This is a genomic window from Bradyrhizobium sp. STM 3561 (genome assembly GCF_045571455.1).
GTDB lineage: Bacteria > Pseudomonadota > Alphaproteobacteria > Rhizobiales > Xanthobacteraceae > Bradyrhizobium > Bradyrhizobium vignae.
On sequence record NZ_CP120695.1, the window covers coordinates 6372791 to 6488133 of the forward strand.

The 115343-nt window shown below is 62.9% G+C and carries 91 protein-coding genes, 1 tRNA gene and 4 pseudogenes (2 of these 96 running past the window's edge); 46 read left to right on the plus strand and 50 right to left on the minus strand.

What is annotated here, in order from left to right:
• Window positions 1-636: the 3' portion of an alpha/beta hydrolase gene (locus P6U28_RS30300; RefSeq protein ID WP_129144445.1), read on the plus strand. Its footprint begins 330 nt before the window's first position; the window shows 636 of its 966 coding nt (coding positions 331-966); the start codon falls outside the window, past its left edge; the stop codon is at window positions 634-636.
• Here the strand turns inward: P6U28_RS30300 and P6U28_RS30305 are convergent.
• Window positions 617-865 carry a hypothetical protein gene (locus tag P6U28_RS30305; protein ID WP_129144444.1) on the minus strand — a complete coding sequence of 83 codons (249 nt, stop codon included), beginning with the start codon at window positions 863-865 and terminating at the stop codon, window positions 617-619. The two genes, P6U28_RS30300 and P6U28_RS30305, sit on opposite strands and share 20 nt — an antisense overlap.
• Before the next feature lie 214 nt (window positions 866-1079).
• Here P6U28_RS30305 and P6U28_RS30310 point away from each other — a divergent pair.
• Window positions 1080-1951: pseudogene (locus P6U28_RS30310) on the plus strand (hypothetical protein).
• Between the two features lie 8 nt (window positions 1952-1959).
• On the opposite strand, the gene P6U28_RS30315 reads toward P6U28_RS30310, so the two are convergent.
• From P6U28_RS30315 to P6U28_RS30325, 3 genes are all read right to left on the minus strand, one after another.
• A complete protein-coding gene (locus P6U28_RS30315) occupies window positions 1960-2520 on the minus strand; it encodes a carboxymuconolactone decarboxylase family protein (protein ID WP_162500076.1) in 561 nt (186 codons plus the stop codon).
• Between the two features lie 127 nt (window positions 2521-2647).
• Window positions 2648-3793 (minus strand): PLP-dependent cysteine synthase family protein, encoded by a 1146-nt coding sequence (locus tag P6U28_RS30320; RefSeq protein ID WP_407120397.1) that lies wholly within the window; start codon window positions 3791-3793, stop codon window positions 2648-2650.
• A gap of 44 nt (window positions 3794-3837) precedes the next feature.
• A complete protein-coding gene (locus P6U28_RS30325) occupies window positions 3838-4302 on the minus strand; it encodes an Lrp/AsnC family transcriptional regulator (protein WP_129144442.1) in 465 nt (154 codons plus the stop codon).
• Between the two features lie 159 nt (window positions 4303-4461).
• Here P6U28_RS30325 and P6U28_RS30330 point away from each other — a divergent pair, with 159 nt between their 5' ends.
• On the plus strand, window positions 4462-5478 hold the full coding sequence (locus tag P6U28_RS30330; protein ID WP_122400516.1) for a 1-aminocyclopropane-1-carboxylate deaminase: 1017 nt from the start codon (window positions 4462-4464) through the stop codon (window positions 5476-5478).
• A 221-nt stretch (window positions 5479-5699) separates the two neighbouring features.
• On the opposite strand, the gene recQ is transcribed toward P6U28_RS30330, so the two are convergent.
• The 4 genes from recQ to P6U28_RS30350 form a co-directional block, all read right to left on the minus strand.
• Window positions 5700-7565 carry a DNA helicase RecQ gene (recQ, locus tag P6U28_RS30335; protein ID WP_129144441.1) on the minus strand — a complete coding sequence of 622 codons (1866 nt, stop codon included), beginning with the start codon at window positions 7563-7565 and terminating at the stop codon, window positions 5700-5702.
• A gap of 253 nt (window positions 7566-7818) precedes the next feature.
• Window positions 7819-8559: a polysaccharide deacetylase family protein gene (locus tag P6U28_RS30340; protein WP_407120398.1), complete on the minus strand. Its 741-nt coding sequence runs from the start codon at window positions 8557-8559 to the stop codon at window positions 7819-7821.
• A 105-nt stretch (window positions 8560-8664) separates the two neighbouring features.
• A complete protein-coding gene (locus tag P6U28_RS30345; RefSeq protein ID WP_407120399.1) occupies window positions 8665-9663 on the minus strand; it encodes a homoserine O-succinyltransferase in 999 nt (332 codons plus the stop codon).
• A 12-nt stretch (window positions 9664-9675) separates the two neighbouring features.
• Window positions 9676-10977, minus strand: a complete 1302-nt coding sequence (locus P6U28_RS30350; RefSeq protein ID WP_122400512.1) for an O-acetylhomoserine aminocarboxypropyltransferase/cysteine synthase family protein — start codon at window positions 10975-10977, stop codon at window positions 9676-9678.
• 281 nt (window positions 10978-11258) lie between these two features.
• Here P6U28_RS30350 and P6U28_RS30355 point away from each other — a divergent pair, with 281 nt between their 5' ends.
• A complete protein-coding gene (locus tag P6U28_RS30355) occupies window positions 11259-11417 on the plus strand; it encodes a hypothetical protein (RefSeq protein WP_407120400.1) in 159 nt (52 codons plus the stop codon).
• A 2-nt stretch (window positions 11418-11419) separates the two neighbouring features.
• On the opposite strand, the gene P6U28_RS30360 is transcribed toward P6U28_RS30355, so the two are convergent.
• The gene (locus tag P6U28_RS30360) at window positions 11420-12991 is read right to left on the minus strand and encodes an amidase family protein (RefSeq protein ID WP_129144438.1); all 1572 of its coding nucleotides are present in this window, start codon (window positions 12989-12991) and stop codon (window positions 11420-11422) included.
• Window positions 12992-13119: 128 nt separating this feature from the next.
• Complete coding sequence (locus P6U28_RS30365; RefSeq protein ID WP_209296059.1) at window positions 13120-14301, minus strand: MFS transporter; 1182 nt, start codon at window positions 14299-14301, stop codon at window positions 13120-13122.
• Between the two features lie 98 nt (window positions 14302-14399).
• Between P6U28_RS30365 and P6U28_RS30370 the strand changes: the two genes are divergently transcribed.
• Entirely contained in the window at window positions 14400-15353 is a 954-nt protein-coding gene (locus tag P6U28_RS30370) for a LysR family transcriptional regulator (RefSeq protein ID WP_129144436.1), read from the plus strand.
• Window positions 15354-16172: 819 nt separating this feature from the next.
• On the opposite strand, the pseudogene P6U28_RS30375 reads toward P6U28_RS30370, so the two are convergent.
• Window positions 16173-16932 (minus strand): annotated as a pseudogene (locus P6U28_RS30375) (IS5 family transposase).
• Between the two features lie 148 nt (window positions 16933-17080).
• Here P6U28_RS30375 and P6U28_RS30380 point away from each other — a divergent pair.
• From P6U28_RS30380 to P6U28_RS30415, 8 genes are all read left to right on the plus strand, one after another.
• On the plus strand, window positions 17081-20002 hold the full coding sequence (locus tag P6U28_RS30380) for a monovalent cation/H+ antiporter subunit A (protein ID WP_407120401.1): 2922 nt from the start codon (window positions 17081-17083) through the stop codon (window positions 20000-20002).
• The gene (locus P6U28_RS30385) at window positions 20002-20343 is read left to right on the plus strand and encodes a Na+/H+ antiporter subunit C (RefSeq protein ID WP_122400507.1); all 342 of its coding nucleotides are present in this window, start codon (window positions 20002-20004) and stop codon (window positions 20341-20343) included. The genes P6U28_RS30380 and P6U28_RS30385 overlap by 1 nt, the downstream gene beginning before the upstream one ends.
• The gene (locus P6U28_RS30390) at window positions 20340-21956 is read left to right on the plus strand and encodes a monovalent cation/H+ antiporter subunit D (RefSeq protein WP_129144434.1); all 1617 of its coding nucleotides are present in this window, start codon (window positions 20340-20342) and stop codon (window positions 21954-21956) included. Before P6U28_RS30385 ends, P6U28_RS30390 begins: the two co-directional genes overlap by 4 nt.
• Window positions 21953-22441: a Na+/H+ antiporter subunit E gene (locus P6U28_RS30395; RefSeq protein ID WP_129144433.1), complete on the plus strand. Its 489-nt coding sequence runs from the start codon at window positions 21953-21955 to the stop codon at window positions 22439-22441. Before P6U28_RS30390 ends, P6U28_RS30395 begins: the two co-directional genes overlap by 4 nt.
• A complete protein-coding gene (locus P6U28_RS30400; protein WP_122400504.1) occupies window positions 22438-22719 on the plus strand; it encodes a K+/H+ antiporter subunit F in 282 nt (93 codons plus the stop codon). The genes P6U28_RS30395 and P6U28_RS30400 overlap by 4 nt, the downstream gene beginning before the upstream one ends.
• Window positions 22716-23111, plus strand: coding sequence for a monovalent cation/H(+) antiporter subunit G (mnhG, locus tag P6U28_RS30405; protein ID WP_122400503.1), 396 nt, complete (start codon window positions 22716-22718; stop codon window positions 23109-23111). The genes P6U28_RS30400 and mnhG overlap by 4 nt, the downstream gene beginning before the upstream one ends.
• A gap of 281 nt (window positions 23112-23392) precedes the next feature.
• Window positions 23393-23521 (plus strand): hypothetical protein, encoded by a 129-nt coding sequence (locus tag P6U28_RS30410; protein WP_283810494.1) that lies wholly within the window; start codon window positions 23393-23395, stop codon window positions 23519-23521.
• A gap of 168 nt (window positions 23522-23689) precedes the next feature.
• Window positions 23690-24661, plus strand: coding sequence for a universal stress protein (locus tag P6U28_RS30415; RefSeq protein ID WP_407120402.1), 972 nt, complete (start codon window positions 23690-23692; stop codon window positions 24659-24661).
• A 590-nt stretch (window positions 24662-25251) separates the two neighbouring features.
• Here P6U28_RS30415 and P6U28_RS30420 read toward each other — a convergent pair.
• Window positions 25252-26259, minus strand: coding sequence for a PAS domain S-box protein (locus tag P6U28_RS30420; protein ID WP_129144431.1), 1008 nt, complete (start codon window positions 26257-26259; stop codon window positions 25252-25254).
• Window positions 26260-26368: 109 nt separating this feature from the next.
• On the opposite strand from P6U28_RS30420, the gene P6U28_RS30425 reads away from it, so the two are divergent.
• Complete coding sequence (locus P6U28_RS30425) at window positions 26369-26665, plus strand: hypothetical protein (RefSeq protein WP_129144430.1); 297 nt, start codon at window positions 26369-26371, stop codon at window positions 26663-26665.
• 517 nt (window positions 26666-27182) lie between these two features.
• Here the strand turns inward: P6U28_RS30425 and P6U28_RS30430 are convergent.
• The 9 genes from P6U28_RS30430 to P6U28_RS30470 all read right to left on the minus strand — a co-directional run bounded on the left by P6U28_RS30430 (window position 27183) and on the right by P6U28_RS30470 (window position 42991).
• Window positions 27183-28526 carry a hypothetical protein gene (locus P6U28_RS30430; protein WP_407120403.1) on the minus strand — a complete coding sequence of 448 codons (1344 nt, stop codon included), beginning with the start codon at window positions 28524-28526 and terminating at the stop codon, window positions 27183-27185.
• 14 nt (window positions 28527-28540) lie between these two features.
• On the minus strand, window positions 28541-31720 hold the full coding sequence (locus P6U28_RS30435) for an ATP-binding protein (protein WP_407120404.1): 3180 nt from the start codon (window positions 31718-31720) through the stop codon (window positions 28541-28543).
• Window positions 31721-32119: 399 nt separating this feature from the next.
• The gene (locus P6U28_RS30440; RefSeq protein ID WP_407120405.1) at window positions 32120-32707 is read right to left on the minus strand and encodes an adenylate/guanylate cyclase domain-containing protein; all 588 of its coding nucleotides are present in this window, start codon (window positions 32705-32707) and stop codon (window positions 32120-32122) included.
• Window positions 32670-33014: a hypothetical protein gene (locus tag P6U28_RS30445; RefSeq protein ID WP_407120121.1), complete on the minus strand. Its 345-nt coding sequence runs from the start codon at window positions 33012-33014 to the stop codon at window positions 32670-32672. The genes P6U28_RS30440 and P6U28_RS30445 overlap by 38 nt, the downstream gene beginning before the upstream one ends.
• On the minus strand, window positions 33014-34105 hold the full coding sequence (locus P6U28_RS30450) for an IS5 family transposase (protein ID WP_122402508.1): 1092 nt from the start codon (window positions 34103-34105) through the stop codon (window positions 33014-33016). The genes P6U28_RS30445 and P6U28_RS30450 overlap by 1 nt, the downstream gene beginning before the upstream one ends.
• Before the next feature lie 65 nt (window positions 34106-34170).
• On the minus strand, window positions 34171-34782 hold the full coding sequence (locus P6U28_RS30455; RefSeq protein ID WP_407120406.1) for an alpha/beta fold hydrolase: 612 nt from the start codon (window positions 34780-34782) through the stop codon (window positions 34171-34173).
• Between the two features lie 553 nt (window positions 34783-35335).
• Window positions 35336-35689 (minus strand): integrase core domain-containing protein, encoded by a 354-nt coding sequence (locus P6U28_RS30460; RefSeq protein ID WP_407120407.1) that lies wholly within the window; start codon window positions 35687-35689, stop codon window positions 35336-35338.
• 352 nt (window positions 35690-36041) lie between these two features.
• Window positions 36042-41912, minus strand: a complete 5871-nt coding sequence (locus P6U28_RS30465) for an AAA family ATPase (RefSeq protein WP_407120408.1) — start codon at window positions 41910-41912, stop codon at window positions 36042-36044.
• Window positions 41913-42586: 674 nt separating this feature from the next.
• Window positions 42587-42991, minus strand: a complete 405-nt coding sequence (locus P6U28_RS30470) for a nuclear transport factor 2 family protein (RefSeq protein WP_407120409.1) — start codon at window positions 42989-42991, stop codon at window positions 42587-42589.
• Between the two features lie 315 nt (window positions 42992-43306).
• On the opposite strand from P6U28_RS30470, the gene P6U28_RS30475 reads away from it, so the two are divergent.
• Window positions 43307-45091, plus strand: coding sequence for an adenylate/guanylate cyclase domain-containing protein (locus P6U28_RS30475; protein ID WP_407120410.1), 1785 nt, complete (start codon window positions 43307-43309; stop codon window positions 45089-45091).
• 360 nt (window positions 45092-45451) lie between these two features.
• Here the strand turns inward: P6U28_RS30475 and P6U28_RS30480 are convergent, their stop codons facing one another.
• Window positions 45452-45673, minus strand: a complete 222-nt coding sequence (locus P6U28_RS30480) for a hypothetical protein (protein WP_129146227.1) — start codon at window positions 45671-45673, stop codon at window positions 45452-45454.
• A 572-nt stretch (window positions 45674-46245) separates the two neighbouring features.
• On the opposite strand from P6U28_RS30480, the gene P6U28_RS30485 reads away from it, so the two are divergent.
• The gene (locus P6U28_RS30485; RefSeq protein ID WP_312016235.1) at window positions 46246-46716 is read left to right on the plus strand and encodes a phasin family protein; all 471 of its coding nucleotides are present in this window, start codon (window positions 46246-46248) and stop codon (window positions 46714-46716) included.
• 1459 nt (window positions 46717-48175) lie between these two features.
• Here P6U28_RS30485 and P6U28_RS30490 read toward each other — a convergent pair.
• Window positions 48176-48373: pseudogene (locus P6U28_RS30490) on the minus strand (transposase); the annotation flags it as partial.
• Between the two features lie 326 nt (window positions 48374-48699).
• Between P6U28_RS30490 and P6U28_RS30495 the strand changes: the two are divergent.
• Window positions 48700-50382, plus strand: coding sequence for a methyl-accepting chemotaxis protein (locus P6U28_RS30495; protein ID WP_129146225.1), 1683 nt, complete (start codon window positions 48700-48702; stop codon window positions 50380-50382).
• 78 nt (window positions 50383-50460) lie between these two features.
• Window positions 50461-50730 (plus strand): hypothetical protein, encoded by a 270-nt coding sequence (locus P6U28_RS30500; protein ID WP_129146224.1) that lies wholly within the window; start codon window positions 50461-50463, stop codon window positions 50728-50730.
• Window positions 50731-50960: 230 nt separating this feature from the next.
• Here the strand turns inward: P6U28_RS30500 and P6U28_RS30505 are convergent, their stop codons facing one another.
• Window positions 50961-51152: a hypothetical protein gene (locus P6U28_RS30505; RefSeq protein WP_129146223.1), complete on the minus strand. Its 192-nt coding sequence runs from the start codon at window positions 51150-51152 to the stop codon at window positions 50961-50963.
• Window positions 51153-51280: 128 nt separating this feature from the next.
• Between P6U28_RS30505 and P6U28_RS30510 the strand changes: the two genes are divergently transcribed.
• Window positions 51281-53947 carry an EAL domain-containing protein gene (locus P6U28_RS30510; protein WP_407120411.1) on the plus strand — a complete coding sequence of 889 codons (2667 nt, stop codon included), beginning with the start codon at window positions 51281-51283 and terminating at the stop codon, window positions 53945-53947.
• 594 nt (window positions 53948-54541) lie between these two features.
• Here P6U28_RS30510 and P6U28_RS30515 read toward each other — a convergent pair.
• A complete protein-coding gene (locus tag P6U28_RS30515) occupies window positions 54542-54913 on the minus strand; it encodes a DUF4145 domain-containing protein (protein WP_129146221.1) in 372 nt (123 codons plus the stop codon).
• A 705-nt stretch (window positions 54914-55618) separates the two neighbouring features.
• Here P6U28_RS30515 and P6U28_RS30520 point away from each other — a divergent pair.
• A pseudogene (locus tag P6U28_RS30520) lies at window positions 55619-56822 on the plus strand (integrase core domain-containing protein).
• Between the two features lie 308 nt (window positions 56823-57130).
• On the opposite strand, the gene P6U28_RS30525 reads toward P6U28_RS30520, so the two are convergent.
• Window positions 57131-57220, minus strand: a tRNA-Ser gene (locus P6U28_RS30525).
• Between the two features lie 195 nt (window positions 57221-57415).
• Between P6U28_RS30525 and P6U28_RS30530 the strand changes: the two genes are divergently transcribed.
• Window positions 57416-57757, plus strand: a complete 342-nt coding sequence (locus P6U28_RS30530) for a hypothetical protein (RefSeq protein WP_129145648.1) — start codon at window positions 57416-57418, stop codon at window positions 57755-57757.
• 94 nt (window positions 57758-57851) lie between these two features.
• On the opposite strand, the gene P6U28_RS30535 is transcribed toward P6U28_RS30530, so the two are convergent.
• The 4 genes from P6U28_RS30535 to P6U28_RS30550 are packed head-to-tail and all read right to left on the minus strand — an operon-like array spanning window position 57852 to window position 61868.
• The gene (locus P6U28_RS30535; protein WP_162500075.1) at window positions 57852-59315 is read right to left on the minus strand and encodes a trehalose-6-phosphate synthase; all 1464 of its coding nucleotides are present in this window, start codon (window positions 59313-59315) and stop codon (window positions 57852-57854) included.
• 17 nt (window positions 59316-59332) lie between these two features.
• The gene (locus tag P6U28_RS30540; RefSeq protein ID WP_209296728.1) at window positions 59333-59527 is read right to left on the minus strand and encodes a hypothetical protein; all 195 of its coding nucleotides are present in this window, start codon (window positions 59525-59527) and stop codon (window positions 59333-59335) included.
• A gap of 30 nt (window positions 59528-59557) precedes the next feature.
• Entirely contained in the window at window positions 59558-60376 is an 819-nt protein-coding gene (otsB, locus tag P6U28_RS30545; RefSeq protein ID WP_122400498.1) for a trehalose-phosphatase, read from the minus strand.
• 4 nt (window positions 60377-60380) lie between these two features.
• The gene (locus P6U28_RS30550) at window positions 60381-61868 is read right to left on the minus strand and encodes an MFS transporter (RefSeq protein ID WP_162500535.1); all 1488 of its coding nucleotides are present in this window, start codon (window positions 61866-61868) and stop codon (window positions 60381-60383) included.
• Between the two features lie 181 nt (window positions 61869-62049).
• Between P6U28_RS30550 and P6U28_RS30555 the strand changes: the two genes are divergently transcribed.
• Complete coding sequence (locus P6U28_RS30555) at window positions 62050-62439, plus strand: DUF3175 domain-containing protein (protein ID WP_129145649.1); 390 nt, start codon at window positions 62050-62052, stop codon at window positions 62437-62439.
• Between the two features lie 42 nt (window positions 62440-62481).
• On the opposite strand, the gene P6U28_RS30560 is transcribed toward P6U28_RS30555, so the two are convergent.
• Both P6U28_RS30560 and P6U28_RS30565 read right to left on the minus strand, forming a co-directional pair.
• Window positions 62482-64515, minus strand: coding sequence for a methyl-accepting chemotaxis protein (locus tag P6U28_RS30560; protein ID WP_407120412.1), 2034 nt, complete (start codon window positions 64513-64515; stop codon window positions 62482-62484).
• 219 nt (window positions 64516-64734) lie between these two features.
• Window positions 64735-66774, minus strand: a complete 2040-nt coding sequence (locus P6U28_RS30565; protein WP_129145650.1) for a methyl-accepting chemotaxis protein — start codon at window positions 66772-66774, stop codon at window positions 64735-64737.
• 253 nt (window positions 66775-67027) lie between these two features.
• Here P6U28_RS30565 and P6U28_RS30570 point away from each other — a divergent pair, with 253 nt between their 5' ends.
• Window positions 67028-68194: an FIST N-terminal domain-containing protein gene (locus P6U28_RS30570; protein ID WP_407120413.1), complete on the plus strand. Its 1167-nt coding sequence runs from the start codon at window positions 67028-67030 to the stop codon at window positions 68192-68194.
• On the plus strand, window positions 68191-69555 hold the full coding sequence (locus P6U28_RS30575; protein ID WP_129145652.1) for a hybrid sensor histidine kinase/response regulator: 1365 nt from the start codon (window positions 68191-68193) through the stop codon (window positions 69553-69555). The genes P6U28_RS30570 and P6U28_RS30575 overlap by 4 nt, the downstream gene beginning before the upstream one ends.
• A 141-nt stretch (window positions 69556-69696) precedes the next feature.
• Here P6U28_RS30575 and P6U28_RS30580 read toward each other — a convergent pair whose 3' ends face one another.
• The 5 genes from P6U28_RS30580 to P6U28_RS30600 form a co-directional block, all read right to left on the minus strand.
• On the minus strand, window positions 69697-70392 hold the full coding sequence (locus tag P6U28_RS30580) for a response regulator transcription factor (protein WP_164937185.1): 696 nt from the start codon (window positions 70390-70392) through the stop codon (window positions 69697-69699).
• A gap of 121 nt (window positions 70393-70513) precedes the next feature.
• Window positions 70514-71206: a response regulator transcription factor gene (locus tag P6U28_RS30585; protein WP_122400491.1), complete on the minus strand. Its 693-nt coding sequence runs from the start codon at window positions 71204-71206 to the stop codon at window positions 70514-70516.
• Window positions 71207-71359: 153 nt separating this feature from the next.
• Complete coding sequence (locus P6U28_RS30590) at window positions 71360-72535, minus strand: c-type cytochrome (RefSeq protein ID WP_407120414.1); 1176 nt, start codon at window positions 72533-72535, stop codon at window positions 71360-71362.
• A gap of 149 nt (window positions 72536-72684) precedes the next feature.
• On the minus strand, window positions 72685-74400 hold the full coding sequence (locus tag P6U28_RS30595) for a PQQ-dependent methanol/ethanol family dehydrogenase (RefSeq protein WP_129145655.1): 1716 nt from the start codon (window positions 74398-74400) through the stop codon (window positions 72685-72687).
• Window positions 74401-74674: 274 nt separating this feature from the next.
• On the minus strand, window positions 74675-75124 hold the full coding sequence (locus P6U28_RS30600; RefSeq protein WP_129145656.1) for a carbon monoxide dehydrogenase subunit G: 450 nt from the start codon (window positions 75122-75124) through the stop codon (window positions 74675-74677).
• A 566-nt stretch (window positions 75125-75690) separates the two neighbouring features.
• Here P6U28_RS30600 and P6U28_RS30605 point away from each other — a divergent pair.
• The 4 genes from P6U28_RS30605 (at window position 75691) to P6U28_RS30620 (ending at window position 80892) form a co-directional block, all read left to right on the plus strand.
• Window positions 75691-76176, plus strand: coding sequence for a (2Fe-2S)-binding protein (locus tag P6U28_RS30605; protein ID WP_122400488.1), 486 nt, complete (start codon window positions 75691-75693; stop codon window positions 76174-76176).
• An 82-nt stretch (window positions 76177-76258) separates the two neighbouring features.
• Window positions 76259-78601 (plus strand): xanthine dehydrogenase family protein molybdopterin-binding subunit, encoded by a 2343-nt coding sequence (locus P6U28_RS30610; RefSeq protein ID WP_129145657.1) that lies wholly within the window; start codon window positions 76259-76261, stop codon window positions 78599-78601.
• Between the two features lie 141 nt (window positions 78602-78742).
• Window positions 78743-79543: a xanthine dehydrogenase family protein subunit M gene (locus tag P6U28_RS30615; RefSeq protein ID WP_129145658.1), complete on the plus strand. Its 801-nt coding sequence runs from the start codon at window positions 78743-78745 to the stop codon at window positions 79541-79543.
• A 206-nt stretch (window positions 79544-79749) separates the two neighbouring features.
• Entirely contained in the window at window positions 79750-80892 is a 1143-nt protein-coding gene (locus P6U28_RS30620) for a CaiB/BaiF CoA-transferase family protein (RefSeq protein ID WP_129145659.1), read from the plus strand.
• 217 nt (window positions 80893-81109) lie between these two features.
• Here the strand turns inward: P6U28_RS30620 and P6U28_RS30625 are convergent, their stop codons facing one another.
• From P6U28_RS30625 to hppD, 3 genes are all read right to left on the minus strand, one after another.
• The gene (locus tag P6U28_RS30625; protein WP_407120415.1) at window positions 81110-81505 is read right to left on the minus strand and encodes a transposase; all 396 of its coding nucleotides are present in this window, start codon (window positions 81503-81505) and stop codon (window positions 81110-81112) included.
• 28 nt (window positions 81506-81533) lie between these two features.
• A complete protein-coding gene (locus P6U28_RS30630) occupies window positions 81534-82079 on the minus strand; it encodes a transposase (RefSeq protein ID WP_407120416.1) in 546 nt (181 codons plus the stop codon).
• 317 nt (window positions 82080-82396) lie between these two features.
• Entirely contained in the window at window positions 82397-83515 is a 1119-nt protein-coding gene (gene hppD / locus P6U28_RS30635) for a 4-hydroxyphenylpyruvate dioxygenase (protein WP_129145660.1), read from the minus strand.
• Between the two features lie 124 nt (window positions 83516-83639).
• Here hppD and P6U28_RS30640 point away from each other — a divergent pair, with 124 nt between their 5' ends.
• Together P6U28_RS30640 and P6U28_RS30645 are read left to right on the plus strand one after the other, a co-directional pair.
• The gene (locus P6U28_RS30640) at window positions 83640-84119 is read left to right on the plus strand and encodes an Lrp/AsnC family transcriptional regulator (RefSeq protein WP_100180721.1); all 480 of its coding nucleotides are present in this window, start codon (window positions 83640-83642) and stop codon (window positions 84117-84119) included.
• A 74-nt stretch (window positions 84120-84193) separates the two neighbouring features.
• Entirely contained in the window at window positions 84194-84505 is a 312-nt protein-coding gene (locus P6U28_RS30645) for a DUF1272 domain-containing protein (protein ID WP_209296348.1), read from the plus strand.
• Window positions 84506-84657: 152 nt separating this feature from the next.
• Here P6U28_RS30645 and fahA read toward each other — a convergent pair whose 3' ends face one another.
• The 5 genes from fahA to P6U28_RS30670 form a co-directional block, all read right to left on the minus strand.
• The gene (fahA, locus tag P6U28_RS30650; protein WP_129145662.1) at window positions 84658-85929 is read right to left on the minus strand and encodes a fumarylacetoacetase; all 1272 of its coding nucleotides are present in this window, start codon (window positions 85927-85929) and stop codon (window positions 84658-84660) included.
• A gap of 210 nt (window positions 85930-86139) precedes the next feature.
• Complete coding sequence (hmgA, locus tag P6U28_RS30655; protein ID WP_164937187.1) at window positions 86140-87486, minus strand: homogentisate 1,2-dioxygenase; 1347 nt, start codon at window positions 87484-87486, stop codon at window positions 86140-86142.
• Window positions 87487-87488: 2 nt separating this feature from the next.
• The gene (locus tag P6U28_RS30660; RefSeq protein ID WP_129145664.1) at window positions 87489-88445 is read right to left on the minus strand and encodes an MBL fold metallo-hydrolase; all 957 of its coding nucleotides are present in this window, start codon (window positions 88443-88445) and stop codon (window positions 87489-87491) included.
• 18 nt (window positions 88446-88463) lie between these two features.
• Window positions 88464-88688 (minus strand): DUF2783 domain-containing protein, encoded by a 225-nt coding sequence (locus P6U28_RS30665; protein ID WP_129145665.1) that lies wholly within the window; start codon window positions 88686-88688, stop codon window positions 88464-88466.
• Window positions 88689-88696: 8 nt separating this feature from the next.
• Complete coding sequence (locus P6U28_RS30670) at window positions 88697-90325, minus strand: FAD-dependent oxidoreductase (RefSeq protein ID WP_129145666.1); 1629 nt, start codon at window positions 90323-90325, stop codon at window positions 88697-88699.
• A gap of 110 nt (window positions 90326-90435) precedes the next feature.
• Here P6U28_RS30670 and P6U28_RS30675 point away from each other — a divergent pair, with 110 nt between their 5' ends.
• From P6U28_RS30675 to P6U28_RS30685, 3 genes are all read left to right on the plus strand, one after another.
• Window positions 90436-90978 carry a MarR family winged helix-turn-helix transcriptional regulator gene (locus tag P6U28_RS30675; protein WP_122400475.1) on the plus strand — a complete coding sequence of 181 codons (543 nt, stop codon included), beginning with the start codon at window positions 90436-90438 and terminating at the stop codon, window positions 90976-90978.
• A gap of 90 nt (window positions 90979-91068) precedes the next feature.
• Window positions 91069-91779, plus strand: a complete 711-nt coding sequence (locus P6U28_RS30680; RefSeq protein ID WP_245509667.1) for a class I SAM-dependent methyltransferase — start codon at window positions 91069-91071, stop codon at window positions 91777-91779.
• Window positions 91780-91992: 213 nt separating this feature from the next.
• On the plus strand, window positions 91993-93300 hold the full coding sequence (locus P6U28_RS30685) for an adenylate/guanylate cyclase domain-containing protein (RefSeq protein WP_129145668.1): 1308 nt from the start codon (window positions 91993-91995) through the stop codon (window positions 93298-93300).
• Between the two features lie 183 nt (window positions 93301-93483).
• Here P6U28_RS30685 and P6U28_RS30690 read toward each other — a convergent pair whose 3' ends face one another.
• On the minus strand, window positions 93484-94290 hold the full coding sequence (locus P6U28_RS30690) for an N-acyl homoserine lactonase family protein (RefSeq protein WP_122400473.1): 807 nt from the start codon (window positions 94288-94290) through the stop codon (window positions 93484-93486).
• A 360-nt stretch (window positions 94291-94650) separates the two neighbouring features.
• Here P6U28_RS30690 and P6U28_RS30695 point away from each other — a divergent pair, with 360 nt between their 5' ends.
• The 4 genes from P6U28_RS30695 to P6U28_RS30710 all read left to right on the plus strand — a co-directional run bounded on the left by P6U28_RS30695 (window position 94651) and on the right by P6U28_RS30710 (window position 101240).
• Window positions 94651-96192 carry a caspase family protein gene (locus P6U28_RS30695; RefSeq protein ID WP_209296351.1) on the plus strand — a complete coding sequence of 514 codons (1542 nt, stop codon included), beginning with the start codon at window positions 94651-94653 and terminating at the stop codon, window positions 96190-96192.
• A 139-nt stretch (window positions 96193-96331) separates the two neighbouring features.
• Window positions 96332-97003 (plus strand): OmpA family protein, encoded by a 672-nt coding sequence (locus P6U28_RS30700; protein WP_164937188.1) that lies wholly within the window; start codon window positions 96332-96334, stop codon window positions 97001-97003.
• A gap of 158 nt (window positions 97004-97161) precedes the next feature.
• Window positions 97162-98091 (plus strand): efflux RND transporter periplasmic adaptor subunit, encoded by a 930-nt coding sequence (locus tag P6U28_RS30705; RefSeq protein WP_129145670.1) that lies wholly within the window; start codon window positions 97162-97164, stop codon window positions 98089-98091.
• A complete protein-coding gene (locus P6U28_RS30710) occupies window positions 98091-101240 on the plus strand; it encodes an efflux RND transporter permease subunit (RefSeq protein ID WP_129145671.1) in 3150 nt (1049 codons plus the stop codon). Before P6U28_RS30705 ends, P6U28_RS30710 begins: the two co-directional genes overlap by 1 nt.
• Before the next feature lie 23 nt (window positions 101241-101263).
• Here the strand turns inward: P6U28_RS30710 and P6U28_RS30715 are convergent, their stop codons facing one another.
• Entirely contained in the window at window positions 101264-101938 is a 675-nt protein-coding gene (locus tag P6U28_RS30715; protein ID WP_407120417.1) for a Crp/Fnr family transcriptional regulator, read from the minus strand.
• Window positions 101939-102174: 236 nt separating this feature from the next.
• Between P6U28_RS30715 and P6U28_RS30720 the strand changes: the two genes are divergently transcribed.
• Both P6U28_RS30720 and P6U28_RS30725 read left to right on the plus strand, forming a co-directional pair.
• Window positions 102175-104238 (plus strand): AsmA family protein, encoded by a 2064-nt coding sequence (locus P6U28_RS30720; RefSeq protein ID WP_129145672.1) that lies wholly within the window; start codon window positions 102175-102177, stop codon window positions 104236-104238.
• A gap of 220 nt (window positions 104239-104458) precedes the next feature.
• Complete coding sequence (locus P6U28_RS30725) at window positions 104459-106906, plus strand: adenylate/guanylate cyclase domain-containing protein (RefSeq protein WP_129145673.1); 2448 nt, start codon at window positions 104459-104461, stop codon at window positions 106904-106906.
• Window positions 106907-107220: 314 nt separating this feature from the next.
• Here P6U28_RS30725 and P6U28_RS30730 read toward each other — a convergent pair whose 3' ends face one another.
• Both P6U28_RS30730 and P6U28_RS30735 read right to left on the minus strand, forming a co-directional pair.
• On the minus strand, window positions 107221-108513 hold the full coding sequence (locus tag P6U28_RS30730; protein ID WP_129145678.1) for a Spy/CpxP family protein refolding chaperone: 1293 nt from the start codon (window positions 108511-108513) through the stop codon (window positions 107221-107223).
• A 178-nt stretch (window positions 108514-108691) separates the two neighbouring features.
• Entirely contained in the window at window positions 108692-109744 is a 1053-nt protein-coding gene (locus P6U28_RS30735; protein WP_407120418.1) for a LysM peptidoglycan-binding domain-containing protein, read from the minus strand.
• 181 nt (window positions 109745-109925) lie between these two features.
• On the opposite strand from P6U28_RS30735, the gene P6U28_RS30740 reads away from it, so the two are divergent.
• Window positions 109926-110255 (plus strand): hypothetical protein, encoded by a 330-nt coding sequence (locus tag P6U28_RS30740; RefSeq protein ID WP_407120419.1) that lies wholly within the window; start codon window positions 109926-109928, stop codon window positions 110253-110255.
• Between the two features lie 205 nt (window positions 110256-110460).
• Complete coding sequence (locus P6U28_RS30745) at window positions 110461-110820, plus strand: hypothetical protein (protein WP_122400466.1); 360 nt, start codon at window positions 110461-110463, stop codon at window positions 110818-110820.
• Window positions 110821-110850: 30 nt separating this feature from the next.
• Here the strand turns inward: P6U28_RS30745 and P6U28_RS30750 are convergent, their stop codons facing one another.
• Window positions 110851-110973, minus strand: a complete 123-nt coding sequence (locus P6U28_RS30750) for a hypothetical protein (protein ID WP_256375944.1) — start codon at window positions 110971-110973, stop codon at window positions 110851-110853.
• 157 nt (window positions 110974-111130) lie between these two features.
• Between P6U28_RS30750 and P6U28_RS30755 the strand changes: the two genes are divergently transcribed.
• From P6U28_RS30755 to P6U28_RS30775, 5 genes are all read left to right on the plus strand, one after another.
• The gene (locus tag P6U28_RS30755) at window positions 111131-111550 is read left to right on the plus strand and encodes a hypothetical protein (protein ID WP_162500029.1); all 420 of its coding nucleotides are present in this window, start codon (window positions 111131-111133) and stop codon (window positions 111548-111550) included.
• 128 nt (window positions 111551-111678) lie between these two features.
• Entirely contained in the window at window positions 111679-112821 is a 1143-nt protein-coding gene (locus tag P6U28_RS30760; protein ID WP_164937192.1) for a lactonase family protein, read from the plus strand.
• Window positions 112822-112916: 95 nt separating this feature from the next.
• Window positions 112917-113063 (plus strand): hypothetical protein, encoded by a 147-nt coding sequence (locus P6U28_RS30765; RefSeq protein ID WP_164937184.1) that lies wholly within the window; start codon window positions 112917-112919, stop codon window positions 113061-113063.
• 197 nt (window positions 113064-113260) lie between these two features.
• Window positions 113261-114154, plus strand: coding sequence for an efflux RND transporter periplasmic adaptor subunit (locus P6U28_RS30770; RefSeq protein ID WP_164937189.1), 894 nt, complete (start codon window positions 113261-113263; stop codon window positions 114152-114154).
• A gap of 122 nt (window positions 114155-114276) precedes the next feature.
• Window positions 114277-115343, plus strand: the 5' portion of a protein-coding gene (locus tag P6U28_RS30775) for an ISAs1 family transposase (protein ID WP_407120420.1). 55 nt of this gene lie beyond the right edge of the window; the window shows 1067 of its 1122 coding nt (coding positions 1-1067); its start codon is at window positions 114277-114279; its stop codon lies beyond the right edge, outside the window.

A 115343-nucleotide genomic window follows, 5' to 3' on the forward strand; every position in this document is an offset into this window, starting at 1 on the left:
GTCTCGGTCGACTATCGGCTCGCACCCGAGCACAAATTTCCCGCTGCCGTGGACGATGCGATCGCCGCGACCGAATGGGTCGCGCGCGAGGCGCGCTCCCTGGGCATCGACGCCGAACGGCTGGTTGTCGGCGGCGATTCCGCCGGCGCCACATTGGCGGCGATCGTGTGCCAGCAGGCTTTGCAAAACGCCGGCCTCTCCATCGTGGCGCAATGCCTGATCTGCCCGGTGCTGGATTTCGAGGAGACCTCGCCCTCGCGCGAGGCCTTTGCGGAGGGCCACCTGATCGATCGTGCCACGATCGAAGCCGATCTTTCCGACTATCTGCCTGACGGCATCGACACCGCCCATCCGCGTGTCTCTCCGTTGCGCGCGACACGGCTCTCGGGCCTGCCGCCCGCGATCATCCACACTGCCGAGTACGACCCGATGCGCGACGAGGGCAATGCCTATGCCCGCAAGCTGCTCGCCGCGGGCGTCGCCGTCGAGCATGTCTGCCACGACGGCATGGTCCACAATTTCCACGCCATGGGCGCGATCTTGCCACAGGCTCAGCTCGTGCTGTCGCAGATCGGCGAGCAGGTGCGCAGGGCGGTGAAGAGGGAAGAAAGCAGCGTCATGCCCTCGAGCCAATGACCGCGCGCGCTGCCGCGACATACTCCGGCCAGTGCGCGTCCGCATAGCGTTCGGCCTGCCGCGCGCAGATAATATCGGGGGCATGCGCGGCCGCAATCGTGCGCGCAAAGCGTTCTTCGGCTACGGTCACGTCGCCGGGTTCTGCCGATGGTGCAGCGGCGGCAGCAGCGGTGGGAGCAACGGCGAGCCCCGCCATTCCGGCGAGCAGGATGCGGCGTGACGTGTTCATGGCTGTCGTCCTCCATTGTTCGGCCTGCACTGTGGCTGGCGAGTGTGTCGGTGCGATCACGGCAGGGTAACCGCACACGTCCATGCCGTCCATCGCTTGCGAAGAGCGCTTGACCGCACGAGCGATCACGTTCCATCTAGCACCGGTTTCGCCGTCAAATCGCCATGCGCCGGATCGTCACGTGCCCCTTCGCAGCCAATCTCGTCGTTCGGTTTTGCGCGTTACCGCGACGGGACTGCTTTGTCTGGCGATCTCGGCCGGCGGAGCCTTCGCGGCCGACGATGAGGACGACGAGCCCGCAAAGCCACGTGTCCCGAACATCTACCTCGATTTGCGCACAATCTATGCGAGGACCCCGGCGGGCGCGCTCGGGCTCGGCTTCGGCAACACCTCGGTATCGGCCGCGCTCGAAGCCCTGGCGGTGCGTGGAGGCGCAACGCTGCCAAACGGCTCGCCGGCGGCAAAATCCATCGCCGTCGACCTGCCGCTGACCGTCGACGTCAGCGACCGCGTCTCGCTTTATGGCGGCGTGTCGGGCTCGACCATTGACGTCGGCGGCGGCTGGTCGGCGTTCGACATCACGAGCTGGAACATCGGCGTGCAGGCCGATCTCTACCAGCAGAACGGCGGGAAGATCCGACCATCAGGCTGCAGTCGACCCTGACGCAGTCGGTGCCGAACGAGCAGGGCATGACGAATTCCTTGAACAACATCCTGGAATTCGACTACGCGCTCGACGAGGACGAGACACGGGGCTGGCTGGCCGGCATGCAATACACCAAGACCAGCATCGCCAGCCCGTTCGCCAGCATCGGAACGAACACGATCCTCTATGCCGGCGGTTATTATCAATGGCCAAGCAACTGGAAGTTCACCGGGCGCGTCGGCATGCAGTCTTTCGGCGGCGCGCAGCTCGGGGGGCGGACGCTGGCGGCGTCCTTCACCCAGCCGACCCTGCGCCTCGACCTCGATCGCATGGACGACAACGATAACCGCCTGTTCGGCATCACCGCACAGATCGCGTGGACGCCGAAACCGGCCTACCAGCTGACGCTGCGAACGCCCCTTTACGCCGTGCGCAATTAGCCAGCTCGCTAGTCCGGCACCGGCACGTCAAAGGTGTTGAGCGTGACCGAGACCATACAGTAGACGCCGACGAGATAGGACAGCTCGGCGGCGCCGTGCTCGCCGAATTCCTTCACCGCCGCGCGCCAGGTCAGCTCCGGCAGTACGCCGCCGCCGACCAGTGCCGATGCCATATCGTAGGCGACCGCCTCCTGCTTGGTGAGGTCCACCGGTCGCTGCCCGGCGACGATGGTCGCGAGCTTCTCGTCGGAGAGGCCACGCTGCTCGGCAACGAGCACGTGGGCATAGAGCTCGTAACCGGACCGGAAATGCGAGCCGGTGACGAGGATCGCGACCTCGCGGACGGCAGCGGGCAGCAACGGGTTCGACGCGATCGCTTTGACCAGCTCCCATACCGGCTTGCCGAAGCGCGGCTCGCGGATCCAGGGATTCCAGGGCCCGAGCAGCGCGCCGTCGTCGCGCATGTTCACAAAACCCTTGAAATGATCCTTGATGCCGGCTCGCATGTCGTCATAGAGCGGCTTCTGTTCGGCACTCAGGTCTTTCGGATCGAGAATGGGAAGTCGCACGGCAGGATCTCCTCGTTGAGAGGACGCAACCGTCACCTGCAGCCGCGCGCAAGGCAAGTGAAGTTGCCGTGACGGGCCGTGCCATTTCGTAAATCGCACGAAGATGTCAGCTACGGACCTTTGGGCCCTATGCGCTCTCCGGATTGACGACGTCGTCGACATCGAGTCTCAAGGGCTCACCTGTCGCGAGTAACGACGACAATGTCGCCTCGAACGGTGCCGGATCGAGACCGCGCGCTTTCAGCCATCCCGACTCGTAATAGGTCTGTCGGTAGCGCTCGCCGGAATCGCAGATCAGCGTCACCAGCGACCCCGTGACGTTCGCCTGGCGCATCTCCGAGGCGAGCCGGCACAGCGCCAGGAAATTGGTGCCGGTGGAGCCGCCGACCGGGCGGCGCAGCCGGCGCGCCAACACGTTCATCGCGGCGATCGTCGCCGCATCCGGGATCTTCATCATGCGATCGACCACGCCCGGCACGAAGGAAGGTTCGCAGCGCGGCCGGCCGACGCCCTCGATCAGCGACGGCCGATCGCAGACATGGGATCGGTCCTGGGAGCGGAAGCAGTTGAAGAAGGCGGAGTGCTCGACATCGGCAACGCACAGCCGCGTCGGATACTGGCGATAGCGCAGATAGCGTCCGATAGTGGCCGAGGTGCCGCCGGTGCCGGCGCCCATCACGATCCAGTCCGGCAGCGGGCGCGGCTCGCCCTGCAATTGCGTGAAGATCGATTCGGCGATGTTGTTGTTGCCGCGCCAGTCGGTGGCGCGTTCGGCGAAGGTGAACTGGTCCATGTAATGGCCGTTCAGACGGGCTGCGAGCGCCGCAGCCTCCGCATAGAGCGCGCGGCCGTCGTCGATCAGGTGGCAGTTGCCGCCATAATGCTCGATCGCGGCGATCTTCTCCGCCGACGTCGTGCGCGGCATAACGGCATAGAAGGGTACGCCGATCATCTGCGCGAAATAGGCTTCCGACACCGCGGTCGATCCCGACGAGGCCTCGACGACGGACGTACCTTCCCGGATATGGCCGTTGCACAGCGCGTAGAGGAATAGCGAGCGCGCCAGCCGATGCTTCAGGCTGCCGGTCGGATGCGTGGATTCATCCTTCAGGTAGATATCGATGCCGGACAGTGCCGGCACGATCAGCCGAATCAGATGCGTGTCGGCGGTGCGGCACTGGTCGGCCGCGATCGCGGCCACGGCCTCGTCGACCCAGCCGCGCCGATAGGCCGGCCCGGCCGGATTGTGCTGGCGGAACGGGAATGTCTGCATTGCGCGAATCTCTCATGATGCCGATCGTGCATCAAGTGTGAGGCTCAAAACTCCAGCGGCGCGTTGTCGACGACCTCCTTCATCACGAAGAAGGTGCGGGTCTGGCGCACGCCGGGCAGCGCGATGAGCTGCTCGCCGTGGATGCGGTTGAAATCCTCCATGTCACCGACCCGGATCTTGAGGAAATAGTCGAAGTCGCCTGCGACGAGGTGGCAGTCGAGCACGAATTTCAACTTCGCAATCGCCTGCTCGAAGGTGGCAAAGCTCTCCGGCGTCGAGCGGTCGAGCACGACGCCGACCATCACCAGCGTGCCCTTTGCCACCTTTTTCGGCGCGACCATGGCGCGCACCGCGGCGATGAAGCCGTCCTCGAACAGGCGCTGGGTGCGGCGGTGGCATGTGGCGGGGCTGATCGCGACTGATGCGGCCAGCTCGGCGTTGCTCAGCCGCCCGTTATTTTGCAGCAATCTCAATATCTTGAGGTCGATACGGTCGAGCCGCCCGGACATGGAAGAATCTTTCACTTGGAGATGCATCGGCGGAAGAAGTCTTAGCTGAAGTCGCATCTTCCGCAAGATCACGTGCAATATGGGCGCAAAATTCGAGAGCACCTTTTTGCGCCGCAATGCTAGCCACGTCGCAGACACCAACGCCAACGGGGATGATCCATGAACCTGGAAAAATTCGCGCGCTATCCGCTGACCTTCGGTCCGACGCCCATCGAGAAGCTGGAGCGGCTGTCAAAACATCTCGGCGGCCACGTCGAGGTCTATGCCAAGCGCGAGGACTGCAATTCCGGCCTCGCCTATGGCGGCAACAAGCTGCGCAAGCTCGAATACATCGTCCCCGACGCGATCGCCTCCAACGCCGACACGCTGGTGTCGATCGGCGGCGTGCAGTCCAACCACACCCGCATGATCGCCGCCGTCGCCGCCAAGCTCGGCATGAAGTGCCGCCTGGTGCAGGAAGCCTGGGTGCCGCACGAGGACGCAGTGTACGACCGCGTCGGCAACATCATGCTCTCGCGCATCATGGGCGCCGACGTGCGCCTGGTCGATGACGGCTTCGACATCGGCATCCGCAAGAGCTGGGAGCAGGCGATCGAGGAGGTGAAGGCCGCTGGCGGCAAGCCTTACGCCATTCCGGCCGGCGCCTCCGTGCACAAGTTCGGCGGGCTCGGCTATGTCGGCTTCGCCGAGGAGGTGCGCAAGCAGGAGAAAGAGCTCGGCTTCAAGTTCGACTATATCGTGGTCTGCACCGTCACCGGCTCGACCCATGCGGGCATGCTGGTCGGCTTCGCCGCCGACGGCCGCGCCCGCAAGGTAATCGGCATCGATGCGTCCTTCACGCCCGCGCAGACCAAGGCGCAGGTGCTCGAGATCGCGCAGAACACCGCCAAGCTGGTCGAGCTCGGCAAGGAGCTCGTCGCCGACGATGTCGTGCTGATCGAGGACTACGCCTATCCGGCCTACGGCGTGCCGTCGGAAGAGACCAAGGAGGCGATCCGTCTCACCGCGCGTCTCGAAGGCATGATCACCGACCCCGTCTACGAGGGCAAGTCGATGCAAGGCCTGATCGATCTTGCGAAGAAGGGCTATTTCGAGAAGGGCGCGAAGATTCTCTACGCCCATCTCGGCGGCGCGCCGGCGCTGAACGGATATGCGTATGCGTTCCGTAACGGGTGAGTGAAGCTGGCTCTCGCGCCTCATTAACTGCTGTCGTCCCCGGCAAGCGTCAGCGCAGACCCGGGACCCCCGCGCGAGCGCCTGCGCTCGTCGCGACCACATGACCGCGTTTGGCGAAGACTCGTGCTTGGCAGCTTGCCCCAGCCACATCGGCCTGTGGTTACGGATCCCGGATCTGCGCGCTTTGGCGCGCTTGTCCGGGATGACAATTGAGTTGGCGGCTACCTCGTCCTGACGATCTGCAGCAGCTCGTCGCCGTAATGCTCGAGCTTCTTGTCGCCGATGCCCGGCACGTTGCGCAGCTCGTCCAGCGTGGTCGGCCAGGCCCGGACGATGCCGTCGATGGTGGCATCGTGGAGTACCACGTAGGCCGGCACGCCGCGCTGGCGCGCAACCTCAGAACGCCAGGCGCGCAGGCGCGCGCGCAGCTCGGGATCGACATCGCCTTGCGGCGCGCTGGCCGCGGGCGCGAGATCGCCGCGACGGGACTTGGCGCGGCTCGACCGGATGCGGGTGCCCGGCGCCTCCTCGCGCAGCCACACGTCCGTTTCGCCGCGCAGCACGCCGCGCGAAGACTCCGTCAGCTTGAGCGCGCCGTAAGCTTCGCTGTCGCTTCGCAGATGTCCCATCGCCACCAATTGCCGCAGCACCGTGCGCCATTGCTTTTCGTTGAGCTCGCGGCCGATGCCGAACACCGACAGCTTGTCGTGACCGAACTGCGTCACCTTCTCGGTCAGGCGCCCCATCAGCACGTCGATCAAATGCATCGCACCAAAGCGCTGTCCGGTGCGGTAGACGCAGGACAGCAGCTTCTGCGCCAGCACCTTGCCGTCGCGCATCTTGGGCGCCGTCAGGCAATTGTCGCAATTTCCGCAGCTCTCGCCCATCACGATCTCGCCGAAATAGGCGAGCAGCCGCCGTCGGCGGCAGTGCGGCGTTTCGGCAAGACCGACCAGTGCATCGAGCTTGCCGATCGAGACCCGCTTGAACTCGTCGGAGGCGTTGGACTCGTCGATCATGCGACGCTGCTGCACGATGTCCGACAGCCCGTAGGCCATCCAGGCCGTCGATGGCTTGCCGTCACGGCCGGCGCGCCCCGTCTCCTGGTAATAGGCCTCGATGCTCTTGGGCAGATCCAGATGGGCGACGAAGCGCACGTCGGGCTTGTCGATGCCCATGCCGAACGCGACGGTCGCGACGATGACGATGCCGTCCTCGTTGAGAAAGCGGTCCTGGTTGCGCGAGCGCAACGACCCATCGAGCCCGGCGTGATAGGGCAGCGCCGCAATACCGGCGTCCTGAAGCGCGGCAGCGACCTCCTCGACCCGGTTGCGCGAGAGGCAATAGACCACGCCGGCATCGCCCATGTGGCGCTCGCGGATGAATTCCTTCAGCTGCGATACCGAATTGCGCTTGTCGACGATCTCGTAGCGGATGTTGGGCCGGTCGAAGCTCGAGACGAATTGCGGCGCGTCCGAGAGCTGAAGCCGCGCGACGATCTCCTTGCGGGTCAGCTCGTCGGCGGTCGCGGTCAACGCGATGCGCGGCACGTCGGGAAAGCGCTCGGCGATGATGGAAAGGCCGACATATTCGGGCCGGAAATCATGGCCCCATTGCGAGACGCAATGCGCCTCGTCGATCGCAAACAGCGCCACCTTCGCCTGCGCCAGCAGCGACAGGCAGCGGGGCGTCACCAGGCGTTCCGGCGCGACATAGAGCAGGTCGAGGTCGCCCGCGAGCAGGCGCCGCTCGATGTCGGACGCCTCCTGCGGCGTCAGCGACGAGTTCAGCGCGGCGGCGTTGACGCCGGCCTCGATCAGGCCGGCGACCTGGTCGCGCATCAGGGCGATCAAGGGCGACACCACGATGCCGCAGCCTTCACGCAGCAAGGACGGAAGCTGGTAGCACAGCGACTTGCCACCGCCGGTCGGCATCAAAACCAGGCAGTTGCCGCCGTCCGTGACGTGCTGGATGATCTCGCCCTGCGCGCCGCGGAAACCCGGCAGGCCGAACACCGAATGCAGCACCGACAGCGCATCGCGCCCATTGGCCGGCGCAGGCAGCGGAGCGGTGGAGGGAGCGGACATGGCGGAGCAGATCAGGCCGTGAGATTCGTCACAAGGCCAGTCGCATGCTGGCGTCGGCGTGGCAAGACCGTTTGCGGGGCGAGTGCGCCCCTTCCCCTCTCCCCCTGCGGCCTTGCGGGGAGAGGGTGGCTCGCCGCATAGTGGCGAGACGGGGGAGGGGTCTCCATCCACGAATTCGATTTTGCGGAGGCATACCCCTCATCCGGCGCTTCGCGCCACCTTCTCCCGCAAAGGGGGAGAAGGGAAAAAGACGCTACGCCCCGATCCGTCGCAGCGCTTCTGCGACGGTCACGATCGGCATGTTGCGCTTGCCGGCGGCCTCCAGCGCATGACGCATCAAATGTGGCGTGCAGCCATAGGGGCTCGGCCTAGTGGTGACGTCGTGGCCGTAGAAGATCAGCCAGCCGCCGCTTGCGACCGCCTCGTCGAAATAGCGATCGATGCCCGCCTTGTCGATCTCGCAATCGACCAAAGGCGAGGCGCGCAGGAACTGGAGATCGATGACGCCGCTGTTGACGCCGGGAAGGATGCCACGCGCGGAAAAGGCTTTTGCGAGTTGCGGCTTGCGCCAGACCGAGGCGATCCCATAGGGATAGGCGAAGTTCTCCAGCGTGATCGAAGCATCGATGCCGCGGAAATGACTGCGGTTCCGCTCGATCTCGCGAGCCATCGCGGCTTCGCCGAGAGTGGCCGAGCTCTGATGCGAGAAGGTGTGGCAGGCAATCTCGTGTCCAACGCGGTGAAGCCGCACGATCGCGTCATTCGACAGGCCATGCCAATGATCCGAGGGGCGATCGATCAGACTGCCGGCGAGGTAATAGGTGCCGCGGCCGCCATGCTGCTCCAAAAGCTCGGCGCCCTCGCCTGCGGCGCTGTCGGGGGCATCGTCGAAGGTGAAGCTCACCATCGGCACATGCACGGGCAGCCGGTGCGGCGCGGCCCGAAAATGCCGGGCCAGCCGATTGTTCACGCGTCCCTGGAGTGCCGACCACACGCTGCGTTTCCCGTGATGTCCTGTTTCTCTACTGAAACATTCGTGCGCAGGTTGAGGCAAGCCTAACGCACGGGTAATCCTAACGCGGAATCAAGACCGCTTCGGCTAGCGCGCCGCCACCGCCGCATCGGCGTCCGCGCCGAGATAGCGCAACCAGTTGCGGAAGAGCACCGCCGCGGCGTTGCCGGCGTCGATATCGGCGCGCAAGCTCAGCCCAGGCAGCTCGTTGGTGAGCGCCGGATGGCGCTCGTGTGTCGCCTTCTTCTCGAACCGAGCCAGCTTCTCTTCGGTCGCTGCGTCAAAGTAACTCACCGGCAGGCGCGGATAGTTGTCGCGCTCCCGCGCGAGATAGCGGCCGATGTCGCGCAGATATTCGCGCTGGAGCGACAGCGCGTCATACTCCGGGTGGCCCTGGAAGAACACGAAGCGGCTGGCATATTGACGAACGAAGACGTCGACGCCGGCTTCGGCCGAGCGTGTCAGCACCTGATAGCCGGCCTCAGCGAGATCGCTCTCGGCGATTTCGTTCAGACGTGAATGCGAGACCTTGAGCGGCGCAGGCGCCGCATGGGTCAGGGAATCGCTCATCACGACGTCGCAATCGAAAATGCCGTGGCATTTGGCCGGCAACCGCCGCCGCTCAATGCCGTCGAGATGCAGCACCGCGGCATGCGCGGCAAGGCACGACCAGATCGTCGATCGCGTGTTGGTCTTGGCCCAGTCGATCAGGCTCGTGAGGTCGCGCCAGTATGGCTCCTGGTCGAGCTCGGGCGCGATCGGCTCGGCGCCGGTCACGATCAGCCCATCGAGTTTTCCACGCTCGAGATCGGATAGGTCGGAATACTCGCTCTCGACATGCCACCTCGCTTCGGGCGAGCGCTTCACGCTGGGAAGCGAGAAGCAGTGGAAGCGGATACGGCGCGCACCTGCTGCGGCCTGGAGCAGCTTCATGAACTGCCGCTCGGTCGCCTTCAGTGCCGCATCCGGCATGTTGTTGACGAGACCGATGGTGAGTTCGGTGCCGGCTTCGCGCGCGAGATGGTGCGCGGCGGGCACCAGCGCCGGGCCCGCAATGAATTGATCGCTATCGATCAAGATCGTCATGGGCGGCGGCGCCTACTCCGCGGCCTCGAGGCGCGCCGATGGGCAGGCTTTTTCCAGCGCCTGGTCGACGTCCTCGATGATGTCAGAGACATGCTCGATACCGATCGACAGACGGATGGTCTCCGGCAGCACGCCGGCAACGCGCTGCTGCTCCGCCGACATCTGCCGGTGCGTGGTCGAAGCCGGATGGCAGGCGAGCGACTTGGCATCGCCGATATTGACGAGCCGCGTAATCAGCTTCAGCGCATCGTAGAAGGTCTTGCCGGCCTCCATGCCGCCTTTGATGCCGAAGGTGAACAGCGATGAGGCGTTGCCATTCAAGTACTTCTGCACCAGCGGATAATAGGGGCTGTCCGGGAAGCCGGTGTAATTGACCCAGGCCACGCGCGGGTCGTCGCGCAAAAATTCGGCGACCTTGCGGGCGTTCTCGACATGGCGCTCCATGCGCAGCGCGACAGTCTCGATACCCTGGAGCAGCAGGAAGGCGTTGAACGGCGACAACACCGAACCCATGGTGCGCTGGTAGACGCTGCGCGCGCGCTCGATATAGGCGGTGCGGCCGAACCGCTCGGCATAGACGAGGCCGTGATAGGACGCGTCGGGCTTGTTGTAGGCCGGAAAACGATTGGCGTATTTCGCCCACGGGAAGTTTCCGGAATCGACGATGGCGCCGCCGAGCGTGGTGCCGTGACCGCCCAGGAACTTGGTCAGCGAATGCACGGCGATGTCGGCGCCGTAGTCGAACGGCTTGAGCAGGATCGGGGTTGCGACGGTGTTGTCGACGATCAGCGGCACGCCATGCGCGTGGGCGATCTTCGCCAGCGCCTCGATGTCGCAGACATTGCCGGCGGGATTGCCGATGGTCTCCGCGAACACGGCCCGGGTGTTTTCGTCGATCAGCTTCTCGATCGCCTCCGGCTTGTCGCTCTCGGCGAAACGGCCGGTAATGCCCTGGCGCGGCAGGATGTGCGAGAGCAGCGTGTGCGTGGTGCCGTAGAGCTGCGGCACTGAAACAATGTTGCCGCCGTGATCGGCGACGTTGACGAAGGCAAAATGCAGCGCAGCCTGCCCGGTCGCGACCGCAAGCGCGCCGACGCCGCCTTCGAGTTGGGCGATGCGCTTCTCCAGCACCGCGCTGGTCGGATTGGCGATGCGGCTGTAGCGAAAGCCCTCAGTCTCGAGATTGAACAGCGCCGCGCCGTGATCGGCACTGTCGAAGGCGTATGCCGCGGTCTGGTAGATCGGCACGGCCACTGCGTGCGTCGTGGCTTCGGGCTCGTAGCCGGCGTGAATAGCGATCGTCTCGTTGCGCATCGTGCCACCTCCGCGTGGAGCGGGCCGCACTTATTGGCCTACAATGAGGCGTGTGCGTTGTCCGCCGTCCCTCTGTTAGAGGCGGGTGGTAAAGCGGACAATAATTCGCCTAGAGATCGAGGAAGTAACCCTAATGCTTGCTCGCGAATTGGCCGGAAATCCGGTTAAATTCAATTAACTGACCTTGCCGTGTCTCGCGCGGTGTCGTCTCGCCCTGCGCGGCCGAGCTCCCCTCCCCCATGGGCAGGGTTATCGCATTTGCACATTTGGCGGAGGTCGTCATGCCCTGGCTTGTCCCGGGCATCCATGTCTTTGTGCTGCATGGAAAGGCGTGGTTGGCCGGGACAAGCCCGGCCATGACGCTGGACAGACAGTCGGTGCTCAACAGCGCACACCGCGGGAAAGGGGAATGCATCTCCAACGCGGCGGCGCTTGCTTAGGCTTACGCCATCGTCTCCCACAGCCGATGTGCCAGCACGCCGACGCGCTTCTCGATCGCGGCCGCGGCATCGAGTGCGAGATCCTCGCGATAGCGCCCTGCAATCAGCTGCACACCGATCGGCTTGCCCTCGTGGAGCGCCACCGGCACCACTGCGCCGGGCAGACCCAGCACGTTGATGGCGGAGATGAAGCGGATCTCGCCCCAGAAGATCTCGCGCACGCGCTCGGCGCTGACGGCATCCTCGCGCGGGCCCGGCGTCGGCTTCACCGTGGTCGGCGCCAGCACCACCGGATAGTCCTCGAAGAACAATTGCCAGGCGCGGACGTGGCCGTTGCGCGCGGCAGTGGCGCGCATCCAGGCCGGCAGATCGAGCACGTTGGCCTTGGCTTTCATGCCGCCCCAGGCCTTGTGAAAATCTTCGGACGCGACCTTCAGCATGGAGGCTTCCTGCATCACCACGGTCTCGTTGGTGATGATGTCGCACCAGGTCTGCCAGACACCGTTGATGTCTGGCACCTCGACCTCGCTGACGCGATAGCCGGACCGTTCAAGATGGTCCGCGGCCTGGCGCAGCGCCGCGGCGACAGACGGATCGACGTCCATGTCCTCTGGGATCTTTGCCAGCGCGACCTTGATCGGTCCCTTCGGCTTCTCGCCGACCAGTGGTGCCGGCACCCACCAGGGATCGCGCGGATCGCGCTGGCTCATCACCTCCAGCGCAAGGCGAACGTCGGCGACGTGGCGTGCGAGCGGCCCCTGCGCCGACATTAGATGCGCCAGCATCGGCCGCTCCGCCGTTGCGCTGGCGTTGAAGGCGGGGATGCGGCCCTGCGTCGGCTTGATGGTGGCAACGCCGTTGCAATGCGCCGGCCAGCGCAGCGAGCCACCGATATCGTTGCCATGGGCGATGGTGCCGATGCCCGCCGCGACTGCCGAACCCGCGCCGCCCGAGGAGCCGCCGCAGGTGATATCGGGATCCCAGGGGTTGAGCGTCAGCCCGTGCAGGGGATTGTCGGTAAAGCCGCGAAAGGAGAATTCGGGCGTATTGGTCAGCCCGATGACGATCGCGCCGGCCTTCTTCAGGTTGCGCACGACAGGCGCATCGGAGGGCGCAACCAGGTTCTTGTTGGCGGGCACGCCGTTGAAGTTCGGCCGGCCCTGGTAGTCGACGTTTTCCTTGATGGTGACAGGCACGCCGTGCAGGAGGCCGAGCTCGCCGCCTCTGGCGCGCTGCTTGTCGGCCGCATGGGCCGCGGCAAGTGCTTCCTTGGAGAGATCGACGACGACGGCGTTCAGCCGCGGATTGACGGAGCGCATCCGTTCGAGATGGGATTCGACCGCCTCGACCGCGGAGATGGCGCCGGAGCGGATCGCGGCGGCGGTCTCGACTGCCGACCATTGCCAGGGCGCCCCCTTGGGGCGGCGTGGTGCGGCGGCCTTCGCCCGAGGCGCCTTCCTGGCCGGCTTCGCGACCACGCTCTTGCGGCTGGAGCTCGCCTTGCTCGGGGTCTTCACTTCTTTCTCCAAGACACTTTTCTTCTTGGTCTTCTTGGTCACCGTCTTCTTCGCCACGCCAGCATCTCCTTCAATTGCGCGGCGGAGGTTACGGACGACATGCGGCGCTGTACAGCGCGTTTCTGCATGGCGCGTTGGCGTGAGGGCCGATGCGACCAATCGTCAGCGCACCGCACGCCTTCGCCCTACTCTGCCGGAGACGCTGCGACGCCGGCCGGCGCACGGTCGAGCCGGAGGCTCCACAGCGCCAGCACGAGACCAATGGCCGTGATCCCGGCTGCGACCAAAGGCAGCGTGGAGAGACCGAGCCCGCGGTCAATGGTGACGCCACCGGCCCAGGCGCCGAGCGCGTTGCCGAGATTGAACGCGGCGATGTTGAGGCTGGAGGCCAGCGTGCGACCGCTGGGGCCGGCAGCCTCCAGCACCCGAAGCTGGAGCGGGGCGACGGTCGCGAAGGCGGCGATGCCGAGCAGCAAGATCAGCGCGATGGAAAGGATCTTGACCGATAGTACGGCGGCCAGGCCAAGCAGCACGATCGCAAGCCCGGCGAGCGTGCCGGTCAAGGCCCGTGCGAGGCCGCGATCCGCAAGCCTGCCGCCGGCGACGTTGCCGATCGCAAGCCCGACGCCGAACACCAAGAGAATCGGCGAGACCGCGGCCTCCGAGAAGCCGGTGAAACGCGTCAGGATCGGCTGGATATAGGTGAAGACGACGAACAGGCCGGCGAAGCCGAACACGGTCATCGCAAGACCGAGCAGCACCTGCGGACGACCGAGCACCGCCACTTCTTCGGCGAGCGAGATCGGCTTGTCGCCATTGCCGACATGGCCGGGGACGAGCAGCGCGACCACCGCAAACGCAATCACGCCGATGACAGTCACCGCCCAGAACGCCGCGCGCCAGCCGAGCATCAGGCCGAACCAGGCGCCAAAGGGCACGCCGAGCAACGTTGCCACCGTGAGACCGATGAACATGGTCGCTATCGCAGACGCACGCTTGTCCTCGGCAACGAGGCTGGTGGCCACGACCGAACCGACGCCGAAAAAGGTGCCGTGGGCGAGCGAGGTCAGCACACGTGCGGCCATCAGCAATTCGTAGTTCGGTGCCAGCGCGCAAGCCGCATTGCCCAGCGTGAAGATCGCCATCAGCGCCAGCAGCACCGTCTTGCGCGGCATTTTGCGCGTCGCGAGGGTGAGGACTGGCGCCCCCACGAACACGCCGAGCGCATAGCCGGAGATGAGCAGGCCCGCAACCGGCACGGAGACATGCATGTCAGCGGCGACCTGGAGCAACAGGCCCATGATGATGAATTCGGTGGTGCCGATGCCGAAGGCACCGGCGGTGAGAGCGAGAACGGCGGGAGGCATGCGTGGCTCCGATGGGTGAGACGAGCCACGCAGATAGCGGCACGGCCGCAGAATCATTAGAATGTCCGCAATCCAATCATTTGTGACGTGAATTCAACATGGCCCGCTTCGACACCAACCGCGCCGCCGAGATGGAGGTCTTCGTCCGCGTCGTCGACCTCGGCGGATTCACCCAGGCCGCGCGAAAGCTGCGCCTGACCCCGTCCGGCGTCAGCAAGCTGATCTCGCGTCTGGAGGCGCGCCTCGGCGCGCGGCTGGTCAACCGAACCACGCGCAAGCTGACGCTGACGGAGGAAGGCCAGGCCTTCTACGAGCGCTCGTTGCGCATCCTCGCCGAGATGGAGGAGGCCGAGCGCGAGGCGGCCTCAGGCGCGGCGCCGCGCGGCCGCCTCACGGTCAATTGCAACATTCCGTTCGGCATGCTGCATGTGATGCGGTTGATCCCGCGCTTCCTGAAGCAGCATCCGGACGTCACGCTCGATCTCGTGCTGACCGATACGCTGATCGACCTGATGCAGGAGCGCGCCGACGTCGCCATTCGCGTCGGCCCGCTGCGCGCCTCACGCCTCGTCGCGCGAAAGCTCGGCACCAGCCGCATGGTCGTGGTCGGCGCGCCGGACTATCTCGCACGCTGCGGCATGCCGAAGACGCCGGCCGATCTCGTCGATCACCGTGGCATCGGCTGGACCTTTCCGCGCAGCATCCGCGGCTGGCCGTTCAGGCGTGGCGACCACACCGAGCAGGCCCTGCCCGCTCCGGTCGCGCGCGCCAGCGACGGCGAAGCCGCCCGCCGTCTCTGCCTCGGCGGCGTCGGCCTCGCCCGCCTCGCCCTCTTCCACATCGGCCCCGACATCGAATCCGGCCGCCTCGTGCCGGTGCTGCAAAGCTACAATCCCGGCGACCGCGAAGACATCCACGCCGTCTATGTCGGCCACGCCGCCCCGCTACCCGCGCGCGTCCGTGCCTTCATCGATTTCCTCGCCGAGCACGTGCGGGTGAGCGATCCCGCGCTGAAGCGGGCCGGAGATGGGAGGTGGAAATTGGTGGGATGAGATAGCGGTGGAGGGCTCAGAGGAAGTTTGACCCGCGCCGGCTTGCCGAGCCGAAGCAAGCGGCAACGAGTCCGCCTTCGTCCCTGCGGGCTTCGGCGCGAAAGCCTTGCGTGACGTTCGGAAAAAAGGGGTTGTTCACGCCATGCCTACTTGTCTGGGCTTCTCCTCGCGGGAGAGCCACACACCAAATCCGTTTGATGAACGAAGGGGGTAATCCGGACGGCACCAACTACCGTCCGGCTAAGCTCCTGCTTGGAGCCGTCCGGCGTGCAAGCAACGCCGCGCAACGCGCGGATCGATGTCGACGACACAAGTCATAGCAGACTGAATATAGTGGCCATTCAGCTGGAAACATTGCGACGAAACCGCACAGTGGCGGGCAATCCGGACGATCAAGGTGAAGACCATCGAGGATGGCCGCGATCCTCGCTCGCTGCAAAGGATATCTGTCGGTTGAATAGTAGACCTTGACGTGAATGTGAGTCGCAATCCGACTGGACGTGGTTATGTTGCTCGATCGCTTGCACCTGCGGCGGAACAGACGAAGGGCCACGATGACGCGGGGCCACGCCGAGTTCAGCCAAGCTGAGGACACCGAGCCAAACGACAAGCCAATCGATACAAGTGGCTGGCGGACAATCGTGCTCTGCGGCCTTTACGCTTTGCTCGGCGCTATCGCGGCCCCAGTTGCCGCTCTGGTCGGCACCTTTCCTCACTGGATCTGAACCGCTCAATTTAGAGCGAGTCTTGTCAGCGGTTCTGGCGGAGTAGGGCTTCAAGGTCGATCACTTGCAACCGCGCCAAATCTAGGGTTCAGACTCAATTGATCCAATAGGCGACGATGGCGGCGAGGTGCACGGCAGCCAAGAAGTTCCTGGCAAGTTTGTCGTAGCGAGTTGCGACACGCCTGAAATCCTTGAGCCGGCAGAAACAGCGCTCGATAACATTGCGCCCTTTGTAGGCGCGTTTGCTGAAGGTGTGGAGGGTCACCCTGTTGGATTTGTTTGGAATGACGGGCTTTGCGCCGCGATTGGCGATTTCGGCGCGAAAGCCGTCGCCATCGTAGCCTTTGTCCCCAATGAGGGCAGACATGGGCGGCGCGAGTTTCAAAGGGCCGGCCCTGCGGCAATATCTGCGTCTTGTCCCGGAGTGAGATGAAATGCGCAAGGTCTGCAATCAGGGTCGCTCAGCGCGTGGATTTTCGTGGTCCGCCCACCGCGCGAGCGTCCGATCGCCTGTTCATGCTCCCCCCTTTTCCACCGCTCGCCGAGCGATGCGCCTTGATCGAGGTGGAGTCGATGGACAAGGTCACGCCATCCTTGCCGCAGCGGGCGAGCGCTTCAAAGATCGCCTGCCAATGTCCGCGCTTAGCCCAGCGATTGAAACGATTGTAGATCGTCGTGTAAGGACCATAGTCGGGCGGGCAATCGCGCCAGCGTGCGCCGCACTGAAGCATGTGAATGATACCGCTGATGATGCGTCGATCGTCATCGCGCGCCGGGCCGGTCTGGTTCGTTGGCAGATGCGGCTCGATCTGAGCCCACTGCTTGTCGTTCAGCCAGAACAGCCCTTTGCGCACCGAAGTCCCCCATCCCGAATCAACTTGGTGCGAAGGAATCAGAGATCGCTAATTAGGTACAGACCCTAGCAGTGGAGATATCTATTCGCGTCGGCTAAGCAGTCGGGGTCAGCGAATACACACATCTTGCAGCTGGGCAACGAACGCGATGTTCCTCCTTGCCGTCCTTGCGCTTCCTTTCGCCGGAAGCTGTACTGCGGCTCTTTTGCGAGTCAATGCGCGCAACGCTGAGGCGTGGCTCGCCGGCGGCGTCGCACTTGCTGCCTTTAGCCTCGTCGGTATGGCTTACCCGAGCGTGACGAACGGTGGCGTTGTCTGCTGGCGGACGGAATGGATCGCTGAACTTGGACTGGAATTTGCGTTGAGGCTCGACGGCTTCGCATGGGCATTCGCCATGCTGATCACCGGAATTGGCTTTCTGGTGGTGCTGTATACCCGCTATTACATGTCGCCCAACGATCCCGTGCCCCGGTTCTTTTCCCTGCTGCTGGCGTTCATGGGCGCGATGCTGGGGATCGTGCTCTCCGGCAACCTGCTCCAGCTCGTGTTCTTCTGGGAGCTGACTAGCCTGTTTTCGTTCCTGCTGATCAGCTACTGGCATCACAATTCGGCTGCGCGTGACGGCGCGCGTATGGCGCTGGTGGTCACCTCGAGCGGTGGGCTCTGCCTCTTCGCCGGCGTCTTGCTGATTGGCCACATCGTCGGCAGCTATGACCTGGACAAGGTGTTGACGTCAGGAGAGGCGATCCGTTCGCATCCGCTCTATGTCCCCGCGCTCGTGCTGATCCTGCTCGGCGCCCTGACCAAGAGCGCCCAATTTCCCTTCCATTTTTGGCTGCCGCACGCGATGGCGGCTCCGACTCCCGTATCGGCCTATCTGCACTCGGCAACGATGGTGAAGGCCGGTGTGTTTCTTTTGGTCAGGCTCTGGCCCGCCCTCGGCGGATCGAACGAATGGCTGTGGCTGGTGGGATCGGCCGGTCTGATCACCTTCCTGGTGGGCGCGTTTCTCGCGGTATTCCAGCAGGATCTAAAGGGCCTGCTGGCTTACTCGACCATCAGCCATCTCGGCTTGATCACGCTCTTGACTGGACTGGACACGCCGTTCGGGCAGATCGCAGCGGTCTTTCACATCATGAATCATGCCACCTTCAAGGCATCGCTGTTCATGGCGGCGGGCATCATCGACCACGAAACCGGCACGCGCGACATTCGGCGCTTGAGCGGCCTCTACGTGTTCATGCCGATCACCGCGACGCTGGCCATGGTCGCGGCCGGGTCCATGGCCGGCGTGCCGCTGCTGAATGGCTTCCTCTCGAAAGAGATGTTCTTCGCCGAAACAATCGAAGTCCATGACAATTCACTCGTCGATCGAGCGCTTCCCTACATCGTCACCGCGGCAAGCACCTTCACAGTTGCCTATTCTCTCCGGTTCATTCGTGACGTATTCTTCGGTCCCGCCCCCGTCGGTCTTCCGCGCACCCCCCACGAGCCGCCCCTCCTGATGCGGCTTCCGGCCGAGCTTCTCGTGCTTGCATGCGTCGTGGTGGGCATAGCGCCGGCGTTGACCGTTGCACCGGTCCTCGATACCGCCGCTGGCGCTGTGCTCGGTTCCAGCATGCCGGAGTACAGTCTGAAGATATGGCACGGCTTCACGCCCGAATTGCTGATGAGCGTTCTGGCGATGGTTGGCGGCGTCGGCGTCTATGTGATGCTGAGCTCCTACCTTCTCGCCAACGAGGGGCCGCCCTTGCTCGGCCGATTCAGCGGGAAGCAGATCTTCGACTGGATGATGGTGACGTTATCCTGGCGTCTTGCACGCTGGCTCGAGAGCAAGCTTGGGACGCGACGTCTCCAGCCACAACTGAGAGTCTTGGCCGCTACGGCGTTCCTCGCCGCCTTGCTGCCGCTCTATTCGCGCGGCCTCCCGCTGGCGGATCCCCTGCGGACTACATTTGACCTTGCGTTCGCTTTGCTTTGGACGGTCGGCGCCGCCTGCGCGGTCGGCGCCGCGATCGAAGCCAAGTTTCATCGCGTCGTCGCGCTGATCCTGCTCGGGTCTGCGGGTCTCGTGACCTGCGTCACCTTCGTATGGCTATCGGCTCCCGACGTGGCCCTGACGCAGATCGTCGTCGAGACGGTCACGACAGTGCTGCTGCTACTCGGCTTGCGATGGTTGCCAAAACGTATCGCACCGGCCGGGGCGGAACCGCCAGCCGGCAGGATTCGATGGCACCGCGTGCGTGACTTCGCGATCGCGCTCTCCGTCGGCGTCGGGCTGGCGACACTCGCGTTTGCAGCCATGCAGCATCCCGATACGAACAGCATCTCGCGCTACTTCGTCGAGAACGCCTATACCAAAGGTGGCGGAACCAACGTGGTCAACGTCATCCTGGTGGACTTCCGCGGATTCGACACAATGGGTGAGATCACAGTCCTCGCTGTCGTTGCGCTCACCGTCTACGCGCTGTTGCGCCGCTTCCGTCCGGCGCCTGAGAGCATCCCCGTTCCCGAACAGCAGCACGCCCAGGACAGCCACGACGAGGCGCATCCCGACCGACAGAAGGGTGACACCGCCAAGGACACGACGGAGACCGCGTCGCTGATGATGAGGCTGATGTTTCCCGTGATCGGCGTGGTCGCGGTCTTCCTGCTGTTGCGCGGGCACGATCTTCCGGGCGGAGGCTTCGTGGCCGGCGTCGCCATGGCGACCGCGTTCATCCTGCAGTACATGGCTCGCGGCACGACATGGGTGGAAGCTCGTCTGCACTTCATGCCGGTACGCTGGATGGGGATTGGGCTTCTGCTCGCTGGGTGCACGGGGGCAGCTGCCTGCGTTTTCGGATATCCGTTTCTGACCTCGTACTTTGCGTATGCCGAACTGCCGCTGGTCGGCCGCGTCCCCACAGCGAGCGCATTCCTTTTCGACGTCGGCGTGTTCTCACTCGTGATCGGCGCCACCGTGCTGATGCTCATCGCGATCGCGCATCAATCGCTGCGTCGCTACGCAGTTCCGCCTCAGAGCGGCCGAGGCTTGGCCAGTGAGCCATCGAGGGAGGAACTGGTCTGATGGAGTTCGTGCTGGCGATCGGTATCGGTACGCTTGCCGCGTCCGGCGTTTGGCTGATCCTCAGGCCGCGCACCTTTCAGGTTATCATCGGGCTCTCGTTGCTTTCCTACTCGGTTAATCTGTTCATCGTGGCCATGGGGCGAGTGCGGACGGGGGCTCCGGTGCTCATCACAAAGGAGGCCGGAGATTCTGCGCGGTTTGCCGATCCGCTTCCGCAGGCGCTTGTACTGACTGCAATCGTCATCAGTTTCGCGACCACCGCGCTCTTCCTCGTGGTGCTGCTGGCATCCCGCGGCCTCGCCCGGACCGATCATGTCGACGGCCAGGAGCCGGAAGCGTGAGCGGCGCCTCTGGTCTGGTCATTGCGCCGATCCTCCTGCCCCTGCTGGCAGGTGCCGGCATGCTGCTGCTCAACGGAGAGAAGCACCGCTCGATCGTCGCCGGCCTCAACGTCGGCGCAACCGTTGCCCTCGTTTGCATTGCCACGATCCTGCTCGGACTCTCGGATGCCGGTACAAGGGACGTCTATCGTCTGGGCAATTGGCCTGCGCCATTCGGAATTGTCCTCGTTCTTGATCGGCTGTCGGCTCTAATGCTGCTGCTGACCAATGTCCTCGCGCTGGCCTCGGTGGTGTACTCCCTTGCACGCTGGCACCGGGCAGGCGCGCATTTCCATCCGCTGTTTCAATTCCTGCTGATGGGCCTCAACGGCGCCTTCCTCACGGGCGATCTCTTCAACCTGTTCGTGTTCTTCGAGTTGTTGCTGGCGGCGTCGTACGGTCTTCTGCTGCACGGATCCGGCCTTGCACGGGTGAAGGCAGGGCTGCATTACATCGTCGTCAACCTCGCCGCCTCGCTGTTGTTTCTGATCGGGGTCAGCCTGATCTACGGCGTGACCGGAACGCTCAACATGGCGGATCTCGCGGCACGCGTGCACGCGGTCGCCGCCGAGAGCCGCGGCTTGCTCGAAGCAGGTGCGGGCGTGCTTGCGGTTGCCTTCCTGCTCAAGGCCGGAATGTGGCCCTTGAACTTCTGGCTGCCGACCGCCTACGCCGCCGCAAGTCCGCCGGTGGCGTCGATCTTTGCGATCATGACGAAGGTCGGCGTCTATATCGTGCTGCGCCTGTCGCTCTTGCTTTTCGGCGAGGACGCCGGCGCATCGGCCGGCTTCGGCAGGGAGTTCTTGTTGTTGGCCGGCTTGGCGACGATCCTGTTCGGAGCGATCGGCACATTGGCCTCGCAAGACACCGCCCGACTCGGCGGTTTCTCCGTGCTCATATCCTCCGGAACGGTGCTCGCCGCCACGGGGATGGGACAGGTCGGCGTCACCAGTGGAGCGCTCTTCTACCTGGTCAGCTCGACGCTCGGCATCGGAGCATTCTTTCTCCTCGTCGAGCTCATCGAGCGCGGCCGTGAACCTGGAGCGGACATGATCGCTGTCACGCGGGAAGCTTATGGAGAGGAGGTCGAGACAGACCAAGCCGAAGGGGACGTGGGCATCGCGATCGTGGCCACCATGGGATTGCTCGGCGTCGCTTTCATCGGCTGCGCGCTGGTCATCGCCGGCTTGCCGCCGCTGTCCGGATTTATCGCCAAATTCGCGCTGCTCGCGGCGGCTCTGCATCCGGCCGATCAGCCAGGGGGGGCCATTCCCGGCAGCGGATGGGCTCTGCTCGCAGTGCTGATCCTCTCGGGTTTCGCGACCTTGGTCGCGATGGCACGCGCTGGAATCCGTATCTTCTGGGCCTCGCCCGATCGCACTGTGCCGCGCGTGCGCGTGATCGAGATGGCGCCGATCATGTTCCTGCTGTTCATCTGTGCTGCGCAAACCGTCTGGGCCGGTCCCGTGATCCGCTTCATGCAGGCCGCGGCGCAATCCCTCCACGCGCCGGCGGACTACATCAGCGACGTCCTGAACACCGGCTCTAGCAGCCGACAAGCGGAGGGCAAATGACACGCTTGCTGCCTTTTCCGATCGTGAGCTCCTGCCTGCTCGCATTGTGGCTGCTGCTCAATCAAGCGGTCACGTTTGGGCACATCCTGCTTGGCTGCTTGGTCGCCCTCGTCGGTGGTCGGATCCTGACCGTACTGGAAATACCGAGCGTGCGGGTCAGGCGACCCGGCGTCATTATGCGACTGTTGGCACGGGTCACCGTCGACATCGTGCGCTCGAACCTGGCGGTGGGGCGGATCGTTCTCGGCTTTGGACGGTGGCAGCGAGCGCCGGGCTTCGTGGAGATTCCGCTCGACATGCGCGCCCCCTACGGGCTGGCCTCGCTCGCCTGCATCATTACGTCGACCCCGGGGACGCTGTGGGTGAATTTCGACGCCCAAAGAGGGGCGCTGACCATCCACGTTCTGGACCTCGTCGATGAAGAGGAGTGGATCCGCACCATCAAGGACCGTTACGAACGTCATCTGCTGGAGATATTCGAATGAGCCAGCTCATGCTGACCTACTCGCTCCTGGTCGCGCAGGTGTTGCTGGGATTGGCGATCGGCTGCGGCGCTTTGCGCATCTTCCTTGGACCGCGCGCTCAGGATCGCGTTCTCGGTTTCGACACGTTGTCCGTCAACGCAATGTTGTTGCTTCTGACGGTCGGGATTCGAACCGGCGAGGCGCTTTATTTCGAGGCTGCCCTGGCCATGGCCCTGTTCGGATTCGTCGGGACGGTTGCGCTCGCCAAGTTCCTCCTTCGCGGCGAGGTGATCGAATGAACGGCATCGAGCACTTGCCGCCTTGGGCTGCCGTCCTCACAGCGGTCTTCCTTTTGACCGGCGCTGCCGTCACGCTGATCGGCTCGCTGGGCCTTTTGCGGCTCGGCACATTCTACGAGCGCGTCCATGCGCCGACGCTCGGAACAACACTCGGCACCGTCTTCATCGCGGCCGCTTCGATGGTCTGCTTCTCGGTTCTGGAGAGCAGAGCGGTGCTGCACGAAATCCTGATCGTCGTACTCGGCGCCGTGACCACCCCGATCGCGTTGACCGTTCTCGTCGGCGCAGCCCGCTTTCGCGACACCGCGGAACGGGCACAGCTGGGTGAACCCGTAGGCCGGGCGCTGCCTCACGCGGCGCCAGGCGACGCTTCGGCGGGCAAGGCCGACTAAATGTCGCAATTGATCCCCTGCGGCGCACGCTTAAGTTCATTGTAGGCGTGATGCTGAACTGTGCGCGTTCTCCGCGACTTCAGCCGGCCGATCGTTGGCCCGTCGCCGGCCTGATTATGCGGATGCCATTCAGAGATCTGCGGCATCCCAAACAGAGGACGTGATGACCAAAGTGCGACCAGACATTCAGGAGAACCGGCTGCAAATCGGCATGTGACCCGGGCGATTTGTATCGCCCGGGCGCGGCAACTCAACGATTCTGACCAAGCCGGGAGTTCTTCATGTCTGTCTTTTTGGCACTGCTGGTTCTGACCTCGTGGATCCTGTTCATCTGGATTTACGACCCCGACGGGTTTCGGGCGGCATTCGCTCGCCGTCCGCCGCCGATGCCGCATGACCCGGAAAGTTGACGCTGGAAGGTGCTTTGTCACCTGACGGTTTTGACCGCGACCCGCTACCGCGCTCTTCATCTCAGGGCGCGCCCGCGCGTTGCCGCGTCATGAGCCGGCCTTGAAGCAATCAAATCGCCGGCCTTGCCGAAAAGACGCGGCGCGGTCGGCCAGTACAAGGGTTCTGACATGATCATCGTCGCTGCGACGGATTTCTCTACGCGTTCCCATCGCGCCCTGCGGCAAGCCGGCCTTCTGGCCCGCGCTCGCCGCGCCGAGCTGCACCTTGTTCACGTCGTTGATGAAGACCAGCCGGACGATCTGGTTCGCATGGAAGAACGGGAGGCCCAGCGGGTGCTGGTGGAGCAGATCTGGTCCATGCCCGAGCTGCATGACGCGCGCTGTCATCCGATCGTGATCACGGGTCACCCCTTCGACGGAATCTTGCGCGCGAGCGCCGCGGTCGGCGCCGATCTCATCGTGATGGGGGCCCATCGCAAGCAGTTTCTGCGCGACATCTTTACAGGGACCACTATCGAGCGTGTCGTCCGCGGAGGAAAGTATCCCGTGCTGATGGTGAACAACGAGGCGCAGCGGCACTACGAACGGGTTCTGGTGCCAGTCGACATGTCGGAGACATCGGCCGACGCGATCCGCTTCGGTCTGTCCGCCGGGTTTTTGGAAGACGGCTCGACGCTCCTTCACGCCTTCTCGCCGGTGGCTAAGAGACGATTGCTCAGCTCTGGTGCGAGCTCCGACGTCATCAGTGGATATGTCGATAGCGAGCGTCACGGAGCGATGGAGGAAATGAGCAGTTTTCTCGTCGCCAATGAGTTCGACGCCCAGCGATGGTCGCTTAGAGTCGACGAGGGCGTTCCCATGCAGGTGATCGCGCGTGCGGTTGCAGAGAAGCGACCCGACATGCTCGTGATGGGTACGCACAGCCGATCCGGGCTGCTTCGCGCGTTGATCGGGAGTGTGACGGAAGAAGTTCTTCGCTCCCTCAACGTGGACGTTCTGGTGGTTCCTCCACCTGTCCTGACCTCAGACCTTCAAAGACGGCCACCGCTGCCTGTTCTGACGCCTGACGGGAAAAGACTTTCGGATCGCCTGGAGAGACCGGGGCCGCATCCAGCACTAAAGCATGATCCGGAAAAGTGAGAAGCGGTTTTCCGGAAAGATCATGCGTAAACAACAAGCTAAAGCGCGATGACGATTCATCCAAATCTCATCGCGCTTTAGGGCGCGGTATCCTCCCACGCAGCAAGCATGACATCCGCAGGCATTCGCACGTCCGCGGATCGCCATGTAGCACCACGGCTCGCGCCCTCCCGAGATGACTTACCGGCATCTTCGCCCGGGGTCGCGGACAGACGATTTCAAACACTTAGTAACGGGCCGCCTGTCGCCAGAGAACCTCGGCGCCAAGTGCCGAATAACGCAAAAAGCGAGCGGAATTGAGGTTTGTGCCTCGGAGCCACCACCTGCCGGCTCTCGGGCGACGAGCCACGTGATTGGGCTCATTACAATCCCCTGCAGCGATTATACTCGCGGCGAATCCCAACACGTAAACTGAGCGCGACGCCCGCTTTGGGTAAGCGGCGGTCGAAGTGAGCACAGCGCGCGTCCGGTCTAGCCGCGATAGCCGACACCACAATGGCCGCGCCTTGTTCGGCCAAGGGCCATAAGCGGCAGCCGATGCTCATTGGGAGGCGATCAATTCTCTCTACCCGCCGGGATCAGTTGCGGCCTCAGAGCGGGACCATAATTTCGCAGACAAGTCCCTCTTTGTGCCAATCAAAGCGGACCGTCCCCTTCAAGTGGCTGATCATTCCTTCAATCATACCGACACCAACGCCGTTCTGGGTCGGTTGCTGCACGTCTGGACCACCTGTCTCAGTCCAGAACAGGTATAATTTGCCGTCAGCCCCCTGCGACCATTGCAGGCTTAACTGGCCCTTGGGCTGGGACAAAGCACCGTATTTTGCAGCGTTGGTGGCCAGCTCGTGCAACGTCATGGCAATTGCCTGAGCGATGCCGGGCTCTAGTAGAATTTGCGCTCCGTCTATGAGTACCCGCTTCCCGCTTTGGGAATATGGAGCCAGTTCCTGTGTCGCGATCGCGGATAACTCGGCACCGATCCAGCGTGTCGCGACAAAAAGTGAGCACACTTTCTCAAGCGCTTCGATGCGTCCAATAATTATTTCTTTGAGATCTTCCGGCGAGTCTGATTGAGAACGACTAACCACCGCCCGAATGGTCGCAAGCAGGTTCTTGCTGCGGTGCTCGGCCTCCCGCGCCAATGTCGTGATCAGCTCCTGATTCCTCTTCTGCTCCGTAATATCTCTCGCGATCTTTGATGCACCGACAATTTTGCCATGGTCATCTTTGACAGGAGAAACGGTCAACGAAATTACGATCAAGCTGCCATTCTTGCGTTGCCGAACCGTCTCAAAATGGTCGATGCGCTCGCCTCGTCTGATGCGCGTGAGAATCTCGCGCTCTTCGCTCTGCCGGTCCTGAGGGATTACAATTGTAATGGGTTGGCCGATCGCCTCGCCGGCCGAGAAGCCAAATATACGCTCGGCACCTTTGTTCCAGCTTGTAATAATGCCATCGAGATTCTTGCTTACAATCGCGTCGTCACTGGACTCGACTATCGCGGCCAGGAAGCGCAACCGCTGCTCACTTTCGCGAAGCGCAGTTTCGACTTCTCTCGTCTCCTTGCTGGGAGACTTGCGTTCAATTTGTCCGCCCACAGTGCACCTCCAGGTACGCTTCGCTGCGACAGCCTAGCCCCGTTTTGCGAATTGAAAGGATCGCAATGGTGTGTTCGAAGGCAGCGTTCTGGGACTAGGAGCAAAGTAGATGCCGAAGTTTTACGTTCAGACATACGCCAAGGTCCATATCGGCGAAATCGAGGTAGAAGCAAATAGCTACCACGAAGCGGCTGCAAAGGCCGACCTGATCGTACAGAAAGATTACCTGCAGGATAAGGGTGACGAAGGCAAGCTGATCGCCGGTCAGTACCTCGAGATCGAAGAGGCGGAGCTTCACCTAGGTGACCCGGACAGCGCCTACGACAACACGCGATTTCTCGAGCTGTCGACCTCCAGTGGTCCGGACGAAAATTCGCGAAGCTCCGTAGTCATATTCCAAGCTTGAGATCGCCGGAGGAATCTTCCCAGGTCCTCTGGCGTCAGCGACCCCTGATTATCCAAGACATCCAGGGACTGGTTACGTCAGGCGCACCCTGGCTTAAGTTTCTGAAAGCGAAACGATAGTGATCGGTCCCGGTCAGCTCTTTCATGCTGCCGGCTGCGGAGGCCGCTTGTTCAAATCGACCGAAGCGAAAAGCAAGAAAACGGCCGAATTTTTGGCCTGTCTGCAGCTCTAAGTACGAGATCATTTTTGCCGGCTGGCGGAGGGAGAGAATTTAGAAAAAAACTTGCTCGACCGCTGCGCCTCAGGTGCTCTCCCTCGGGGGACAGAAGCTGCAATTTAAGCTTCTCTCCAGAGTATACTGGAGGAGCAACGGTATAATAGTGCCTCGCCGAAGCAGTGGCACGCCCCTCTTGCCCGACAGAAGGCCATCCGCCTTCCGCCAGCCCTGAGGCCTTTGATCCCAAGATGCGAAGCTATGGGCGGCCAGAAAATATCCTCGAGCCGGTCTGCTTTTACTTCAGACTACCTTAAACTCCACCTTGTGTCCCGCCATAGACGACTTTGCGGTGAAGTCCCTGCCGGCCTTTTTGCTTTCCGTCCACTGGATTGGGCTGATGGGATTGTTTTCAAGTTGCAAGTCGAGGGAGGTTAATACGATCGGTGCCGTGGGGTAGTCCGCAGGGGTGACGGTTACTTTGTAACTTTCGACAGCACACACGGCGTAAGTCAGCTCAGATATATCGTCCATTTTCAGTCTGGTGTCCGACTGAATTTGATTGTTACGCGAAAGCGAGCAGACATAGTTGAACTTTCCGCCAGTATCTCTGCCGCCCTCAATAGAGCCGGTAATTATATCTCCTGTCGTGACTGGGATTGCCTTAGAGTAACAGCGGTTCTCGTCACTCAGGTGATCTTGGCCGACCGCCGAGCCTGGATCAGGCAGGTTCGGGTACTTCATAGGGTCGAAATCAGCACTCACGTACCAGCTCCGGATGAACCAACCATTGGTGGTCCACTGGAGGACCGGCTGTAAGATTCCTCCCGTTGCATTTGGTCCCGATACGCTCTCCAGACCATTGAAGATGAATATGATCTGCCCTTCATCGTTCGTTGGTGGCGAGGGCACCACCCAATTGGCTTCGAATTTCGTAATGTGGTCGCTCGTAGATCTGTTGCGCCAGAGCGTGTAACCCTGCCATCCGCCGTCGGGACAATCGATGTTGATGGTCAGCCCATTCAATCGAAGGTTTGGATTAGTTCCGGGCTGCGGCGCAGGGTCCCATTCGGTTGTAAGACCGTGATGCCGTCTGCGACTCTTATTCACTTTGATCTTTATCGGTACTGCGTAGTCCCACAGCGCAATGCGAATAACCTCATCTAAATGCTCCAACAGATTGGCGCCCACTTGCCTGGTGTCGAACGGGTTCATTGCGTTCTTCGGATCAGCAAACCTCGCCGGCTGCTTCTCCAGGTCATCACGAGCTTCCTGAGAGAAGTCGGGCCAATGGTCGAACGCGGCCTGTCCAATTTGCGGTGTACGGCCCCACTTTTTAGGATCCGGCTCCACGTCGCGTTGATAAAGTCCCCACTTAAGATCACTTCTGTTCAGGAAACTGTTCTTAATTAGATTGTGAACATTACCGATATTGCCCCGCGAGTAGGCGTGATCGTTGAATGTCGATAGATAATCGGGGTCCATGTAAATTGCGCCACGGGTTTCTATTCCGCCAGCACCCTTCGGCTGAGCGAGCGCCGCCCGCGGGAGAGCGGCCGTCGCCGCGGTTGCAACGCCACCCGCTAGCACGGTACGCCGATTAAGCGTGTCTTGCTTCTCGGTCCTGCCGTCTTCTTCTTCAGACATGACGTTCCTCCTTGTTAGCTCGCCAGCTGTGAACGATCCAGCACCCTTGAAAGCGTGCGATGAACTTCGCGCTGCGTTCCTAGGGCGCCGATTTGCTTTGCTATTTGCTCGGCTTTGTTTCGGTCCGCCGAAGACTCCACTCCCAATGCGCTATTTAAAGCACTCTTGATGAGCAACGCTTCCAGCTCTAGGGGTTGGTACCCGCTCTGTTGAGCGCTCTGCTCACATCGGCAAACCATCTCTATTGCTACGTTGCGTTGGGTTGTCGATGCTGCCTCACAGAGCGCTAGACCTAGCTCTGCGCGCAATGCAGCCGACCGATGCCCAAGCAGTTCGGCCTCTTCACGGGCCATTTCAAACGCCGTTCGCGCTTCTGTCACGCGCCCTACTCGCAAGAGTGAAAGCCCATGCTGGTTGGCAAGCACGGGTATGAAAAGGTGCACTTCATGCTGATGCGCAAGCTTGAGGGAGTGTGCCAGCGCCGTTTCCGCCGCCTGCGGCTCATCTCTTGAGAGCAAAAGCACTCCGCGGCTAAATCCCCCTGCTATCGCTGCAGCGGGACCTTCATTCTGAGCGGCAATCTCATCTGCTCGTGCTTGCGCCGCGACAGCGCCCTCTTCGTCCCCAAGCGCTACTTTACTGACGCAGATCATCATACAGCTAAGCAGTGCAGCTTGTGCTGCTCCGCCGCCGGGTGGCGGTGAAGCACCTTCAAAATAAAACCGCTTATAAGCTCTCTCCAAAATCTCTACGGCCTTTACGAAGTGACCGGCGATAAACCGCGCCTGCCCCAACCCGTATTCCGCATAGGCCAACCATCCAGGCTCGCCGCTCTGGCCTGCTTCGCGCACTGCAGCCTCGCCCGCGTCGAGCGCTTCGGCCGGCGCACCATAGAAGTTCAACGCCGCCGCACGCATGGCCAACGCAGGAATTCGTCGTCTATTGTCGCCGGAGGCGAGTGCGCGCGCCTCGGCCTCTCTTGCCAAGTCGAGCCAACGGCTCACCTTTCCTAGATTTCCGTAAGCCATTCGCGCCTCAATCCTAAGATCAATCGCGATTGCCTCACGTTGCGGTGACGGCGGCAGCTTGTCGACCGACGCTATTGCCAGTTCGAAATGCTTCATCGCATCCGAAAACGCAGATTGGCCAAAGCAGCGACGCGCGATCGTTGCCCCCAAATCGGCTGCACGCGCCCATTCCTTGGCTTGAACAGCGTGGTGCACCATTATGGCTGCCAACTCGTGCGCGTTCTGAGCAGTAGCCGCCTCGGCCTCGAGCTCGGTCAGAACACGCTTGTGTAGTTTCACCCTATCGGATTCCAGGGTGGCATCGTATGCAACCTGGCGAACGCATTCGTGCGGGAACGTGTTTTGCCCCTCTCCCGCCTGCGGGACGCACACCAACATACCCGCCGCCAGTAGTGCGGTATGGATTTGACGGAAGACCGCCTCCTCCAAACCTGCGATCACCCGGAGTAAACGGCTTGGCACTTGAGGACCGATCGAGGCGGCTACTTGCAAGACCCGCTTCTCGCGCGGGGCCAGTCGATCAATGCGACTCGCGATCACACCTTGAACTGTCAAAGGAACGCCGAGCTCTGTCCCCTCTAAGGCCGGCTCAAATTCACCCCACGCTCCCCTTAATCGACCGGCTTCTATAAGCCCACGACACACTTCCTCTAGGAACAACGGCATCGCACCCGTGTGCTCTAGAATTCGTTCCTTTAAAAGCTGAAGGCGAGGCGATGGACCAAGCAACTGATTAAGCATTGCAAGGCCTTCATCGGGCGCTAGTGGGGCTAGTACCAGTCTGGCATCCGGCTCACACCAAGAGGGCAGCTCATCTGTTCGAGCAGTGATTAACACGAAAAGTGGAAGACGCTTGGCCAACGCCACTATTGCGTCAAGGGCGGGGGCGCTTGCCTCATCAGCCCATTGCGCATCCTCAATGAGAAGCAATGTCGGCTGCCCACCAACCCGACGCGCCACGACCGAACAAGCCATATCGATGATGGCACGAGTTCGCGCGCGGGAGGCTAGCTTTGTCCATACGGGAAGGCTTTCTGCAACTACTCCATCGAGCAGAATCCGCAGCGCAGCCGATTGTACATCTGGCAGGTCGGTGTTGGCGCCCGCTTTATCAGCCCCACTTAGCTCCGAAATAGATTTGACCAGGATATCCTTGAGGAGGGAAAACGGCGAATCGCCAATGATGGGGCTACATTCCGCCTCCACGGAATGCCAGCCGCGCTGATGCAGCACGTGCACAGCCTCGCGCACCAAGCGCGACTTGCCCACGCCCGGTTCCCCCGAAACAAGGGCAACGCGACCGGGGCCATTCGCAGCCGCGACACCAAGCGCAAGTAAGTTTGATAATTCCGTCTCGCGACCGACGAATGCTGCTGTACCTCGCCCCAGGGTCACTTGCCATTTCGATAGCTCACCAACCCTTTTTATGGGATGAACCATGACTGGCTGGGCAAATCCCTTTAGAAGGTGCCTTTCCGGTGCTTCGAAATGGATATAGCCTCCGGCCAGCATCCAGCACGTCTCGGACGCCAGCGCCTGGCCAGGCTCCGCCACCGCTTGCAAGCGCTCAGCCATGATCAGTGGAGGGCCGTCAAAATCGTACATCTGGGTGTAGTCGAGCTTCCGGGGTCCGGCCACTACCAAGCCTGAGTGCACGCCAACCCGCACGCGAATGCTACCATCCGCAAGCGCTTCAATCCGGCTCAGAAGGTCGAGCGCAGCGAGGCAAGCCAGGACCGCGTGCATGTCGTTGGCGACCGGCGCACCGAACACGGCGAATATGCCATCACCCATTTCTCGATGAATAATGCCCCCGTACTGATGCACAGCCGATCGCATCTGACCCATTGCCGGCGCGAGCCGCGCGATCGACTCTTCTAAATCGAGGCCTGTCACCAGATCCGATGAGCGGTGCAGATCGGCTCGCAAGATGGAGACATATTTTCGTTCGGTCGCTAGATTCCGCAAATGCCTCCGGCGATTTATCGGGGACGAGGCTGTTGGCCTTCCATCTCCAGCCGAATGACGCCCCCCTCTGCCCGCGTGGACGATCGTGCTATTCTGCCCAAAAATTAGGGGGCTCGCGATAGATCGGGCGTCCAGCGGCCTGAATGGCGCAGTATCGCTCAAACCTGAACCAATCGAGCTGTGATGCCGGCGTGCCACAGGCGATGCCCTCCTCGCCCGGCAGAAGTGACGCCCGCCGAGCGGAGCTCAATTTCCGGTAAATTAGTCCTCAGATTACTCTTTGGAGTCAAGGCGTCACCGGGCCTGTTCCATGATCTGGCCGCCTGTCAGCCGCAACCGCTCTGCTAGGATGCAACCTGGACAAGAACGTTGAGACCTCGCCTGGCCAATTCTGCCGACGGTCTTAGATTTATCTCCCCTCCGGTGCTAGAGTTGCCTCAGCCGTCCTGCAGTTCGATTAATTCGGAAAGGCAGATCTGCTGTGACGTGCAAGCTATTTCGTACTTTGGCGAGCTTCTCGCTACAGAATGGCCAGTCGAGGCGAGAGCCTCAAGACAAAGTCGATCACCCTATCCGAATTGCGCGTTGAGCTTCTCTCTACCGTTCAACCGCGAATAATCTGACGCTATTAGTAATGCCCTTTAGAGAATGATGACCTTCGTCATGGAACCGAATGTTTGATCCTGCCACCAGGTCACGGACGGTATTCGAGACCAAAACCTGTCCGGGCTTCGCCATCGTCGCAACGCGCGATGCGATGTGCACGGCGATTCCGCTGACATCGTCATCGGCAACTTCAATCTCGCCCGTGTGAAGGCCGGCCCTCACCTGCAACCCGAGCGGTTCGACGCTTTCATTTATTGCAAGAGCGCACCGGATCGATCGGGCCGGACCGTCGAAAGTTGCTAAGAACCCATCACCCAATGTCCTCACTTCACGGCCGCGATGCCGCAACAGTTCTCGTCGCACGATCGCATTGTGGTGACCCAGCAGGTCGTGCCATGCGCGGTCGCCGATCTTCTCCGCGCGTTTGGTTGAGTTCACAATATCGGTAAACAGAACAGTGGCGAGGACGCGATCAGCTTCGGCGGCCGATCGCGACCCAGTAAAAAACTCCTCAACCTCATCTAGCAGGCTGTTGAAGAACTCAGCCGCGTTCGCAAACGAAGGCTGAATCGTCGCCATTGTGGATGTAGAAGTGGCCGACGAGCCTGCCCGCAGTGCCGATCATAGCCCATCCGCGACCGCAGGACGGATCATTCTCGTCGTGCCCTTCCCATGAGAACTCGGCGCAGGCCGATCCGTCGCGGGCGCCGTAGCGCACGTCCAGGGAGCCCTTGAGAGCCCCAAAGGCGATTTCGCCATCGGACTTGCCCTGGAAGGTGAGATGCGCCTCTTCGGCAAGATCGAGGAACTCGCTGTCCCAGACGTCCATCTCGACGATGCGCCAGCGGCCGACAAAGGCCTTGGCGAAGCCGGGCACCTTGGCCATCAGCCAGTCTCCGCAATCAGCTTCGGCAGCCGCACCAGATTGTAGGCGGCGGCAGCGAAGGTAAAGGCCCATGCGACGCGATCACGGCCACGGAAGCTGGTCTTCTCTTGCCCGGCAACCGTCTTGATCCAGCCGAATGCCTCCTCGATGCGCTTGCGGATGCGCTGACTGATGGCATAGCCGCCGTGCCGGGTCGTTCGTCCGTCAATCGCAGAACTACGGCCGCTGGTGTTCTGTGCAACATGCGGCGTCACGTTCATCGAGCGCAGTTCGTTGACGAAGTCTTCTGCATCGTAGGCTTTGTCGGCGCCAAGCGTGATCGCTGTCGGTCGGTCGGCACGAGGCTCGATCATGTGCAGCGCGGCCACCCGTTCGGCATGCCCGCCGGCCTGCGTCAGGCAGGCGTCGACCAGCAGGCCGTGGCGGTTCTCCATCAGCCCGTGCCCGATGAAGCACAGCTTCGTCTCCTTGCCTTTGCCCTTGCGGTAGAGCCTGGCGTCCGGATCGGTGGTCGAAGCATGGGTGTCATTCGAGCGTTTCTGGCCATGAAAGTCCGCTTCGGCATTGCGCCCGCCGCCTGGCGCTGGCGGCTCGCCGGAGCCGTCCTTCGGCTTGACGCTCTTCATCGAGGCCCAGGCCTCGATCAGCGTACCGTCGACCGAGAAGTGATCGCTCGACAGAAGCCTCTTCACCTTGGGCTGCGCCAGCACCGCCGCCAGGAACTTGGCCGCGATGTCGCCTTCCAGCAGCCGGTCGCGGTTCTTCGAGAACACCGAATGGTCCCAGGCTGCGTCGTCAACGCCGATTCCGACGAACCAGCGGAACAGCAGGTCGTATTCCAGTCGCTCCATCAGAAGCCGCTCCGAGCGGATCGAATAAAACGCCTGCAACAGCATCGCCCGCAGCAGCTTCTCCGGCGGGATCGACGGCCGCCCAATTGGCGAATAGAGCGCGGCAAACTCTCGCTCCAGCGCCGACAGCCCTTCGTTCACAATCGTCCGGATCGCTCGCAGCGGATGATTACGCCGCACCCGCGCCTCCAGGTCGACGTAGCTGAACAGTTCGCCCGTTCGATTGTCGCCGCCGCGCACGCACCATCTCCGAATCTCATCGGAGCCAATGAATCACGGTCGCCGGTCGGCGGCGAGCGCCTTTTTCAACAGCCTGCTAGTACGCGATCCGTGTCACCGGTCCACAACAAGTGGTCATTGCCCTGTAGTTCGACGTATTTCGCATTCGGGATCTTCTCCGCCATGAATCGCCCGGCCTCAACGTTGACCCGAACGTCGCCTTGGCGATGAACGATGAGCGTCGGCACTCGAATGGACGGGAGAATGGGACGAACATCGATTTCGCTGTTCATTCGCATAAGCGCCACAACAGCAGACGGACTGGCGCCGAGCCGCTCAAAACGTGCCCAGGACTGTCGAAACTTTTCATCGGCCGCCACGCTTGGAGCAAACAACGCAAGGCTCTCACCAGTCCCCCACGCCTTCTCCATGCGCTCAAGCGCACCTTCGATCCTATCCGGTGGCAGCACCCACGATCGGAAGTGCCCGTACGTTCCATAAAGCGCCAGAGCTCGCGTGCGCTCTGGATAGGTGGCCGCAAACAAAACGGACATCGCGCCGCCTTCAGAGATGCCGAATAGCGCAGCCTGTTGCGAGCCGACGGAATCCATGACAGCCCGAACGTCGTCCATACGTTCCTCGAGAGTCGGCACGCCGACAGTCCGGTCAGAGAGGCCAGTGCCGCGCTTGTCAAACATGATCAGCCGGGAGAAAGCAGCCAGACGCGTGGCTCGTCCCAGGCCACGTCTAAGTTCGAGATGAAGCCAGGCACCAACACAAGGTCGAAAGGCCCATCCCCCACAACCTAGGCGATCTTAGTATCACCGCTCTTTGCGTACCGCGTCTTCGGAACCATCGCACATCACTGCACGTAGAGTGGCGTGATTGGGAGCTATCGGTTGGGTTGATGCTTCTAGCGAGCAGGCCTTCGAGAATGGTAACAGCTTGCCTTGCTCTGCGGAAGCTAAAAGACCAGCGCGACCGACAAGGAGGCGCAGCCCGTGCTTGGGGCAATGGCACTGCCGCAGCACGCAAGATGGCGGACGCCGCTCCAGTTTGGTGGCCGGTTTCCCCCATGGCTCGCGTGCCGACCACGCACGACGGCCATCAACGCAGTGCTTCACATTGAAGTGAAGGCGCGACATTCGCGTATGCGTTCTCATCAAATGCAATTCGTTCAAATGCAATTCGTTGAGGGCGCTGCATTCGCCGGCGTTCATCCGATATTATTCGGCGTGCAAATTTGCCCCATCAGTGGAGTGGGCCCGTGGGGCCGGACAGGGTCAGGCGGCTGATTTGACCCTCTGCCGGGCGTGCTGATCCTCGAAACTGTTGCGGGCTGAGATAACCGAGAGCGGATTGCAATCGGCGCTTATTGTAAACTCCGTCGATGAAGCGGGGAAGGTTCTCGATAACGTCCTCGAGCGTTTCTACGCCATTGGATACACAGCCTCGACCTTCAAGGGTGTTCATGAAGCTCTCGGCCTTGGCGTTGTCGTACGGGTTACCGCGCCGACCCATCGAGCCGACAAGCGCGTGCGCCGTCAGTGTGTCGCGATAGCGCTCGGAGGCGTATTGCGAACCCGATCCGAATGATGCACGCATCCAGCTGACGGGCGTCGTCGCTCGATCGCGGCCGCGAGGGCGGCGATCGTCAGCCGCGTATGAATCGACCGGCTGATCGCATAACAGACCACCCGGCGCGACCAGGCGTTGAGAATGACGGCGACGGATCGGCTGGTCGTGATCGCTATCAGTCGTTGCAACATGGCGGCTGACGCTTGAACTCGATGCTGTGAATGCGGTGCTTGGCCATGGGCTTTCGTTCTTCGAAAGCCCGGCATAGCCGTCAGATCTTAAATTCGCCCTTCTCCAGCCCCATGGCCCACTCCAAATTGACACATCGGAACTGGCGTGAACGCCGGAGCGAGGTCTCAAAAGCAACCATGCGGGATCGTCACGACGCGCTGCCCGGATGGGCTGGCACCGTGAAGTGGAAAGTCGCGCCATGGGGCGCATTGGAGGTCACCCACAAGCGCCCGGCATGCGCTTCGATGATCGAGCGGCAGATCGACAGTCCCATCCCCAGACCGCCAGGCTTCGTCGTGTAGAAGGGGTCGAAGATGCGCTTGAGAGCGTCCGGCGCCAATCCTGGTCCCGAATCCTTCACCGCGACGATAATGCCGTCAGATTCGGCCCGAGCGGTCGTAATGAGCACGCTTCGCGATCCCCTCGCGACCGTGCCCATGGCTTGGATGGCATTGACCATCAGGTTGAGGATCACTTGCTGCAGTTGGACGCGATCACCTTCGACGAGTGGCAAACCGTCTCCGAGCTCCGTCTGCATCACGACGTCGTTCTTCACCGCTTCGCTGCGGGCGAGCTCGATCACGTCCCGGATCGCCTCGTTGATATCCAGGCGATCCTTCAGTGGCGGTGCTTTTTTTATGAGATCACGTATACGCCTGATGATGTCGCGGGCTCGATCAGTGTCGTTCACAACATAACCGAGCGTGTCCCTGGCTCTCTCAACATCCGGCGGGTTTCTGTCCAAGAAATGCAGGGCGGCATCGGCATTCATCGATGCGCCAGCGATCGGTTGGCTTACTTCATGGGCGATCGAGGCCGTGAGCTCACCCATGGTGGCGAGGCGGTTCGCATGCGCCAATTCCCTTTGCACCTCCCGCAAGGTCTCTTCGGCCCGCTTGCGCTCGGTGGTGTCCCGTCCGACGCCGCGGTAACCGATGAAGCGCCCTGCATTGTCGAGGACCGGCAGTCCCGAGATGGACACGTAGCGTTTGCCGCCGTCAGGCGTAGGCCGCGCCAGCTCGAAATCACGGAACGGCAGGTGGGCATCGAGCGTCTCCCGGTGCTTGCGCCAGGCCTCCGCGTCAGGCTCCAAATAGGGCACTTCCCACCACGTCTTCCCAATTTCAGAGCCAGGCGCCGGCGCGTCGGCAAGACCTTCGCCGAATTCCTGGCGGGTGAAGCGATGCTGCGCATCCGATTCCCAGTACACGTCGAAGGAGAATTGTACAAGGGTGCGAAAGCGCTCCTCGCTCTGCCGCAATGCCTCTTCCGACAGCTTGCGATCCGTCAGGTCGACGACAAAAGAGACGCCGTAATCTCGTCGCTCGTCGAATGCAGCCATGCCGATCAACACGGGCACGCGGCTGCCGTCCTTGCGGAAATATTCCTTCTCGAACGGCTGCACGCTCCCCATCATCTTTAGCTCCGGGATCCACAATCGCATGTGGCGGTCGAGCCACTCCGGTGGTGTAAGGTCAGTCCAGCGTAGGCGGCCCGAAATGAGATCCTCGCGATCGTATCCTACGATGCGGAGAAACGCATCATTCGCCTCCAGAATCCGACCTCCAAGTTCCCAGATGATAATCCCGATGATGTTGGCCTCGACCAGGCGCCGAATCCTAGCCTCGCGTTCTGCGAGATCCTGGTACAAGTGAGCATTCTCCAGCGCGATTGCCGCCTGCGAGGCGAGCAGCTTTAGCACCGCGATCCGACCCGGCGCGAAGACATGCGCAGCCAGATTGTTTTCCAGGTACAGCACGCCGATGAAATTCGCATGAGCGATCACCGGCAGGCCGAGAACAGAGCGCGCTTGGCGCTGAATGATGTAGGGATCCGCTGAAAACGGTTTCTGGGCTGCGGCATCATCGAGAATGATGCTCTCCCGCGTACGCAAGATGTAGTGGAGGATCGCCTCCGGCAGGAGCGCTGCCGTCACGGGCTCGTCGCGCAGCTGCACGACGACCGTGTCGCCGTCGGTGGTCGCTTCGGCGGCAATTCGCAACTCGGCCCCGTGCGACAGAACCAACAGGCCGCGCTCGGCGCCCGCGTGCTCGATAGCGGTGCGCATGACGGTGATGAGCAGCTTCTCCCGGACGATTGCGCCCGAGACCGCTTGCGACAACTTGATAACGGTGGCGAGGTCGAGCTGCTCCAGTGGAGTCCCGATCGTGCTCGTCGGGCCGGGCGCCGCTGTTTCCTCTGCCAAGCGGGCATAGAGCCGATCGAGTTGCCGCACCTTGCCATCAGCCCCCCACCGCAAATAGGCGCGCCGAGCGTCGGCCAAGTACGCACGAGCGATTCTCTCAAACCCGCGCGCCGCGTAGAAGCGTGCGGCGAGTTCGTTGGCAAGCGCGTCGTTTTGAACAAAGCCATTGGCCCGGGCCGAGCGGATAGCGTGTTCATAGAGGCGCTCGGCATCGAGCTCGCGGCCCTGCAAGCGGGCGACCTCCGCCTCGACAAGCGCAGCGCGATTCTCGAAATTCTCCGGACAATTCTTTGCCCAGATTTGGATCTGTCGCCGATGCGCCGCCAGTGCCTCAAGGTACTCCCGGTGCTGGGCAGGCGCGGCGGAGGCGCAGGCCATCGCGAGGGACAATGCACCATAGAATTCGTATTCGGCAGTTTCGAGCTGCGATATAGACGTCCACAGCAGCCGCTGCGCCCTTTGAGACGCCTCAATCGCCGCCGCGTAGTCGCCTGCAAAAAAGCGCGCCTGCTGCTTTCGGATCCAATACCAGCAGTCCGCTCGCATGAGGTTGGCATTCTCGGCGAACCGGCGCTCCGTCTGAAGCTCTTCAAACTGCTCATCGTCGAAGGAGCCGAATTTCGAGGTCAGCCCCCGCAGGGTCCGGATGAGCTGCAGTTGGCTGACGACAACGTCAACGACCAGTCCGAACTGTGCCGTTTTCGCAAATGCGAGGCCACTCTCGACTTCGCGTTGCACCTCCGCGAGCGGGTCACCAGCCGCGAGCAGATTCGAATTCAGATTGACGCGGGCGTACGCGGCGAACGTGAGGTCGCCGGTTTTGTTTGCGACGTCGAAAGCCCGAAGCAGCGAATCACGCGCACTCCGGACATGTCGCGTCCATGGTGCGAGGTGCGCTCCGAAGAGCATGTAGGTCTGCGCATGAAATCGCGTCAATCCGCGCCGTTCGACCAATTCATATCCGAGCAGACCAAATCGAAATCCCGTCTCGTAGTCGCCGAAGCGAGGACCGGCAATCATCCCAAGCCTCATATAGGCAACGCACGAGGCATCGCAGTTTCCGTGCTCAAGGCTGAGATTAACCGCTCGGCAAACGGTCAAGGAAAAGAGGTTCAAATCCGTGAATAGTGCAGGCGGCAGCAGCCTGGTCAGCACGCCCAGAGTCGCGAGAGACACCGGATCACTCATTAAGGGCAAATCGATCAGTGCTTCGATACGGCGCCCGCCAAGTTGGGACCGGACGCGGTCGTATTCACCTCGCGCCTCCTCCTCGGTGGGATGGGGTGGCCAGTCGATGGTCAGGTGGCGGAGGTAATCGAGAGCAACAGCAATTGCATCGCTACTCCGATCGAGCCTCGTGTATAGGTCGATGCGCAGGCTTGAGACCGTGGCTAACTCGACCGGGCCGGCCGCACGGGCTGAGAGAGCCATCAGGCGTCGCTCCGCTTCCGCCAGCGCGCCGGTCAGAAACTCGCATTCTGCCCGGTTGATCTCCAGCGAGAAGGCAAGTTCATGCCTGCTCTCCCAGCGATCCTCCGGCAACAGGGTCGCGCCGGCATTCAGATAAGTCAGTGCCGAGTCATAGGCGGTGGACGCTTTGGCGCGCTTGGCTGCGAGCAGGTTCAGCTCGGTCAGCTTCGCTTGTTCGTCTCGTGAGGTGATCAACGCAACGCCGCGGTTGAGCTGATTGACAATGTCGAAGATCACGTCCCCATGCTGTTCTGTGGGAGTATTCGCCGCGAGCAGCCGGCCGATGGCGAGATGGGCTTCCGCACGCTCGGCTTCCGGTTTGCTTGAATAGGCGGCTTCCTGCACCCGGTCGTGGGTGAATCTGTAGTAGCCTTGCCGTCGCTCGACCAGCTCCTCGTGCGCGGCTTCCCACAGCGCTGCGTCGACTTCAGCCGCCGATCTTCCCAGAACAAGGGCCAACAGCGTGATCGTGGCGGTGTTACCGAGACAGGCGAGCTGCTGCAACGCTTCCCGCGTGTTGGCCGGAAGGCGCGCGAGTTTGCCGACCATGAGGTCCACCACATTGTCGGTATAGCCCTTGGCGCGAATGAGATCGAGATCCCACGTCCAGCACGACGACGTATGATCGAACGCAAGCAAACGCTCCTCGACGAGCTCGTAAAGAAACTGGATGGCGAAGAACGGATTGCCGCCTGCTTTCTCCTGCACTAACTGCACCAGGGACGCGGCATACCTCGGCTCGCAACGCAACGAGTCGGCGATCAGCTGCCCGACATGCTCGGTGGCAAGCGGCGCCAGCGCGATCTCCTCAACCATGCCGCTGCGGTTCTTGATGGCCGCGATCTTGCGCCGCAGAGGATGCGCGGCGTCGACCTCGTTATCGCGGTAAGCGCCGATCATCAGCAGATGGCTCACATCCGCCTGAGTCAGCAGATCCTCGAGCAGGTCCAGCGTCGCTGAGTCGAGCCATTGCAGGTCGTCGAGGAATAGCGCCAGCGGATGCTCCGGTCGCGCGAACACGCCGATGAACTGCCGCACCACTTGGTGGAAGCGCCTTTGCGCATCCTGCAGAGCCAGGTCGGGCACCCGCGGCGGCTCGCCGATGATAAGCCTCAGCTCGGGGACGAGGTCCACCAATAACCCGCCGTTCGGGCCTAACGCCTTGTGCAGGGCATCGCGCCAGGGCGCCAGCTCGACCTCGCTCTTCGCCAGAAGCCCCCGGAGCAGGCTGCGGAACGCCTGCGCCAGTGTGGCATAGGGAATGTCGCGCTTGTATTGGTCGAATTTGCCGTCGGCGAACAGGCCGCGCGAGGGCACCAGCACCTTGTGCAGCTCGTTGACGACAGCTGACTTGCCGATGCCGGCGTATCCCGAGACCAACACCAGCTCAGGCGTGCCGCTCTGAACCACGCGGTCGAAGGCCGCGAGCAAGACTTCGATGTCTCGCGCGCGCCCATAGAGCGTCTCGGGGATGAGCAGCCGGTCCGGGATGTCGCGCTCGCCCAGGGGGAAGTCGTCAATCCCCTGCCGAGCCTCCCAGGCCGCGAGGCAGCGCCGGAGATCGCTCTCCAGACCGGCCGCGGTCTGATAGCGCTCCTCGGCGGTCTTGTGGAGCAGCTTCATGATGATGGCCGAAAGGAAATTGGGCACTTGCTTCCGACGCTCGGCGGGCGGCACAGGCCTCCTCGCAATATGGCAGTGCACCCATTCCATCGGATCGGCTGCGGTAAACGGGGGCGCGCCGGCGAGCATCTGATAGAAGGTGACGCCCAGCGCGTATAGATCACTGCGCGCGTCGATCGAGCGGTTCATTCGTCCGGTCTGCTCGGGTGCCATATAGGCGAGGGTGCCGGCGATGGTTTCAGGCGGTTCGGGTGATTGGCGCTCGCGCCGGAGTTGCGAGGCAATGCCGAAACCCGTGAGTTTGACTTCGCCGGTCGCGCGATTCACGATGATGTTGTGCGGCTTAATGTCTTTGTGCACGAGCCCACGCTGATGGACCTTGCCTAGAGCCGCCGTGATGTGGACGGCGAGATGCAAGAATGTTCCCACTTCCATGGGCGCTTGGAGCTGGCGCTCCACCGGCTCGCCGCCGGGATCCTCGAGCAGCAGCACGGGTCGGCCGCCCTCGCTGACCAGTTCGAGCGGCCGCAAGGCCCACGCGCTGTCGAGTTCGTCCTTTAGTGCATATTCGTGAGCCAAGCGATCCCGGCTCGTTGATGGGGCGTGCTCGGCAGGAAGCACGGCCAGCACAGTTTTGCGGCCACCATCGGAGCCCTGGCGCGATGCCCGGCAAAAGATGCGGTCGTCGTCCTTCCATAACACCTGGAAGTCGCTGTCCATGCGCGCCGAACCGAAAGACTGGGCAATGTACGCCTCTAGATTTTAGAAGAGGCACGCAGGCCATATCCCGCGCGTAGGGCAGCTTACTGCTAAAAACACAGCGTGGCCCACTCCCATTTTTGGACAGCATTTCTGCCTGTAAGAAGAAGCGAGCCGGCCTCGGTGCGGTCGCATCTATGCCTATGTCCCAGTTGGGTAAAGCGGACGTTAGCTTGTCGCAACGGGGCGTCCGCTTTCTTCAGGAGCTGCCGTCATTCGGATATCAGACGTGATGGCATAAGCCGGCCGTTGGCCGAGGTGATCCGGCAAGCACTGTCCGCCCTACCTTCGAAAGCAGACGTAGTCGGGGCACAAGCAAAGGGAAGCTCCGGGCCAAAAGGCAGCATCGGCAGCTAGTGGCGCCAGAAGCAGACCCTCGCTCCGGGAGACGCCGCCTTCACGTTGGACAAACTTGGACAGCCCCTATGCTGTTGCCGGGTTAGGAAGTAGCGCTGACCTGTCATCGAGAGCTTACGGACTTTGAAAGTTGCGGATATCTTTCCGCGGGCATGGAAGTCCATGCCGGACATGTCAGCCCAAGGCAGCGGAATCTGCAAGGAGAGATTCCGTCACTATTCGACTGCGGCGCGAATTGTCCGCGCGCCGCTGCTTGGTGACGCCCGCCGCTGCTTGGTTTACTTCTTGTCGGCGTTGGCTTCCGTGGGCGGCGGTGGCGGCTTGATGGCCGCCGTCAGCATGCGGATTTTCCACTGGCCGCCTTCCTTAACGTAGACGGCGGACCAAAACAGCTGACGGAGTTTCGGCTCGACATTGAAGGTGACATCGACATCGCCCGCCGCCAATGCCATGTCGTTGCCTAGCGGTTGGGCATAGTTGACCTTGACGGCGATCTTGTCCTCACCGCCCTTGAAGTAGTCTTCATAGGTCGCCTTCAGATCGGTTTTCACCTCTCCAACCACGTTGACTTGGATGCCGTCCTTTGAATAGAGCGACGCAACACACGCGCCATCGTGCTTGGCGACGCAGTCGGTATAGGCCGCGCCTATTTTCTCCAGCTCGGGCTTGATGTCCTGCGCCAATGCAGGAATTGCCATAGCCGACACCATCGACGAGAGAACCAATGGTCGCAACATGGTTGATGTCCTCCGGTTATCGGCGCAACTGCCAGCGGAGTCAGGCGTGAGTAGGACTGTCAGTCCGGCCGCTGCGCCTTACAAGTAGGTCTACAGGGCAGATTGAAGGTTCAAGGGAGGTCGATGTATCGTATCGTGGCACGTGGCGTAGACCGCTGAAGTCGCCTTCGGGTCAATATACGACATCATCCGTATGGGCAATTCCGAAGTCCCGTCGTACAATTGACTACCAAGTGCAATTAGTATCCAGGTGGATTGCTAATGGTGCAAGAGCGGCCAGTCCGAGTTGAGCGTCGGTTGGCGGCGATTTTGGCCGCTGACGTAGTGGGCTATTCGCGGCTTATGCATCTTAACGAGGAGGCCACGCACGCCAAACTGACTACGCTCCTCACGGATGGTATTACACACGCGATCTCTGAACACGGGGGGCGCATCGTCAAGAATACCGGCGACGGGTTCTTGGCAGAGTTTCCGAGCGCGGTGGAAGCGGTTCGGGCTGCTGTGCAGTTCCAGACGCGCATCAGAGAACTTACCGTTGCCGATGCGGCAGACGGACGAATTGCCTTCCGTGTCGGCATCAACGTCGGCGACGTGATTGTCGAGCCGCATGACGTTTTTGGCGATGGGGTCAATATTGCGGCACGGCTCGAGAGCATTGCAGAACCAGGCGGCATCTGCATCTCGTCCTCCGCCTACGATCATGTCCGCGGGAAGGTAGGGGTCGAATTCGCCGATCTGGGCGTCCAGAACCTCAAGAATATCGCGCTTTCGGTTCGGGCCTATGCGGTGGTCCAGGATGGGCTCAGCTCGGCGCCAGGGCCGTCGCGAGCGAAGCTCGACCTGCCGTCTCCCCCTCGTCTTTCTATCGTCGTGCTGCCTTTCGCCAATCTCAGCGGTGATCCCGAGCAAGACCATTTCGCCGATGGTGTGACCGACAGTTTGACCACTGACTTGTCGCGGATCAGCGGCTCGTTCGTGATCGGCCGCCATACGGCATTTACCTACAAGGGAAAATCGGTTGACCTTAAGAAGGTTGGGCGTGAGCTAAACGTCCGCTACGTGCTCGAAGGCTCTGTGCAGCGGAGTGGCAAGCGACTCCGGCTCAATGTACAGCTGATCGATTCGGAAACGGAAAATCACCTTTGGGCCGAGCGGTTCGACAAGCCGGTCGCCGATCTCTTTGACATGCAGGACGAAATCGTGGCGCGACTGGCGAACGCGCTGAATGCCCAAATGATTGCAGCGGAGGCGCGCCGGGCAGAACGTTCTGTAAATCCCGACGCGATGGACTTGAACTTTCAAGGTTATGCCTGGTCATACAGGGGCGTGGAGCACATGAGCGAGGCGCGCAGCTTTTTCGAACGCGCCTTGGCAATCGATCACGGAAGCGTCGGAGCATTGGTCGGCTTGGCGCTCGTTGATCTAACGATCGGAGCTTCCCTGCTGGCTGATAACCGAGTCGCGTACCTTTCGGCAGCCGAAGCAAATGCGATCAAGGCGCTGTCATTGGCCCCGGACCACGCAGTAGCCCACAGGATCCTGGGAGGGGCTTACATTTTTACAAACCGGTCCGCGCAAGGGATCGCTGAATGTGAGCGGGCCTTGGAGATTGATCGCAATTTGGTCGGTGCTCACAGCGCCATTGGTATCGCAAAGTTCTTTATGGGTCGCGGTGCTGAGACAGAAGGCCATATCGTCGAGGCTCTCCGTCTCTCCCCTCGCGATATCTTTGCCCACCGCTGGATGCATATTGCTGGCATGGCCAAGATACTGATCGGCGCAGACACAGAAGCCGTCGCTTGGCTACGGCGAAGCATTGAGGCCAATCGCAACTTTCCTGCGGCCCATTTCTGGCTCGCTGCGGCCTTGGGCCTGCTTGGCGAAAGAGATGAGGCGCGAAGCGCCGCAAAGGTTGGTCTTAAGCTCGATCCAGGCTTTACCATCAGCCGCTTGCTTGTAAGCGAAGCAAGCAACAATCCGACATATCTCGCCGAACGAGAGCGCGTCTGCGAGGGCATGCGCCTGGCCGGGGTGCCGGAGGGATGATGTCGCCCATTCGAGACCGATTCAGCTGGTCGTCATGCCCATCATTCCGCGGACCTCTGATGTCGCCTGCGCTCCTCCATAGAGCATGACGCCGAACGGGGGCGATGGTTGCGGGGAATCTTGAAAAATCTGAGCTGAAATTAAGGCACCTAGGACGCTCCGATCCATTCAGAACATCCCGATCAGGATGAAAAGGCCGATCTCAATCACGAAGGCCACGGCCATGATTGCGACCGTGAGAAACACATCGCTCACCGGGAGGGGGGTCATGGCACGCCTCGCACGTTGCGAAGCCCCGAAGCCCACTAGCCAACCCAGCGATCGCGGGAATGTTTCAGTTCCCAGCGGTCTTGGAGATCGCTAGCGCATTTCGAGTTCGCTGATTGCCTGCGCTGAAATCTGTGCAGGGTCTTTGATCCCGGTTTGAACGATCTTGATGATTGTCTTCGCCACCAACTCCGTGAGCGGATCATCGCGATCTTGAACACACAGGGTGCGTAACGTTTGCTCGTAAGCCTTTGTAATAAAGGCAATCTCCTTCGGTGCCATACCGTGGGTTTGCAAATGCAGGTAGATCGCCATGTCTCGCCCTCCAGCACGCCGATGAGGTCGCGACGAAGTCGCCATCGAGCATCAGCTGACCCGGAGTCGAGCCGCGCGGCGCGATGAAGGCCGTTCTCAGTTAGGTTCTCAGTAGATCTACTGAGAGTAGAACAGATCCAGTATCCTGCTTGAGCGGGGTCCGAACGCTCTCCGTTGCAGCGGTCAAAGGATCGCTGATGCGAAGTCCGGACTGCCCTCAACGGCATGTTGCGTGATGATGTCCATTCTTGCTCGGACGTAGCGCATCCCAACGCAGCTCGCGCCGGCCTCCTTTGCAATGCTTACGCTGAGGAAGGAATTTCCCAAACCCTTGGGATATCCCTGTTATGCACAGCACTCCTCACATATACCTTCGTTGTGTTGACAATCTCAAAAAAAGTTTGGGCGAGAGTCGCAAACCGGACCGACATTCCCGTTTCTCTTTAACAAAGTCGTGTTGGGTCGGGGCTACATCACGGCTCATCCAAAATCTGATCGAACACAGAGCGTGAGCTCTCGTGACGCAAGCGAGCGTCGCGAGGAATGCTTTCGCTTGAGAAAGGGAATGTTGCGTGAGTGAAAGCGAAATGAAACTGACGCCGAACGGAACGAATGTTTTCGGGACGCCATGGTTGGATTTCTCGAAGGTCGCCTTGCCTGGCTTGGGGCGCGAGCTTACCGAGCGAGGCCTCGCCCGCGCACGGGAAGGTTGCGAGAAGATCAAGGCCGCATCGGAAGAGATGACTGAGGCGCTGCGCGAGACCTATTCGAGCAATGCGAGATGCACGACCGACTACGGGCTCAAGGTGTTCGAAATCTCAAACGCCAATGTCGCTTCTGCGCTCGATTTCTTCGTCCATCTGTTCGGCAGCAAGTCAGCGACCGACGTCTATACCCTATCGGCGGCGCAAGCGCGCAAGGCGTTCGACACCGCCTCCGACCAGAACAAGGAATTGTGGGCGCTTGCCCAGAAGCTCGCGACGGAAACGAGTGAGCCGATCAGGAAGCACTTCACCAGGGTTCTCCACCAAGGCGGGGGCTAAAAAAAGAGCGCTCAATTTCTCATCCAGATTCGTTTGAGGAGGGACCCGGCCGGTTGGAGCAAGCCGAGCTGAGCGAGCACGCCCCACTGCCCCATGCTCGATCAACAAGGTGCGCGATGCCCCCCAACCCCGCACCAACAAGAGGCGTATTCCAACCGGCCGGTGCTTTCTTGCAAAATACAACAAAGACAAATCGCAAGGGAGGGAAACATGGGAATGGTTATGGTCAAATGTCCGCAAACCGGACACGCGATTCCCACCGGTATCCAGACTGATCGCGAGAGCTTTGGACGCCGCGCGGTGTTTTTCTCTCGCACCCGTTGTCCGATCTGCCGCACCGATCACGGGTGGTTTGCGCGGGAAGCCTGGGTCGACGAGCCGGGCATCCGGATCGCGCCGTCGTAGCGGCGGCTCCCGAAAGTATTGGCGATGGCTTTGTTGACATTGTCTCGGTCCCGGCGATCTTCAGACACAAGCTACATGACCGGCTCATGGATTTCGGCCGGGACAAGATGCGAGACATTCATGAACCCTCTATCGCCGAGCGAAGTGTTCCTTACGGTCGCGATCATGAGCGCCACTTTCCTGGCCGAGGCTGGGCTCTTTATTTTGATTGGAATGCTTTGAAAGAAGCGCGCGATCTGCGCAGCGCTGCTGCGCCAAGCGATCCCACTTCATCGCGTCGACTACTGGACCATCGAATGGAGCCTAGCATATTCAACCTAAGCCACCCGTACAGATGATGCAGGCAGAACCGCTCTGGACGCGGCGCGGCCGCCTAAGGTCGGCTTCGGGTTCACAGAAGCCGATATCCCACGCTCCTCGAATGATAGTCGCCTAACGAGCCATTAGCAGACGTCAGTTTAGGCGAGATCGTGATCGATGTCGTGGAGCAACCTCGAAGACAAATTCCGCTCCCCATCGGCAATCGTCAAGGCAACCGCGGCTTCTTTGAGCCCTGCCCTTTCTGGCGGCCCGATATGTCACCTCTGGCAACCGTGCGGCGCAGTGTTTTGCGCTCCATGTTCAAGAGCGCTGCATCTTCACGAGCGAAAGCAGCTTGCAATCCGAAAATGCTGCGCGGACTTTTTCGGGAAGGTCTTCGTAGGCCGATTTTTGGATCATGTGCTCGCGCTTCCCGCGACAGCCAGCACTGCAAGCGGCGAATCCTAACCGCGAATCGCGCGAGGCCTCCGGTCAGGCACATCCTCATGTCCTGCGCGGTTTTCAATCGATATAACCATTGCTGCCAGCGAGGGTTAGATGAATGGCGAAATGGCAGAGTAGATCGAAAATCGAACTCATCCTCAATCGGTTGGCACGTAAGCCTCCTCAAATTGGCCTAATCTGACCCTCGCTGGCAGCCAGGGCTAAATCGCATTTGCGCCCGGGACAGCAGCCGGGCGCTGCTCTTCCCGTACGGCGGGCCGAGCGCTCTAGGCCGCGGACTGATTAAGGGGAGCCATAGCCCGATTGATGCAAGTTGAACGAAGGCAAGATAGTTGGTGGCAAGCCTCTCGTAGCGCGTCGCAACCCGGCGACATTGTTTAATCCTGTTGAAGAACCGCTCGATCCGGTTGCGAGCGCGGTAGAGATACGGGCTGAAGCAGATCGAATCGCTGCGATTGCTTTTCGGCGGGATTTGGCCCGCGAGCCCCCAGTGCGCGAGTTTGAATCACAGGGGCCGACCAAACGGAGGGCCTGGCCGCAGTCATCGGTCACGGTGGAAATAACGTCCATGATTCCTCGCAATTCGATCGATGCGCGATGTCCGCTGCTACGAAGGCTTAGGGATTTCCAACAGCCTAAATCCTAGCCCGCCTTGCGCAAAAGATGTGCAATCAATGATTGCTGCAACGCAAATTTCAACTAAATCTTGGTAAAAAATTTACTGGATGGCCTGCAGCATGACGGCGTTTAGGAAACATCATCTTCCAATATTTTCCATTTGTGCTGTCGCTCATTTCGCAGGAGTCGCTTGCCATGCTTTCGCGCTATTCGATCAGGAGCAAACTCGTCGTCTTTATTTCTTTGCTCCTTCTCGTGTTCGGCGGCACTGGCCTGCTCGCCATCAGCAACATGCGGCTCATCCAGGGGGGCGTCGCTGAGTTCCAATCCCGTTGGCTGCCCGCGGTCCGCCTGCTCGGTAACCTCAGAGCCTACACCATCCGATACGGCAGCGTCGTGCGCGATCACATTCTGGAATCCGACTCCGCGAAGAAAGCCTCAGCCGAGAAGCTTCTTGCCGATCTGACGCGCGACATCGAAAAGGAGGGCGCCGCCTACGAGCTGCTGCTCTCCTCTCCGGAAGAGCGCAAGCTTTACACGGACTTCCAACAACTCTGGAGCGCGTATGTCGCGCAAGTTCCAGACGTGCTCGCTGCGTCCCGCAGGAATGATATTGCCACTGCCAGCGACCTGATCGTTCATCAAATGCAGCCGCTGCGTCAGGACAGTGGACAGGCCCTGCTGAAGGCAATGGACATCAACAACAAGCGTGCAGCGGCCGCTGGTCAGAGTGCTGAGCAGACCTATGCCTTCGCATTTGCTCTCATTGTTGGGACTCTTGTCCTCACCTTGGTACTCAGTTCTATCGTCGGCCTATTGCTGTTGCGCGACATCTCAATGGGGATTAGATCCATCATTGCGCCAATGCGGGCTTTGGCCAACGGCGATGTTACCGTGGTGGTCCATAGCCGGGCCAAGCATACCGAGATCGGCCAAATGGCCGCTGCCCTGCAGGTCTTCAAAGAGTCCCTCATCGCAAAGCAAGCCGCGGACAAGCTTGCCGCAGCAGAGGCCGAGGCCAAGATCTTACGCGGTCAGCGGATCGACACGATTACCGGCGGCTTCCGATCAATGATCGGCGAACTCGTGGCCGCGCTCTCCACCTCCTCCGGCGAACTGGAAGCGGCTGCAGAGACTCTATCTAAGACCGCTGATACAGCCCTGCATATTTCGGCAACAGTGGCGGCGGCGTCCGAAGAAGCATCTCTCAATGTTCAGACTGTCGCGTCAGCTACTGAGGAGATGACATCGTCCGTTAGCGAGATCGGCCGACAGGTCGAGGCATCGACCAAAATCGCGAGCGAAGCGGTTGGTCAGGCTGCAGAAACCAATCATCGGATCCAAAAATTGTCCACGGCAGCAACGCGCATAGGCGATGTTGTCAGCCTTATTACGACCATCGCAGGGCAAACCAACCTATTGGCTCTGAACGCGACGATAGAAGCGGCGCGGGCTGGAGAATCCGGCAGGGGCTTTGCGGTCGTTGCTTCCGAAGTTAAAGCCCTCGCCGGCCAGACCGCGCGGGCGACCAGCGAGATAAGCGAGCAGATCAGCGAAATACAAATCGCAACGCAGGAATCAGCCGACGCGATCAAACATATCAGCACAACAATAGATCGCATTTCGGCGATTACGGCCGCAATTGCCGCTGCCGTGGAAGAGCAGGCCAATACGACCGGAGACATTTCGCGTAGCTTGCAGCATGCCGCCCGGGGAACGGCACAAGTCGCTTCGAACATAACTGAAGTAAAACAGGGCGCAGTCGAGGCAGGATCAGCATCCTCGCAGGTGCTATCGTCCGCGCAGTCTCTCACGAGAGAACGCAGTCGCTTGGAACACGAAGTCCAGAGATTTCTCTCTGCCATCCAGGCCGCTTAAGCGCGCATTTCGAGTCATTTCCAGTGCCGCATATTCAACAATCACGCCAGCAATCCAAAAATAGATCTGGAGATAGCCATGGGGACGGTCGTTCATTTCAAGCCAGCTGGTCGGCCGCTATTACCGTTCGAGGTCCAAGAAGGTGAGCGCGTTCTTGCGGAGGCACTGGACAGACTCACGAAAGCGAGGCTGTGGACCGCCGTTGGGCATCTCCAGACAGCCCTGATAGGCGCCGACAAAATTCGCGACCGACTGCCGGCCGGACCGGTCAAGGATGATTTCGAGCAGAAGCTGGCCGCGCTTATACGGGACCTCTCCCAGTTGCGCGAACAGGTCGAGCAATTGTAGCCTCATAATGGAGACACAGTTCGGAAGCCAATGACTTCGCCAAGAGGCTCATCGCGTCATTTGCTTCGATTGCACAAAGGTGGCGGGTACCAGAGCGAAGCCGGGATCGACGAGGATTCATGAGTACGCGGTCTGGATCGGTGGAGTGGAAATAAATAGCGAAATCGGCCAGAGCGTTTTCCGGTCGAAAGGAGGCTTGAGTTGCACGGGCCGCCAAGCAACTGGTAGACCTAGTATTTGATAAATTGTTGGCTGCCCGTGCTCGTGCAGCGGCCGGGAAAAAAATCCCTGAATGAGAGTGGGCCATCATGCAAAGCAAAGCCGAAGTTTGGCTTTGGAAATCGCGTGAACAGGCCGTCCGCCAGCATGGCCTTGGCGCCCAACACAATTTCGTCGGCCGGCTGGGCGATGAACATCAGCATGTCGATCCTCGTTCTCGAACGCCGACTCGAGCAGCACCGAAGTCACGTAATCGTTTACGATTTCGTTACCTTCGATGGTAACGAGCTCTTGTGGAGTCTTGTGCATTTTGCATCCCACAGGGGGCTGCATGAGCACATCAATCCGTTTCAAGGCGCGCACGCGCGCGCTGGTTCGTCGCTGGAGCGGGGCGCCGCTGACTTGGCTGATCGTTGGCGGGTTCGTGCTAATGGCCGCGACCGCGATCGGCACGGCGCTGACTGTCGATCGCTTTCGTCGGAGCGCGATCGAAAGCGGACGCGCCAGCCTCGAGAGCACCGTGCGACTCCTTGCGCGGCATTTTGACCGTGAGTTTGCAGATTTCTCGGTACTGCAGAAGAGCATCATCGTGGAGCTCGAAAGCCATGACATCGATTCCCCGGACATGTTCCGGAGCGAAATGGCGACGCTCGCCATGCATGAGGTGCTGCGAGCCAAGGCCAGCGGTTGGTCCGATATCGCCGGGGCCAATGTGTTCGATTCCAATGGCGTGTTGATCAACTCGTCGAAGCGCTGGCCGGTCGCCGATATCAAGATCTCCGATCGAGGCTATTTCAACCGCCTGAAAAATGATCCGGCCTCGCAGGAAGAGGTCGAGGTCGTTCCCGGTCGTTTCGGCAGCGGGCAGGCAATTGTATTCGCCAGACGCATCTCTGGCCCGCGCGGAGAATTCCTGGGCGTCGTGTCCCGTGCGATCACACCGGACCTGCTGGAAGAGTTCTTCGCCTCGATAGGTCTTAGCGGAGAGTCTTCCATCGCGATGCACCATCAGAATGGGCAGTTGCTCGCACGCGTTCCACATGTCGAAGCGATGATCGGCCAAAACTTCCATAGAGGTTCGGCTGAGCAGATGGCTGTCTTCGACCGTACTTTCGTCACCACCCAGCTCGCAAGCCCGGTCGACGGCAAGGATCGACTGGTCGCCTCGCAGATGCTCACTGACGAGCCGCTGGTCGTGGTTGCGACCAGGACATTAGATGCGACGCTCGTGACCTGGCGCACGCAGACAAAATTCTTCGTTACCGTGGCGGTGGTATCGATCTGCCTATTGGTCCTAACGCTCTATTTGATCTTCCGCCAGATGACGAGGCGGCTTTCAATCGAGAAGCAGCGATTGGATACCGCGATGAACACGATGACGCAGGGTCTCCTGATGTTCGACCAGGACGAGCGGCTCATCGTCTGCAACCGCCGTTATATTGAGATGTACGGGCTGTCGGCCGACGTGGTGAAGCCGGGCGCCTATTTCCGCGACGTGATCAAGCATCGGCACGACACCGGCTCATTCTCCGGTGACGTCGATTCCTATTGCGACGGCATCTTAGGTACCGTCGGCCGCTTGCAGAGCTCCGTCGTGGAGACCCGTGACGGCCGGCTGATCGAGATCAGGAACCAACCGAGCGCCTCGGGCGGATGGCTTGCCACCCATGAAGACGTCACCGAGCGCGTCCGCGCCGACGAACGAATCGCGCATATGGCGCATTACGACGCACTGACCGATCTCCCCAACCGCGTGCTGATGCGCGGGCACCTGGAACGCCGGGTGGCGGAGCTCGCCGAGGGCAAGCCGTTCGCGATCCTTTATATCGACGTCGACGAATTCAAAGGCGTTAATGACTCGCTCGGGCACGAGATCGGCGACGAGCTGCTGCGCCAAGTCGCAAACCGCCTCCGCAGCTGCGTTGGCCCACACGATCTTGTCGCGCGGCTTGGAGGAGACGAATTCGCGGTCATCAAGGCGGACACTGGCGACCGAGCCGAGTTAATGGTGTTGGCGGATCAGATTTTGAAAACGCTGCGCGCGTCCGTGTACTGCAAGGGTCAGGAGATTTCGATTGACGCCAGCATCGGCATAGCAATCGCGCCGGAACATGGCGACAATCTCGAAGAATTGCTTAAATGTGCGGATCTGGCGATGTATGCCGCGAAATCCGATGGCCGCCGCACATTCCGCTTTTTTGCAGCGGAATACGACGCCAAGGTCAGGCAGCGACGTCAGCTCGGTTTCGATCTGCGGCAGGCACTCGCCAATAGCGAATTCGAGGTGCACTACCAGCCACTAGTCGATCTCGCGGCCAACGTCGTGACAGGCTGCGAGGCGCTACTCAGATGGCATCACCCCGAACGGGGCATGGTTTCGCCTGCAGAGTTCATCCCGCTCGCCGAGGAGACCGGCCTGATCGGCGAGATCGGCGAATGGGTGCTGAAACAGGCCTGCACTGAGGCTGCGAACTGGCCGGGCCAGATCCGGGTCGCAGTCAACGTTTCGCCGGTGCAGTTCCGCTCGAAGACACTGGCGCTCAATGTCGCCGCTGCACTGAACGAATCCGGCCTGGCGCCGGGACGGCTTGAGCTTGAAGTTACCGAAACGGTCTTGATCCGCGATGACGAAGAGGCGCTCACGATCCTACAGCAACTGCGCGAACTCGGCGTGCGCATCGCGCTCGATGATTTCGGTACCGGCTATTCGTCATTGAGCTATCTGCACCGCTTTCCCTTCGACAAGATCAAGATCGACCGTAGCTTCATCAGCGATATCGGTGAGCCCGAAGATTCCTCGCCGATCGTCCAGGCCGTTGTGCATATGGCCGCGGCTCGCCACATGGCAACCACCGCCGAAGGCGTTGAGACCGAGGCGCAGCGCGAGATCCTGCGACGGCTCGGCTGTAGCCAAATGCAGGGCTATCTGTTCAGCCCGGCCATCCCGGCATCCCGGCTGAAGCGGCTGCTTTCGGCTCAGCAAGCCTCAGCGGCCTAAGCCCTTCAGGACTGGTGACAGCGTTCGATCAGAAGCGAATGAATGTCGCAAATCAGTTGTTATGGAAGAAGTCGGCCAGCGGCCGACTGTTGCTACCGATTCACTTCCGGCATGCAGTTGAGTCCTTCAGAGCGCCTAGAGAGACTGATTGAGAAGGGGCCGACGAATCGGGTCTGCTAAGTTTCGTCGAAGACGAAGCCCGCATCGCCTTCGGGAGCGAAGCCAACGAAATAGGCTTGACCTCGATAAAGATATCCGACGTGGCCCAATTCGTTCACGAAGATCCTGCTGATTTGTCGACCGCTCCGATAAACATCTGCCAGGACCCTTTGTATTCCCTCTAATCGCTCTCGCTTTTCTGGATCCGGCTCCAGCTCTCCTGGTCTGACAAATCGAACCTGCCCCCTTTGCTTTATGGCAATAAGCCGTTTGTCCCTTTGGAGAACAGAAAACGTTTTCCCGTGGGCCAACTTGGACGGATAAGTTTCACCAGGAAGAAGATTGTCAAGCGTCGCTTCATTTGATGATGTCTCTGCGGAGGGAAACGCATTTAACCGACCAGCGCCCACGAACTCGGAAGGAAACTACAGAAGGCTAAACGCGATGAAACCAAATCCCAAGTTGCCAGCCGAACTTCAGGGCTGACAGTGCGTCCCTGATGGTCCCCTCGCCCTCATGGACGGCTCGATTGCCAATCTTGCGGATGGCATGGAAAACGTCGGCGACTTCTCTGGGCGCTATGCGTTCGAGGCTAAGCCGTCTGAGCGTTTCCTCGAAAGTCTCTCGTTCGCCAAGGTAGAGGGCGTGTCGAGCAGCAACGCTCTTACACAGCAGCTCGGCGAATTGCCGGAGCTTGAAGATAGCCGTGTTGGGGTCATCGTGCAGGTAACGCTCGGCGGCAGCTCCGTAAGCCGCCAAGCGGGCATCGTGAGGCGCTAAGAATTGAAAATTACCAGTCGGCGTCATTCCTCCGATAGGACGAGCCGCTGCAACCTAAAAGAAGGTCGAATTGCTTTGAGCCTCGGGCAAACCGCAGTTGGGAGCTGGGCGGCGGCTGCGCCCTTTAAGTCGGTTTTTTGAAGACGGGGCTGGCCCGGTTTTTCCAAGGGGCCCCAGTAGAGGAAAGGGGACCCGTTGGGCGACCCTAGGTTCACAGGGGACAGCCGCTGGCTATTGCAAACTGTTCGTAATTCGGTCACTTGCCGAACAGTCGAAGCGGACGACCTTGAATCTTCCTGGAATTGTCCGGCTTCCCGATCGCCGACATGCACCGAAGTACGAACAGTTGCTTGGATTGAGCCGAGGCACGCTTAAGGCATAGTTCCGAAGCCTTCTTGAGGCCCGAGTTGGCTCTTTTCTAGAGTGGTTGGGTGGGCGAGAGAGATTCAAACGGCGACTCAAATAAGCCGTTGGTTTTCCCTGAAATCCCGTACTGGACCGATTTTGCGGGTTCTAAGATTCGGAGAAAATTCGGTTCTCCAGACCTATCCGGCACGAGCTTGGATGCGTGAGCCGACCTCTCCGTCGGCAAAAAGGCAGGAAAACGGCCGCGTTTCTGGCCTCTCTCCAGATCGAAGTACGAGATCATTTTTGAGCGGCCCGAGACATAGGTGACAGAACGTACCGGGCACATGGGTTACACTTTCCGCTTTTGTTCTGCGGGAGGTGTGGATGCCGTGGAAAGCGAGTTCGGTAATGGAGGAGCGCCTTCGCTTTGTCGCCCGCCTGTTGGACGGGGAAGCCATGACGGATGTCTGCCGGGAGTTCGGCATCTCCCGTAAGACCGGCTACAAGATTTTCGATCGCTACAAGGAACATGGCCTGGAGGCGCTGAGCGACCGCTCCAGGCGGCCGGTTCGCTACGCCAATCAACTGCCGGCCCAGATCGAGACGCTGATTGTCCAGCTCAAGGCCGAGAAGCCGCATTGGGGGGCCCGCAAGATCCGCGAACTCCTGGTGCGACGGCTCGACGGCGATGTCCGGGTGCCGGCCAAAAGCACCATTCATGCGGTGCTCGATCGCCACGGCCTGGTCAGGCGGGGCGGCGGGCCGCGCCATCGCGCGCGCGGCACGTCGCTATCGCAAGGGACTGCCCCGAACGATGTCTGGTGCGCCGACTTCAAAGGCGAGTTCAAGCTTGGCAACAGCCATTACTGCTTCCCGCTGACCGTCAGCGATCATGCCGCGCGCTTCCTGCTGCTGTGCGAGGCGCTCGACTCCACGCGCGAGGAGCCTGCCATGACCGCCTTCGAGCGCCTGTTCCGCGAGCGCGGCCTGCCGCTTGCCATTCGGTCCGACAATGGCGTGCCGTTTGCCAGTCCCAATGCCTTGTTCAATCTTTCCAAGCTCGGTATGGTGGCTCCGCCTCGGTATCGCCATCGAGCGCATCAAGCCAGGTCATCCGCAACAAAATGGCCGGCACGAGCGCATGCACCTCACCCTCAAGAAGGAGGCCACCAGGCCGCCTGGCTTCAACAGCCTGCAACAGCAGGAGCGCTTCGATGCCTTCGTGCACGAGTTCAATACCGAGCGCCCCCACGAGGCGCTCGGCATGAAGTGCCCTGCCGAGGTCTACACGGCCTCAGCGCGGGCCTATGCCGGCCTGCCGGAGTTGAGCTATCCCTTCCACGACCGCGACGTCGTCGTCACTGCCTGCGGCCGCCTCTGCCTGCATCGCAAGAGGATCAACATCTCAACCGTCCTGGCTGGCCAGAAGCTCGGCATCAAGGAGGTCGACGAGGGCATCTGGCTCGTCAGCTTCATGCATTACGATCTCGGCTATTTCGATCTCGAACAGAAGACCTTGCAACCTCTCGACAACCCGTTCGGTCCGAGGCCCATCACCGATGTCCCCGCCACGACCACGGCGCCCTGACGGAGACGCGCTCTTGTGCATTCTTGGCATGGAAGGCCACTTGCTTGGCTCCGCTGTCGCGGTCAACCCCGAAGCCCGAAGGGGCGCGGCACGCGCGGGGTTGACGGCGATAGCGCGAGCCGAGCAAAAATAGCCGTGCCATGAATGCGTCACGCTGAAATGCAGCAGATTGCAGGCCATCTCAATTTGAAGCGAACTTGGAGCAGATGACTTTGAAACCCCGCGACAACCCGATCGGCACGAGGTTGTCACCCATCTCTTAGGTACGTTTCGTTACCCATGTCTCCGGGCCGGACATTTTGGTGGGATGGCGGAGAGAGTGGGATTCGAACCCACGGTACGGTTTCCCGCACACACGCTTTCCAAGCGTGCGCCTTAAGCCACTCGGCCATCTCTCCGGAGCGCCCTCTCTTGAAGGGGCGCCGATGATTTTGCAAGGGATCGCGGGGAAATCGAGCAATTTTTCCGCAACTTATTGTATTTACAGGATAATATCTGGTCTCCACACGTGCCTTGGCACGCCTGCCGGCTGAACCGCAGGCGGGTTTGGCGCGACGATTCACGGGAAGCCGCCAAACACCACCGGGGACGCCATGACCATCTGCAAGACCATCGCCGCCCTGAGCCTGATTTCGGCCCTCGGCTCCGCCCTCGCCGCCCCGGCCCTGGGGCGGGTCTGCACCCGGCAAGGCGTCGACGTCAGCTGCGACGACGGGCGGCGCGGGGTGCTGTCGGGGAATGCCATCATCTGGCCGGACGGCACCCGCTCGAGCTCGACGCCGCATCAGAGCGTGATCATCGGCAACAAGAGCTCGGTGCATGTCGGGCCCGGCGTGTTCGTCGGCCAGGGCAAGGGCGTGGTGCCGCTGGACGATCCCAGCGCGCCGAACAAGCCGCAATGCGCGATCCTGGATGGCCTGTCGTATTGCTATTGAGGAGGCGTCGCGAATCCGACTGTCACCGTCCTTGCGGAAACAGGCCCCTCACCCCGACCCTCTCCCCGTAAGAACGGGGCGAGGGAGAAGAAAGTCAAATCAACCGCACCCCTGATATCGCCGACCTCAGCCAGCGCAGCGCCTGCGGCGGCTGGGCTGCGAGTGGGGCGACGGCGGCCTTTTCGGTACGGCACTTCTCGAGCCCGGCAACGAAATCGGCGGACCATTGCTGGATGGTGTGGCCGCGCAGCTTCTTCATCATCGCGTCCCAGCGCATCTTGCGCTCGGTGAGCGGCATGGCGGCGGCGATCGCGATCGCGCGGGCCATGCCGTCGATGTCGTGCGGATTGACCAGCAGTGCGGCGTCGAGCTCGTTGGCCGCGCCGGCGAATTTCGACAGCACCAGCACGCCGGGATCGGCCGGGTTTTGCGCGGCGACATATTCCTTGGCGACGAGGTTCATGCCGTCGTGCAGCGGCGTCACCACGCCGATCTGCGCGGCGCGGTAGAGTCCCGCGAGCACGGCCTGGCTGAAGCCTTTGTTCAAATAGCGGATCGGCGTCCAGTCGACCTCGCCGTGGCGGCCGTTGACGTCGGAGACGAGGCGCGCGACCTCGTTCTGGAGATTGCCATAGGCCTCGATGCCGCCGCGCGAGGGGTTGGCGATCTGGAGCAGCGAGATGCTGCGCGCAAACTGCGGGTGCTCGGTCCAGAGCCTGTCGAACGCGCTGATGCGATTGACGAGACCCTTCGAATAGTCGAGCCGGTCGACGCCGATCGCGAGCCGCTCGCCGTTGAGGCTGCGGCGCAGGCGCGACACGTCAGGATGCGAGGCCGATTTTGCGGCATAGGCAGCGAACTTCTCCGCATCGATGCCGATCGGAAACACTTCGCAGCGCGTGCGCCCGTGCTGCGAGATCGCAATGCCGTCCTCGATGGCGAGACCGAGTTCGCCGCCGACATAGCCGAGAAAATTCTGGCGGTCTTCCTCGGTCTGGAAGCCGAGCAGATCGTAGGCCAGCATCGCCGTGATCAGCTCACGATGGTTGGGCACGCCCTGGATCACCGCGGCGACGGGCCACGGCGTATGCAGGAAGAAGCCGATCGGATCATCGACGCCGAGCTCGCGCAGCTCGGCACCAAGCGCGAGGAAATGATAGTCCTGCACCCAGAACGCGGTCTTGGGTTTTCGGAAGCGCAGCAGGGCCCGCGCCATGAAGGCATTGACCTCGCGATAGCTGACATAGTCCTCGCGCGAGACGCGGATCAGATCGCTGCGCGAATGCAGTGCCGGCCACAGCGCGGAATTGGCGAAGCCTTCGTAATAACCGCCGTAATGCGCCGCCGGCAGATCCAGCGTCGCAATCGCGCCCGTCCCGAGCGCCTCGATCTCGGCGAAGGGTTCCTTCTGATGGCCATCACGCACCCGGCCGGAGGAACCGACCCAGATCGCACCAGAATGTTCCACCACGGGAAGCAGTGCCGCCGCAAGGCCGCCCGTCATGGGCTCGTTGGGTTTGCCGCGGGCGACGCGATTTGAAACGACGATCAAGTTCACAGGTCGTCCCCTCCTGTTCATTCCACCGCGTTTAACTGCCGTTCATCAATATGGTTCCGGATCATCGTTTCAACCAATTGAAACCAAAATCGGGCGCGTGCGTTGGAACTGGCTTCGCTTGCGGAACCCGGCAAATTTCGCCGCCAAAACAGCTTTTCCGTTTCTGTTCCGCAGCATTCATAGCGCCGCGCAATGCGCTGCGCTGAATGCATTCGTGTCTGTAAGGTGGCGCTGCCTTGGTTTCACCTCGGATCGAGCAGGCGCGCAAGGAACGCACGCACATCGCTCGGCGCGTCGAAGTGGCCGTTCACGCCCATGGCGCGGCGGCCGACCGAGAAGGCGAGCCCGTCCATGTCGGGCATGATCGCAAACACCGTTTCATCGGTGACGTCGTCGCCGATGAAGAGCGGGCGTCGTCCGCTGAACGGCTCGTGCTTCATCAATTCGCGCACACCGCTCGCCTTGGTGAAGCCGGAATGCTTGATCTCGCAAACGAATTTGCCCGGCAGCACCTCGATCGGCGCGTTGGGCAGATCGGCGCGGATCAGCGAGACGGATTCGTAGATCGCCTTCTCCGCATGCGGTGCAAGGCGGTAATGCAGCGCGAGCGAATAGCCCTTGTCCTCGAGCAGGATGCCAGGGCTCAGCTTGGCGATGGCGGCCAGGCGCCGCTTCAGCTCCTTGTCGAGCGGCGGGGCGTGGACATCATCCGCTTCACTGTCCACCGACAGCCGCATCTCCGCGCCGTGGCCGGCGACGGCGCGGAATACATCGGGCGCGAAGATCAGGTCGATGTCGTTGAGCGAGCGGCCGCTGACCAGCGCCAGCGCTCCGGAGGTGCGCTCGGTCAGATGCTTCAGCGTTTCCGACAGGCCCGGCGGCACCCACACCTCGCGCGGCGTCGGCATCAGGTCGAGCAGCGTGCCGTCGATGTCGAGCAGGATGGCGATTTCATCGAGATGCGGCACCAGCGCATGCGGCACCGGCACCGTTTCCGGCGTATCGTCATCCCGCATGGTGCGCTTCTGCTCCAACGTCATTTCCGCAAGTTCCGATTTCATCAGTCTACTCCATAAAGGCGAGCGGGCGCGCGACGTGTTCGAGCGATTTGCGCTCCGCGGAGACGGCATAGCGCCACGCCACGATCGCAGCCGCGATCATCAGGACTGCCCCCAGCAGATAGCCGGCGAACACGCTGTTGCGTGATCCCGTGTCGATCAGCGCGCCGAACAGCGCCGGCCCGATCACGCCGCCGATGCCGGTGCCGACCGCATAGAACACCGCGATCGCCAGCGCGCGAACCTCAAGGGGAAAGGTCTCGCTGACGGTGAGATAGGCCGCGCTCGCGGCGGGCGATGCAAAGAAGAAGATCACCATCCAGGCGATGGTCTGCCCCTGCGCACTGAGCACGCCGATCGTGAACAGATAACCCGAGAGCGCCAGCAGCAGCCCGGAGACACCGTAGGTGAACATGATCATAACACGGCGGCCGAGCGTGTCGAACAGGCGACCGAGCAGCAGCGGTCCGAGGAAGTTGCCGGCGGCGAAGGGCAGCAGGTACCAGCCGACATGATCGGCGCTGATCCCGTAGAAATCGGTCAGCACCAGCGCGAAGGTGAAGAAGATCGCGTTGTAGAAGAACGCCTGCGCGCTCATCAGCACGAGACCGACCAGCGCGCGCTGACGATAGGCGGAAAACAGCGTATGCACGACTTCGCGGATCGGCGTGTGATCGCGCATCTTCAGCCGGACCGTTGTAAAGCGCTCCTCGCTCGCATCCTGGTCGCGTCCGATCACCGAACGCTCGATGTCGTCGACGATCGCGTGGGCCTGGTCTGGCCGCCCGTGGATCATCAACCAGCGCGGACTTTCCGGGATCCACATCCGCATCAACAGCACGACGAGACCGATGGAGGCACCGATGAGATAAGCCAGGCGCCAGCCGAGATCGGGGCCGGTTACGGCGGGATCGAGCAGCACGATAGCCGCCACCGCGCCCATCGCAGCACCGATCCAGAAGCTGCCGTTGATGACGAGATCGGTCCAGCCGCGATAGCGCGCCGGCACCAGCTCCTGGATGGTCGAATTGATCGCGGTGTACTCGCCGCCGATGCCGGCGCCGGTGAGGAAGCGGAATAGCGCGTAGCTCGCGACATCCCATGACAGCGCGGTCGCGGCCGTAGCCGAGAGATAGAGCGCAAGCGTGATGAAGAACAGCTTCTTGCGGCCGATGCGGTCGGTGAGCCAGCCGAAGCCGAGTGCACCGAGCACGGCGCCGGCGAGATAGGCGGAGTTGGCGATGCCGAGATCGAGATTGGAGAAATGCAGCGACGGGCTCTGCTTCAGCGCGCCGGAGAGCGCACCCGCCAAGGTCACTTCGAGCCCGTCGAGAATCCAGGTGATGCCGAGCGCCAGCACGACGCGGGTATGAAAGCCGCTCCACGGCAGCGCGTCGAGCCGCGAGGGAATGCTGGTCTCGACGATACGGTCGGTGGCGGTCGCCGCCGGGACTACGGGTGCATAGTTCAGCGCTGGGTTCTGCTGCAATTCCATCGGGTTGTTGCGTCTGATCAATGGAAGCGGCCCCGCTTCACAGGCCGTGGACGGGTCGGTCCGATCATGGGGGTGCGGCATTCTGCCTGCCACCTGCGACAACGTCTGCGATGAGGCCAGGTTCCCTCGGGAACAGTCTCCAAGAGCACCCGTTTCCGATTGAGCTCCAAGGAGTTGACGCATGGCTCAGGTCAGAAAGACGACACATTCACGCAAGACAGGCGCACGAAAGACAGGCGCGCGCAGCAGCGCGCGTCGCAAGGTGAGCACGACGCGCAAGAGGTCAAGTCGTCGTGCAGCACCGAAGCGCTGGTCGCAACGGGTGACGCAGGAGAGCGACGCGCTCGATCTCAAGCGCGGCGTGTTCAAGTTCAAGGATCCCAAGAAGATCGCGGCCTCGCTGAAGCGCTCGGCCGAGCACAGTCGGCGCCGCAAGGCCGGCGCCTATCGCTCCGCGCTGTCGATGCTGACGTTCTACATCAACCGCGCCGGCAAGACGCTGCCGAAAACGCAGCGGACGCGGCTGGAACGGGCCAAGGGAGAGCTGAAGCGGGCATTCGGGAAAGAGTGAGACGCGCGCTTTTTCTCCCCTGTCATCCCCGACCAGTGCGCCCTACGCCGCCCGGATATTCGCCATGAAGCGGTCGAGCTCGGCGCGCAGACGGGTGCTTTCGCTCGACAGCGTCTTGGCCGAGTTCAGCACCTCTTCCGAAGCCGAGCCGGTCTCGGCGGCGCCGCGGTTGACCTCGCCGATGTCGGTGGCTGCGGCCTGGGTGCCCTGCGCGACGGTCTGGACGCTGCGGGCGATCTCCTGCGTCGCGGCGCCCTGCTGCTCGACCGCGCTCGCGATCGAGGTCGAGATCGACGAGATCTGGCCGATGGTCGCGCCGATCTCCTTGATCGCGGCGACCGATTCGGCCGTGGCGCCCTGCATGCCCGTGATGTGCGAGGAGATCTCGTCGGTCGCCTTCGCGGTCTGGCTCGCCAGTGACTTCACCTCGCTCGCCACGACCGCAAAGCCACGGCCGGCCTCACCGGCGCGGGCCGCCTCGATGGTGGCGTTGAGCGCGAGCAGGTTGGTCTGCTCGGCGATCGCGGTGATCAGCTTGACCACCTCGCCGATCTGCTGGGCGGCATGCGACAGCTTGCCGATGCGGCCGTCGGTCTCCTTGGCCTGCATCACGGCGGCTTCGGCGATGCGGCTGGAGTCACGGACCTGGCGGCCGATCTCCTCGACCGAGGCCGAGAGCTCTTCCGTCGCGGTCGCCACCGACTGCATGTTGGAGGAGGCCTGCTCGGAAACGCCGGCGACCTGGCTCGACAGGCTCTGCGTGGTCTCGGCGGTGCGCGTCAGCGTGGAGGCCGCCGATTCCAGCTGCACGGCCGAGGCCGAGACGTTGGAGACGATGGCGCCGACCGCGCTCTCGAAATCGTCGGCAAAGCGGATCAGCTCGGCGCGACGCGCGGCGGCCTGCTCCCGGTTCTGGACTTCGCTGGCGGCGGCATCGCGCTCGGCCTTGGCCACCGCCTGAACCTTGAACTCCTCGACCGCGCCGGCCATCTCGCCGATCTCGTCCTTGCGCCCCAAACCCGGCAGCACGACGTCGAAATTGCCCGAGGCAAGCTCGCGCATCGCCTTGCACATCGCGATCATCGGACGCGAGATGCCATTGCCGAGCCACAAGGCCAGCACGGTGCCCACGGCCAGCCCGCCGAGCGCCAGCATCAGCATCAGCTGCTCGGTCTCCCCGATCGTCGCATTGGCGCTCGCCTCGATGCGTTGCTGATCGGCGGTCAAATCCGAACGCAGCTCGGCCGAGTGCTTGAGGATGGTCGCCGCCGTCTTGGTCATCTCGCCGTTCAGCTTGACGATGACCTTCACGTTCTCGGTCAGCTTTGCGAACGAGGTGCGGTACTGCTTCAAGAGATCGCCGATCTCCTTGACGCGATCCGTGATCTTCTGGTCGTTCGCGTAGATGGAGACCAGCAGCGTCTCGAGGAACTTGACGCGGGCGATCACGCCGTCGGCGGTCTTCGGCTCCGGCTTGGCCACGAAGGCGCTGACCGAGGTGGAGACCGCGAGATATTGCGAGGTGACGTCCTTGGCCGTGGTCTGAACCGAGGCGAGGCCCGCCAGCGCAGCGGTATCGGCGAGATCGTCGAATTTGAAACGGATCTTGTTGCCGACACTGTTGAGCTCGTCGGCCGCGATCTTGTTGTTCTCGCGCGTCAGCGCGATGATCTCGCCGAAGACTTTCGTAAAGCTCTGGAACTCGACCTCGAGCTTGCCGACCTGCTCACGGCGAGCCGCGCCGGTCGTCGCCGCCATCGACTTGGCGATCGCGCTCTTCAGATTCCCTTCGGCGGCCTTGGCTGCGGTCTCGTCATCCGCCGCTCCGGTCAGGGTATAGGTCCGTGCCAGCCCCTGATAGGCGATCAGCTCGCGATCGACCGTCCGCGCCAGATCGGCTTCCGATACGCTGGTGCGGTAGGATGCCACGGCGCCTGCGATCCGCTCGAAGCCGAAATAGGCAAATGCCATGCTGATGGCGAAGATGGCGAGCACCGCGACGAAGCCGAGGATGATTTTTGCGCGAAAACGCAGCGTTGGCAGTTTCGATTGGCTCGACTTGGACGTAACCGACATTCCCCACCCCATTCCATTCGCGGAAAACCAGGCGCAGCCCGGAAGCAGCCCGCTTCTCGACTCCTCTGCACGTTACGGGGCAAAGGATAAAGCGGCAGTAAATTTGTGGCGCCGCAACTGCCGGTTAGGTGACGCAGGGAATTGCTAGGGCGCGCTTTCCCGCGCCGTTACAAATCGAGCGCCACGCCAATCTCCGCTGTCGTCCCCGACCAGTGCGCCCTACGCCGCCCGGATATTCGCCATGAAGCGGTCGAGCTCGGCGCGCAGACGGGTGCTTTCGCTCGACAGCGTCTTGGCCGAGTTCAGCACCTCTTCCGAAGCCGAGCCGGTCTCGGCGGCGCCGCGGTTGACCTCGCCGATGTCGGTGGCTGCGGCCTGGGTGCCCTGCGCGACGGTCTGGACGCTGCGGGCGATCTCCTGCGTCGCGGCGCCCTGCTGCTCGACCGCGCTCGCGATCGAGGTCGAGATCGACGAGATCTGGCCGATGGTCGCGCCGATCTCCTTGATCGCGGCGACCGATTCGGCCGTGGCGCCCTGCATGCCCGTGATGTGCGAGGAGATCTCGTCGGTCGCCTTCGCGGTCTGGCTCGCCAGTGACTTCACCTCGCTCGCCACGACCGCAAAGCCACGGCCGGCCTCACCGGCGCGGGCCGCCTCGATGGTGGCGTTGAGCGCGAGCAGGTTGGTCTGCTCGGCGATCGCGGTGATCAGCTTGACCACCTCGCCGATCTGCTGGGCGGCATGCGACAGCTTGCCGATGCGGCCGTCGGTCTCCTTGGCCTGCATCACGGCGGCTTCGGCGATGCGGCTGGAGTCACGGACCTGGCGGCCGATCTCCTCGACCGAGGCCGAGAGCTCTTCCGTCGCGGTCGCCACCGACTGCATGTTGGAGGAGGCCTGCTCGGAAACGCCGGCGACCTGGCTCGACAGGCTCTGCGTGGTCTCGGCGGTGCGCGTCAGCGTGGAGGCCGCCGATTCCAGCTGCACGGCCGAGGCCGAGACGTTGGAGACGATGGCGCCGACCGCGCTCTCGAAATCGTCGGCAAAGCGGATCAGCTCGGCGCGACGCGCGGCGGCCTGCTCCCGGTTCTGGACTTCGCTGGCGGCGGCATCGCGCTCGGCCTTGGCCACCGCCTGAACCTTGAACTCCTCGACCGCGCCGGCCATCTCGCCGATCTCGTCCTTGCGCCCCAAACCCGGCAGCACGACGTCGAAATTGCCCGAGGCAAGCTCGCGCATCGCCCTGCACATAGCGATCATCGGACGCGAGATGCCGGTGCCGAGCAGGAAAGCGAAGACCGCGCCAAGCAGCGTGCCGCCGACGGCCAGCATCAGCACCAGCTGCTCGGTCTTTCCGATGGTCGCCTCCGACTCCGAATCCAGCCGCTGCTGTTCGGCGACGAGGTCCGCCTTCATGGCGGTCGCGCCTTGCAGGATCGCACCGGCCGAGCCGTTCATTTCGTTGACGAGATCATCGACCAGCTTGGCATTGGCGATCAGCTTCTCCAGCGCTTCGCGATACGCACCGAGCAGTCCCCTGGCATCCTTCAGGCCGGCGACGATCTTGTCGTCCATGGAGTAGACCGCGCTGAGCGAGTTCTCGACGAATTTCAGCCGTGCCAGCGCGCTGGTGGCGATCGCCTGATCGGACGTCAGCACGAAATTGGTCGCGGCCGCACTCGCGGTCTGGAACTGGGCATTGACCTGCTTGGTGCCGAACTCGATCGCCTGTGCTTCGGCGTCGGACGCGTTGTTGCCGATGTCGTCGAGCTTGTATTTCAGGAGGTTGGCGTTGCGGCTGAGCTGGTTCTGCACCAGCAGCGCACTGTCGCGCTTGGCCTGGAGCACCTTTGCGAAAGTCGCGGAGAAGTTGGAGAATTCTTTGGTGAGCTTGTCGAGACTCTCCTGCCGCGCCGGCTTCTTGGCACCCTTGACGGCCTGGCCGATGGCGTCCTTCAGGCTGGCTTCAGCAACGAGGGCCGCCTTGGCGTCGTCTTCCTTGCCGGTGACGACGAAATATTTGACGGCCGAACGATAGGCAAGCAGCTCACGGTCGATGTTGCGGGCAAGATCGGCCTCGGACACGCTGCTGCGGTACGACCCGACCCCGGAGGCGACGCGCTCGAAGCCGAAATAGGAGAAGGCCATGCTGCCGGCGGAGATCACCAGCACGGCGGCGAAGCCGAGGATGATTTTTGCGCGGAACCTGAGGGTCGGAAATAGTGTGCGCTTAGACGGCGACGCGATACGCCCGGACATTCCCAACCCCCAGCTCATGTTCTTGCAGGATTCTGCGGCCCGGAAGCAGCCCTTTCCGAACCGTGCGCAAAATTAAGGCATAATCGTCAAGGGGTGGTAAATCCGTGCAGCCCGCATTCTGGATGGAGAGCTCCTCCACCCGGCCTTGTGGGGGTCGGGCGCCGTGTTGCAGCCAACCGGAAAACGCCTTACTCTCGAATACTTATCAGGCACTTGGCGTTAGACCGAGCTGGTCCTCGAGGGGAGAAACGGAGTGGGGCAAACCGATTTTCGGTTTGACGGTGCGCCTGGCATTGCCGTGGCCAAGTCGAAGGCTGCGAGCGTCGATGAAGCCGTGGCCGAACTGGCGGCCCAGCTCCCGTCCGACGAGCTGGCGCTGATCCTGGTGTTCCTCTCCCCCAGCTACGACCCCCATCACTTCATCGCCGAGATCACCCGGCAATTCGACGAGACCCAGGTCTGCGGTTGTACCACCGCGGGCGAGCTTGCCCCTGATGGCTGGGACGAGAACAGCGTCGTGGCGCTGGCGTTCAGCCGCGCCGAGTTCGCCGCGGCGGTGCGGCCGATTCTCAACCTCGACAGCTTCCGCGTCGAGGACGGCCGTCGGATCGGCGGCGAGCTCCGGCACGAGCTGTTGCGGGCTACCCCGCAGGTCGACCGCGGCAGTCCCTTCGGCCTGGTCCTGATCGACGGCCTGTGCCGGCGCGAAGAAGCGGTGATGTCCGCGATCTATGCATCGCTGGACGACATTCCGGTCGTCGGCGGATCCGCGGGCGATGGGATGCGCTTCGAGAAGACGTTTGTGTTCTTCGACCGCAAGGCGCACACCAACGCCGCGCTGCTGATCCTGCTGAACACGTCGCTGCCGTTCCGCGTCTTCAAGTGCGACAATTTCGAGCCGCAGGCGCAGAAGATGGTCGTGACCGAGGCCGACATCGAAAATCGGACGGTGAGGGAGCTGAACGCAGAGCCTGCCGCACTGGAATATTCGCGTGTGGTCGGGATCATGGACGCCAAGCTCGATCCGTTCTCCTTTGCGTCGCACCCGGTGCTGGTGCGCGTCGGCGGCTCCTATTACGCGCGCTCGATCCAGCGCGTCGAACCGGACGGCTCGCTGCATTTCTTCTGCGCTATCGATGAGGGCATGGTGCTGACGGCGGCATCGTCGAAAAGCTTGGTCGGCTCGACCCGCGAGACGTTTGCCGAAATCCGTGACCAGATCGGAGACGTCTCGCTCTATATCGGCTTCGAGTGCCTGCTCCGCCGGCTCGACGCCGAGCAGCACCAGCTCGCCCGCGACATGTCCGAACTGTACCGGCAGAACCGCGTGGTCGGCTTTCACACCTATGGCGAGCAGTTCGGCTCGATGCATGTGAACCAGACCTTCACCGGGGTTGCGATCGGAAGGCGCACCGCGTGACGGAGACGTGGCAGGATCCGCAAACCGTCGAGCAGCTCCAGCGGGAAGCTGCGAAGCTGAGGAAGATCAATGCCGCGCTGATGTCGCGCGTCGAGCGCTCGATGGACCAGCAGCTCAACGCATTCTCCCTGTTCGAGACGGCCATCGCGCTCGACCACAAGGTCCGCGACCGGACGCACCAGTTGCGCGAGGCGCTGCATTCGGTCGAGCGCGCCAATGAGGGTCTCTATCGCGCCAAGCAGCAGGCGGAAGCGGCAAGCTCGCTGAAATCCTCGGTGCTGATCTCGGTCACCCACGACCTGTTGCAGCCGCTCAACGCGGCCCGCCTGACCCTGTCCGCACTGACCGAGATGATGGAATCACAGGAGGCGGGCCTGCTCATCGACCAGGCCGACCGTTCGCTGGTGATGCTGGAGGACCTGCTGCGGTCGCTGCTGGAGATCGCGAAGCTCGACGCCGGGGCGCTCAAGCCTGAGGTGCGCGCGATCGCGCTGGCGCCCTTGTTCGAGCAGCTCCGCAACGAGTTCGAACCGATCGCCGCGCGGCAAGGCCTGTCCTTGCGCATCCGCAGCTCACAGCTCGCGGTGAAGTCGGATGCGATGATGCTGCGGCGGATCCTGCAGAACCTGCTTGCCAATGCCATTCGCTATACCCGCAGCGGCGGCGTCGTCATGGGATGCCGGCCGCGGGGCGACCAGATCTGCGTCCAGGTCTCCGACACCGGACCTGGAATTGCGCAGGCGCAGCAGGACGCGATCTTCCGCGAATTCCAGCGCGGCGAGGCAAATGCGACCGACCAAGCCGGCTTCGGGCTCGGCCTCTCCATCGTCCGCCGCTTCGCGACCGTGCTCGGGCACGAGGTGCGGCTGTCGTCGCAACTCGGCAGGGGATCGACCTTCACCCTGCAGCTGGAGCCCGCCGACCTCGCCGAGGTCGGCGACGAGGTGCAGGAGGTCAAGCTCGCCGAGCGGCACTACAATTATAGCGGGCTCGAAGGCGCCAAGATCCTGCTGATCGAGAACGATCCGAACGGCTCGGAAGCGATGGCCGCGCTGCTGGAGGGGTGGGGCTGCGACGTCGCGACCACGCGATCGGCCGCGGACGCGCTCGTGCGCCTCGGCGAGCTCGGCGGCGCCCCCGATGCCGTGATCGCCGATCTCCATCTCGATCACGGCGAGAGCGGCCTGTCCGCCATTGCAGACGTCCGGGAGCATTTGAAGCTCGACACGCCCGCCATGATCATCACGGCCGACTATTCCGAAACGGCGGCGAAGGAAGCGAGCCTCCACGGTCTCGAAGTGCTGAAGAAGCCGATCAAGCCTGCCGAGATGCGGGCGCTGCTGTCGTTCCTGCTGAGCTAGCCCGCGGGCTCACATCAAATATCGCAAAACAACCCCATGCACAGTACCGGTAATATCTTACATTTCATCAAGCCAATGATTTGAACTTAAAATCATCGCTCGCGTGCGCTCAACCTGCGAGCCAGAGACGAGATAACCGCGTCACTGCTGATCCGGCTGTGCCCGCTCGCGCCTGGTCGTGGCACCCTCGGCTGCCAGCGTCACGAAATCGATCCGGGACATTTCCACGATGGCCTTGGTGCGGCTCAGCACGTTCAGCTTGCGCAGGATGTCGGAGACGTGGACCTTCACGGTGGTCTCGGAAATCTTCAGCTCATAGGCGATCTGCTTGTTCTGCAGGCCGCGCTTGAGCATTTCGAGCACGCGCAATTGCTGCGGCGTCAGTTCGTGCAGGCGCTTCAGCAAATCCTGCGCGGGGCCGGACGGGCGTTGCGGGCGGACAAATCCGCGATAGGCGGCGGGAACACAGACCGAGCCGCGCAGTACCTCGCAGATCGACTCCGCCAGATCCTGCTTGGACGATGATTTGAGGATGTAGCCGGACACGCCGAGCGACAAGGCACCGGACATGATCTGCGGATCCTGATGCCCGGATACGATGACGACGGGAATTTTGGGAAATGCCTTGCGGATGCGGATGATGCCCGAAAGACCTGTGGTGCCCGGCATCGACAGGTCGAGCAGGATGAGGTCGAGCTCGGTGGTCGCCGCGACCTGCTCGAGCGCACCGTCGATCGACGTCGCCTGCAGGATCTCGGCCGCCGGCGCCACCATCTGGAGCGCGCCCTCGAGGGCCTCGCGAAACAGCGGATGGTCTTCGACAATCAGAAATCGCATCACGTATGAACCATTCCCAAATCGTTGCCGGGTTCGAAGCAAGAACGAGAACGAGAATGTGCCAGCCGAGTCCGGCCGGCTTGATCCAGGTTAAGCCCGACGTCAAGCACGACATCGCGCGTCATTGCGGCCGCCCGCGGTCGGCCCGCGCATAGGGCCGGCCCTTTGGATCCGGCAGGTCCACCTTGCCGACCTCGATGATCGCCTTGTTGCGGCTGAACAGGCCGAGCTTGCGCAGAATCTCGGTGATGTGCGCCTTCACCGTGGATTCGGCGAGCTGAAGCTCCTGGGCGATCTGCCGGTTCGGATAGCCGCGCCGCAGCAGATCGAGCACGCGAAGCTGCTGCGGCGTGAGCTCGCGCAGCTTGACCTCGAGCGCCTTGCTGGCCTCGGCCCGCCGCCGCTGCGGCGCCGCCACGAAATCCTTCGGCACCGACACCGATCCCTTCAACACGCCCTCGATCGATTGCGCCAGCTCACGCTTCGACATCGACTTCGGCAGATAGCCGGCAGCCCCCAGCTCCAGCGCCTCGCGGACGACGCGCTGGTCCTCGTCGCTCGACACGATGGCGACAGGCAGGCGCGGATAAGCTTCGCGCAAACGCAGAAAGCCGGAGAAGCCCGTCGCATCCGGCAGCAGGAGGTCGAGCAGCGCGAGGTCGATGCCCTCGCCCTGCTCTGCCATCAGGACACGAAGGGCATCCTCGATCGACATCGCCTCGAAGATCCGCGCCTCCGGCAGGGCCAGCCGCACCGCATTGCCGAGCGCCTCGCGAAACAGCGGATGATCGTCGATGATCAGGAAGCTGGTCATGGCGCCTTCACAGGACTGCACCGCCGAATAGTCCACCGTACAGGCATCCACCACGACAGCGGAAGAGGCAGAACCATGCGGACCCCGTCCGGCGCCGGGATGGTGCCGGACGGACGCTACCACATCCTCCCGATCGGGTTCGGTCAAGGTCGTTCAGTCATTCGATTCGGACTGGACCGTCAGCAGGAAGGAAAAGATGCTGTCGAACTGGTCGTCGGTGAAGACCTCCTTCCAGGACGGCATGCCCTTGGTCGGCCGTCCCTCGTGCACGGTCGTCCAGAACTTCTCGCGCATGTCATCGCCGTAGCGGTGACGCAGCAGCCGCAGATCGATCTTACGCTCGCTCTGGACCGCATCGGGACCGTGGCAATGGGCACAGGTTCCGTTGAAGATCTCCTTGCCCGCACCGACGGCATCGTCGTGTGGCGCGGCTGCATCGCCCTTGGTTTCGGTCGCCACCACATTGGCGACCTGCGCAACGTCGGCTCCGGTTCCCGTCCCCGTCGTGACTGCCGCCGGCGCCCCGCCGAAGCGAACCGGCGCGCCGGACGGCAGGCCATATTTCACCGCGAGCTCACCGATCGTCTTCTGAAGCTGCGGCAAGACGGCATCGATGCGATCGCGCAGCTCGGCCGAGGTCTTCGCAAAGCCGATGGCGGCGTCCCACGACAGACCTTCACCTTCGGTGAGCTCGATCTGATAGCGGCCGTTGTAGGTGGTCTTGTTCAGCCAGCCGGCGACCGGCGCCCAGATGAAGGCGACGTCGGCCCTGCCCTGGTCGAGCGCCTGCATGCCTTCCTCGGGCGACAGCACCGTCACCTTCTGGATGTCGTCACGGCTCGCCAGCAGGTTTTGCGGCGTGCTGGCGAACTGCACGGCGACGCGCTTGCCCCTGAGGCGGTCGATGCCGCCGAGCACCTGCCCCTTGGCGGCGACGAGGGCATAGCCCTCCTTGGCGAAGCTGTTGGAGAAGATCACGGCCGGTCCCATGAAATCCTCCGAGCGCGGCAGCCCGATCATGGCGTCACATTGCTTGCCGAGCAGCGTGACGCGCACGGTGCGCTTGCCGAAATAGGATTTGTACCAGTCATAGGCGATCGGCCGGCCGAGCGCCTGCGCCAGGGCCTGTCCGATCTCGACATAGAACCCCGGCTGCGACGGACTATCGCTCGAGAATGGAAGGTTGGTCGGATCGGCGCAGAGGCGTAGCGGCTGCGCCTCGTCGGCATGCAGCGGCAAGGCCGGAGCGACCAGCGCGGCGGCACATGCGAGCAGGCCTGCGATGGCGCGATATCGGCTCGCACCGATGGCAGAATGATTCGGACGCATCCTCGTCTCCCTTTGCGTTTCCCTTGGCGTTTCCCTTGGCGGAGCTCGTTGGGCCAGGCGCGGCGGCACCAGGCCTCGTCGATGCCGCAGCTCATGTCTTAAAAAAACGCGCGCGTATCCCGTCACCTCGGGGATACGCGCGCGAGTGGTCACTGGACGGAGAACACGAAGAGCGAACCGCCCTCGGGGGCTGCGGCCGTCATCTTCTTACCTACCTCGCCCAGGAACGCAGGCAGCGCAGCCGTGCGGCCGACGACGATGGCGACATATTGCTTGCCGTCGACCTGGTAGGTCACCGGGCCGGCGCCGATGCCGGAGCCGAGATTTTTGCTCCACAGCACCTTGCCGGATCTCGCATCGATGGCGCGGAAGTCGCCATGGATGTTGCCGGCAAACACGAGACCACCGCCAGTGGTCAGCGTTCCGCCGTTGAACGGCAGGTCTTCCTTGATCGACCAGACCTTCTTCTGCGCGACCGGATCCCAGGCCACGAGCTCGCCGAGGAAGCCGCCGGGGCCTTCCTTGGTCGGGAATTCGGCGCCGAGATAGAACACGCCACGCTTGTAGGCGACATCACTGACCGACCAGTCCATGCAGACATTGTTGGACGGGATGTAGACGAGGCCGGTCTGCGGATTGAACGACATCGGCTGCCAGTTCTTGCCGCCGATCAGGTTCGGGCAGATGTCCTTGGCGGGATGATTCGGCCCGGGACGCTTGTCGGGATCCTCGACCGCGCGCATCGTGGCGACGTCCCACTTCTTGGCCCAGTTCGAGAACACGTATTTCTCCGCCGACAACACCTTGCCGGTCTCGCGATTGGCGACGAAGAAATAGCCGTTGCGATCCGCCTTCATGAGCGCCGGAACGGTGCTGCCGCCGATCTTCAGATCCGCGAGCACGGCTTCGTTGACGCCGTCATAGTCCCAGGCGTCGGCCGGCGTGGTCTGGATGTGCCACTTGATCTTGCCGGTGTTGGGATCGAGCGCCAGCGTCGAGGCGGTGTAGAGGTTGGTCAGCTTGCCGAAATTTCCGTCGCCGGTCGAACGCACCGCCGTGTTCCACGGGCCGGGATTGCTGGTGCCCCAATAGACCGTGTCGCTCTTCGGATCGTAGGAGCCGACTAGCCAGGCCGCGCCGCCGCCATGCTGGGCGGAATCGCCCTTCCAGGTGTCGCCACCGGGCTCGTCCGGGGACGGAACGGTGTAGGTCTGCCACACCTGCTTGCCGGTGTTGATGTCGAAGGCCTGGAGCGCACCGCGCACGCCGTATTCGCCGCCACCGAAACCGGTGATGACCTTGTCGCGCACGACGAGCGGCGGCGAGGTGATGACCGAACCCTGCTTGTAGTCGACCACCTTCGCCGTCCACAGCGCCTTGCCGGTCGCGGCATCGAGCGCCGTCAGCTTGCCGTCGAGGCGGCCGACGAAGATCTTGCCGTCGGCATAGGAGACGCCGCGATTGTTCACGTCGCAGCAGGCGTATTGCAGCACGTCCTCGGGAATGTCGGGCTCCCAGGTCCATTTGCGCGCGCCGGTGGCGGCATCGAGCGCATAGACGTATTTCGGCCCCCACGAGCTCGAAACGTAGAGCGTGTTGCCGATGACGATCGGCGAGGATTCGTTCGAACGCAGCGACGCCAGCGAGAAGGAATAAGCCAGCGTCAGCTTGCCGGCGTTTTCGGTGTTGATCTGCTTCAGCGGGCTGAAGCGCGTGTTGCCATAGTCGTGGCCGGCGACAGCCCACTGATTCGAATCGGATTGCGCCTTGAGCAGGGAGTCGTTGGCGCGAACGCCCGGTGTAACGGCGGCAAGCATCGCAATCATGGAGATGCCAGCCAAGAAGCCCTTCGTTCCAAAGGTCATGTATTCCCTCCGCGATGTTGTTGTGCACGCCTCGTTGGGCGCCTGAGCGCGTTGCGCTCGTGACGCGCAGTTTGCCCGCGAGCCATGGTTCGAAATTACAGCATCGCCTTTTCGCGCTTAGTATAGGCGGAAGGTAGTAGTGCAGATCATTGCCGGCTCTCGCCGCTCATCTCGTTGTCCCGGCTTGCGTCTTGCCCGTATTTTGCAGCCCGAAATGCGTCATCGGATTTGGGCAACATCGCGCCCGCAATCCGATTGTCCTTGCGTGCATCGGTCAAGATGATGGCGCTACCACGCCTGCAAAGCTTTGGAAGAAGTTCGCGGCAAGTTTTCGCGACGTCGATTCGATCAGTCGCGAGCCGAGCTGTGCGAGCTTGCCGCCGATCTGCGCGTCGGCTTCGTAATGCAGGATGGTGAGGTCAGGCGATTCTTCTTCCAGCCTGACCTTCGCGCCGCCCTTGGCAAAGCCCGCGACGCCGCCGGCGCCTTCGCCGATGATGCGGTAGCCGTTGGGCGCATCGATGTCGGTCAGCGTCACCTTGCCGCTGAACGTTGCCTTCACTGGACCGACCTTCAGCACAACGGTCGCTGTCATCTGCGTCGACGATGTCATCTCGAGCGATTGGCAGCCGGGAATGCAGCGCCTGAGAATATCGGGATCGTTGAGCGCAGCCCACACCGTGGCCTTCGACGCCGGGATCCGCTGACTGTCATTCATCTGCATCGCTTCCACCCTTTTGGTCGTTGACTTGTACGGTCCGACTAGGGGGAGGCCCGGCTGCGATCAATCGCCAGGAAGTACTAGAAGATCGTGGCTGACGCGGCTTGCCGGCGAGCCGCGCGGCGGGCGCGGCTTCGCTGCATCGCCATAAGCAAAATCAATGACTTAAGTGGTCTCCGCCTACTACCAAGATCGCGATTACAAAGACGGGAGCGCGTGCTCCTATTTGCGCAACGAACAAGGCATTCAAGGGAGAAACGACGCACGACGGCGCCGAGTCCAGGGGCAAGCGGCAAGCATGACCAAGGCAGGCGCCACCAGGACAAAGCGCTTCGCATGACGGCGGTCGAACTTGCCATCGCAGATGGCGGAGCGACCTTTTCCGCAAGCTTCCTGCAAGGTCACGCCACGCACCGGCGGCGGTGCGGATTGTCGTGGCCGGAGCGTACGACTGCGACGGCCGCACGATGTCTTTTACATGACGCGCGGTCGCCAAAATCCCAGTTGCAAAGTTTCGCTCGCGCTGTCTCTAATTAGAACCAATCAAAATCACTCTGGGAGGACTCCAAGTGTCTACAGTCAAACTGACGGTCAACGGCAAGGCCGTTGCTGTCGACGTCGAGGACCGCACGCTGCTGGTCCAGCTCCTGCGCGACCATCTCAATCTCACGGGAACCCATGTCGGCTGCGACACCAGTCAGTGCGGCGCCTGCGTCGTGCACATGGACGGCCGCGCCGTGAAATCCTGCACCATGCTGGCAGGACAGGCCGACGGTGCCAACGTCACCACCATCGAAGGCATCGCCAAGGGCGAGGAACTGCATCCGATGCAGGCCGCTTTCCGCGACAATCACGGCCTGCAGTGCGGCTATTGCACGCCGGGCATGATCATGTCGGCGATCGACATCGTGCAACGCCATGGTGGACAGCTCGACGAAGCCACCGTCCGCCACGAGCTCGAAGGCAATATCTGCCGCTGCACCGGCTATCACAACATCGTCAAAGCCGTGCTGGATGCGGCCGGCCGCATGAAGGTTGCGCAGGCGGCCGAGTAACGAGGCCGCCGCAAACAAGAAAACCACCGCCGCTTTCGAGGGAAAGCGCGGGTCAACAAATTTCCGGTCGGGAGGACCAGACATGGGTGTTGAAGGCATCGGCGCACGCGTCGTGCGCAAGGAAGACAAGCGCTTCATTACCGGCAAGGGCCGTTACGTCGACGACATCAAGCTGACGGGCATGACCCATGCCTATTTCATCCGCAGCCCGCACGCGCACGCCAAGGTGAAGGGGATCGACTCGTCCGCCGCGCTGAAGATGCCGGGCGTGGTCGCGGTGCTCACCGGCAAGCAGCTCGTCGACGACAAGGTCGGCAACCTGATCTGCGGCTGGGCCATCACCTCCAAGGACGGCAGCCCGATGAAGATGGGCGCATGGCCGGCGATGGCGCCCGAGACGGTGCGCTTCGTCGGCCAGGCCGTCGCCGTCGTGATCGCCGAGAGCAAGAATCTGGCACGCGACGCGGCGGAGGCCGTCGTCGTCGATTACGAGGAGCTTCCCGCGGTCGCCGACATGCACGCCGCGATCAAGACCGGCGCGCCGCAGCTTCATCCCGAAGCCCCCGGCAACCAGGTCTATGACTGGGTGATCGGCGACGAGGGCGCGGTGAATGCCGCCTTCTCGAAGGCCGCCAATGTGGTGAAGCTCGACGTCACCAACAACCGCCTCGCGCCGAATGCGATGGAGCCGCGCGCGGCGATCGCTGATTACGACGCGGCGGAAGAGCACTTCACGCTCTACACGACGTCGCAGAACCCGCACGTCGCCCGCCTCGTGCTGTCGGCGTTCTACAACATCGCGCCCGAGCACAAGCTGCGCGTGATCGCCCCCGACGTCGGCGGCGGCTTCGGCTCGAAGATCTTCATCTACCCCGAAGAAATGGTGGCGTTGTGGGCCTCGAAGAAAGTCGGCCGTCCCGTCAAATGGACCGGCGACCGCACCGAGGCCTTCCTCACCGACGCACATGGCCGCGACCACATCACCCATGCCGAGATGGCGTTCGACGCCAACAACAAGATCATTGGCCTGAGGGTGAAGACCTACGCCAATTTCGGCGCCTACATGTCGCTGTTCTCGTCCTCGGTGCCGACCTATCTCTACGCGACGCTGCTGTCGGGCCAGTACAACATCCCGGCGATCCATGCCGAGGTCATCGGGGTCTACACCAACACCACGCCGGTCGATGCCTATCGCGGCGCGGGCCGGCCGGAGGCGAGCTATCTGATCGAGCGGCTGATGGAAACGGCGGCGCGGCAGCTGAATGTCGATCCGGCCCAATTGCGCCGGACCAACTTCATCACCCAGTTCCCGCACCAGACGCCGGTCATCATGGCCTACGACACCGGCGACTTCAACGCCTCGCTCGATGCCGCGATGAAGGCGATCGACTATGCCGGCTTCCCTGCCCGCAAGGCGCAAGCAAAGTCACAAGGCAAGCTGCGCGGCATCGGGGTGTCCTGCTACATCGAAGCCTGCGGCATCGCACCGTCCAAGGCGGTCGGCAGCCTGGGCGCCGGCGTCGGCCTGTGGGAATCGGCTGAGGTCCGCGTCAATCCGGTCGGCACCATCGAGATCCTCACGGGATCGCACAGCCATGGCCAGGGTCACGAGACCACCTTCTGCCAGCTCGTGGCAGACCGTCTCGGCGTTCCCATCAGCCAGGTCTCGATCGTCCATGGCGACACCGACAAGGTGCAGTTCGGCATGGGCACCTACGGCTCGCGCTCGGCGGCCGTCGGCCTCACCGCGATCCTGAAGGCGATGGAGAAGGTCGAGTCCAAGGCCAAGAAGATCGCAGCGCATGCGCTCGAGGCCTCGGAAGCCGACATCGTCATCGAGAACGGCGAGTTCAAGGTGACCGGCACCGACAAGGCGATCGCGTTCCCGATGGTCGCGCTTGCGGCCTACACCGCGCACAATCTGCCTGAGGGGATGGAGCCGGGCCTGAAGGAGAGCGCCTTCTACGACCCGACCAATTTCACCTTCCCCGCCGGCGCTTATATTTGCGAGCTCGAAGTCGATCCCGGCACCGGCAAGACCTCGTTCATCAACTTCGTCGCGGCCGACGATTTCGGCCGGCTGATCAACCCGATGATCGTCGAGGGCCAGGTCCATGGCGGCCTCGCGCAAGGCATTGGCCAGGCACTGCTCGAGCACGCGATCTACGATGCCAACGGCCAGCCGGTCACGGCCTCGTTCATGGACTATGCCATGCCGCGCGCCGACGACCTGCCCTCGTTCAACCTCTCCCACACCACGACGCTGTGCCCGGGCAATCCCCTGGGCATCAAGGGTTGCGGTGAGGCCGGCGCGATCGGGGCGTCTGCGGCCGTGATCAACGCGATCACGGATGCGATCGGCAAGAACAACCTGGAAATGCCCGCAACCCCTGACCGGGTGTGGCGCACGATCCACGCGGCTTAACCGCCTCATCGTCGTCATTCCGGGGCGAGGCCAAGCGTCGAACCCGGAATCTGGAGCTTAAGAATTCAACCTCGAGATTCCGGGTCTGCGCCTTTCGGCGCATCCCGGAATGACAGAGAAAAGATTTCAGGAGCAACCAAGATGTACCAGACCACCTATCATCGTGCCTCCTCGGTCGACGAGGCTGCCAGCCTGTTCGCCAAAAGCAGCGAGGCGAAATTCCTCGCCGGCGGGCAGACGTTGCTGCCGGTGATGAAGCAGCGCCTCGCAGGTCCCTCCGACGTGATCGATGTCGCCAAGATCAAGGACATGATCGGCGTCGAAGCCTCCGGCGATACGCTGACCATCAAGGCCGCCACGCCGCATTACGATGTCGCGACCAGCGACGCCGCGAAGAAGGCGATCCCTGCGCTCGCCTACCTGGCCTCGCTGATCGGCGATCCCGCCGTGCGCTACCGCGGCACGATCGGCGGCTCGATCGCCAACAACGATCCCGCCGCCGACTATCCGGCCGCGCTGCTTGCGCTCGATGCGACCGTGAAGACCAACAAACGGTCGATTGCGGCGGCCGATTTCTTCAAGGGCCTGTTCACGACCGCGCTCGAAGACGGCGAGATCATTACCGCCGTGTCGTTCCCGGTTCCGGCGAAAGCCGGCTATTCCAAGATGCCGCATCCGGCCTCGCGTTTCGCGCTGGCCGGCGTGTTCGTCGCGCAGACCAAGTCGGGCGAGGTTCGGGTCGCCGCCACCGGTGCCTCGCAGAACGGCGTGATGCGGGTGCCTGCGATCGAAGCCGCGCTGAAGACGAACTGGTCGCCGGCGGCGATCGACAGCGTCAGCATTCCCGCGAGCGGATTGCTCGCTGACATCCATGGCTCGGCGGAGTACCGCGCCAACCTCGTCAAGGTGATGGCGCAGCGCGCGGTGGCGGCAGCGGGCTGACCATCCCGCTCCAGCGTCTCAGCACAAATTTTCCGCGGCGCGCACTTCGGTGCGCGCCGCTTTTATTATGCGCCGATGCATGAAAACCGCTTGCCTCGCTGGCGTGAAGGCGGGAAAAGTTAATCAGCCAATTAACTCGCCCACAGAGGAACGTCGGAGGCGCTTGCCGGATCCCGGCAACCGCCCGCGACCCGAGGAAACAAAACGTGCTCGATCAATCAGCCCAGAAATCAGCCCAGAAATCAGCCCAAGACAAATCCGAAGGCTCGTCCGGCCGCGCTTCCGGCCCGCTCGCGGGCTTCCGCATCGTCGAATTCGCCGGCATCGGGCCCGGTCCGTTCGCCTGCATGATGCTGGCCGACATGGGCGCCGACGTCGTCACGCTCGATCGCGTCGGCGCCAAGAAGAGCATGAAATCGGTGGCGGGCCGCGGCCGCAAGCTGATCGAGCTCGACCTCAAGGACAGGGGCGCGATCGCAGAGGTGCTCGACCTCCTGGCCAGCGCCGATGCGCTGATCGAAGGATTCCGTCCCGGCGTCATGGAGCGGCTCGGGCTCGGGCCCGACGTCGTGCTCGCGCGCAACCCGAAGCTCGTCTATGGCCGCATGACCGGTTGGGGCCAGGAAGGCCCGCTCGCCAACGCCGCCGGCCACGACATCAACTACATCTCCATCACCGGCGCGCTCGCCGCGATCGGCACGAAGGAAGCACCGGTGCCGCCGCTCAACCTGGTCGGCGATTTCGGTGGCGGCGCGCTCTATCTGGTCGTCGGCGTGCTCGCAGCGCTGTTGGAAGCGCAAAAATCCGGCAAGGGTCAGGTGGTCGACGCCGCGATGTGCGACGGCGCGGCGTCGCTGATGTCGTTCTTCTTCGACATGACCACGATCGGCCGCTGGACCGAGGAGCGCAACCAGAACTTCCTCGACGGCGGCGCGCATTTCTATGGCGTCTATGAATGCGCTTGCGGGCACTTCATTTCGATCGGCTCGATCGAGCCGCAATTCTACGCGCTGCTGCGCGAGCGCGCCGGCCTGACGGATGCGGATTTCGACGCGCAGATGGACCGCAAGGCCTGGCCCGCGCTGAAGGAGAAGCTGAAGGCGGTGTTCAAAAGCAAGACGCGCGAGGACTGGTGCAGGATCATGGAAGGCACCGACATCTGCTTCGCGCCGGTGCTGACCATGTCGGAGGCGACACAACATCCACACATGGTCGCCCGTAATGTCTTCATCGAGCGCCACGGCGTGAAGCAGCCGGCACCCGCGCCGCGATTCTCACGCACGCCATCGGCCGTGCGTGAGCCGGAAGCGGCGGAGATCACCGCGGTGACGAAGGCATGGAAGAGGTAAAGCCGACGAGCACGCTCTTGTAGCAACCATTAGATTCGCCCGATCGCTGAGGGTAGCATGACGCCGTGCTTGCGGCCGTCAAGGCGTGGCCTGGCGGCAGCGGAGATGGAGTTGAGGCCAGGGCGACGGCCAGCCTTTGACGGCCGCGGCGCGCGGCGTCTTTGTGACGGCAGGTCGGGACGAAGAAACGGTGCTTCGGCCGAACAAAGAAACGCCATCAGGTAGCCGGAGCCCTCGCGATCTCGGGCGGTTTTGTCTGCCAAGGCGTGCCGCGGGCGACCACTGTGTTGGCGAAGATTAATAGCTTTCTGGCGCAAGCGATCAATGCGCGCTTGTGTTCCTTGCCTGCTCCCATCAGCCTTCCATAGAGCGTGATGAGCTGCGGATTCCAGCGAAATGACGCCGGCAGCGCCGCAGTAAAGAGCGCACGTCGCAGCCGTTCACGCCCGCCGGCGATGTGACGAACGCCGGTGCGATCGCCGCTGTCGTCATCGTAAGGGGCAATGCCAGCCAGCGCGGCCGCTTGCTCGCGCGTGATCTGACCGATCTCGGGCATCCGCACCAGAATGACCATGGCGGTCTTTAGCCCGATACCATCGATGCTGTTGATCAAGTCGAGCCGCTCGGCAAGATCGCGATGCTCACGGATTGCGGCGGCCTGCCTTCAGTTCGACCTTCTCGCGCTTGGCCAGGCGAGCGATATCCTCCTTCCACAGCTTCTGGAGCCGCATATTGCGGCAGCTCTCGATCCGGTTCTTCAGCCGAGCAATGTCCTCGGTGATCTGGTCGATCATCGTCAGGTGCTCGGCAAATGGCAGCAAGCGGGGATCCGGAGCTGCGTGGATCTTCTTGACCGCGGCGGTGCAGGCCGCAATCAGCGCGGCATCGATCTTGTCGTTCTTGGCGCGCTGCAGCTGGAACACGGCATAAGCGCGCACCTGGGCCGGCTGAAATACGACGACCACAAACCGCTGGCGCCGCAACTCGGCGACGACAGCCTGCTCATAGCCGCCGCTCGCCTCGATCCCGACCCGTTTGACCTTGTGGCGCTGCAACCATTCCACCAGCACTTTATAGCCATCCGGCGTGTTATCGGCCTGAAGCCGCTCCAAACTGCCATCAAGTGCCACATCGAGCTTACGTTTACCGGTATCGATCCCGGCACAGATCGTGATACGCTTGGCCATCTTCGTCGACCCTCCCTTGTGTGTGCGAACCTAAAGTTCGTTCAACCATCCGGGTCCCGATGAAGTACCGATCGCGATCCTGCTACGAAAGGCAGCCCTCAAGGCTTCGGTGGGCATCGATCCGATCGATCGGCAGCCCAGCTCGGGCGGCCACCCGAGCTGGGCCATTCCTCACGGAACGAGGCCATTCTAGTCCGGTGCGCTAAAACAAGGGTGGGCAAAGCGAAGCGTGCCCACCGCTTTGAGCGAGATCACACAGAGATGGTGGGCACGGCGCTACGCGCCTTTGCCCACCCTAGGGCAGCGCGGCTGCCGCCCTACGCCGCGTTCTCCACCTTCAGCACCCCGCGGCGGATCTGGTCCTCCTCGATCGATTCGAACAGGGCCTTGAAATTGCCCTCGCCAAAGCCGTCGTCGCCCTTGCGCTGGATGAACTCGAAGAAGATCGGGCCGATGGCATTGGCCGAGAAGATCTGCAGCAGCACCTTGGTCTGGCCACCCTCGACCACGCCCTCGCCGTCGATGAGGATGCCGTTCTTGCGGAGCCGTGCGACGTCTTCGCCGTGCTTGGACAGGCGCGTATCGATCCGCTCGAAATAGGTGTCGGGCGGGGACGGCATGAACGGCAGGCCGGCTTCGCGCAGGCCTTCGATGGTGCGGTAGATGTCTCGGCAGCCGCAGGCGATGTGCTGGATGCCTTCACCGCGATAGGTCTTGAGATATTCCTCGATCTGTCCGGAATCGCCGGCGTCCTCGTTGATCGGAATCCGGATCTTGCCGTCGGGGCTGGTCAGCGCTCGCGAAAACAAGCCGGAGGCGCGGCCTTCGATGTCGAAGAAGCGAATCTGGCGGAAGTTGAACAGCTTCTCATAAAAGCCGGCCCAGACGTCCATGCGGCCGCGATGAACGTTGTGGGTAAGATGGTCGAGATAGAACAGGCCGGCACCGACCGGTCGCGGGTCGCGTGCGCCCAGCCATTCGAACTCGGCATCATAGGCCGAGCCCTTGTCACCGTAACGATCGACCAGATAAAGCAGGCTGCCGCCGATGCCCTTGATCGCGGGCACGTCGAGCGTCTTCTGTGCGGATGACACATCGGCCGGCTCGGCACCGAGCGCAATCGCCCGGTCATAGGCCGCCTTGGCATCGACCACGCGGAATGCCATCGAGGGCGCACAGGGGCCATGCGCGGCGACGAATTCATAGCCGTGAGTACCCGGCTCCTCGTTGACGAGATAGTTGATGTCGCCCTGGCGGTAGACCGTGATCTTCTTAGTTCTATGACGCGCGACGGGTGCATAGCCCATCAGCTTGAACAGCGCGTGCAGCTCTTCCGGGTGGGGATGCGCATATTCGACGAACTCGAATCCGTCGGTGCCCATCGGATTGTCGGCGCTAACAGTGGCCGGCGGTGCATCATGCGGAAACGGACCCATTGACGGTTCTCCCAAATTGCTGGCTGGGAGGAATTGTCCTTCATGAAGCGCGCAAGGGGCGTGCAAACGGCACACGATTCCGCTAGCTTATGCACGACTCGTGCATGAATTGGACGATTGACGCATGATTTCCGTGGACGCGTTCGACCTCAAGATCCTGGGTGCACTCCAGGACGATGGCCGCCTCACCAACCAGGAGCTTGCCGACCTCGCGGGTCTCTCCGCCTCGCAATGCTCGCGGCGGCGGATGCGGCTGGAAGAGGAAAAGGTGATATCAGGCTATCACGCCGATCTTTCCAGCGAAGCGCTCGGCTTCGGCGTGATCGCCTTCATCCAGGTGGGGCTTGCGACCCACTCACCGGACAACTCCAAGCGCTTCCGCGCGCTGGTGAACCGGATCGACGAGATCCAGGAGGCGTATTCGCTGACGGGCGATGCCGACTACGTGCTCAAAGCCGTGCTGCGCGACCTCAAGGGCCTGTCCAACCTCGTCAACGACGTTCTGATGCCGCACCAGAGCGTGGCGCATGTTCGCTCCTCGATCGTCCTCGACCGGCTGAAGGAGAGCTCACGGCTCCCGCTCAAGGAGATCAAGCCCGGCTGAAATCGAGGGAACTATGGCATTCGCGCTGGCTACACGATCTGCGATGATCGCAGCTCCATGTCCGGAGATTCAACATGGCCCTGCAGCTGCGACCGAACTGCGAATATTGCGACCGCGACCTGCCGCCGAACGCAACCGATGCGCGGATCTGCTCCTATGAATGCACGTTCTGTGCGGATTGCGTCGAAACGAAGCTGTTCAACGTCTGCCCGAACTGCGGCGGCGGATTTGTGCCGCGCCCGATCAGGCCGGCGCGGGAATGGCGGCCGGGCGTGTGCGTGGCCAAGCACGTGCCGTCAGACAAGCGCGTGCATCTGAAGTACAGCGTGGAGGATGTCGCAGCGCATTGCGCACGAATCCGCGACGTGCCGCCGGAGAAACGATAGGCTCTCTCTCCACGTTCTTGCGAGGAGCTCGCGACAAAATTGCGTAGCAATTTGGCGCTGATGCGACGGAGCAATCCAGACTGCCGCCGCGGAGAGATTCTGGATTGCTTCGCTGCGCTCGCAATGACGGAGGTTGTGACAGGGACGGCGGCTCACTCCGCCGCCACAATCGTCCCCTCGACCTCGCCGAACCCGACGCGATAGCCGTTGCCCTGGCACCAGCCGCGCATCACGAGGCTGTCGCCGTCCTCCAGGAACGAGCGCTTGGTGCCGCCGGGCAGCTCGACCGGCTCGGTGCCGTTCCAAGAAATCTCCAACAAGCTGCCGCGCTGGTTCTTCTCCGGGCCGGAGATGGTGCCGCTGCCGAGGAGATCGCCGACATTCATGGCGCAGCCGGAAGAAGCATGGTGCATCAGCTGCTGCACCGAGGACCAGTACATGTATTTGAAATTGGTGCGGCTGATGCTGACAGGCGCATTGGCCCCCGCAGCGCGCAAGGAGACGTCGAGCTCGACATCGTAGTTCTGTGGCTTGGTCTGCTTGAGATAGTCGAGCGGCACCGGCTGCTGCTCCGGTCCCTTCAGGCGGAACGGCTCCAGCGCCTCGCGCGTCACCACCCAGGGGCTGATCGAGGTCGCGAAGGCTTTTGCGAGGAATGGGCCGAGCGGCACGTATTCCCATTGCTGGATGTCGCGCGCGCTCCAGTCGTTGAGCAGCACGAATCCGAAGATCATCTCCTCGGCCTGTTGCTCGCTGAGCATGCCGCCCATCGGCGAAGCCTGGCCGATGACGGCGCCCATCTCCAGCTCGAAATCGAGCCGCTTGCACGGCGCAAAGCTCGGCAGCTCCACATTCGGCGGCTTCAGCTGCCCGCGCGGCCGCTTCACCTTGGTGCCGGAGACCACGACGGTGGAGGCGCGGCCGTTATAAGCGATCGGCATGTGCAGCCAGTTCGGCTGCAGCGCATTGTCCTTGCCGCGGAACATCACGCCGACATTGGTGGCGTGCTCCTTGGAAGAATAGAAATCGGTGTAGCCGGAGACTGCGAACGGCATGTGGAGCTTCGCATCGCGCATCGGCACCAGCGCGCGGCTGCGCAGCTCCTCGTTGTCGCGCAGCTCATGATGATCGTGACGGAGCAGTTCGCTGATCCGCGCCCGCGTCTTCGCCCACACCTTCGGCCCCAACGCCATGAAGGGATTGAGCGAGGCCCCGGAGAACACGCCGAACGGGCCGACGTCGAGCCGGGAATCCTGCTCGAGCTCCCAGAGATCGAGCACGTAGCCTCCGATCGCCACACCAACCCGCGGCGTCGGATTGGCCGCGGTCGAGAACACGCCATAGGGCAGGTTCTGAATCGGAAAGTCCGAGGCGGGGTCGACCTCGATGAAGGAGCGGAGGCTGGGGTCGTTGGGGTGGGGCATTGGTTTCCCATGGCGCAGCGGTGGCGGTGTCACCCTCCCCTGGAGGGGGAGGGTCGGCTCATATTGAGCGCAGCGAAATATGAGACGGGGTGGGGTGACCTCTCAACACGGGGACTGTTGGACGTGGAGGGACCGTCACCCCACCCCGCTACGCATTCCGCTTCGCTGCATGCGTAGCGACCCTCCCCCTCCAGGGGAGGGTAAGAAAGACTACGGCTTGTTCGGATCGAAGCGCTTCTCCAGGCCCTTCCAGCAATCGGCGTAATCGTCCTGCAGCGTCGAGGACTTCGCGGCATGCGCGGTGACGCGCTGCGGGTAGCGGGTCTCGAACATGAAGGCCATGGTGCCCGTGAGCTTCACCGGCTTCAGCTCGCCATTGCTGGCGTGCTCGAAGGCGTCGCGATCAGGTCCGTGCGGCAGCATGCAATTGTGCAAGGAGATGCCGCCGGGAACGAAGCCCTGCGGTTTGGCGTCGTAGACGCCGTAGATCAGGCCCATGAACTCGCTCATGATGTTCATGTGGTACCAGGGCGGACGGAAGGTGTTTTCCGCGACCATCCAGCGCTCGGGGAAGATGACGAAGTCGATATTCGCCGTGCCCGCGGTCTCCGAGGGCGAGGTCAGCACCGTGAAGATCGAGGGATCGGGATGATCGAAGCTGATCGCGCCGACCGGGGAAAACGCGCGCAGGTCGTATTTGTAGGGCGCGTAATTGCCGTGCCAGGCGACGACGTCGATCGGTGAATGCGGCAGCGTCGTCTTGAACAGCGAGCCGCCCCATTTCACGAACAGCTCGGTCGGCGTGTCCTTGTCCTCGTAGTTCGCGACCGGCGTCAGGAAGTCGCGCGCATTGGCAAGACAATTGGCGCCGATCGGGCCACGCTCCGGCAGCGTGAAGGCGCCGCCATAGTTCTCGCAGAGATAGCCGCGCGCCGGCCCGTTCGGAATCTCGACACGGAACTTGACGCCGCGCGGAATCACTACGATCTCGCCGGGCTCGGCATCGATGCGGCCGAACTCGGTGACGAGACGAAGATTACCCTGCTGCAGCACGAACAGCAATTCGCCGTCGGCGTTGTAGAAATGCTGATCCACCATCGATTTGGTGATGAGATAGACATGCGCGGCCATGCCTGCTTGCGTGTTCACATCGCCCGCCGTCGTCATGGTCTGCACGCCCTGGACGAAGGTGAGCTCCTCCTTCGGGATCGGCGTCGGATCCCAGCGCAGCTGCGCGATCGGGAGATCGTATTCGTGGCATGGCGCCGAGCGCCACAGTCCGGCATCGATCTTCTCGAAGCGGCCGGAATGCTTCACCGACGGACGGATACGATACAGCCAGGAGCGTTCATTGGTGCCACGCGGCGCGGTGAAGGGCGAGCCGGAAAGCTGCTCGGCATAGAGCCCGTAGGCGCAACGCTGCGGCGAGTTGCGTCCGATCGGCAGCGCGCCCGGCAGCGCCTCGGTCTCAAAACTATTGCCGAAGCCGGACATGTAGCCCGGCGTGACCTGGGCCGAGCTGCGAACGATCTGGTCAGGCGAGGTATTGATGTTCATGACTATCCTCCTCCTTGCAAGGCGGCCCACATTTCCTGGTCGCGCTTGTCGGTCCAGATCACGGGATCGTCGATCCCGGATGCTTCGTCGTAGGCGCGCGACACGTTGAACGGCAGGCAGTGCTCGTAGATGGCGAAACTCGAAAATTTCGGATCCATCACCTCGCGGGTCGCCGCCATCGACTCCTTCAGCGTGCGGCCCTTGGCAACCGAGATTTCGGCCGCGCCATAGAGCGAGGTGACGAAATCCCGCGTCATCGCGATGGCCTCGCGTACCGTAGCGGTGCCCTTCAGCGCATCGCCTCGGCCGGGCGCGATCGCCTTGGGATTGAAGTTGCGGATCTCATTCAGCGTCATCGGCCATTCGCGCAAATGCGCATCGCCGCAATAGCAGGCCGAGTGATATTCGATGAGATCCCCGGAGAACATCACCTCCGCATCCGGCACCCAGGCGACGATGTCGCCGGAGGTGTGGCCGGCACCCAGCTGCATCAGCCGCACCTCGCGCTTGCCGAGATAGATCGACATCTCGCCTTCGAAGGTCAGCGTCGGCCAGGTCAGGCCGGGAATGCTCTGCGCGTCCTGGAACAGGCGCGGGAAGCGGCCGTATTCGGAATCCCAATCCTGCTTGCCGCGCTCCTCGATCAGCCGATAGGTTTCCTGCGAGGCGACGATGCCTTGGGCCTTGTAGGCGGAGGCTCCGAGCACGCGCACGGCGTGATAATGCGACAGCACGACATATTTGATCGGCTTGTCGGTGACGGCGCGCACGCGCTCGATCACTTTGTTCGCCATCGCCGGCGTCGCCTGCGCATCGAACACGAGGCAGCCGTCGTCGCCGACGATCACGGCCGTATTCGGATCGCCCTCGGCGGTGAAGGCATAGAGATCGGGGCCGATCTCGGCGAAGGTGATTGTCTTCTCGGAGAGGTCGCCGGTGGATGCGAAGTTCTTCGCCATTAGTTCGTCCTTACAAGTCTATTGTTGTTGCTGTTGCTGCTGCTGGTCATCGATCATGCGGCGCCTGGCGAGCCCGATCGCCTCGCGCAGCACGTCGATGTCGCCGATATGATTGGCGAGGATCAGCACCAGCGCCGCGTCGAAATCCGCGCTCTGCTCCTCGGTGAGTCCGCGATGCGCCTCGACGATGGCGCGGAAGGCATCGTCCGGGCGTGCGAAGTTCGAGCTGGTTGAAAGCGGCATGCGAAACCTCAATACAAACCTTCGGCCCGCGCCAACGCCGCCGCGATCGCCGAACGCGTCGGATGGCGGAAGCGCGCCGCGACATAGCCGTCGGGCCTCAGCAGATAGGCGGAGCCCGGCTCGGCGGCGTAGCGCTTTGCGGCCAGACCCGAGGGATCGGCAAGTCCGCCCTCGCCACCAATGCGGATGCCCTTGATGCCATCGGGCGCATCGATCGGCGCGCCATTGCTGAACGACAGCAAGGTGAAGTCCGTTCCACCGTTGCGGAAGGCATCCGTCAGATAGATCTGCTCGCCGGCGCGCGTTGAGACGGGTGCATCGAGCATCGAACAGCCGGGCGAGGGTCCACCGCGCCACGCATCCGCATCGAGCGAGGACAGCGGCGAGTCATAGCTGCACGGCACCGAGAGTCGTCCGCCATTGACCATGCGCTTGCCGAACTCGGTCTCCTTGGCCAGCGACAGCACCGCCTTGCGCAGCCGCGCTTCCTGATGCGAGTTCGGTGCCATGAAATCGGTCGAGCGGGTGGATTCGCGGATGTTCTCGTCGGCGGCTGCGCTGCGCTCGGTATGATAACTCTCGAGCAGGCTCGCGGGCGATTTGCCCCGCAGCACGCGATCGAGCTTCCAGGACAGGTTCTCCGCGTCTTCAAGTCCGGAATTGGCGCCGCGCGCACCGAAGGGCGAGACCTGATGCGCGGAATCGCCGGCGAAGATCACGCGGCCATGGATGAAGCGATCCATCCGCCGGCACTGGAATTTGTACAGCGAGATCCACTCGAACTCGAACTTGTCGTGGCCGAGCATGCGCGCAATCCGCGGCCGCACGTTTTCCGGCTTCTTCTCGACGACAGGATCGGCGTAACGGTTGAGCTGGAGATCGATGCGCCAGACATCGTTGGGCTGCCGGTGCAAGAGCGCCGAACGCCCGGCATGGAACGGCGGATCGAACCAGAACCAACGCTCGGTGGGAAATTCCGCCGTCATCTTGACGTCGGCGATCAGGAACTGATCCTCGAACACCTGGCCCGCAAATTCCGCACCGACCATCTGGCGCAGCGACGACCGCGCACCGTCGCAGGCGATGACATATTGCGCATTCAGGCGATAGGCGCCTTCAGGCGTTTCGATCGTCAGCAGCGCGGAGTCGTTGCGCTGCTCCAGCGCCGTCACCTTGTTGCGCCAGCGCAGGTCGATCTCGGGCAGTTCGTTGATGCGATCGACCAGATAGGCTTCGGCGTAATATTGCTGGAGATTGATGAAGGCCGGACGCTTGTGACCGTCTTCCGGCAGCAGATTGAACTGGTAGAGCTGCTGCTCGCCGTGAAAGATCCGGCCGACGCTCCACACCACGCCCTTGTCGACCATGCGGTCGCCGACGCCGAGTCGGTCCCAATATTCCAGCGAGCGCTTCGAGAAGCAGATCGCGCGCGAGCCTTCGCCGATGCGGTCGGCATCGTCCAGCAGCACGACGCGCTGGCCGCGCTGGGCGAGATCGATCGCCAGCGACAGGCCGACCGGGCCGGCACCGACAATCACGACCGCATGCGCCGCGGGGCGTGGCCCCGGGCGGTCCTGATCGGGATGGCGGCGATAGCCGAACTGGGTCTTGGCCTGATGCGTATTGGCCGGCGCCATACACTAACCTCGGCTCTGGTCAGAAGAGGACTGATCTGCTAGATAGTCTCACGTGCAACTATTTTGGACCGGAGCCGGCCGGCCGTCAACTGGAATTCGGAGCGCTCTCCGTGGCGAGGACATCCAGCGACATTGCGCTGAAGACACCCCAGGCCGACGAGGCTTCATCGCGGCCGAAGCCGCGTCTCGACCTGTTCAAGTTCGTGCCGTTCCGCCTCAACCGGCTGGCAGCGGAGGTGAGTTCCGCGCTCGCGGTCGAATATCAGGAACGTCACGGCCTCGACATTCCGGCCTGGCGCGTGCTCGCCACGCTCGGCTTTCGCGTTGATGCCTGCAGCGCGCAGTACATCGCGCAGTGCACCCGCACGCACAAATCCACCATCAGCCGCGCGGTGACCACGCTGCTGCATGCAGAGCTGATCGAGCGGGTCGAGAACGAAGCCGATCGCCGCGAATTCCGCCTGCAACTGACCAGGAAGGGCCGAACGCTTTACGAAGAGCTGTTCCCGCAATTGCTGCGGCGTGAGGACGAGATCCTCGCCTGCCTGTCCGCGCAGGAGCGCAAGCAATTGTCGGCCCTGCTCGGCAAGATCGAGCAGAGCCTCGATCTGATCCAGACCAGCGAAGAGGCTGACGCGAAGCAGGCGTATTAGGACGGGCATGCATAGAGGCGGAGACGCCTAGACCGGTTGAGAAAGCTTGGTAGGCTCGTGACGGCACCAGCTTATATAGTGGCGCTACTTGTGGCATTTGCCGCAACTCGCGCATACGCCGTTGATATAGGTTATCTGGCTCCCCCCGGAGTCGCTGCAAACGAGTTTCCCTCACCGCAGCGCCCCGTTGCACGGATCGTCAGCCCACGCCGCGCCGCCGAAGAGCGCCGCGACGCCCTCAATGAGGCCGGTCAAATCGCACGTATTCTTGAGCTGAAACCAGGCATGACAGTCGGCGACATTGGAGCAGGCGATGGCTACCACACGGTCAGGCTCTCGCGCCTCGTCGAACCCGCCGGCTCTGTCATTGCCCAGGACGTCACGCGGGATTACCTGATCGAACTCGCAAAGCGAACAGAGCTTCTGAAGTTGACGAACGTGCAGTTCGCGCTCGGCGAACCACACGACCCGCGCCTGCCCGCCTCCTCACTGGATGCCGCAATCCTCGTGCATATGTATCATGAGATCGCCCAGCCCTATGCCTTCCTCTACAATCTCGCGCCCGCTTTGAAGCAGGGTGCGCGGGTCGGAATTGTCGATCTCGAGCTTCCGACGTCGAAGCATGGCACGCCAATTGCGCTCTTGCGCTGCGAATTGACCGCCGTCGGCTATCGCGAGATCGCCACATATCAGCTCGCAGGTGACGGAGGATATTTGGCGGTATTCTCTCCGCCAGAGGTCGCGGCTCGAAAATCTCCCCGCGATATCGCTGCTTGTGGGAATCCCGCCGGCGCTCGTTGACACCACGTCAGCCGCCCGTCTCAGAGGCTGACCGTATCCGGAGAAGAGGTCAGACCGGAAGTCGCCGGCTGAAACTCAAATCGGCGCTTTTGACCCGAAGCGCACATGAGCAGCTGGGGCCATCGCAACGCTAACCCATGAGTTTTCGCCACTCAGTTGCACTGCTTGGCCGTTAACCGTAAGCTACCGAGCGGGCTAGGCTTGAGGGAAGCCATGGTTGTCGAGACGCGCTATGTGACCAGCGGCGACGTCTTCGTCGCTTATCAAATATCCGGACAGGGCGGTCCGGACTTGCTCATGACACCGGGCTTTGTATCGCATCTCGAGCAGGCGTGGGAGAATCCCAACGTCGCGCGCTTCCTTAACGACCTCGGCTCGTTCTCGCGATTGATCCGATTCGACAAACGCGGCACGGGTCTCAGTGATCGTGGTGTCGGTGTCCCGCATCTCGATGAAAGGATCGACGATATCCGCGCCGTGCTCGACGCTGCGGGTTCTAAGAGGGCCTATTTGTTCGGTGTTTCGGAGGGTGGGCCGATGTCGATCCTGTTCGCGGCGACCTATCCTGAACGTGTCGCGGGGCTCATCCTGTTCGGCACGTATGCGCGCACGGTGGGTGCTTCCGTTCCGTTTGACGACTTTGCGACCCTGGAGCGCGATATCCGGTCCAACTGGGGAACCGGCAAAAGTCTGCCCAGTTTCTCTCCGTCGGCCGCCGCAATTCCCGGGGCCATGGAGCGCTTCGCCAAGTTCGAGCGCTCGGCGGCCAGCCCGTCTGATGTGATCAACCTGATGCGCATGAACCGCGAGATCGACGTAACGGCCATCCTGCCGTCGATCCATGTCCCTACGCTGGTCATGCATCGGCGCGACGACGTGCGCATTCGTGCATTCGCCGGCCGCGAGCTTGGAGAGAGAATTCCTCACGCGCGCTACATCGAACTTCCGGGTAGTGATCACCTCGCATGGTCAGGAGATCAGGATCGGCTTGTCGAGGAAATCAGACAATTCATGGGTGTGTCCGCTACCACCATCGAGGGCGATCGCGTCCTCTCGACCGTGCTGTTCACCGACATCGTCGATTCGACAAAGAAAGCCTCGTTGGTGGGCGACAGGCAGTGGCGTTCAACTCTGGAAGCGCACCATGCGGCGGTGCGTTCGGAACTGGAGCGGCATCGCGGACGCGAAGTTAAAACTACAGGCGACGGATTTCTGGCCCTTTTCGACGGCCCGGCGCGCGCCGTTCGCTGCGCCCAGAGGATCGTCAGCGCGGTGCGGCCGCTCGATCTCGAAGTACGGGCCGGCGTCCATACCGGCGAGGTTGAAATGATGGGCGACGATGTGGGCGGCATTGCTGTGCACATCGCAGCACGGGTAGCTCAGCATGCGCATGCGAGCGAAGTGCTGGCCTCGAGCACGGTAAAGGATTTAGTAGCAGGTGCCGGCCTCAAGTTCGTCGATCAGGGATCGGCCGAGCTTAAGGGACTTGCCGAGCCCATGCGCCTATTTGCAGCCGTCTGAATGAGCTTCGGTGTCGCCGATGCCGCCTTAGAAAGCTCAGACGTTATCGCCGATGTCCCTTTGTGGCCCACAACGCGCCTCCGGCGATGCTTGTTTGCGCACTGCTTCCAGGTGCACAGCGGATATCAGGCCTGACTGATCTGAGCCGCGCTTAGGACTTACAAGTAGACGCCCCGGATTCCATCACTTCGCAAACGACCGCGTCGGCGGCAGATGCAGTGCCCAGGCGTCGACCTTGTCGCTGGCGGGCGGATAAATCTCCGTCACGATCGGATCGTGACCGGGGATGAACCTGTCAGGATGGCCGGCGAGGCGCTCGATCGTCTCCCAGCCTGCGGCCATGTCGCCGACATTGTAGACGATCGGGAACGGGCTCCGGCGCTGGAGGTTGGCGTAGTAATGCGCGGCATCGGACGCCAGCACCACCGGCCCGCGCGCGGTCTCGACCTTCACCACCTGCAAGCCATCGGAATGGCCACCGACGCGATGCACGGTGACGCCGGGCGCGACCTCGCCGTCGCCGGAATGGAAGGTGACGCGCTCGCCATAGACATGGCGCACCATCAGCGTGACGTGCTCGACCGAGAATGGATGTCGCAGCAGTCCGTTGCACATGCAGCGGCCCGTCGCGTAAGCCATCTCGCGCTCCTGGAGATGGAAGCGCGCATTCGGGAAGCGGTCGAGATTGCCGGCATGGTCGTAGTGCAGATGCGTCACAATGATGTCGCGGATGCCGGATGCCGCGACGCCGAAACGCTCCAGCGCATCGACCGGATTGAGCGTCAGCTTGCGCGCCCGCGCGCTCGCCTCCTCGGCATTGAAGCCGGTGTCGACCAGGATGTCGCGACCGTGCCCTCGGATCAACCAGACGAAATAGTCGAGATCCTGCGCCGCACTGTCATGCGGGTCGGGCACGAGGAAGTTCATGTGGGGGGTGCGCGGCGACATCGTCGCATAGCGCAGGGCGTAGATTTCGTAGACGTTTCCCATGGTCTGCTTTTCTGAGTTGGATGTTGTGGGACCATCGAGCACACCAAGCCATCGCCGGCAGGAAAGGTCAAACGTGGGGCGTTGCGGAGGCAGGGCTGCAATGTGAGACCAATCACAGCTCCATCACCATGATGACCCCAGCATGCTGCCGATAGGATCGAACCAGGTCACCGAGTACTGTCATGACAACGGTCTATTCCGCCCGCGGCACGCCCCCTGCGTTGCCATCCATCGTCACGATAATGCCGAATCTCCAAGCGGTTGACGCCCCCCGTCCCCGGTTTGATAATGCAGGAAGCGTAAGTTAAGGTCGCCGCGGCGCAAGCTGGAACGGCGCCTTTTGGCTGGACCGCGCTGAATATGAAAATTCGCTTCTTTCTTCTTCTCTCCTTGCTCATCTCGCTCGTCCCGACTGCTCCATCGCTTGCGGCCGGTGACCGCTTTGCGCTGGTCATCGGCAACGCCAAATATCCGGACGCGGATGCTCCGTTGAAGGAACCGATCAACGATGCGCGCGACGTCGCCGATGAGCTCAAGCGGGACGGCTTTTCGGTCGAGATCGGCGAGAACCTGACCGGCGACGGCATGCGCCGTGCCTTCGACAAGCTCTACAGCAAGATCAAGCCGGGATCGGTGGCGCTGGTGTTCTTCAGCGGCTTCGGCATCCAGTCTGCGCGCCAGAGCTACATGCTGCCGGTCGATGCGCAGATCTGGACGGAGTCCGACGTGCGCCGCGATGGTTTCAGCCTCGAGACCGTCCTCGGCGAGCTCCACACCCGCGGCGCCGGCGTCAAGATCGCGCTGATCGACGCCTCCAGGCGCAACCCCTTCGAGCGCCGGTTCCGCAGCTTCTCGGCGGGCCTTACACCTGTCATCGCGCCGAACGGTACGCTCGTGATGTATTCAGCGGCGCTGGCCTCGGTGGTCTCGGATGCCGGCGGCGACCACAGCCTGTTCGTCCAGGAGCTGCTGAAGGAAATCCGCGTCCCCGACCTGATGGCCGAGGAGACGCTGAACCGCACCAAGATGGGCGTCACCCGCGCCTCGCGCGGCGAGCAGGTGCCGTGGATTTCCTCGTCATTGGCCGAGGATTTCTCGTTCACTCCGGGAGCCGGCGGATCGCGCCCCGCAACGCCACCGCCCGCACCTCCTGCTGCGCCGGCCGTCGTCGCCAACAACCCGCCGCCCGTTCCACCCGCGCCGCCGACACCAGCTCCGGCGCCGAAGCCGGCCGATGCTGCTGCGGCACCCGCGCCTGCTGCTCCACCTGCCCCCGCGCCTGCGCCGGCCCCACCGCCGAAACCGCAGATCGAGGCCGCCCTGCCCCCGCCGCCACCGCCGGTGAAACCGATTGATCCCGCTCCCGCACCGAGCACGGACAGCGGGCCCAGTGCCGCCGTCCTGGCTGACGATCCCACGATCAAGAGCCTCACCGCCAAGATCGCCGCCAATCCCGATGACGTGAATGCGCTGTATCGGCGCGGCCAGGTCTATGCCAGCAAGGGCGCCTACACGCTCGCCATCAAGGATTTTGACGATACCCTTCGGATCAATTCGAAGGATGTCGAGGCGCTGAACAACCGCTGCTGGACCCGCACCGTGGTCGGCGATCTCCAGGGCGCGCTGAAGGATTGCAACGAGGCGCTGCGGCTGCGGCCGAACTTCGTCGATGCGCTCGACAGCCGCGGGCTGGTCAACCTCAAGTCGGGCGCGGTGAAGAATGCCATCGCCGATTTCGACGCGGCCTTGAAGATCAATCCGCGCCTGACCTCCTCGCTTTATGGACGCGGCCTTGCCAAGCAGCGCAACGGCTCGGCCCAGGAAGGGGCGCTGGACATTGCCAATGCCAAGGCGATGGATCCGAACATCGTTCAGGAATTCGCAAGCTACGGAGTGCGTTGATATTTTTTTGAATGAGGCAGTCCAAGCCTCGAACCTTGAACAGCCCAGGGAAGACCAATGGGCGGATGCCGGAACAGGCCTTTTCGGCCTGTTGCTGGAATTTGAAATACGCGAGCTGGCTGCGCAGGAGGGACTGGCTATGAGATCGGCTGCAAAAGGGCTTACCGCGATTCTGTCCATCATCACCGTCGGCGCCGCGCTGTCACTGCCAAGCTCAGCTGCATTTGCGGGCGATGACGGCAACAGCAAGAATGTCACCGAGGACGAGATCGTCCGCGCGCTCGCGCCGGCGCCGAAGAAGCCCCTGACCCGCGGCCTCTCGATCGGCCCGCAGACGGAACCCGCGCCGAACGCAGCGGAGACCAAGCTGCTTCAGTCCGTGCGCGGCCGCTCGACGCGCTCATTGTCGTCGACCGAGCGCGAGGACATCGCGGCGGTCGCCAAGGACAAGCCGAACATCGATCTCGAAATCACGTTCGACTACAACTCGGCCAATATCAGCGCCAAATCGCTGCCATCAGTGCAGGCGCTCGGCCGTGCCTTGACCAGTCCCGACCTGAAGGGCTCGACCTTCGTGGTCGCAGGCCACACCGACGCCGCCGGCGGCGAAGCTTACAACCAGGACCTCTCGGAGCGTCGCGCGGATTCGATCAAGCGCTACCTCGTCGAGAAGTACAGCATCTCCGCGACCGATCTCGTCACCGTCGGCTATGGCAAGAGCAAGCTCAAGAATCCGAGCCAGCCGCTGGCGGAGGTCAATCGCCGCGTGCAGGTCGTCAACATGGAAAACAAGACCACCGCATCGAAGTGAGCACGGCATAATCCTTTGCAGTGACAAGTCGTGATGTGGTGTAAGGTCTCGCTGTCGAAGCGCGTCCCGCGGCCTTGCGGGACGCCGCTTTATTTCCGGGAAACGCTCTGTTTGGGCCTCGCGCGGATGGCCGTGAGCCAGGTCAGGATGATTCCGCGATGAATTTGACTGAATATCTCAAGCCGGCTGGAACCGTCGTGTTCGTCCTCGCGCTCGGCGTCGGCTATTATCTGTTCGAGCATCGGCGCCGCCCCGAGGTGAAGGAGACGCCAAGCACGGCGCTCGTCATCGTGACGAAGTCGACCAATGCCTGCTTCTCCGACCTGGTGCGGGTGACCGGCTTCTTCGTGCCGCGCCGCGAGGCGGTCGTCCTTGCCGACCAGGAGGGGGCCAGGGTCACCGACCTTCTGGTCACCGAGGGCACCGTCGTCGCCGACAACCAAGAGCTGGCGCGGCTGACTGCGCCGCCGCAGATTCCGGGCCAGCCGCAGCGGCCCGGCCCACAAGGCCCGGTCTCGCTGAAAGCACCCGCGCCGGGTCTCATCACCGAGGTCCGCACCGTCGTCGGCGCGCCGGCCTCGCCGCAGGCAGGTCCGATGTTCCGCATCGCCGTCAACAATGAGATCGAGCTCGACGCCCAGGTTCCGGCGGTGCACATGTCCAAGCTCAGCTCCGGCGCGACCGTGCGCATCAGCCGCGACGATGCGCCCGATTTGATCGGACGGGTCCGGCTGGTTGCGCCCGAAATCGACCGCGCCACCCAGCTCGGGCGCGTCCGCATCAGCGTCACCAACAATCCCTCACTGAAGGTCGGCGTGTTCGCCCGCGCCTCGATCGACGCCAAGCGGAGCTGCGGCGTTGCAGTGCCCAAGACCGCGATCGATCATCTGACGGTGCAGGTCGTCAAAGGCAACATTGTCGAGACACGCAAGGTGCGGGTCGGACTGTCGTCCGACAGCGCTACGGAAATCCTGGAAGGGCTCGAGGTCGGCGAAATCGTCGTGGCCGACGCCGGCTCTTCGCTCCATGACGGCGACCAGATCAAGACCATGTTCGCCGATGAACTCGATCGCACGCGGGTACGCTGATGGCTCTCAATATCTCGGCATGGTCTATACGTCATCCGCTGCCGTCCGCCGTTTTTTCGATCATCCTGCTGGTTCTGGGCTGGACCTCCTTCACCAAGCTCGCGATCACACGGCTGCCCTCGGCCGACATCCCCGTGATCTCGGTCGCGGTCTCGCAATTCGGCGCGGCACCGGCCGAGCTCGAATCCCAGGTCACCAAGACGGTTGAAGACGCGGTTTCCGGCGTCGAGGGCGTCAGGCACATCACCTCCTCGATCACCGACGGCCTCTCGGTCACCACGATCCAGTTCGCGCTCGAGACCAACACGGACCGCGCGCTCAACGACGTCAAGGACGCGGTGACGCGCGTGCGCTCCAACCTGCCGCAGAACGTCACCGAGCCGCTGATCCAGCGCGTCGACGTCATCGGCCTGCCGATCGTGACCTATGCCGCGATCTCGCCCGGCAAGACGCCGGAGCAGCTCTCCTATTTCGTCGACGACGTGGTCAAGCGCTCGCTGCAGGGCGTGCGCGGCGTCGCGCAGGTCGAGCGCATCGGCGGCGTCGAGCGCGAGATCCTGGTCTCGCTCGATCCCGACCGCCTGCAGGCGATGGGGCTTACTGCGGTCAATGTCAGCCAGAGCCTGCGCGGCACCAATGTCGACGTCGCCGGCGGCCGCGCCGAGATCGGCAAGAACGACCAGGCGATCCGCACGCTCGCCGGCGCCAAGACGCTGGGCGATCTCGCCGGCACCATGATCCCGCTGTTCGGCGGCGGCGAGGTCCGGCTCGACGATCTCGGCACCGTCACCGACACCATCGCCGATCGCCGCACCTTCGCCCGCTTCAACGGCGAGCCGGTGGTCGCGCTCGGCATCAAGCGTTCCAAGGGTGCCAGCGACGTGAAGGTGGCCGAGGCCGTGCAGAAGCGCATCGACGCGCTGAAAACCGCCTATCCCGACGTCGACCTGAAGCTGATCGACACCTCGGTCGAATACACCAAAGGCAATTACCATGCGGCGATTTCGACCTTGTTCGAAGGCGCCATCCTCGCCGTCGTCATCGTGCTGCTGTTCCTGCGCGACCTGCGCGCGACCATCATCGCCGCGATCTCGCTGCCGCTGTCGATCTTCCCGGCGTTCTGGGCGATGGACCTGCTCGGCTTCTCGCTCAACCTCGTCAGCTTCCTCGCCATCACGCTGTCGACGGGCATTCTCGTCGACGACGCCATCGTCGAGATCGAGAACATCGTCCGGCACATGAACATGGGCAAGTCGCCCTACCGGGCCGCGCTCGAGGCCGCCGACGAGATCGGCCTCGCGGTGATCGCGATCTCGCTGACCATCATCGCGATCTTCGCACCGGCGAGCTTCATGTCGGGCATCGCCGGACAGTTCTTCAAACAGTTCGGCATCACCGTCTCGGTGCAGGTGTTCTTCTCGCTGCTAGCCGCGCGCTTCGTCACGCCGGTGCTGGCCGCCTATTTCCTCAAGCACAGTTCGCATGCGGAGCCGCCGCCCGGCCGCATCCTGCGGTCCTATCATGGGATCGTGGCCTGGTCGGTGAAGCACTATTTCATCACGGTGCTGATCGGCCTCGGGATCTTCGCCGCCTCGATCTGGAGCATCACGCTGCTGCCGCAGGGCTTCCTGCCGGCCCAGGACAGCGCCCGCTCGCTGCTTGCGCTCGAGCTGCCGCCGGGCACCCAGCTCGCCTACACCGAAAAGGTCACCGAGGACATCGTCGCGCGCCTGCGCAAACGGCCCGAGGTCAAGAGCATCTTCGTCGACGGCGGACGCGTCCCGCCGGGAACCCAGGAAGTCCGGCGCGCAGCCCTGATCATCAACTACACACCCAAGGACAGCCGCGACATCACCCAGCGCGAGCTCGAATTCTCGATCAGCCAGGAGCTGGAGAACGTTCCCGACATCCGCTTCTGGTTCCTGGACGAGAACGGCCTGCGCGCGATCTCGCTGGTGGTGACCGGTGTCGACCCCAACATCGTCAACAACGTCGCGAGCGAGCTTGCGACGCAGATGAAGCGCATTCCCACCATCTCCAACGTGATCTCCGAGACCTCGCTGGAGCGCCCCGAGCTGCGCATCGAGCCGCGCGCCGATCTCGCCGCACGGCTCGGCGTCTCCACCGAAAGCCTGTCGCAGACCATCCGTGTCGCCACCATCGGCGACGTCGGGCCCGCGCTCGCCAAGTTCGACGTCGGCGATCGCCTGGTGCCGATCCGCGTGCAACTCGAGGATGCAGCCCGCGGCAATCTGAAGACGCTGGAGCAGTTGCGCGTGCCGCTCGGCGAGCACGGCGAGAAGGGCGGCGTGCCGCTCTCGGTCATCGCCGACGTCAAGCTCGACCAGGGTCCGACCAGCATCAACCGCTACGATCGTGAACGGCAGGCGACCGTTGCCGCCGACCTCGTCGGCTCCGCCGCGCTCGGCGATGCCACCAAGAAGATTTACGACCTGCCGGTGATGAAGACGCTGCCGAAGGGTGTGAAGGTCTCGCCCTCGGGCGATGCCGAAAGCCTGAACGAATTGTCGGACGGCTTCGCGACCGCCATCACGGCCGGACTGATGATGGTCTACGCCGTGCTGGTGCTGCTGTTCGGCACCTTCCTGCAGCCTATCACCATCCTGTTCTCGCTGCCGCTCTCGATCGGCGGCGCCATCGCGGCCCTGCTCGTCACCGGCAAGCAGCTCACCACGCCGGTGTGGATCGGCATCCTGATGCTGATGGGCATCGTCACCAAGAACGCGATCATGCTGGTGGAATTCGCCATCGAATCCATCCGTGCGGGCAAGCCGCGCGAGGAGGCCATGATCGACGCCGGCATGAAACGCGCCCGCCCGATCGTGATGACCACGATCGCGATGGCCGCGGGCATGATGCCGAGCGCGCTCGCCGTCGGCGCCGGCGGCGAGTTCCGCTCGCCGATGGCGCTCGCGGTGATCGGCGGCCTGATTTTCTCGACCATCCTGTCGCTGGTGTTCGTGCCCGCGATGTTCATGGTGATGGACGATTTCGGCGCCCTGATCTGGCGCTTCGCCAAGCGGCTGATCGTGCACAGCGAGGATGTGGAGGTTGCCTCTCATCACGACTCCGCACCGGCGCAGACGGCTTCGGCACCGAAGAGCGTCGCGCGGCCAGCTGCGGAGTAGGCTTACGAGGCGTGCTCGTAAGCCTACTCGTTCCGCGCGATCGCGGTCAGCTTGGTCATGTTCCGCAGCAAGATCCGGCCGCGCTGGAGATCGAGGATCGCTTCCTTGCGCCAGGCCTGAAGCTGGCGGTTGACGCTTTCGCGGGCGGCACCGACGAAGACGCCGAGCTGCTCCTGCGAGATATGGACCTCGGAGCCGAAATCGGCGGCGAGCGCGCAGAGCCGCCGCGCCAGCCGCACCGGCAGCGGCTGCAGCATGGATTCTTCCATGCGCTCGCTCTGCCAACGGATGCGCTGGCACAGCAGGGCGATGATCTTGATCGCGACCTTTGGCTCGCGCTCGAGGAAGCCGAGGAAATCGTCGCGCCGCAGCACGAACAATTCGCTGGCCTCGCCCGCGGTGGCGTCTGCCGTGCGGTTCTGGCCGTCCAGCACCGCGACCTCGCCGAACAGGTCGCCCGGCCCCATGAAATTCAGCGTCAGCCGGCTGCCGTCGGAGGCGCCGGTCTCGATGCGGACCTGGCCGCGACGCACGCCGAACAGCGCATCGCCGGGATCGCCCTTCTGGAACAGCAGCTCGCCGCTCCCCAAATGCTGCGTTTGACAGAGATTGGACAACCGCTGGAGCTCGTCTGCGCCGAGATCGGCGAACATCGGGTTCATCTTCAGGATGACCGCAAATTCGGCCTGCTTGCTCATTTCAATGTCCTTGTGAACGCCCTGGTCATTGTTCTCAGCAAATCGCTTGAAACCATCAACTTCAGGATCGCGTAAAACCGCGTCGGAGAAGTGTGTCATAAGTCACATAACTTTGCAGTACCCCCTGACTATTTTTACGCGCTTGGAGCCGCTTGCCGTCCGGGGATAAACTTAAGGCGCAAAGGACGGGCCATCTGGCGGGTTCGACGCCGATTGTCCGTCGTTGGAAAGTCGACATGAGAGCATTGAAATTCGTCGGCGGGGCTTTGGCCGCCGTCATCATCGTGATCGCACTCCTGCTCGTGGTCGGGATCCCCTCGGGCTTCCTGACCTCGACCATCGCCTCGCGGGTCGAGAGCGCCACCGGCTATCGCCTGTCGATCGACGGCACCACCAGGATCAGTTTGTGGCCGACGCTGAACATCACCTTGAATGACCTCACGCTTGCCGACCCCAAGGACCGCAGCGGCATCAGGCGCCTGACGATCGATAGCGTGCAGGCCGACATGTCGCTCGCCAGCGTCTGGTCGGGCCGCCCTGAGATCAGCGAGCTCGTCGTCGCCCATCCCGTTCTCTACCAGCCGCTGCTGCGTGAGCGCCTGCCGAATGCCGGCAGCCCGTCGAAGCCGATCGCGCTGGGCACCAATGCTGCCACGATCGACCGCATCAAGGTCACCGAAGGCGAAGTGGCGTTCTCGCGCCTGCGCGATCGTGTCGAGGGCCGCATCAGCGCCGTCAACGCCGAGGCGATCGTTGACCGCGACCGCAAGGTCAACATCACCGGCACCGCGCGCGTCGGCGAGCATCCGACCAAGTTCGACATCAAGGCAACCTCGCAGGCACTGCCGGCCGAACGGCCGACGGTTCCGGTGGATTTCGCCATCGACATGCCCAGCGTGCTGAAGTCCCAGCTCACCGCTCACGCCGAGATGCGGCTCAATGGCGATGTCGTGATGATCAACGGCGTGAATGGCAGGCTCGGCGACGGCGCATTCAACGGCTGGGCCTCGGTCGACATCGCGAGCAAGCCGCTGGTCAAGGTCGATCTCGATTTCCAGCGGCTCGCGATGCCCCTGGCGAAATCGCCGGACGGCGTGTCCGGGCAGCCCTGGAGCAATGCGCCGATCGACGTCTCCGGGCTCAACTATGTCGATGCGCAGGTGAGGATCTCCGCGAACGAAGCCGTGATCGGCGATGCGCGCATCGCGCCGCTGGCGCTCGACGCCAAGCTCGCCGGCGGCGTCCTGAAGGCCGGCACCGCCAATCTCGGCGTCTATGGGGGCCAGGTCTCGGGCGAGGTGGTCCTCGATGCGACCACGGGCGCGCCGAGCTTTGCGATGCATTCCGACCTCGTCGGCGTGCGCGCGCTGCCGCTGCTGCAGGGCCTCGCCGAATTCGACCGTATCGACGGCAAGCTGCAGGCCAAGCTCGCTTTGCGCAGCGCCGGCAACAGCCAGCGGGCGCTGATGGCGAACATGCAGGGCACGGCCTTCGTCAATTTCCAGGATGGCGCTATCCGCGGCATCAATGTCGCGCAGATGATCCGCTCGCTGACGACGAGCACGCTGTCCGGCTGGCAAGGAAACCAGGACCGAAACCAGGACCCCAGCCAGGAGCAGAGCACGGATCTGTCGCAGCTTTCGGCCTCCTTCCGCATCGACAAGGGTCAGGCGGTGACGACCGATCTCAATCTGATCGGGCCGCTGGTGCGCGTCACCGGCGCCGGCACGATCGCCCTCGACACCAAGATGATGGGCTTTCGCGTCGAGCCGAAGCTCGTGATGACGACCGAAGGCCAAGGCCGCACCTCCGAGCCCGTCGGCTTCGGCATCCCCGTGATGATCCAGGGCAGTTGGTCGCAGCCGCGGATCTACCCTGACATCGCCGGCGTGCTGGACAATCCGGACGCCGCCTATGCCAAGCTGCGCGAGATGGGCAAAGGCCTGTTCGGCCCCGACGGCGCCGGGCTCGGCAACATCCTGGGCAACCTCGGCAGCAACCTTGGGCTCGGCGGCACCACCGCGCCGGGCGGAGGCAATGCCAATCCGCAAGCCCAGCAGCCCGGGCAGAACAACCTGCTCGGCGGGCCCTTGGGGGAGGCGATCGGCAATCTGATTCAGCAGGGACTTTCCAATGGCACAGCAACCGGCACTGGCACCAGCCGCAGTCGCAGCCTGCCGGTAACGCCCTCCACACCGGCGCCGCAGGCCTCGCCTGCCCCAGCTCCGGAGGACCCGCCGCCTGCGCAGCAGGACAGTCAGCCAATGAACGACGTGCTGCGACAGCTCTTCAATCGTTGATTTGCGGGCTGGACCGGCTTGCTCGCCTGCGGCGTCCTCCGAACGGATGAGGCTGCGACAATTCACCACTCTGCTTCCTGCCCGGGAGTCCACAGGGAGTAACCACACCGGCCGCGCGACGGCCGCGCGACGCCCCTTGGCCCAAATTGTGGTAGAACGGCCCGGAAGGGGCTTTGCGGCCCGCAGCGCGCAGCGTCAGTGGCGGCGCGAGAGGATCGGGATGGCAGGAGCGAACGACAAGACACGATCTCTGCGCGAGGGTCTGTTCGCCAAATACGTCGTCTCCCTCGTCGGCCTCGTCGTGTTCGTCCTCGCCGTCAACGGCGCGATGGAGACCTGGATCTCCTACCGCGCCACCAGGACACAGCTGACCAACGGGCTGGAGGACAAGGCGCAAGGAGCCGCCCGGCGCATCGAGCAGTCGATCTCCGAGCTCGAGCGCCAGATCAGCTGGGTGACGCGCGCGAGCCAGGACACGCTGGAGAAACGCCGCGCCGATTACGCCTCGCTGCTGCACCAGGTCTCGGTCGTCAACCAGCTGTTCCAGCTCAACGGCGACGGCCGCGAGGTGCTGCGCGTCTCCAGGCAGTCGACCACGACCGGCGCCAATGCCGACCTCTCCCGCGACGTGCGCTTCACCGACGCCGTCACCCGCGGCGTCAGCTATGCCTCGGCCTGGTTCGCCGACGGGACGCCGCTGATGTCGATCTCGGTGGCGCATTCCGGCTTCAATGCCGGCGTCACCGTGGCCGAGATCGATCTCAGCTTCCTCTCCGACTTCCTGTCCGACGCCCAGGTCGGCAAGGCAGCCTTCGCCTATGTCGTCGATCCGCGCGGCCGGGTGCTGGCGACATCGTCGAAAGGTCCCGAAATCGGCAAGGACCTTTCCAAGCTGCCGCAGGTTGCGGCCGCGATCGCGCCCGGCCACGAGCCCGACACATCGGGCACCGATTTCAACGGCCAAGCCGTGATGAGCGCCGCGAGCATGGTGCCGAAGCTCGGCTGGAGCGTGCTGTTCGAGCAGCCGACCACGCAGGCCTTGATGCCGATCCGCGACCAGCTGGTGCGCATCGCGCTTCTGATCGGCATGGGGCTGTTGGTCGCGATCCTCGCCGGTACGCTGCTCGCCCGCCGCATGATCATCCCGATCACGGCGCTGCGCGATGGCGCGCACAAGCTCGGCGAAGGCGATTTCAGCCACCGCATCGACGTGCACACCTCCGACGAGCTCGAAGACCTCGCCGGGCAGTTCAACCGCATGGCCGACCAGATCCAGGAGACCTATTCGAACCTGGAGACCAAGGTCGAGGAGCGCACCCGCGATCTCGCGCAGTCGATCCACGAGCTCAAGGTGCTGGAGGAGGTCGGCCGTGCGGTGGCCTCCTCGCTCGATCTCAAGGCCGTGCTTGCGACCATCGCCGCCCGCGCGATCGAGATCACCCATGCCGACGCGGTGCTGATCTACGGCTTCGACGCCGAGGCGCGATGTTTCGACCTGGTCGAAGCCAACGGCATCGACAAATCCGCCGAGGGCGCGCATGTCACCGTCGCGCAGGGCGAGAACATCCTGAGCGATGCCGCCGCGAGCGGCGAGCCGATCGCGCTTGCCGAGCTCGGCGAGGCCGCCGAGCAGCCGCTGCGCGAGGTCGCACTCGCGGCCGGCTTCCAATCGGTGCTGGTGGTGCCGCTGATCGACCAGCAGGGCACGCTGGGCTCGCTGGTGGTGCTGCGCCGCGCCGGCGGCGAGTTCGCCGGCAGCATCATCGGCCTGATGCGCACCTTCGCCAACCAGGCCGTGCTGGCGATGCGCAATGCGCACCTGTTCACCGAGGTCGATCACAAGAGCCACGCGCTGGAGGCCGCGAACGAGACCGTGCGCGCCCAGGCCGACAAGCTCAAGCAGCAGACCGAGCAGCTCAAGGACTGGAACAAGTCGCTGGAGGCGCGCGTCAAGACGCAGCTCGGCGAGATCGAGCGCATCCGCAAGCTCGAGCGTTTCCTGGCGCCGCAGGTGGCGCAGCTGATCGCCTCCTCCGACAGCCCGGAAGGACTGCTCACCAGCCAGCGCCGCGAGGTCACGGTGGTGTTCTGCGATTTGCGCGGCTTCACCGCGTTCACGGAAACGACGGAGCCGGAGGAGGCGATGAACGTGCTGCGCGAATATCACGCCGCGCTCGGCCAGCTGATCTTCAAATATGAGGGCACGCTCGACAAATATGCCGGCGACGGCGTGATGGTGCTGTTCAACGCGCCGATCCAGTTCGAGGACCACACCAAGCGCGCGGTGAGGATGGCGGTGGAGATGCGCGATACCATCGGCCCGCTGACCGAGCGCTGGCGCAACCGCGGGCATAGCCTGGGGTTCGGCATCGGCATCGCGCTCGGCTACGCCACGCTCGGCCAGGTCGGCTTCGAGCAGCGGCTGGAATATGCCGCGATCGGCAGCGTCACCAACCTCGCCTCCCGTCTCTGCGGCGAAGCCAAGGCGGGCCAGATCGTGGTGAGCCGCCGCGTCTACGGCATGGTCGAACCATGGGTCGAGGCCCGCGCCCTCGACGACCTCCAGCTCAAGGGCTTCAATCACCCCGTGCTGGCGATGGAGATTTTGAATTGGCGCGAGGAGGTGGAGAACGTGGTGGATGCGGCGGCGGTGCGGCGGAGAGGGTAGCCAAAGCAAAAATTGCGAAAACAACCCCATGCACAGTAGGCGGGAGCTGGAAGATCAATGGGTTACCCGAGCATCAAAGTCGGACGGTGACGACGGTCTGGGCTGGCCGGTGCTTTGACACGTCGGGCAAAACACTGGCATGATGGCATCATCGAGAGTTCAGGCCAGTGCAAACGCATCGAACGGGCGCGACCGCTGACATCGGCAGCGTGACGCGCACCCAAGGCGCAGCTTTACGGCCGCTGCGGTGATTGGGCGGCGACAACGCGCAGCTCGACTTCAGGGAGATGAAGTTCGACTGGGCGTGCGGGTCCTCACACCTCCCGCTTCGGCCCGATCGCCTCGAACGCCGCCTTCTGCTCGTCGCTTAGATCCGCCTCGAAATCGTCGAGCGCATCAGTGACGCCGTTCACCGCTTCCAGCATCGTCGCCAGCCGCGCCTTCACGGCGGCGAGGCGGGCTTGCGCGGTTGCGGCGGGCTCTGTCGGGCAGGCGCTGAGCGTCTGCATGGTGCGCAGCGTGGTGTCCTGCAGCACTTCGAGGCGGGCGCGCGCGATCTCGTCGAGGTGGAGCGTGGAGGCAATCTCGGCGGCGGGCCATTGCTGCTGGACGAGTTGCTCGTATTGGCGCTGCGCGTTTTCGTCAGAAAGGGGATCGTAGTCCGCCTGGCAGGCCTTGGCCGCCTGCGCGTCCTTGGTCGCGTTCTTGCTCGCGTCCTTGCTCGCGTCCTTGGGCCGGTGGGACGCCAGCGCGGCGCGACGCTCATTGGCGAGGGCGTTGAGCCTGGTTTTCTTGTCGTCATCGAGCAGGCCGACGAATTTCGTCAGCGGCGCTTCAATTGCGTCCGTCGCCTTGATCATGGCCTCGAGTCGCTCGCGCATCAGGCCGAGGCGCTCGGAGGCATTCGCAGGAGCCTGCGCCGGGCAGGCCGCGCGGATGGTGTCGCGCGCCGCATTCCAGGCGGATGCGAGCTCGTCGAGCGCGGTGCGCTGCAGCTCGTTCGGCTGAACGGCGCTCGCGATCCGGTCGACCGGCAGGCCACCGGTGTCGCTGGCCTCGCAGAGGGTTTCCGCGGACGGGATTCTTCGCGCGCGCCGGCCTTGCGGCACGGTGTAGGCGGCAAGCTCGGGCGCGGCATAGGGCGTGAAGAGTGCGGCATAGATGTCGCCGTAGCCGTAGAGCGAGAGGCTGGTCGCATCGCCGAAGATGATTGCGGTGGTGAGATCGTCATGCGCGAACGGCCAGAACACCGGGCCGACCCAGCCGTAGCTGCCGTCGGGATGGCGCCACCAGCCCTGCGGCCGCCGGCCGCCTTGCCAGCCCGCCAGCGCAGCCTGCGCCGTGAGGGCCGCACGCAGGACGTAAGGATTGGATAGCTGGCCGCGCTCGGCTCCGCGCGGGTCTTGCGACCTCAGCGCGGCGGAGCGGTAGCGGCCACCGCGCACGGCCATGCGGGAATGGCGCAGCCGCGACAGGCCCATCATGTGGCCGACGGCGAAACGCGCAACCCCGAGCGGACCGCCACGCAACCCGAACTGCGCCTCGGCCCTGCCAGGCAGCAACACTGCCGCAATCACGAGAGCTGCGCCGGCCAGCGCCAAGCCCATGCGCCTCGAAATGATCGCTGACCTGACCGCCGACTTGACCAATCTGGCCACGTCTTGGCACTCCCTCCCACACCAAGCGCGCAATGCGTCGCATCACAATGACGCGCGAGGGAACCGATTGTTCCGCGGCGATGCAGGGCAAAGCGTCGCAACGCTCACCGGCCATGCCGGCGCGGGGTCACTGCGGCTTTTGCGGCAGCACGAACGTCTGCCCGGGATAGATCAAATCGGGGTTGTGGATCTTGTCGCGGTTGGCCTTGAAGATCACCCCGTAGCGGGCGCCGTCGCCGTAAGCGAGCCGGCTGAGCGCCCACAGGCTGTCGCCGCGGGCGATAACGCGGCTGCCGCCTGCTTCCGCCGGTGCGGTGGTGAGCACCTCCGCCGGCGAGGCCGATGCGACCGCCGTCGCCGCCGGCGCATGCGCGAAGGCCTTGGGCTTCGGCGCGCCGATCAACCTCGGCCGGGCCGCTTGCCTGTAAGGCACTGAAGCCAGGTGCGGCGAGGCCGATGGCAGCGCGGCCACGACATCCGGCTTGTCGTCGGTCTTCTCGGCCTGCTTGGTCTCCTGCCGCGCATCCTGCTTCGCGGCCGGCGCGGGCGGCGGCGCCGCCTCGGCGATGGTCACCGGCATGGTCCGGCCGGATTCCGTCACCGTGCCGTCAAGCGCCTTGGCCCGGAGCGTCAGTTCATAGGAACCGGCAGGAAGCTGCGGCGGAGTCATCACGAACTGGCCCGAAGCGTCGGCGACCACGGCATCGAGCGGCTTGCCGTCGCGCAGCAGCTCGACCCTTGCACCCGGCGTGGCGCGGCCCGCAATCACTGCCGCCTCGCCATGACTGTCGATGCGGGCGACGTCGAACCGAGGCCCGGCATCCGCAACCGCCGGCGCCGGCTTGACCGGCGCGAAATCGCCGAGCGCGGCCGTGACCTGCTTCTGGGTTTCGCCCAGCGCGCCCGCCTTCGGCTCCGCGGCCGGTGCAGGCGGCGCGCTGGCGGCAAGCTTTGGCTGGTTCGCCTTCTGCTCTGGTTTGGACTCGTCCGCTCCGGGCTCCACCTTGAGCTCGACTTTGGTCTCGGGCTTGGCGTCGGGCTTGGCTTCGGGCTTGGCGGCGACGATGGTCGTCGTCCCGGCCGGCAGCAGGCGGCGCAGCTCGGTCGGGCCGATCACCAGCGCGGTGCCGACCAGCGCCAGCAGACAAAAGGCAATGAAGGCCTTGGATGCCGTGATCATCTGAAAAGGACCTTGAGTGGCAAATCAGCCGAGGTCGGCAAAGTGCGCCGATTTGGCTGCGGCAGCAAGACGGTCGATGGGATTATGCCTCCATCCCGGCGCGTCCGGAATGACCCGGCGAGGTCCCCTCGGCGTCAAATGCGCGAGGCCGCACCGCGGCTATATTTTTAAGGAATTTCCTGTGACCGATTTTTTTCGCACCGCGCCACGGCTGGCGCTTGCTCTGACACTCGCCGCTCCTGCCGCACTGGCCGCCTCCGGCCCGCCGCCTGGTTACATACCTATCGCCATCTGCACGGCGAACGCGGTGAAGCGGAGACTGACTGCTGTCGGACTGTTCGACGCGAGATGGATGATCGACTGCACGATCCTTGCGCCAAGAGATCAAAACGCCAGAGGGTCCGTAACATCTGTTCTTGATATCATGATCGCGATCGCCAACAAGCCGCCGAAGATCGGTAGACATGCAATTCGCGTGAGCCCGCGCGAGACGCTGCATGAAGGGCGATAGTCCGGAATTGTCCGGCGCCTTTCCCCGCGCCACCGTTCACCGTCACCGCGAGAATAGGATCGAACCTCCGAGTTCGTGGTTATCGACTCGCTGAGACGGCCGGGAACTCCGGCCGGCGGGCACCTGTCAACATTGCATCACGCGCAACGCAGGCGGCTTTTCGCCGGGGTCGTGGCGCGCGCGTGCGAGAAGCGAGCGAGGTGACATGGCGGTCTTGTCTTTCAGAACGATCCCTCTCGTGGTGGTTGCAGCCGTCATCGGGCTCTCCGCGGAGGCCCGCGACGACGGGCGCTACGCCAACTCTCCCCTCAAGGGCTGGTTCGAGAGCCTGCACAGCAAGGGCGGCGGCCCCTGTTGTGCCGACGCCGACGGCACTGCGCTGGCCGATGTCGACTGGGAGACGCGGGACGGACATTACCGGGTACGGCTTCTCGGCAATTGGGTCAATGTGCCCGACGACACTGTCATCACCGAGCCCAACCGCGCCGGGCGCACCATGGTCTGGCCTTATTACGTCAACGGCCGTCCCATGATCCGCTGCTTCATGCCCGGCAGCATGATCTGAACCGCGACGAGCTCCGCGGGATCGGGAAGCTCACATCGAACGTCGGGCCGCACGCACTTCGGCGAATTCGGCGTCGGGGTGGCTGACGATGGTGGCGACCATGATGCCGCTGATGATCAGCGACCAGGCGGTGTCCCAATAGATCCAAAACACGAGCCAGCCTCCCTTTTCTCGCTTTCACTCTCTTTCGCGCCCGCCGCACCGGGCTAACCGCATCGCGATGCCGGCGTTTCCAGCGCGAGCCCGGCCCGACGACGCGCGGACGGGCCGGGCGCTATTTCTGTTTGGTCGGTGGCGGTGTCCGATCGGTTTGGCCGGTGTGGCGCTTTGCCACGACGTCCTCGTCGTGCTCGCCCTGGTGCGGCCGCGGCGCAAGCTTGGGCTGACCGGCTTGACCGCCATGCTTGCCGCCCATGTCGGGCTTTCCTTCGAGATCGTTTTCGCGGGGCATGCGGTTCAATGCGTTCGCACGGCATTGGTTCGCAACAGGATCGGCCGTTTTCGCACTGTGAACGAACTCATAGAACCGCCCATCTTTGCAGTGCACGATGGAGCTGGCGCCCTGGTGCATCGCGATTTCTACCGACGGATTGGCCTGATGCGAAAACGACTGATCGTCTGGACCATCATGACCGCCACCCTGGTTGCAGTCACCGTGTGGACCATGCTCGGGCCGCCGGACCGCCCGTCCAGCCCGCATCTGCCCTCCCGCACGGCGGCGGTGCGTTAACTCATCATCCTGCGACCGATACCATTTCGGCATCGATCGATCCCAATTGGAATTTGGTGCGGCGGCGCGCCTCCCGCTATCCTCGCGGCAAAAGGACGATGCCGCGAGCCGGCTTTCAGGAGGAGCCCATATTGAGACCGATCCGACGCATCGCATCGCGCGCACCACGCGCTGCGATCGCCATCTCCCTGTTCGCTTCTCTCATTGTCATTTCTGGAGTCCGTGCCGGCATGGCCGAAACCTTCGCCTATGTCGGCAACGCCGACAGCAACGACATCAGCGTGTTCAAGATGAGCGAGAGCGGCGAGATGATACCGGTGCAGACGGCCGCCTTCAAAGGCGTCGAAAAGCCCGGCTCCTCGACGCCGCTCGCGATCACACCCGATCACCGCGTGATGATTGCCGGCGTCCGCTCGCAGCCATACCTCGCGGTGAGCTTTGCGATCGACCCGAAGACTGGCCAGCTCAGCCATCTCGGCAACGGACCGCTCGCGGACAGCATGGCCCATATCGCCGTCGACCGCAGCGGCAAGTTCCTGTTCAGCGCCTCCTATGGCGGCAACAAGGTGGCGCTGAATCCGCTTCTTGCCAGCGGCGTCGTCGGCGAGCCCAAGCAGGTGATCCCGACCGGGCTGAACGCCCACGCCTTCCTGCCCTCGCCCGACAACCGCTTCGCGTTCGCGACCAATCTCGGCTCCGACCAGGTGTTGAGCTTCGCCTTCGATGCCGCGGCCGGTACGCTCACGCCGAGCGATCCGCCGGCCCACAAGGTGGCGGAAAAGTCGGGGCCGCGGCACTTCGTGTTTCACCCGGGCGGCAAGTTCGTCTATCTCCTCCACGAGCTGAACGGCGATGTCGCGGCATTCACCTATGAAGCGCGGAGCGGCGCATGGGACGAGATCCAGCGCACCACCGCGCTGCCGGAAGGGTTCTCCGGAAAAGAGTCTGATAAGAAGGCTTGGGCCGCCGACATCCACATCACGCCGGACGGCCGCTTCCTCTACGCCTCCGAGCGCACCACCAGCACGCTCACCGCCTACAAGGTCGATGCATCAAGCGGCAAGCTGACCACGATCGGCAGCGTGCCGACCGAGAAGCAGCCGCGTGGCTTCCAGATCGATCCAAGCGGGCGCTACCTCGCTGCGGTCGGCGAGCTCTCGGACGGCATGACGGTCTATGCCATCGACCAGAGCAGCGGCGCACTGGCCAGGCTGAAATCCTACCCCACCGGCAAGAAGCCGAACTGGGTCGAATTCCTGAGCCTGCCGTGAGGGGCCGCGGCGACGGACCTACGTAAACATCCGTAATTTCGCAGCGTCCGCCTTCGGGCCATATCAGCGGGCATGGACCGACAGATCGTCTTCAAATGCCTCAGACCGACCTGAACGTGCAGCATCGGCTTACTGATGAGCCGGACGATCGCACCCACGTGTCCGTATCCTGTCCGGCCTGCACGCGGCTGCATCTGATCGATCGGACCACCGGCAAGCTGCTGGGCGATCGGCGCGGCTGACGGTCAACGCCGGCCTGCGGCGTGACGTCTTCGGGGCGAACCTCTTCTCCAATCCTGCGACTAATCAAGGACTTGTAATCAAGGACTTGCCGCGACTGCCTGCGGCGGCGCGGCATCCTCTCTCGGGACCACGCGGCCGTAGTGCGGGCGGCGGCCATCTGCTATCGATTGGAGGCATAGCCCCTGTGGAATTTCCGATGCGTCATTTGTCCCGTGCCGTCGTTCGAAACCTGTACCCCGCAGCCGTCGCCGGCGTGCTCGTCTTCAGTCCCTATCCGGCCGGCGCGGCCGATGACGATGCGCCCAAGGGACCCGCGGTCACGGTGCTGAAAGTCGCGAAATCCTGCTTCTCCGACATCGTCGAAGCCACCGGCACGATCATCGCGCGGGAGGAAACCTCGGTGCGGCCCGAGCGTCCCGGCCTCAAGGTCACGGACGTGCTGGCGGAAGCGGGCGACACCACCACCGCCGGCCAGGTGCTGGCGCGGCTGGCGCTGCCCGAAGGCGGCACGCTTCAGGTCACCGCGCCCGTGGCGGGCGTGATCGCGACCTCGACTGCGCAGATCGGCAACTTCGCCTCGGCCAAGGGCGAGGCGCTATTCACGATCGTGGCGCGCAGCGAATACGATCTCGTCGGCCTCGTGGCCACCACCGATGTGCGCAAGCTCGCCGTCAATCAACAGGCCACCGTGAGGATCGCGGGCGCCGGCGACATCAGCGGCAAGGTGCGCCGGATCGGCCCGACCGTCGAGCCGAACATCCAGCAGGGCATGGTCTATATCGGCATCTCCTCGCAGAAGCGGCTGCTCCTGAACGCGAGCGGGCGGGCGCTGATCAAGACCGGGCAAAGCTGCAACGTCGCGGTGCCGCTCACCGCCGTGCAATATTCATCCGCCGGCACCGTGGTGCAGGTGATCCGCCGCAACCGCGTCGAGACCAAGCGTGTCGAGATCGGCTTGATGTCGGGCGGCAATATCGAGGTTCGCGACGGCCTGAACGAAGGCGATGTCGTCGTCGCCCGCGCCGGCGCATTGCTGCGCGAAGGCGATCCGGTGCGTCCGGTGATGGCGAGCGCGGAAGCAGCGAAGTAGCAGCCGCGATCCTTCACCCTCCCCTGGAGGGGTAGGGGAATCGCATATGGTGCTGGCAGGGTGTTGCCAAGCGGATGGAACTGGATTCTTTGGGTGTCTCTCGATTCCAGAGGGAGACCTGAATGCGCAAGCTCAAGCGCCTGTTTCGACCGCTCAAGGACCCGCGCGCCAGCAACACCCGACATGATCTTGTGGAGATCCTCGTCATCGCCTTGGCGGCGACGCTGGCTGGCGCCAAGACCTGCACCGAGTTCGAGTTCTTTGGCCAAGGCCGCGAGGAGCTGTTGCGGCGCTTCCTGGAGCTCAGGCACGGCATCCCGAGCCACGATACGTTCAGCAATGTCTTCCGTGCGCTGGACCCGAAGGGGCTTGAAGCGGTTTTGCGCAAGTTCAGCAAGAGCTTCGGCATCAAGGGGGTGGTCAGCATCGACGGCAAGGCGCTGCGCGGGGCCTACACGCGGGGCCGGCAGGCCACGCCGCTGCATATGGTCAATGTCTGGGCCGCAGGCACTCGCATGGCATTGGCCCAGAGAAAGGCTCCCAACCGCAACGAGGTTGCCGGGGCTCTCGAAGTCCTCGCCCTGCTCGATCTGGATGGAGCTCTTGTCACCGCCGATGCCTTGCATTGCCGGCCCGATACCGCGCAGGCCATCCGCGACCGGAAGGGGCACTACGTGTTGGCCATCAAGAGCAATCGTGGCCGGCTGTTCAAGACCGTCAAGACGCTGGTCGACACAGTCCGAAAGCCCGCGCGAGCGAGTCAACGAAGAGCCACCGCCCACGGCCGCGTCGAACGCCGACAGGCCATCGTCGCGCCGGCTCCTCAGTTGGCGAAACAATACGACTTCCCCGCTATCGCCGCAGTCGGTCGCATCGACAGTTGGCGCGCCAACTCTGGCAAGGCTGTCAAACACACGGTCCGATACTTCCTCGCCTCGCGCTTGCTGTCGGCCAAAAAGCTGCTCGAGGTCGTGCGTGCCCACTGGAGCATCGAGAACAACCTGCACTGGGTCCTCGACGTCCTGTTCGACGAGGATGCCTGCCGCAGCCGCAAGGATCACGCCGCCGAAAATCTCGCCCTCATCCGCAAGCTGGCCATCAATACCCTGCAGGCAACGCCCGGTCCTGCCCGCATCAGCCACAAAATGCTCCAAGCCAGATGGAATAATGACTTCCTTCTCTCCGCCCT

Excerpts from the sequence above, each read along its gene's own strand:
- P6U28_RS30305 (WP_129144444.1), bottom strand. The coding sequence starts at position 865 with ATGAACACGTCACGCCGCATCCTGCTCGCCGGAATGGCGGGGCTCGCC.
- P6U28_RS30320 (WP_407120397.1), bottom strand. The coding sequence starts at position 3,793 with ATGCAGACATTCCCGTTCCGCCAGCACAATCCGGCCGGGCCGGCCTAT.
- P6U28_RS30325 (WP_129144442.1), bottom strand. The coding sequence starts at position 4,302 with ATGTCCGGGCGGCTCGACCGTATCGACCTCAAGATATTGAGATTGCTG.
- P6U28_RS30330 (WP_122400516.1), top strand. The coding sequence starts at position 4,462 with ATGAACCTGGAAAAATTCGCGCGCTATCCGCTGACCTTCGGTCCGACG.
- recQ (WP_129144441.1), bottom strand. The coding sequence starts at position 7,565 with ATGTCCGCTCCCTCCACCGCTCCGCTGCCTGCGCCGGCCAATGGGCGC.
- P6U28_RS30345 (WP_407120399.1), bottom strand. The coding sequence starts at position 9,663 with ATGACGATCTTGATCGATAGCGATCAATTCATTGCGGGCCCGGCGCTG.
- P6U28_RS30350 (WP_122400512.1), bottom strand. The coding sequence starts at position 10,977 with ATGCGCAACGAGACGATCGCTATTCACGCCGGCTACGAGCCCGAAGCC.
- P6U28_RS30355 (WP_407120400.1), top strand. The coding sequence starts at position 11,259 with ATGCCCTGGCTTGTCCCGGGCATCCATGTCTTTGTGCTGCATGGAAAG.
- P6U28_RS30365 (WP_209296059.1), bottom strand. The coding sequence starts at position 14,301 with ATGCCTCCCGCCGTTCTCGCTCTCACCGCCGGTGCCTTCGGCATCGGC.
- P6U28_RS30370 (WP_129144436.1), top strand. The coding sequence starts at position 14,400 with ATGGCCCGCTTCGACACCAACCGCGCCGCCGAGATGGAGGTCTTCGTC.
- P6U28_RS30380 (WP_407120401.1), top strand. The coding sequence starts at position 17,081 with ATGTTCCTCCTTGCCGTCCTTGCGCTTCCTTTCGCCGGAAGCTGTACT.
- P6U28_RS30385 (WP_122400507.1), top strand. The coding sequence starts at position 20,002 with ATGGAGTTCGTGCTGGCGATCGGTATCGGTACGCTTGCCGCGTCCGGC.
- P6U28_RS30395 (WP_129144433.1), top strand. The coding sequence starts at position 21,953 with ATGACACGCTTGCTGCCTTTTCCGATCGTGAGCTCCTGCCTGCTCGCA.
- P6U28_RS30400 (WP_122400504.1), top strand. The coding sequence starts at position 22,438 with ATGAGCCAGCTCATGCTGACCTACTCGCTCCTGGTCGCGCAGGTGTTG.
- mnhG (WP_122400503.1), top strand. The coding sequence starts at position 22,716 with ATGAACGGCATCGAGCACTTGCCGCCTTGGGCTGCCGTCCTCACAGCG.
- P6U28_RS30410 (WP_283810494.1), top strand. The coding sequence starts at position 23,393 with ATGTCTGTCTTTTTGGCACTGCTGGTTCTGACCTCGTGGATCCTGTTC.
- P6U28_RS30415 (WP_407120402.1), top strand. The coding sequence starts at position 23,690 with ATGATCATCGTCGCTGCGACGGATTTCTCTACGCGTTCCCATCGCGCC.
- P6U28_RS30425 (WP_129144430.1), top strand. The coding sequence starts at position 26,369 with ATGCCGAAGTTTTACGTTCAGACATACGCCAAGGTCCATATCGGCGAA.
- P6U28_RS30430 (WP_407120403.1), bottom strand. The coding sequence starts at position 28,526 with ATGTCTGAAGAAGAAGACGGCAGGACCGAGAAGCAAGACACGCTTAAT.
- P6U28_RS30440 (WP_407120405.1), bottom strand. The coding sequence starts at position 32,707 with ATGGCGACGATTCAGCCTTCGTTTGCGAACGCGGCTGAGTTCTTCAAC.
- P6U28_RS30445 (WP_407120121.1), bottom strand. The coding sequence starts at position 33,014 with ATGGCCAAGGTGCCCGGCTTCGCCAAGGCCTTTGTCGGCCGCTGGCGC.
- P6U28_RS30455 (WP_407120406.1), bottom strand. The coding sequence starts at position 34,782 with ATGTTTGACAAGCGCGGCACTGGCCTCTCTGACCGGACTGTCGGCGTG.
- P6U28_RS30460 (WP_407120407.1), bottom strand. The coding sequence starts at position 35,689 with ATGCGTGCATCATTCGGATCGGGTTCGCAATACGCCTCCGAGCGCTAT.
- P6U28_RS30465 (WP_407120408.1), bottom strand. The coding sequence starts at position 41,912 with ATGGACAGCGACTTCCAGGTGTTATGGAAGGACGACGACCGCATCTTT.
- P6U28_RS30475 (WP_407120410.1), top strand. The coding sequence starts at position 43,307 with ATGGTGCAAGAGCGGCCAGTCCGAGTTGAGCGTCGGTTGGCGGCGATT.
- P6U28_RS30480 (WP_129146227.1), bottom strand. The coding sequence starts at position 45,673 with ATGGCGATCTACCTGCATTTGCAAACCCACGGTATGGCACCGAAGGAG.
- P6U28_RS30495 (WP_129146225.1), top strand. The coding sequence starts at position 48,700 with ATGCTTTCGCGCTATTCGATCAGGAGCAAACTCGTCGTCTTTATTTCT.
- P6U28_RS30500 (WP_129146224.1), top strand. The coding sequence starts at position 50,461 with ATGGGGACGGTCGTTCATTTCAAGCCAGCTGGTCGGCCGCTATTACCG.
- P6U28_RS30505 (WP_129146223.1), bottom strand. The coding sequence starts at position 51,152 with ATGCTGATGTTCATCGCCCAGCCGGCCGACGAAATTGTGTTGGGCGCC.
- P6U28_RS30510 (WP_407120411.1), top strand. The coding sequence starts at position 51,281 with ATGAGCACATCAATCCGTTTCAAGGCGCGCACGCGCGCGCTGGTTCGT.
- P6U28_RS30515 (WP_129146221.1), bottom strand. The coding sequence starts at position 54,913 with ATGACGCCGACTGGTAATTTTCAATTCTTAGCGCCTCACGATGCCCGC.
- P6U28_RS30530 (WP_129145648.1), top strand. The coding sequence starts at position 57,416 with ATGACCATCTGCAAGACCATCGCCGCCCTGAGCCTGATTTCGGCCCTC.
- P6U28_RS30540 (WP_209296728.1), bottom strand. The coding sequence starts at position 59,527 with ATGCATTCAGCGCAGCGCATTGCGCGGCGCTATGAATGCTGCGGAACA.
- otsB (WP_122400498.1), bottom strand. The coding sequence starts at position 60,376 with ATGAAATCGGAACTTGCGGAAATGACGTTGGAGCAGAAGCGCACCATG.
- P6U28_RS30550 (WP_162500535.1), bottom strand. The coding sequence starts at position 61,868 with ATGGAATTGCAGCAGAACCCAGCGCTGAACTATGCACCCGTAGTCCCG.
- P6U28_RS30555 (WP_129145649.1), top strand. The coding sequence starts at position 62,050 with ATGGCTCAGGTCAGAAAGACGACACATTCACGCAAGACAGGCGCACGA.
- P6U28_RS30560 (WP_407120412.1), bottom strand. The coding sequence starts at position 64,515 with ATGTCGGTTACGTCCAAGTCGAGCCAATCGAAACTGCCAACGCTGCGT.
- P6U28_RS30565 (WP_129145650.1), bottom strand. The coding sequence starts at position 66,774 with ATGTCCGGGCGTATCGCGTCGCCGTCTAAGCGCACACTATTTCCGACC.
- P6U28_RS30580 (WP_164937185.1), bottom strand. The coding sequence starts at position 70,392 with ATGCGATTTCTGATTGTCGAAGACCATCCGCTGTTTCGCGAGGCCCTC.
- P6U28_RS30585 (WP_122400491.1), bottom strand. The coding sequence starts at position 71,206 with ATGACCAGCTTCCTGATCATCGACGATCATCCGCTGTTTCGCGAGGCG.
- P6U28_RS30590 (WP_407120414.1), bottom strand. The coding sequence starts at position 72,535 with ATGCGTCCGAATCATTCTGCCATCGGTGCGAGCCGATATCGCGCCATC.
- P6U28_RS30595 (WP_129145655.1), bottom strand. The coding sequence starts at position 74,400 with ATGACCTTTGGAACGAAGGGCTTCTTGGCTGGCATCTCCATGATTGCG.
- P6U28_RS30600 (WP_129145656.1), bottom strand. The coding sequence starts at position 75,124 with ATGCAGATGAATGACAGTCAGCGGATCCCGGCGTCGAAGGCCACGGTG.
- P6U28_RS30610 (WP_129145657.1), top strand. The coding sequence starts at position 76,259 with ATGGGTGTTGAAGGCATCGGCGCACGCGTCGTGCGCAAGGAAGACAAG.
- P6U28_RS30615 (WP_129145658.1), top strand. The coding sequence starts at position 78,743 with ATGTACCAGACCACCTATCATCGTGCCTCCTCGGTCGACGAGGCTGCC.
- P6U28_RS30630 (WP_407120416.1), bottom strand. The coding sequence starts at position 82,079 with ATGGCCAAGCGTATCACGATCTGTGCCGGGATCGATACCGGTAAACGT.
- hppD (WP_129145660.1), bottom strand. The coding sequence starts at position 83,515 with ATGGGTCCGTTTCCGCATGATGCACCGCCGGCCACTGTTAGCGCCGAC.
- P6U28_RS30640 (WP_100180721.1), top strand. The coding sequence starts at position 83,640 with ATGATTTCCGTGGACGCGTTCGACCTCAAGATCCTGGGTGCACTCCAG.
- P6U28_RS30645 (WP_209296348.1), top strand. The coding sequence starts at position 84,194 with ATGGCCCTGCAGCTGCGACCGAACTGCGAATATTGCGACCGCGACCTG.
- fahA (WP_129145662.1), bottom strand. The coding sequence starts at position 85,929 with ATGCCCCACCCCAACGACCCCAGCCTCCGCTCCTTCATCGAGGTCGAC.
- hmgA (WP_164937187.1), bottom strand. The coding sequence starts at position 87,486 with ATGAACATCAATACCTCGCCTGACCAGATCGTTCGCAGCTCGGCCCAG.
- P6U28_RS30660 (WP_129145664.1), bottom strand. The coding sequence starts at position 88,445 with ATGGCGAAGAACTTCGCATCCACCGGCGACCTCTCCGAGAAGACAATC.
- P6U28_RS30665 (WP_129145665.1), bottom strand. The coding sequence starts at position 88,688 with ATGCCGCTTTCAACCAGCTCGAACTTCGCACGCCCGGACGATGCCTTC.
- P6U28_RS30670 (WP_129145666.1), bottom strand. The coding sequence starts at position 90,325 with ATGGCGCCGGCCAATACGCATCAGGCCAAGACCCAGTTCGGCTATCGC.
- P6U28_RS30685 (WP_129145668.1), top strand. The coding sequence starts at position 91,993 with ATGGTTGTCGAGACGCGCTATGTGACCAGCGGCGACGTCTTCGTCGCT.
- P6U28_RS30690 (WP_122400473.1), bottom strand. The coding sequence starts at position 94,290 with ATGGGAAACGTCTACGAAATCTACGCCCTGCGCTATGCGACGATGTCG.
- P6U28_RS30695 (WP_209296351.1), top strand. The coding sequence starts at position 94,651 with ATGAAAATTCGCTTCTTTCTTCTTCTCTCCTTGCTCATCTCGCTCGTC.
- P6U28_RS30700 (WP_164937188.1), top strand. The coding sequence starts at position 96,332 with ATGAGATCGGCTGCAAAAGGGCTTACCGCGATTCTGTCCATCATCACC.
- P6U28_RS30705 (WP_129145670.1), top strand. The coding sequence starts at position 97,162 with ATGAATTTGACTGAATATCTCAAGCCGGCTGGAACCGTCGTGTTCGTC.
- P6U28_RS30710 (WP_129145671.1), top strand. The coding sequence starts at position 98,091 with ATGGCTCTCAATATCTCGGCATGGTCTATACGTCATCCGCTGCCGTCC.
- P6U28_RS30715 (WP_407120417.1), bottom strand. The coding sequence starts at position 101,938 with ATGAGCAAGCAGGCCGAATTTGCGGTCATCCTGAAGATGAACCCGATG.
- P6U28_RS30720 (WP_129145672.1), top strand. The coding sequence starts at position 102,175 with ATGAGAGCATTGAAATTCGTCGGCGGGGCTTTGGCCGCCGTCATCATC.
- P6U28_RS30725 (WP_129145673.1), top strand. The coding sequence starts at position 104,459 with ATGGCAGGAGCGAACGACAAGACACGATCTCTGCGCGAGGGTCTGTTC.
- P6U28_RS30730 (WP_129145678.1), bottom strand. The coding sequence starts at position 108,513 with ATGGGCTTGGCGCTGGCCGGCGCAGCTCTCGTGATTGCGGCAGTGTTG.
- P6U28_RS30735 (WP_407120418.1), bottom strand. The coding sequence starts at position 109,744 with ATGATCACGGCATCCAAGGCCTTCATTGCCTTTTGTCTGCTGGCGCTG.
- P6U28_RS30745 (WP_122400466.1), top strand. The coding sequence starts at position 110,461 with ATGGCGGTCTTGTCTTTCAGAACGATCCCTCTCGTGGTGGTTGCAGCC.
- P6U28_RS30765 (WP_164937184.1), top strand. The coding sequence starts at position 112,917 with ATGCCTCAGACCGACCTGAACGTGCAGCATCGGCTTACTGATGAGCCG.
- P6U28_RS30770 (WP_164937189.1), top strand. The coding sequence starts at position 113,261 with ATGCGTCATTTGTCCCGTGCCGTCGTTCGAAACCTGTACCCCGCAGCC.